General features: G+C 71.3%; 105 protein-coding genes, 6 tRNA genes and 1 pseudogene (2 of these 112 running past the window's edge). 44 read left to right on the forward strand and 68 right to left on the reverse strand.

Annotated features, from left to right (window positions below):
* The 3 genes in view from purL to purS are tightly spaced (each overlapping or abutting the next) and all read right to left on the reverse strand, a layout consistent with a single transcriptional unit that may run on beyond the window.
* Positions 1-1,070: the beginning of a phosphoribosylformylglycinamidine synthase subunit PurL gene (gene purL, locus FHS39_RS14360; protein ID WP_184349749.1), read on the reverse strand. The gene continues 1,180 nt to the left of window position 1, outside the view; the window shows 1,070 of its 2,250 coding nt (coding positions 1-1,070); it begins with the start codon at positions 1,068-1,070; its stop codon lies beyond the left edge, outside the window.
* Entirely contained in the window at positions 1,067-1,750 is a 684-nt protein-coding gene (gene purQ, locus FHS39_RS14365; RefSeq protein ID WP_184349750.1) for a phosphoribosylformylglycinamidine synthase subunit PurQ, read from the reverse strand. Before purQ ends, purL begins: the two co-directional genes overlap by 4 nt.
* Complete coding sequence (gene purS / locus FHS39_RS14370; protein ID WP_006604673.1) at positions 1,747-1,992, reverse strand: phosphoribosylformylglycinamidine synthase subunit PurS; 246 nt, start codon at positions 1,990-1,992, stop codon at positions 1,747-1,749. Before purS ends, purQ begins: the two co-directional genes overlap by 4 nt.
* 315 nt (positions 1,993-2,307) lie before the next feature.
* Between purS and FHS39_RS14375 the strand changes: the two genes are divergently transcribed.
* The 10 genes from FHS39_RS14375 (at position 2,308) to FHS39_RS14420 (ending at position 7,169) form a co-directional block, all read left to right on the forward strand.
* Positions 2,308-2,625, forward strand: coding sequence for an Lsr2 dimerization domain-containing protein (locus tag FHS39_RS14375; protein WP_184349751.1), 318 nt, complete (start codon positions 2,308-2,310; stop codon positions 2,623-2,625).
* A 116-nt stretch (positions 2,626-2,741) separates the two neighbouring features.
* Positions 2,742-2,813 (forward strand) — tRNA-Gly (locus FHS39_RS14380).
* 44 nt (positions 2,814-2,857) lie between these two features.
* Positions 2,858-2,929: transfer RNA gene (locus tag FHS39_RS14385), tRNA-Gly, on the forward strand.
* 44 nt (positions 2,930-2,973) lie between these two features.
* Positions 2,974-3,045 (forward strand) — tRNA-Gly (locus tag FHS39_RS14390).
* 77 nt (positions 3,046-3,122) lie between these two features.
* Positions 3,123-3,195, forward strand: a tRNA-Gly gene (locus FHS39_RS14395).
* Positions 3,196-3,329: 134 nt separating this feature from the next.
* Positions 3,330-4,280: an ABC transporter ATP-binding protein gene (locus FHS39_RS14400; RefSeq protein ID WP_184349752.1), complete on the forward strand. Its 951-nt coding sequence runs from the start codon at positions 3,330-3,332 to the stop codon at positions 4,278-4,280.
* Positions 4,280-5,092 (forward strand): ABC transporter permease, encoded by an 813-nt coding sequence (locus FHS39_RS14405; RefSeq protein WP_184349753.1) that lies wholly within the window; start codon positions 4,280-4,282, stop codon positions 5,090-5,092. The genes FHS39_RS14400 and FHS39_RS14405 overlap by 1 nt, the downstream gene beginning before the upstream one ends.
* Positions 5,093-5,122: 30 nt before the next feature.
* A complete protein-coding gene (locus tag FHS39_RS25870) occupies positions 5,123-6,436 on the forward strand; it encodes a histidine kinase (RefSeq protein ID WP_184349754.1) in 1,314 nt (437 codons plus the stop codon).
* Between the two features lie 32 nt (positions 6,437-6,468).
* Positions 6,469-7,062: a response regulator transcription factor gene (locus FHS39_RS14415; RefSeq protein ID WP_184350194.1), complete on the forward strand. Its 594-nt coding sequence runs from the start codon at positions 6,469-6,471 to the stop codon at positions 7,060-7,062.
* A 34-nt stretch (positions 7,063-7,096) separates the two neighbouring features.
* A tRNA-Gly gene (locus FHS39_RS14420) sits at positions 7,097-7,169 on the forward strand.
* Between the two features lie 42 nt (positions 7,170-7,211).
* Here FHS39_RS14420 and FHS39_RS14425 read toward each other — a convergent pair.
* The 6 genes from FHS39_RS14425 to purD all read right to left on the reverse strand — a co-directional run bounded on the left by FHS39_RS14425 (position 7,212) and on the right by purD (position 15,270).
* Entirely contained in the window at positions 7,212-8,603 is a 1,392-nt protein-coding gene (locus tag FHS39_RS14425; RefSeq protein WP_246470285.1) for a sensor histidine kinase, read from the reverse strand.
* Positions 8,604-8,608: 5 nt separating this feature from the next.
* A complete protein-coding gene (locus tag FHS39_RS14430) occupies positions 8,609-9,301 on the reverse strand; it encodes a response regulator transcription factor (protein ID WP_184349755.1) in 693 nt (230 codons plus the stop codon).
* Between the two features lie 83 nt (positions 9,302-9,384).
* Positions 9,385-10,293 carry a phosphoribosylaminoimidazolesuccinocarboxamide synthase gene (locus FHS39_RS14435; RefSeq protein ID WP_184349756.1) on the reverse strand — a complete coding sequence of 303 codons (909 nt, stop codon included), beginning with the start codon at positions 10,291-10,293 and terminating at the stop codon, positions 9,385-9,387.
* A 69-nt stretch (positions 10,294-10,362) separates the two neighbouring features.
* On the reverse strand, positions 10,363-11,841 hold the full coding sequence (locus FHS39_RS14440; RefSeq protein WP_184349757.1) for a N,N-dimethylformamidase beta subunit family domain-containing protein: 1,479 nt from the start codon (positions 11,839-11,841) through the stop codon (positions 10,363-10,365).
* Positions 11,842-12,003: 162 nt separating this feature from the next.
* Positions 12,004-13,671: a hypothetical protein gene (locus tag FHS39_RS14445; protein ID WP_343069619.1), complete on the reverse strand. Its 1,668-nt coding sequence runs from the start codon at positions 13,669-13,671 to the stop codon at positions 12,004-12,006.
* A gap of 348 nt (positions 13,672-14,019) precedes the next feature.
* Positions 14,020-15,270 carry a phosphoribosylamine--glycine ligase gene (gene purD, locus FHS39_RS14450; protein ID WP_184350196.1) on the reverse strand — a complete coding sequence of 417 codons (1,251 nt, stop codon included), beginning with the start codon at positions 15,268-15,270 and terminating at the stop codon, positions 14,020-14,022.
* Positions 15,271-15,574: 304 nt separating this feature from the next.
* Between purD and FHS39_RS14455 the strand changes: the two genes are divergently transcribed.
* Complete coding sequence (locus tag FHS39_RS14455) at positions 15,575-16,294, forward strand: SLATT domain-containing protein (protein WP_184350197.1); 720 nt, start codon at positions 15,575-15,577, stop codon at positions 16,292-16,294.
* A gap of 49 nt (positions 16,295-16,343) precedes the next feature.
* Here the strand turns inward: FHS39_RS14455 and FHS39_RS14460 are convergent, their stop codons facing one another.
* From FHS39_RS14460 to FHS39_RS14475, 4 genes are all read right to left on the reverse strand, one after another.
* Positions 16,344-16,994 carry a hypothetical protein gene (locus FHS39_RS14460; protein ID WP_184349759.1) on the reverse strand — a complete coding sequence of 217 codons (651 nt, stop codon included), beginning with the start codon at positions 16,992-16,994 and terminating at the stop codon, positions 16,344-16,346.
* A gap of 130 nt (positions 16,995-17,124) precedes the next feature.
* Positions 17,125-19,599, reverse strand: a complete 2,475-nt coding sequence (locus FHS39_RS14465) for a dolichyl-phosphate beta-glucosyltransferase (protein ID WP_184349760.1) — start codon at positions 19,597-19,599, stop codon at positions 17,125-17,127.
* Positions 19,600-19,703: 104 nt separating this feature from the next.
* Positions 19,704-20,375 (reverse strand): GntR family transcriptional regulator, encoded by a 672-nt coding sequence (locus tag FHS39_RS14470; RefSeq protein WP_184349761.1) that lies wholly within the window; start codon positions 20,373-20,375, stop codon positions 19,704-19,706.
* 195 nt (positions 20,376-20,570) lie between these two features.
* Positions 20,571-21,929: an aminotransferase class III-fold pyridoxal phosphate-dependent enzyme gene (locus FHS39_RS14475; RefSeq protein ID WP_184349762.1), complete on the reverse strand. Its 1,359-nt coding sequence runs from the start codon at positions 21,927-21,929 to the stop codon at positions 20,571-20,573.
* Positions 21,930-22,242: 313 nt separating this feature from the next.
* On the opposite strand from FHS39_RS14475, the gene FHS39_RS14480 reads away from it, so the two are divergent.
* Positions 22,243-22,446: a cold-shock protein gene (locus FHS39_RS14480; protein WP_184349763.1), complete on the forward strand. Its 204-nt coding sequence runs from the start codon at positions 22,243-22,245 to the stop codon at positions 22,444-22,446.
* Between the two features lie 131 nt (positions 22,447-22,577).
* On the forward strand, positions 22,578-24,317 hold the full coding sequence (locus FHS39_RS14485) for a serine/threonine-protein kinase (RefSeq protein ID WP_184349764.1): 1,740 nt from the start codon (positions 22,578-22,580) through the stop codon (positions 24,315-24,317).
* A 57-nt stretch (positions 24,318-24,374) separates the two neighbouring features.
* Here FHS39_RS14485 and FHS39_RS14490 read toward each other — a convergent pair whose 3' ends face one another.
* Positions 24,375-25,661 carry an adenylosuccinate synthase gene (locus tag FHS39_RS14490; protein ID WP_184349765.1) on the reverse strand — a complete coding sequence of 429 codons (1,287 nt, stop codon included), beginning with the start codon at positions 25,659-25,661 and terminating at the stop codon, positions 24,375-24,377.
* Positions 25,662-25,838: 177 nt separating this feature from the next.
* Between FHS39_RS14490 and FHS39_RS14495 the strand changes: the two genes are divergently transcribed.
* A complete protein-coding gene (locus FHS39_RS14495) occupies positions 25,839-26,753 on the forward strand; it encodes a diacylglycerol kinase (protein ID WP_184349766.1) in 915 nt (304 codons plus the stop codon).
* Here the strand turns inward: FHS39_RS14495 and FHS39_RS14500 are convergent.
* The 12 genes from FHS39_RS14500 to FHS39_RS14555 form a co-directional block, all read right to left on the reverse strand.
* The gene (locus FHS39_RS14500) at positions 26,720-27,379 is read right to left on the reverse strand and encodes a response regulator (protein ID WP_184349767.1); all 660 of its coding nucleotides are present in this window, start codon (positions 27,377-27,379) and stop codon (positions 26,720-26,722) included. The genes FHS39_RS14495 and FHS39_RS14500 overlap by 34 nt on opposite strands.
* Positions 27,376-28,644: a sensor histidine kinase gene (locus tag FHS39_RS14505; protein ID WP_184350198.1), complete on the reverse strand. Its 1,269-nt coding sequence runs from the start codon at positions 28,642-28,644 to the stop codon at positions 27,376-27,378. The genes FHS39_RS14500 and FHS39_RS14505 overlap by 4 nt, the downstream gene beginning before the upstream one ends.
* Positions 28,645-28,773: 129 nt before the next feature.
* Positions 28,774-29,487 (reverse strand): alpha/beta hydrolase fold domain-containing protein, encoded by a 714-nt coding sequence (locus FHS39_RS14510; protein ID WP_184349768.1) that lies wholly within the window; start codon positions 29,485-29,487, stop codon positions 28,774-28,776.
* Positions 29,484-30,689, reverse strand: coding sequence for a kynureninase (gene kynU, locus FHS39_RS14515; RefSeq protein ID WP_184349769.1), 1,206 nt, complete (start codon positions 30,687-30,689; stop codon positions 29,484-29,486). Before kynU ends, FHS39_RS14510 begins: the two co-directional genes overlap by 4 nt.
* A complete protein-coding gene (locus tag FHS39_RS14520) occupies positions 30,682-31,512 on the reverse strand; it encodes a tryptophan 2,3-dioxygenase family protein (protein WP_184349770.1) in 831 nt (276 codons plus the stop codon). Before FHS39_RS14520 ends, kynU begins: the two co-directional genes overlap by 8 nt.
* 161 nt (positions 31,513-31,673) lie before the next feature.
* Complete coding sequence (locus FHS39_RS14525) at positions 31,674-32,087, reverse strand: DUF3151 domain-containing protein (protein ID WP_184349771.1); 414 nt, start codon at positions 32,085-32,087, stop codon at positions 31,674-31,676.
* A 94-nt stretch (positions 32,088-32,181) separates the two neighbouring features.
* Positions 32,182-33,669: an MFS transporter gene (locus FHS39_RS14530; RefSeq protein WP_184349772.1), complete on the reverse strand. Its 1,488-nt coding sequence runs from the start codon at positions 33,667-33,669 to the stop codon at positions 32,182-32,184.
* Positions 33,670-33,811: 142 nt separating this feature from the next.
* Positions 33,812-34,834, reverse strand: coding sequence for a class II fructose-bisphosphate aldolase (gene fbaA, locus FHS39_RS14535; RefSeq protein WP_184349773.1), 1,023 nt, complete (start codon positions 34,832-34,834; stop codon positions 33,812-33,814).
* Between the two features lie 195 nt (positions 34,835-35,029).
* Positions 35,030-35,575: an orotate phosphoribosyltransferase gene (gene pyrE / locus FHS39_RS14540; RefSeq protein ID WP_184349774.1), complete on the reverse strand. Its 546-nt coding sequence runs from the start codon at positions 35,573-35,575 to the stop codon at positions 35,030-35,032.
* A gap of 4 nt (positions 35,576-35,579) precedes the next feature.
* Positions 35,580-36,419 (reverse strand): aldose epimerase family protein, encoded by an 840-nt coding sequence (locus tag FHS39_RS14545; protein ID WP_343069582.1) that lies wholly within the window; start codon positions 36,417-36,419, stop codon positions 35,580-35,582.
* Between the two features lie 48 nt (positions 36,420-36,467).
* On the reverse strand, positions 36,468-37,232 hold the full coding sequence (locus tag FHS39_RS14550) for an SRPBCC domain-containing protein (RefSeq protein ID WP_184349775.1): 765 nt from the start codon (positions 37,230-37,232) through the stop codon (positions 36,468-36,470).
* Between the two features lie 78 nt (positions 37,233-37,310).
* Entirely contained in the window at positions 37,311-37,961 is a 651-nt protein-coding gene (locus FHS39_RS14555) for an NAD(P)-dependent oxidoreductase (RefSeq protein WP_184349776.1), read from the reverse strand.
* 93 nt (positions 37,962-38,054) lie between these two features.
* On the opposite strand from FHS39_RS14555, the gene FHS39_RS14560 reads away from it, so the two are divergent.
* A complete protein-coding gene (locus FHS39_RS14560; protein WP_184349777.1) occupies positions 38,055-38,960 on the forward strand; it encodes a helix-turn-helix transcriptional regulator in 906 nt (301 codons plus the stop codon).
* Here FHS39_RS14560 and FHS39_RS14565 read toward each other — a convergent pair.
* From FHS39_RS14565 to FHS39_RS14575, 3 genes are all read right to left on the reverse strand, one after another.
* Positions 38,948-40,504, reverse strand: coding sequence for a polyamine aminopropyltransferase (locus FHS39_RS14565; protein WP_184349778.1), 1,557 nt, complete (start codon positions 40,502-40,504; stop codon positions 38,948-38,950). The two genes, FHS39_RS14560 and FHS39_RS14565, sit on opposite strands and share 13 nt — an antisense overlap.
* Positions 40,505-40,609: 105 nt before the next feature.
* Positions 40,610-41,128, reverse strand: coding sequence for a DUF2617 family protein (locus tag FHS39_RS14570; RefSeq protein WP_184349779.1), 519 nt, complete (start codon positions 41,126-41,128; stop codon positions 40,610-40,612).
* A 400-nt stretch (positions 41,129-41,528) separates the two neighbouring features.
* Positions 41,529-42,701, reverse strand: a complete 1,173-nt coding sequence (locus FHS39_RS14575; protein WP_184349780.1) for an aminotransferase class I/II-fold pyridoxal phosphate-dependent enzyme — start codon at positions 42,699-42,701, stop codon at positions 41,529-41,531.
* Positions 42,702-42,956: 255 nt separating this feature from the next.
* Between FHS39_RS14575 and FHS39_RS14580 the strand changes: the two genes are divergently transcribed.
* The gene (locus FHS39_RS14580; RefSeq protein WP_184349781.1) at positions 42,957-44,168 is read left to right on the forward strand and encodes a hypothetical protein; all 1,212 of its coding nucleotides are present in this window, start codon (positions 42,957-42,959) and stop codon (positions 44,166-44,168) included.
* Between the two features lie 22 nt (positions 44,169-44,190).
* On the opposite strand, the gene FHS39_RS14585 is transcribed toward FHS39_RS14580, so the two are convergent.
* Together FHS39_RS14585 and clpB are read right to left on the reverse strand one after the other, a co-directional pair.
* The gene (locus FHS39_RS14585; RefSeq protein ID WP_184349782.1) at positions 44,191-44,724 is read right to left on the reverse strand and encodes a YbjN domain-containing protein; all 534 of its coding nucleotides are present in this window, start codon (positions 44,722-44,724) and stop codon (positions 44,191-44,193) included.
* A gap of 76 nt (positions 44,725-44,800) precedes the next feature.
* Entirely contained in the window at positions 44,801-47,449 is a 2,649-nt protein-coding gene (clpB, locus tag FHS39_RS14590) for an ATP-dependent chaperone ClpB (protein WP_184349783.1), read from the reverse strand.
* 154 nt (positions 47,450-47,603) lie between these two features.
* Here clpB and FHS39_RS14595 point away from each other — a divergent pair, with 154 nt between their 5' ends.
* On the forward strand, positions 47,604-48,008 hold the full coding sequence (locus FHS39_RS14595; protein WP_184349784.1) for a pyridoxamine 5'-phosphate oxidase family protein: 405 nt from the start codon (positions 47,604-47,606) through the stop codon (positions 48,006-48,008).
* 13 nt (positions 48,009-48,021) lie between these two features.
* Here the strand turns inward: FHS39_RS14595 and FHS39_RS14600 are convergent, their stop codons facing one another.
* The 5 genes from FHS39_RS14600 to dnaK all read right to left on the reverse strand — a co-directional run bounded on the left by FHS39_RS14600 (position 48,022) and on the right by dnaK (position 53,261).
* Positions 48,022-48,945 carry a type IV toxin-antitoxin system AbiEi family antitoxin domain-containing protein gene (locus FHS39_RS14600; protein ID WP_184349785.1) on the reverse strand — a complete coding sequence of 308 codons (924 nt, stop codon included), beginning with the start codon at positions 48,943-48,945 and terminating at the stop codon, positions 48,022-48,024.
* Positions 48,946-49,070: 125 nt separating this feature from the next.
* Entirely contained in the window at positions 49,071-49,526 is a 456-nt protein-coding gene (locus FHS39_RS14605; RefSeq protein ID WP_184349786.1) for a heat shock protein transcriptional repressor HspR, read from the reverse strand.
* A gap of 4 nt (positions 49,527-49,530) precedes the next feature.
* Positions 49,531-50,718 carry a molecular chaperone DnaJ gene (dnaJ, locus tag FHS39_RS14610; RefSeq protein ID WP_184349787.1) on the reverse strand — a complete coding sequence of 396 codons (1,188 nt, stop codon included), beginning with the start codon at positions 50,716-50,718 and terminating at the stop codon, positions 49,531-49,533.
* A 42-nt stretch (positions 50,719-50,760) separates the two neighbouring features.
* Positions 50,761-51,411 carry a nucleotide exchange factor GrpE gene (grpE, locus tag FHS39_RS14615; RefSeq protein ID WP_184349788.1) on the reverse strand — a complete coding sequence of 217 codons (651 nt, stop codon included), beginning with the start codon at positions 51,409-51,411 and terminating at the stop codon, positions 50,761-50,763.
* The gene (dnaK, locus tag FHS39_RS14620) at positions 51,408-53,261 is read right to left on the reverse strand and encodes a molecular chaperone DnaK (RefSeq protein ID WP_184349789.1); all 1,854 of its coding nucleotides are present in this window, start codon (positions 53,259-53,261) and stop codon (positions 51,408-51,410) included. The genes grpE and dnaK overlap by 4 nt, the downstream gene beginning before the upstream one ends.
* Before the next feature lie 276 nt (positions 53,262-53,537).
* On the opposite strand from dnaK, the gene FHS39_RS14625 reads away from it, so the two are divergent.
* A complete protein-coding gene (locus FHS39_RS14625) occupies positions 53,538-55,802 on the forward strand; it encodes a (Fe-S)-binding protein (RefSeq protein WP_184349790.1) in 2,265 nt (754 codons plus the stop codon).
* Between the two features lie 60 nt (positions 55,803-55,862).
* Here the strand turns inward: FHS39_RS14625 and FHS39_RS14630 are convergent, their stop codons facing one another.
* Positions 55,863-56,669 (reverse strand): alpha/beta fold hydrolase, encoded by an 807-nt coding sequence (locus FHS39_RS14630; RefSeq protein ID WP_221462781.1) that lies wholly within the window; start codon positions 56,667-56,669, stop codon positions 55,863-55,865.
* Positions 56,670-56,795: 126 nt separating this feature from the next.
* On the opposite strand from FHS39_RS14630, the gene FHS39_RS14635 reads away from it, so the two are divergent.
* Positions 56,796-57,272: a MarR family winged helix-turn-helix transcriptional regulator gene (locus FHS39_RS14635; RefSeq protein ID WP_184349791.1), complete on the forward strand. Its 477-nt coding sequence runs from the start codon at positions 56,796-56,798 to the stop codon at positions 57,270-57,272.
* Between the two features lie 141 nt (positions 57,273-57,413).
* Positions 57,414-58,349 carry a Yip1 family protein gene (locus FHS39_RS14640; RefSeq protein ID WP_184349792.1) on the forward strand — a complete coding sequence of 312 codons (936 nt, stop codon included), beginning with the start codon at positions 57,414-57,416 and terminating at the stop codon, positions 58,347-58,349.
* A gap of 88 nt (positions 58,350-58,437) precedes the next feature.
* Here the strand turns inward: FHS39_RS14640 and FHS39_RS14645 are convergent, their stop codons facing one another.
* The 3 genes from FHS39_RS14645 to FHS39_RS14655 all read right to left on the reverse strand — a co-directional run bounded on the left by FHS39_RS14645 (position 58,438) and on the right by FHS39_RS14655 (position 59,843).
* Positions 58,438-58,935, reverse strand: coding sequence for a phosphoribosyltransferase (locus FHS39_RS14645; protein WP_099200074.1), 498 nt, complete (start codon positions 58,933-58,935; stop codon positions 58,438-58,440).
* Positions 58,936-58,963: 28 nt separating this feature from the next.
* Positions 58,964-59,539 carry a dCTP deaminase gene (gene dcd / locus FHS39_RS14650; RefSeq protein WP_184349793.1) on the reverse strand — a complete coding sequence of 192 codons (576 nt, stop codon included), beginning with the start codon at positions 59,537-59,539 and terminating at the stop codon, positions 58,964-58,966.
* Between the two features lie 139 nt (positions 59,540-59,678).
* Positions 59,679-59,843 (reverse strand): hypothetical protein, encoded by a 165-nt coding sequence (locus FHS39_RS14655; RefSeq protein ID WP_184349794.1) that lies wholly within the window; start codon positions 59,841-59,843, stop codon positions 59,679-59,681.
* 256 nt (positions 59,844-60,099) lie between these two features.
* On the opposite strand from FHS39_RS14655, the gene FHS39_RS14660 reads away from it, so the two are divergent.
* Positions 60,100-60,170: transfer RNA gene (locus FHS39_RS14660), tRNA-Gly, on the forward strand.
* A gap of 58 nt (positions 60,171-60,228) precedes the next feature.
* Here the strand turns inward: FHS39_RS14660 and FHS39_RS14665 are convergent.
* Positions 60,229-60,402, reverse strand: a complete 174-nt coding sequence (locus tag FHS39_RS14665) for a hypothetical protein (protein WP_184349795.1) — start codon at positions 60,400-60,402, stop codon at positions 60,229-60,231.
* Complete coding sequence (locus FHS39_RS14670) at positions 60,369-60,887, reverse strand: hypothetical protein (protein WP_184349796.1); 519 nt, start codon at positions 60,885-60,887, stop codon at positions 60,369-60,371. The genes FHS39_RS14665 and FHS39_RS14670 overlap by 34 nt, the downstream gene beginning before the upstream one ends.
* A 392-nt stretch (positions 60,888-61,279) precedes the next feature.
* Here FHS39_RS14670 and FHS39_RS14675 point away from each other — a divergent pair, with 392 nt between their 5' ends.
* The 3 genes from FHS39_RS14675 to FHS39_RS14685 all read left to right on the forward strand — a co-directional run bounded on the left by FHS39_RS14675 (position 61,280) and on the right by FHS39_RS14685 (position 67,211).
* Positions 61,280-62,227: an adhesin gene (locus FHS39_RS14675; protein ID WP_184349797.1), complete on the forward strand. Its 948-nt coding sequence runs from the start codon at positions 61,280-61,282 to the stop codon at positions 62,225-62,227.
* A gap of 5 nt (positions 62,228-62,232) precedes the next feature.
* Complete coding sequence (locus FHS39_RS14680; protein WP_184349798.1) at positions 62,233-65,052, forward strand: ATP-binding protein; 2,820 nt, start codon at positions 62,233-62,235, stop codon at positions 65,050-65,052.
* 575 nt (positions 65,053-65,627) lie between these two features.
* The gene (locus tag FHS39_RS14685; RefSeq protein WP_184349799.1) at positions 65,628-67,211 is read left to right on the forward strand and encodes a protein kinase domain-containing protein; all 1,584 of its coding nucleotides are present in this window, start codon (positions 65,628-65,630) and stop codon (positions 67,209-67,211) included.
* Between the two features lie 18 nt (positions 67,212-67,229).
* On the opposite strand, the gene FHS39_RS14690 is transcribed toward FHS39_RS14685, so the two are convergent.
* Positions 67,230-68,543, reverse strand: a complete 1,314-nt coding sequence (locus tag FHS39_RS14690; RefSeq protein WP_343069583.1) for a helix-turn-helix domain-containing protein — start codon at positions 68,541-68,543, stop codon at positions 67,230-67,232.
* Positions 68,544-68,750: 207 nt separating this feature from the next.
* On the opposite strand from FHS39_RS14690, the gene FHS39_RS14695 reads away from it, so the two are divergent.
* Positions 68,751-69,395 (forward strand): DUF4232 domain-containing protein, encoded by a 645-nt coding sequence (locus tag FHS39_RS14695; protein WP_184349801.1) that lies wholly within the window; start codon positions 68,751-68,753, stop codon positions 69,393-69,395.
* A 39-nt stretch (positions 69,396-69,434) separates the two neighbouring features.
* On the opposite strand, the gene FHS39_RS14700 is transcribed toward FHS39_RS14695, so the two are convergent.
* Entirely contained in the window at positions 69,435-70,133 is a 699-nt protein-coding gene (locus FHS39_RS14700) for a response regulator (protein ID WP_045932354.1), read from the reverse strand.
* Positions 70,130-71,368, reverse strand: a complete 1,239-nt coding sequence (locus FHS39_RS14705) for a sensor histidine kinase (protein ID WP_343069585.1) — start codon at positions 71,366-71,368, stop codon at positions 70,130-70,132. Before FHS39_RS14705 ends, FHS39_RS14700 begins: the two co-directional genes overlap by 4 nt.
* A 215-nt stretch (positions 71,369-71,583) precedes the next feature.
* Between FHS39_RS14705 and FHS39_RS14710 the strand changes: the two genes are divergently transcribed.
* A complete protein-coding gene (locus FHS39_RS14710; protein WP_184349802.1) occupies positions 71,584-72,267 on the forward strand; it encodes a DUF998 domain-containing protein in 684 nt (227 codons plus the stop codon).
* Positions 72,268-72,343: 76 nt separating this feature from the next.
* Here the strand turns inward: FHS39_RS14710 and FHS39_RS14715 are convergent, their stop codons facing one another.
* Complete coding sequence (locus FHS39_RS14715; RefSeq protein WP_045932351.1) at positions 72,344-72,538, reverse strand: DUF2795 domain-containing protein; 195 nt, start codon at positions 72,536-72,538, stop codon at positions 72,344-72,346.
* Positions 72,539-72,612: 74 nt separating this feature from the next.
* On the reverse strand, positions 72,613-73,530 hold the full coding sequence (locus FHS39_RS14720; protein WP_184349803.1) for a helix-turn-helix transcriptional regulator: 918 nt from the start codon (positions 73,528-73,530) through the stop codon (positions 72,613-72,615).
* Positions 73,531-73,706: 176 nt separating this feature from the next.
* Between FHS39_RS14720 and FHS39_RS14725 the strand changes: the two genes are divergently transcribed.
* Together FHS39_RS14725 and FHS39_RS14730 are read left to right on the forward strand one after the other, a co-directional pair.
* Complete coding sequence (locus tag FHS39_RS14725; protein ID WP_184349804.1) at positions 73,707-75,152, forward strand: MFS transporter; 1,446 nt, start codon at positions 73,707-73,709, stop codon at positions 75,150-75,152.
* Positions 75,153-75,267: 115 nt separating this feature from the next.
* Positions 75,268-76,842, forward strand: a complete 1,575-nt coding sequence (locus tag FHS39_RS14730) for an acyl-CoA carboxylase subunit beta (protein ID WP_184349805.1) — start codon at positions 75,268-75,270, stop codon at positions 76,840-76,842.
* Positions 76,843-76,852: 10 nt separating this feature from the next.
* Here the strand turns inward: FHS39_RS14730 and FHS39_RS14735 are convergent, their stop codons facing one another.
* The 6 genes from FHS39_RS14735 to FHS39_RS14760 form a co-directional block, all read right to left on the reverse strand.
* On the reverse strand, positions 76,853-77,539 hold the full coding sequence (locus FHS39_RS14735) for a nucleotidyl transferase AbiEii/AbiGii toxin family protein (protein ID WP_184349806.1): 687 nt from the start codon (positions 77,537-77,539) through the stop codon (positions 76,853-76,855).
* Positions 77,536-77,886, reverse strand: coding sequence for a transcriptional regulator (locus FHS39_RS14740; protein WP_184349807.1), 351 nt, complete (start codon positions 77,884-77,886; stop codon positions 77,536-77,538). Before FHS39_RS14740 ends, FHS39_RS14735 begins: the two co-directional genes overlap by 4 nt.
* Before the next feature lie 31 nt (positions 77,887-77,917).
* Positions 77,918-78,550 carry a hypothetical protein gene (locus FHS39_RS14745; RefSeq protein WP_184349808.1) on the reverse strand — a complete coding sequence of 211 codons (633 nt, stop codon included), beginning with the start codon at positions 78,548-78,550 and terminating at the stop codon, positions 77,918-77,920.
* A gap of 163 nt (positions 78,551-78,713) precedes the next feature.
* Positions 78,714-80,768 carry a zinc metalloprotease gene (locus tag FHS39_RS14750; RefSeq protein WP_425507784.1) on the reverse strand — a complete coding sequence of 685 codons (2,055 nt, stop codon included), beginning with the start codon at positions 80,766-80,768 and terminating at the stop codon, positions 78,714-78,716.
* A 124-nt stretch (positions 80,769-80,892) separates the two neighbouring features.
* Positions 80,893-81,111 (reverse strand): hypothetical protein, encoded by a 219-nt coding sequence (locus tag FHS39_RS14755; RefSeq protein WP_045932345.1) that lies wholly within the window; start codon positions 81,109-81,111, stop codon positions 80,893-80,895.
* A gap of 68 nt (positions 81,112-81,179) precedes the next feature.
* A complete protein-coding gene (locus FHS39_RS14760) occupies positions 81,180-81,395 on the reverse strand; it encodes a hypothetical protein (protein ID WP_045932344.1) in 216 nt (71 codons plus the stop codon).
* A 217-nt stretch (positions 81,396-81,612) separates the two neighbouring features.
* Here FHS39_RS14760 and FHS39_RS14765 point away from each other — a divergent pair, with 217 nt between their 5' ends.
* From FHS39_RS14765 to FHS39_RS14780, 4 genes are all read left to right on the forward strand, one after another.
* Positions 81,613-81,996, forward strand: coding sequence for a helix-turn-helix domain-containing protein (locus tag FHS39_RS14765; protein ID WP_184349809.1), 384 nt, complete (start codon positions 81,613-81,615; stop codon positions 81,994-81,996).
* A gap of 154 nt (positions 81,997-82,150) precedes the next feature.
* The gene (locus FHS39_RS14770; RefSeq protein ID WP_045932342.1) at positions 82,151-82,417 is read left to right on the forward strand and encodes a hypothetical protein; all 267 of its coding nucleotides are present in this window, start codon (positions 82,151-82,153) and stop codon (positions 82,415-82,417) included.
* A 235-nt stretch (positions 82,418-82,652) separates the two neighbouring features.
* Positions 82,653-83,426: a 2,3-dihydro-2,3-dihydroxybenzoate dehydrogenase gene (locus FHS39_RS14775; RefSeq protein ID WP_045932341.1), complete on the forward strand. Its 774-nt coding sequence runs from the start codon at positions 82,653-82,655 to the stop codon at positions 83,424-83,426.
* Between the two features lie 352 nt (positions 83,427-83,778).
* A complete protein-coding gene (locus FHS39_RS14780; RefSeq protein ID WP_120760111.1) occupies positions 83,779-84,276 on the forward strand; it encodes a cupin domain-containing protein in 498 nt (165 codons plus the stop codon).
* 65 nt (positions 84,277-84,341) lie between these two features.
* On the opposite strand, the gene FHS39_RS14785 is transcribed toward FHS39_RS14780, so the two are convergent.
* From FHS39_RS14785 to FHS39_RS14805, 5 genes are all read right to left on the reverse strand, one after another.
* Positions 84,342-85,175 (reverse strand): NAD(P)H-binding protein, encoded by an 834-nt coding sequence (locus FHS39_RS14785; protein WP_184349810.1) that lies wholly within the window; start codon positions 85,173-85,175, stop codon positions 84,342-84,344.
* A gap of 216 nt (positions 85,176-85,391) precedes the next feature.
* Positions 85,392-86,153, reverse strand: coding sequence for an SDR family NAD(P)-dependent oxidoreductase (locus FHS39_RS14790; RefSeq protein WP_184349811.1), 762 nt, complete (start codon positions 86,151-86,153; stop codon positions 85,392-85,394).
* A gap of 67 nt (positions 86,154-86,220) precedes the next feature.
* Complete coding sequence (locus tag FHS39_RS14795; RefSeq protein WP_184349812.1) at positions 86,221-87,669, reverse strand: MFS transporter; 1,449 nt, start codon at positions 87,667-87,669, stop codon at positions 86,221-86,223.
* Between the two features lie 38 nt (positions 87,670-87,707).
* Positions 87,708-89,363, reverse strand: a complete 1,656-nt coding sequence (locus FHS39_RS14800; RefSeq protein ID WP_184349813.1) for an FAD-binding oxidoreductase — start codon at positions 89,361-89,363, stop codon at positions 87,708-87,710.
* 10 nt (positions 89,364-89,373) lie between these two features.
* Positions 89,374-89,829 carry an AtaL-like protein gene (locus FHS39_RS14805; RefSeq protein ID WP_052705902.1) on the reverse strand — a complete coding sequence of 152 codons (456 nt, stop codon included), beginning with the start codon at positions 89,827-89,829 and terminating at the stop codon, positions 89,374-89,376.
* Between the two features lie 275 nt (positions 89,830-90,104).
* Here FHS39_RS14805 and FHS39_RS14810 point away from each other — a divergent pair, with 275 nt between their 5' ends.
* Positions 90,105-90,800 (forward strand): SDR family NAD(P)-dependent oxidoreductase, encoded by a 696-nt coding sequence (locus FHS39_RS14810; protein ID WP_184349814.1) that lies wholly within the window; start codon positions 90,105-90,107, stop codon positions 90,798-90,800.
* 80 nt (positions 90,801-90,880) lie between these two features.
* Entirely contained in the window at positions 90,881-92,059 is a 1,179-nt protein-coding gene (locus tag FHS39_RS14815; RefSeq protein WP_184349815.1) for a 3-hydroxybenzoate 6-monooxygenase, read from the forward strand.
* 84 nt (positions 92,060-92,143) lie between these two features.
* Here FHS39_RS14815 and FHS39_RS14820 read toward each other — a convergent pair whose 3' ends face one another.
* The 3 genes from FHS39_RS14820 to FHS39_RS14830 form a co-directional block, all read right to left on the reverse strand.
* On the reverse strand, positions 92,144-92,545 hold the full coding sequence (locus FHS39_RS14820; protein ID WP_184349816.1) for a rodlin: 402 nt from the start codon (positions 92,543-92,545) through the stop codon (positions 92,144-92,146).
* 200 nt (positions 92,546-92,745) lie between these two features.
* Positions 92,746-93,141: a rodlin gene (locus FHS39_RS14825; protein ID WP_184349817.1), complete on the reverse strand. Its 396-nt coding sequence runs from the start codon at positions 93,139-93,141 to the stop codon at positions 92,746-92,748.
* A gap of 124 nt (positions 93,142-93,265) precedes the next feature.
* On the reverse strand, positions 93,266-93,562 hold the full coding sequence (locus FHS39_RS14830; RefSeq protein WP_184349818.1) for a MerR family transcriptional regulator: 297 nt from the start codon (positions 93,560-93,562) through the stop codon (positions 93,266-93,268).
* A 309-nt stretch (positions 93,563-93,871) separates the two neighbouring features.
* Here FHS39_RS14830 and FHS39_RS25755 point away from each other — a divergent pair.
* Positions 93,872-94,472, forward strand: a pseudogene (locus tag FHS39_RS25755) (TetR/AcrR family transcriptional regulator).
* Here FHS39_RS25755 and FHS39_RS14840 read toward each other — a convergent pair.
* The 5 genes from FHS39_RS14840 to FHS39_RS14860 all read right to left on the reverse strand — a co-directional run bounded on the left by FHS39_RS14840 (position 94,449) and on the right by FHS39_RS14860 (position 99,621).
* On the reverse strand, positions 94,449-95,420 hold the full coding sequence (locus FHS39_RS14840) for a Gfo/Idh/MocA family protein (protein ID WP_184349820.1): 972 nt from the start codon (positions 95,418-95,420) through the stop codon (positions 94,449-94,451). The pseudogene FHS39_RS25755 and the gene FHS39_RS14840 sit on opposite strands and share 24 nt — an antisense overlap.
* Positions 95,417-96,838: an NDP-hexose 2,3-dehydratase family protein gene (locus FHS39_RS14845; RefSeq protein ID WP_184349821.1), complete on the reverse strand. Its 1,422-nt coding sequence runs from the start codon at positions 96,836-96,838 to the stop codon at positions 95,417-95,419. Before FHS39_RS14845 ends, FHS39_RS14840 begins: the two co-directional genes overlap by 4 nt.
* A 334-nt stretch (positions 96,839-97,172) precedes the next feature.
* Complete coding sequence (locus tag FHS39_RS14850) at positions 97,173-97,892, reverse strand: ScbR family autoregulator-binding transcription factor (protein WP_184349822.1); 720 nt, start codon at positions 97,890-97,892, stop codon at positions 97,173-97,175.
* 149 nt (positions 97,893-98,041) lie between these two features.
* On the reverse strand, positions 98,042-98,812 hold the full coding sequence (locus FHS39_RS14855) for an SDR family NAD(P)-dependent oxidoreductase (RefSeq protein WP_184349823.1): 771 nt from the start codon (positions 98,810-98,812) through the stop codon (positions 98,042-98,044).
* A 98-nt stretch (positions 98,813-98,910) separates the two neighbouring features.
* Positions 98,911-99,621: an HAD family hydrolase gene (locus tag FHS39_RS14860; protein ID WP_184349824.1), complete on the reverse strand. Its 711-nt coding sequence runs from the start codon at positions 99,619-99,621 to the stop codon at positions 98,911-98,913.
* Positions 99,622-99,842: 221 nt separating this feature from the next.
* Here FHS39_RS14860 and FHS39_RS14865 point away from each other — a divergent pair, with 221 nt between their 5' ends.
* Together FHS39_RS14865 and FHS39_RS14870 are read left to right on the forward strand one after the other, a co-directional pair.
* A complete protein-coding gene (locus FHS39_RS14865; protein ID WP_184349825.1) occupies positions 99,843-100,811 on the forward strand; it encodes a ScbA/BarX family gamma-butyrolactone biosynthesis protein in 969 nt (322 codons plus the stop codon).
* 96 nt (positions 100,812-100,907) lie between these two features.
* On the forward strand, positions 100,908-101,975 hold the full coding sequence (locus FHS39_RS14870; RefSeq protein ID WP_184349826.1) for an alpha/beta hydrolase: 1,068 nt from the start codon (positions 100,908-100,910) through the stop codon (positions 101,973-101,975).
* A 13-nt stretch (positions 101,976-101,988) separates the two neighbouring features.
* On the opposite strand, the gene FHS39_RS14875 is transcribed toward FHS39_RS14870, so the two are convergent.
* Complete coding sequence (locus FHS39_RS14875; protein ID WP_184349827.1) at positions 101,989-103,305, reverse strand: alpha/beta hydrolase; 1,317 nt, start codon at positions 103,303-103,305, stop codon at positions 101,989-101,991.
* Between the two features lie 303 nt (positions 103,306-103,608).
* Between FHS39_RS14875 and FHS39_RS14880 the strand changes: the two genes are divergently transcribed.
* The 6 genes from FHS39_RS14880 (at position 103,609) to FHS39_RS14905 (ending at position 109,197) form a co-directional block, all read left to right on the forward strand.
* Positions 103,609-104,982, forward strand: a complete 1,374-nt coding sequence (locus FHS39_RS14880; RefSeq protein ID WP_184349828.1) for a carotenoid oxygenase family protein — start codon at positions 103,609-103,611, stop codon at positions 104,980-104,982.
* A 130-nt stretch (positions 104,983-105,112) separates the two neighbouring features.
* Positions 105,113-106,219, forward strand: coding sequence for a vWA domain-containing protein (locus tag FHS39_RS14885; RefSeq protein ID WP_184349829.1), 1,107 nt, complete (start codon positions 105,113-105,115; stop codon positions 106,217-106,219).
* Between the two features lie 169 nt (positions 106,220-106,388).
* Positions 106,389-106,625 (forward strand): hypothetical protein, encoded by a 237-nt coding sequence (locus FHS39_RS14890; protein WP_221462783.1) that lies wholly within the window; start codon positions 106,389-106,391, stop codon positions 106,623-106,625.
* Positions 106,622-106,858 (forward strand): DUF7848 domain-containing protein, encoded by a 237-nt coding sequence (locus tag FHS39_RS14895; protein WP_343069586.1) that lies wholly within the window; start codon positions 106,622-106,624, stop codon positions 106,856-106,858. Before FHS39_RS14890 ends, FHS39_RS14895 begins: the two co-directional genes overlap by 4 nt.
* A 119-nt stretch (positions 106,859-106,977) precedes the next feature.
* Positions 106,978-108,720, forward strand: coding sequence for a methionine--tRNA ligase (gene metG, locus FHS39_RS14900; RefSeq protein ID WP_184349831.1), 1,743 nt, complete (start codon positions 106,978-106,980; stop codon positions 108,718-108,720).
* 108 nt (positions 108,721-108,828) lie between these two features.
* On the forward strand, positions 108,829-109,197 hold the full coding sequence (locus FHS39_RS14905; RefSeq protein WP_184349832.1) for a DNA-binding response regulator: 369 nt from the start codon (positions 108,829-108,831) through the stop codon (positions 109,195-109,197).
* A gap of 81 nt (positions 109,198-109,278) precedes the next feature.
* Here FHS39_RS14905 and aspS read toward each other — a convergent pair whose 3' ends face one another.
* Complete coding sequence (gene aspS / locus FHS39_RS14910) at positions 109,279-111,066, reverse strand: aspartate--tRNA ligase (RefSeq protein WP_184349833.1); 1,788 nt, start codon at positions 111,064-111,066, stop codon at positions 109,279-109,281.
* A gap of 163 nt (positions 111,067-111,229) precedes the next feature.
* On the opposite strand from aspS, the gene FHS39_RS14915 reads away from it, so the two are divergent.
* On the forward strand, positions 111,230-112,239 hold the start of the coding sequence (locus FHS39_RS14915) for an ATP-binding SpoIIE family protein phosphatase (protein WP_184349834.1). It continues 1,120 nt past the right edge of the window; the window shows 1,010 of its 2,130 coding nt (coding positions 1-1,010); it begins with the start codon at positions 111,230-111,232; the stop codon falls past the right edge of the window.

Below are 112,239 nucleotides of genomic sequence, written 5' to 3' on the forward strand. Positions count from 1 at the left end.
GTGACCTCACCGATGACGGTGGCGATGACGTCCCACTTCTCGCAGATCTCAAGGAAGCGGTCGACCTTGCCGGGCTCGACGATCGCGCACATGCGCTCCTGCGACTCGCTCATGAGGATCTCCTCGGGCGAGAGGGTCGCATCGCGCAGCGGCACCCGGTCGAGCTCGACGCGCATGCCGCCGGAGCCGGCGCTGGCGAGCTCGCTGGTGGCGCAGGACAGGCCCGCGCCGCCGAGGTCCTGGATGCCGTCGACCAGGTCCTCGCGGAAGATCTCCAGGGTGCACTCGATGAGGAGCTTCTCCTGGAAGGGGTCGCCGACCTGGACGGCGGGGCGCTTGCTCGGCTTCGAGTCGTCGAAGGTCTCCGAAGCGAGCACGGAGACGCCGCCGATGCCGTCGCCGCCGGTGCGGGCGCCGTAGAGGATGACCTTGTTGCCGGCGCCGGAGGCCTTGGCCAGGTGGATGTCCTCGTGCTTCATCACGCCGACGCACAACGCGTTGACCAGCGGGTTGCCCTGGTAGCAGGCGTCGAAGACGACCTCGCCGCCGATGTTGGGCAGGCCCAGGCAGTTGCCGTAGCCGCCGATGCCCGCGACGACGCCCGGCAGGACGCGCTTGGTGTCGGGGTGGTCGGCGGCGCCGAAGCGCAGCGGGTCCATGACGGCGACCGGGCGGGCGCCCATGGCGAGGATGTCGCGGACGATCCCGCCGACGCCGGTGGCCGCGCCCTGGTAGGGCTCGATGTACGAGGGGTGGTTGTGCGACTCGACCTTGAAGGTGACCGCGTAGCCCTGGCCGACGTCGACGACGCCCGCGTTCTCGCCGATGCCGACGAGCAGGGCATCGTTCTCGGGGGCCTTCTCGCCGAACTGGCGCAGGTGGACCTTGCTCGACTTGTACGAGCAGTGCTCGGACCACATGACGCTGTACATGGCGAGCTCGGCGCCGGTGGGGCGGCGGCCGAGGATGTCGCGGACGCGCGCGTACTCGTCCGGCTTGAGGCCGAGCTCGGCCCAGGGCTGATCGGTGTCGGGGGTCTCGCCCGCGTGCTTGACGGTGTCGAGGGTCATGATGCGCTGACCAGCTTCTTGAGGATCGAAGTGAAGAATCCGAGCCCGTCCGTGCGGCCGGTGCCGACCAGGGGCTCGACGGCGTGCTCGGGGTGCGGCATCAGGCCGACGACGTTGCCCGCGGCGTTGGTGATGCCGGCGATGTCGCGCAGCGAGCCGTTGGGGTTGCCGTCGAGGTAGCGGAAGGCGACGCGGCCCTCCGCCTCCAGCTCGTCGAGGGTCCGCTCGTCGGCCACGTAGCGGCCGTCGATGTTCTTGAGCGGGATGGAGATCTCCTGGCCCGCCTCGTAGTCGGCCGTCCAGGCGGTGGCCGCGTTCTCGACGCGGAGCTTCTGGTCGCGGCAGATGAAGTGCAGGTGGTTGTTGCGCAGCATCGCGCCGGGCAGCAGGTGGGTCTCGGTGAGCACCTGGAAGCCGTTGCAGATGCCGAGGACGGGCATTCCCGCCTTCGCCTGCTCGATGACGGTCTCCATCACCGGCGAGAAGCGGGAGATGGCGCCCGCCCGCAGATAGTCGCCGTAGGAGAAACCGCCGGGCAGCACCACGGCGTCGACCTGTTTGAGGTCCTTGTCCCGGTGCCACAGGGGCACGGCTTCGAGTCCGGCGATCCGGACTGCGCGCTGGGTGTCGCGGTCGTCCAGAGTGCCGGGGAACGTAACGACTCCTACGCGTGCGGTCACGAGTCCACTCGCACGGTGAAGTCTTCGATCACGGTGTTCGCGAGAAACGTTTCCGCCATCTCGTGGATTCGGGCGAGGGCGGCGTCGTCGACCGGACCCTCCACCTCGAGTTCAAAGCGCTTGCCCTGACGGACGTCGGCGATCCCCTCGAAACCCAGGCGTGGCAGCGCGCGCTGCACCGCCTGGCCCTGCGGGTCGAGGATCTCCGGCTTGAGCATGACGTCGACTACGACGCGTGCCACTGGCACTCCCGGTGTGTGGTGCGTGAGCTGAAGCGGTACGGCCAGAGTACAGTCCCCAAAAATCTACGCGCATAGATATGTTGGGCTTATCCTTCGCGTTTACGAAGGGCACACGGAAGCGCTCGGAAAAATTCCAGGAAAAACAGCGGAAGATCCCACCGTTGCGATTACGGTGGAGCGCGCAGACGGAATTAACTGGGCCGCATCACGCATTGCCCTTTGCTGTACAAATGAATATGAATTGACCGAGAACAACCGCAACCTTCACATCGCCGCAGGTCAACGTGGCGATACTGGCCGAAAGGACCGATTTCCGTGGCGCAGCGCGTAGTGGTCACACTCTCCGACGACTTGGACGGCGGGGAAGCCGCGGAGACCCTCATCTTCGGACTCGACGGCAAGTCGTACGAGATCGACCTGAACACTGCCAATGCGAAGAAACTGCGGGGCATCCTCGCGCCTTACGTGGACGCCGGCCGCAAGCAGTCCCGCTCCGGCAAGGTCTACCGCCGCACGGCCGTCGCGCCCGACCCGGCCGCGGTGCGGGCGTGGGCCCGCTCGCACGGCATGGAGGTGCCGCCGCGCGGCCGGATCCCCAAGAAGGTCTACGAGGCGTTCAACGCGGCGGGCTGAGCGGACCCGGCGGACCCCGGCTCCGGCCCGACTTGCCAAGCACCCCGGATGATCAGCTAGAGTCTGGATCACACCGAGGGGCAAGGCCGGGAAACGGGCCGGAACTTCGGGGTCATGCGGGTGTAGCTCAGTAGTAGAGCGCCCCCTTTCCAAGGGGGAGGCGCAGTGTGCGATTCCTGTCACCCGCTCTGACCGTCCACCAGTCACGTACGTGACTGGTCTGGATGGGCGCGCGGGTGTAGCTCAGTAGTAGAGCGCCCTCTTTCCAAGGGGGAGGCGCAGTGTGCGATTCCTGTCACCCGCTCTGACCGTCCACCAGTCACGCACGTGACTGGTCTGGATGGGCGCGCGGGTGTAGCTCAGTAGTAGAGCGCCCCCTTTCCAAGGGGGAGGCGCAGTGTGCGATTCCTGTCACCCGCTCTCATCACTTACCGACCACGGTCGTGGATCAGGTACAGTGGTGCACGCGCCGCCCGGTGAAAGCCGGTCGGATGCATGCGGACGTAGCTCAGTTGGTAGAGCGCAACCTTGCCAAGGTTGAGGTCGCGAGTTCGAGCCTCGTCGTCCGCTCAGTGTGAGAAGGCCCCGGTCCTTGTGACCGGGGCCTTCTTCGTATGCGCCCGCCCGGCCCTCATGACATTCGTCATCGGAAGTCATGACAGCCCGCACTGATCCGCGCGGGGATCCGCCGGGAGCCTTGAAGCATGGATGTCGGAGACGGTGTGATCGAGGTCTCGGAGCTGCGGCGCAGGTACGGGCAGCCGGGGGCCGAGGGGTTCGAGGCGGTGCGGGACGTGTCCTTCTCCGTGCGGCGGGGGGAGTTGTTCGCGCTCCTGGGGACGAACGGGGCGGGCAAGACCTCCACGGTCGAGCTGCTGGAGGGCCTGGCCCGGCCGACCGGGGGCCGGGTGCGGGTGCTGGGCCACGATCCGTACGAGGAACGCGGCGCGGTGCGGCCCCGGATGGGCGTGATGCTCCAGGAGGGCGGCTTCCCGTCCGACCTGACCGTCGCCGAGACGGTGCGGATGTGGGCGGGCTGTACGACCGGGGCCCGGCCGGTCGGGGAGGCGCTCGGCCTCGTCGGTCTCGAAGCGCGCCGGGACGTGCGGATCAAGCAGCTCTCCGGCGGCGAGCGACGGCGGCTGGACCTCGCCCTCGCGCTGCTGGGGCGGCCGGAGGTGCTCTTCCTCGACGAGCCGACGACGGGCCTGGACCCCGAGGCGCGGCACACCACCTGGGAGTTGGTGCGGCGGCTGCGCGACGAGGGCACCACGGTGCTGCTCACCACGCACTACCTGGAGGAGGCGGAGAGCCTCGCCGACCGGCTGGCGATCATGCGTGAGGGACGGATCGTCGCCTCGGGGACGCCCGGCCAGGTGATCGGCGCCTATCCCGCCCGGATCCGCTTCGCGATGCCGACGGGGTGGTTCGTGGGCGACCTGCCGCCGCTGGACGCGCTGGGGGTGCTCCGGCACCAGGAGTCCGACGGCCGGGTCGAGCTCCAGACGACCGAGCTGCAGCGCACCCTGACCGGGCTGCTCTTCTGGGCCCGGGACAAGGACGTGGAGTTGGAGGGGCTGGACGCGCGGACCGCTTCGCTGGAAGAGGCGTTCCTGGCGATAGCGGGGGCTTCGGCCCCGGGGAGGGGCGAGTGATGGCGACGGAGACGGCGAGCGCGACGGGTACGGGGGTCCCGACGGGCACGACGACCGCGGCAGGACGGGCCCTGGCCCTGGGACGGGCGGAGCTGACGCTCCTGGGGCGCAACAGGATGGCGCTCTACACGGTCCTGCTGACGCCCGTCCTCGTGATCTACGCGGTGAGCTCGGGGGCGCGGAAGCTCGATCTCAGCGGGTCCGGGATGTCCTTCAAGGAAGCGACGATGACGGGCGCCTTCGGGTACGTCCTGATCTTCGTCGTCTACTGCAACTTGATGAGCGTCTTCACCGCGCGGCGCGAGGAGCTCGTCCTCAAGCGGCTGCGCACGGGCGAGGCCGGCGATCTGGAGATCCTGGCGGGCACGGCGCTGCCGTCCCTGACCATCGCCGTCGCGCAGTGCGCCCTGCTGGTGACGGCGGGCATGGCATGGCTGCACATGCGCATACCGGCGCGCCCCGATCTGCTGGTGGCGGGCGTGCTGCTGGGCCTCGCCCTGCTGACGCCGCTGGCCGCCGCGTGCACGGCCTTCACCAAGAGCTCGGAGACCGCGCAACTCGCGGCAATGCCGCTGGTGATGGTCTCGATGCTGGGCTCCGGGATGTTCTGCCCGCTGGAGGCGATGCCGGACGCGCTCGCGAAGGCCTGCTCGCTGCTGCCCATGACCCCGGTCGTGCAGCTGATGCGCGACGGCTGGCTCGGCGGGGCGAGCACGGCCGGGACCCTGGGGCATCTGGGGGCCGCGTTGGCCTGGACGGCGGTCGCGGTGTTTGCTGTACGTCGCTGGTTCCGCTGGGAACCACGGCGCTGAGCTGGAGAGACAACCGGGGGTGGGGCGCGCGTGATCGGTCGGGTGCGGGGGTTTCGCAGCCACAGCAAGGTCAAACAGATCGACCTCTACTCGCGCGGGGTGCTGTACGTGGCCCCGTGGCTGTTCGTCCTGATGCAGGCGGGCGGGCTGGTGGGGCCGGCCCGGTCCGGCCCCGCTGTCCAGTACCTCGCCCTGGCCCTGGTCGTCGTGTCGGCCGTCCAGGCCGGGACCGGCATCGGCCTGCTGCGCCGGGCCCTCGACCGCTACCTCGGCAAGGGGGAGGCGCAACTGCGGGGGCGGTTGGCGCTCTCGTTCGCGCTGCTGACCGCGGCGTTCGGGCTGCTCGCGGCAGTGCTGGCGAAGGCCTTCGACGAGCAGACCGCGCAGAACGCGCCCACGATGCTCATGGGGGTCGCCCTGACGCCCCTGGGCGCGTTCTGCCTGATCGTGCGCAAGCGGGTCTACGCCGTCGTCTGCACGGTGGTCTCGTTGCTGGCGAACGTGCCGTTCGTCCTGACCGGCACGGCCGGGGCGGGAATGGTGGGGCCCTTCGTCGGGTCGATGTTCGTCAGCGGGTGGGTCCTGCTGATGGTCCGGGTCACCGCGTGGATGCTCTCGATCATCTGGGAGGTCGACGCGGCCCGCGGGGTGCAGGCGCGGCTCGCGGTCGCCGAGGAGCGGCTGCGGTTCTCGCGGGACATGCACGACATACTCGGCCGGAACCTCGCGGCGATCGCGCTCAAGAGCGAGCTCGCCGTGCAGCTCTCGCGGCGGGGCTCGGCCGCGGCCGCGGACCAGATGGCCGAGGTGCAGCGGATCGCGCAGGAGTCCCAGCGCGAGCTGCGCGAGGTCGTCCGCGGCTACCGCGAGGCCGACCTGCACACCGAACTGGTCGGCGCCCGGGGCATCCTGGCCGCCGCCGGCATCGAGTGCCGCATCGACGACGCGGCCGTCGACGAACTGCCGCCGCCGGTCCAGTCGGCGCTGGCCTGGGTGGTCCGCGAGGCCACGACGAACGTGCTGCGGCACGCGGACGCGGGGCGCTGCGCGCTGCGCCTGCGGCGGGTGGACGGACAGGCGGTCCTGGTGGTGGAGAACAACGGCGTGCGGGAGGCCGGCGCGGGCGGCTCCGGTGCCGGGGGCGGTTCGGGGCTCGCGGGTCTGCGGGAGCGGCTGACGGGGCTGGGGGGCACGCTCACCTGCGAGTACGGGGCGAACGGCACGTTCCTGCTGACGGCGCGGGTGCCCGTGGCCGCGACGGCGGCCGAGGGTGCAAAGGTGGAAGAGCTCCCCGTGCCCGCCCCCTTCCAGGGGACTCCCGTTCCGGAGAGGACGGGCTCGTGATCCCGGAGCCGGCCGGTGAGCCGATCCGTGTGATGCTCGCGGACGACGAGCATCTGATCCGTGGGGCGCTCGCCGCGCTGCTCGGGCTCGAGGACGATCTGCGGGTCGTGGCCGAGGCCGCCTCGGGGAGCGAGGCACTGGCGATGGCGCGCGTGCACCGGCCGGACGTGGCAGTACTGGATCTCCAGATGCCAGGGCTGGACGGTGTGATGGTGGCCACATCCCTGCGGGCCGAACTGCCCGGCTGCCGCACCATGATCGTGACCGGTCACGGCCGTCCCGGGCATCTGAAGCGGGCCCTGGGGGCGGGGGTGCGCGGGTTCGTGCCCAAGACCGTGTCGGCCCAGCGGCTCGCCGAGATCATCCGTACGGTGCACGGCGGAAGCCGTTACGTCGACCCGGAGTTGGCGGCCGACGCGATCAGTGCGGGCGATTCGCCGCTGACCGCCCGCGAGGCGGAACTGCTGGAACTGGCCGAGGGCGGCGCACCCATCGCGGAGATCGCCGAGCGCGCCTCGCTGACGCCGGGGACGGTCCGCAATTACCTCTCGGCGGCCACGGCGAAGCTCGGCGCGGAGAACCGTCACGCGGCGGCGCGCATCGCACGTGCTCAGGGTTGGCTATAGTGGTACCCGCACCGCACGAGAGCGCGGGGCGAATGCGGACGTAGCTCAGTTGGTAGAGCACCACCTTGCCAAGGTGGATGTCGCGAGTTCGAGTCTCGTCGTCCGCTCAGAGAACGAAGGCCCGGTCGATATCGACCGGGCCTTCGGCGTTATCGGCTGGTTTTCTGTTCGCCCTGGTGCGGGAAGCGCAGCCGGAAGCGGGCGCCGCCGGTCTCCGCCCGTTCCGCGGTGAGCTCCGCGCCGTGGGCGCGGGCGATCTGCCGGGCCATGGCCAGGCCCAGGCCCGAGCCGGGCAGCGCCCGGGCCTGCCGGGAGCGGTAGAAGCGGTCGAAGACGTAGGGCAGGTCCTCCGCCGCGATGCCGGGACCGTGATCGCGCACCGTGAGGTCGATGCCACCCTCCGCACGCGCCAGGCGCACCTCGACCATCGCCCCGGTGGGGCTGAACTTGGCGGCGTTGTCCAGCAGGTTGGACAGCAGCCGGGCCAGCCGGGCGGGCACCCCGGGGACGGTGGCCTCGGTGACGTCCGCGGTGAACGGCGTGCCCGGCCAGTGGCCACGGGCCTCGGCGGCACAGCGTTCGGTGAGCAGGTCCAGCCGGACCTGCTCCACCAGCGGCTGCGGCTCCTCGTCGCGGGCCAGCTCGATGAGGTCGTTGACCATGCCCGTCACCTCGCGCAGCTGCCGTCCGAGCGCGCCCGCGGCCCGGTCGCGCTGGGCGGCGGTGAGCCGGTCGGCGCGGGCGAGGAGCTCGGCGTTGGTGCGCAGCGCCGTCAGCGGGGTGCGCAGCTCGTGGGAGGCGTCGGCGACGAGGCGGCGCTGGGCGGCGACGGCCTCCTCCAGCTCGCCGAGCATGGTGTTGAAGCTGGTGGCCAGGCGGGTGATCTCGTCCTGGCGACGGGCACCTCTTTTCTCGTAGCGGGGCAACTCGATGCGGTGGGCGGGGTCGCGGGTGGCGGCGATGCGCTCGGCGGTGGCAGCGATGCGGGTGACGGGGCGCAGGGACGTCCGCGAGGCCAGGTAGCCGAGTCCGGCCGCGAGCAGCACGCCGACGCCGCCGACCGCGGCGAGGTAGCCGCCGGCCTGCCGTACGCCCTGGTCGACGGTGTCGGAGCGGGCGGCGACCTGCAGGGCCCGGCCCTTCTCACCCGGAATGGGGGCGGTCAGCATCCGCATGGGGTGCCCGTGATGGGTGATGTCGCTGTAGTGGGCGCCGAGGGTGCCCGCGGCGACGCGGCGGGTGGCGCCGGTGACGGGCAGGGCGAGGCCCCGCTGGCCGGGGGCGGCGGGGTCGGCGGGGACGACCTGGGCGCAGGCCGGTGCGGCGAGGTAGGCGCACTGGTCGTAGAGGACGCCGCTGCGTACGTCGTGGCTCTGCTGGGCGATGATCCCGGCCTGTTGTTTGAGCTGGAGGTCGAGCTGGCGGACGAGTTCGTAGCGGATGACGACGTAGGCGGCGGCCAGTACGCCGAGGGCGACGAGGGCGACGGCGGCCGAGGTGATCAGGGCCAGGCGGGCGCGCAGGGGTCTGCGGGCGAGCAGCCGGTTCACCGCTGGGCCAGGAGGTAGCCGACGCCGTGCACGGTGTGGACGAGGCGGGGTGCGCCGCCGGCCTCGAGTTTGCGGCGCAGGTAGCCGACGTAGACGGCGAGGGAGTTGGATTCGGGGCCGAAGTCGGCGCCCCAGACGCGTTCTTGGATCACTTCGCGGGGCAGTGCCTGGCCCGGGTGGCGCATCAGGACTTCGAGGAGCGCGAATTCGGTGCGGGTGAATTCAAGCGGGATGCCGCCGCGTTCGCCGGTGCGGGTGAGGGGGTCGACGGTGAGGTCGGAGAAGGCCAGCTCGCCGGTTCCGGCGGCCGCCGTGGCGGTGGCGGCGCGGCGCAGCAGGGCGCGCAGCCGGGCGAGGAGTTCGTCGAGGGCGAAGGGTTTGACGAGGTAGTCGTCGGCGCCGGCGTCCAGGCCCGCGACCCGGTCGGAGACGGCGTCGCGGGCGGTGAGGACGAGGACGGGCGTGCGGTCGCCGAGTTGGCGCAGCCGGCGGCAGACGGCGAGGCCGTCGAGGACGGGCATGGCGAGGTCGAGCACGATGGCCGCCGGGGGCGCGGCGGCGACGGCGGAGAGGGCTTCCAGGCCGTCGGCGGCGGCGCGTACGAGGTAGCCCTCCATCTGCAGGGCGTCGATGACGGCCGCCCGGACGTCGGGGTCGTCGTCGACGACGAGTACGGGCGGCTGGGCCATGGTCTCTCCGGCGGGGTGGGGGCACAGGTGCGGTGCCCCCACCTTGGCAGACGTTGTCTGAGAGGGCTCTTAGGACGTCTGCGTCAGGCCCCTGCCGCCCACTTGACGCCGGTGAGCCGCTCGTAGGCCTCCGCGTACTTGGCGCTGGTGCGCTCGACGACCTCGTCGGGCAGCGGCGGGGGCGGCTGCTCGCCGTGGCGGTCCCAGGCGGCGGCCGGGGAGGTCAGCCAGTCGCGGATGTACTGCTTGTCGAAGGACGGCTGGGGGCGGCCGGGCTGCCAGGAGTCGGCGGGCCAGAAGCGGGAGGAGTCGGGGGTGAGCACCTCGTCGGCGAGGACCAGGTCGCCGTCGTCGAAGCCGAATTCGAACTTGGTGTCGGCGAGGATGATGCCGCGGTCGCGGGCGATCTCGCGGGCGCGGCTGTAGACGGCGAGGGTGGCCTGGCGGAGGCGGGCGGCGGTCTCCGCGCCGACCTGGCGGGCCGCTTCCTCGTAGGAGACGTTCTCGTCGTGCTCGCCGACGGCGGCCTTGGTGGCGGGGGTGAAGATCGGGGAGGGCAGTTCGGAGCCGTCCTCCAGGCCCTCGGGGAGGGCGAGGCCGCAGACGGTGCGGGTCTGCCGGTATTCGGCGAGGCCGGAGCCGGTGAGGTAGCCGCGGGCGACGCACTCGACGGGGACCATGTCCAGGGCCCGGCAGATCAGGGTGCGGCCGGCCCAGTCGGCGGGGGCACCGGGGGGCAGTTCGGTGGACAGGACGTGGTGCGGGACCAGGTCGGCGAGGCGGTCGAACCACCACAGGGAGAGCTGGGTGAGGATCCGGCCCTTGTCGGGGATCTCGGTGGGCAGGACCCAGTCGTAGGCGGACATGCGGTCGGTGGCGACCATCACCAGCTCGCCCGCCTCGTTGCGGTAGAGGTCGCGGACCTTGCCGGTGTGCAGATGCACAAGGCCCGGCACTTCCGCGGGCTTGGGCTTCTCGACGAATCCGGACACGCGTCCTCCTGGTGGTTTGTCCAAACACCTCGATTCTGCCGTACGGCCGGATCCATGCCTCGGTGAGGGTCAGCCGCGTTTGCAGATGCGGTCCAGGAGGTTGGCCGTGGCGCGCTGGATGCGGGCGTCCACATGGCCCGGGCGGTCGAGGGCGGGGGACCAGGCGAAGGTGCCGGAGGCGAAGACGAGGGCACCGCTGGGGGCGCGGTAGAGCGAGGTCTCCTGGTGGCGGCGGCGGCCCTCGCTGTCGGCGTAGGGGGAATGGGCGAGGAGGATGCGGCGGGTGTGCTGGGGCAGGGCCGTCCGGGGGTAGTAGCGGTCGGCTTCGCCGGCGACGAGGCCGGGGAGTTCGTCGCCCTCGCCGGCGCCGGTGGCCTCCCACAGCCAGTGGTCGGCGTTGCGGACGACGAGGGGGGCGGGCTCGGGGACCCGGCCCGCGTACTGGATGCCGAGCAGCTGCTGTTCGGGGGGTGTCATGTCGCGCCAGAGCGCGGAGCGGCCGGGGCCGCGGCGTTTTCGGCAGGTGAGCAGGTGGTCGGGGCCGGCCGGGGAGGGGGCGAGCTCGATCTGCCAGTACATGGTGTTGGCGGAGAGGAAGACCATGGAGGTGCCGCCGTCGCGCGCGTCCTCGACGGCGCGGCGCATGGCGTGCGACCAGTACTCGTCATGGCCGGGGAAGACCATGCCCCGGTAGCGTGCCGGATCGATTCGTCCGGCGTGGAGGTCGCGGGCTTCGGCGTAGGCGAGGTCGTAGCCGTAGCGCTCGGCCCAGCGGATGAAGTCGTAGGCGTGGCCCACGTGCAGCGGCAGGCCGGCGCCCGCGTAGGGGCGGTCGAAGGAGACGGTGGTGGCGGCGCCCTCTTCGCCGAGCAGGCGGCCGTTCTCGTCCCAGGCGTGGTAGAGGCTGGCGCCCGTGTGGCCGTCCTCGGGGTAGAGGTTGTAGGCCTGCCAGGTGATGTCGGGCAGGACGAGCAGCAGGTCGGCGGGGTTGGTGTCGCGGACGGTGAAGGGGATGTGGCTGCGGTAGCCGTCGGCGGTGGTCAGGACGGCCACGTAGGCGCCGGTGCTCCAGTGCGCGGGGACCTGCAACCGCCAGGACAGCCACCAGTGGTGGCAGGAGACGGTGCGGTCCGCGGTGAGCGGCGGGGGCTGGACGATGCCGGACAGCCGCGGGCTGGTGGTGATCTTGGCGGCGCCGACGCCGCCGTAGTGGCCGATGCGGTAGACGTCGACGGCGAACTGCTGGGGCGGGTCGACGGTGATGCGGAAGTCCAGGGCCTCGCCGGGGGCGACGGCGCTGGCCGAGGCGAAGCCCTTGATCTGGCAGTGGACGTCGTCGGCGGTGCGGGGCCCGGGTCTGCGGGGCGGTGGGACGCGGCTGCCCGCGGGGGCGACCACCGGGTCCACGTACCAGGGGATGATGTGGCCGGTGTCGTCGAAGTAGTACTCGCCGCCGCGCAGCCAGGGCAGCGGGCCCTGCCCGAAGGGGTCCGAGACAGCGTGTGCGAGTGCTCCGGACTCCCAGCGGCGGATCTGGTCCATCCCCATGTGCGCGCTCCCTCCCCGAGCCCCCGCATGCCCATTCGGTTTCCCAGCAGATCACAGGTCACGCCCGGCCCATCACTGTTCGTCGTGAAATTCCCCGAAAGTGATGGTCCTAGCACCTACACAGCGTGACTTCGTCACAGTGCGTCACGCCTGACGCGCCTTTCAGGCGAGCCGGACCGGCTTCTCCGTACGGACGCCGACCTCGCCGAGCCAGGCGCGCAGCGGGCCGCCGTCGCCCTCCTCGATGAGGCTGAGCACCGAGTGGGACAGATCGGCGCAGCGGGCGCCGCCGACGAGCAGGGCGGGCCCGTCCAGCCAGTCCAGGCCGGGGGCGGCCCCGGCGGTGTCCACGGCGGCGCAGCAGACCATGGCGGTGACGTGGTCGGTGAGCAGCTCCCGGCCGCTGCGGGGCGGCTGGAGCGGGAAGAGGGGGGCGAGGCCGTCGATCCAGGGATCGCCGGCGGCGACGGACACGCCCCTGCCCACCGCGCGCTCCTCCCGGGCCGCCTCGCGGGCCACCTCGGCGCTCAGCCGCACCTCCAGCTCCTCCCCCACCCCACCGCCGGCCGGGCCGGTGAGGCGCTCCAGGACGCGGGCGACGGTGGGGGCGGCGGAGCGGTCGTCCTGCCCGGGGGCGGGCGGGGCGCCCGTGGTGGCGCCGCAGGCGGCGATGTCGTCGAGGACGCGGTGCAGCCGGGCGGCCTCCAGCCGCCATTTGCGGTCCACGACCTCTTCCGGGTACTGGCTCCAGGCGACCGGCGACCAGTCGGGACCGGGCTCCGGCGGGCCGCCGTGGAAGAGCCGGGCGGCCAGCAGGGACGCGGCCTCGTCGATGAGGCCGGGCTCCTCCAGCAGGTCGCAGGCGGGGCGCTCCCCCAGGCGGGAGGCGAAGCCCTCCGCCAGCCGGTCGCGGCGGGAGAGCTCGGTGAGCGCGGAGACCACGCCCGCATCCAGCCGGGAGGGCCAGCGGCCCATCCGCCAGGCGGGCAGCGCGACCCGGTTGAGCAGCCGGTCCCAGCCGGCGTAGGCGAGGCCGACCTGCTCCTGGGCGACGATCCGCAGGCCGTAGTCCACGGCCTGGGCGCGCTCGGAGGCGGCCGCGGCGACCCCGCGCTCCATCTCGGCCGCGTGGTCGCGGCAGGAGCGCAGCAGCAGCCGGGCGGCCCAGCCGACGAAGGCGAGCAGAGGCCGGGCGGCGGCCACCGCGACGGCGGCGTCCAGGCCGCGGACGAAGCGGCGGGCCGCCGCTATGTCGGGGTGGGCGGCCGGGCCCGTGCCCGCCACGACCGGCGCGAGCAGGGCCCGCAGCTCGGCCACACGCATCCACCACAGGAACGGCGAGCCGATGACCAGCACGGGCGCCGCTGCGACGGCGCGCCGGGCCAACGGCATACGACCGGCCGGAGGGCCGTGCGCGGGGTGCGTACGGTCCTCCAGCCAGCTGTCGCAGTCGGGGGTCAGGGCTATCGCGGAGGGGGCCGGGACGTCCAGCCGGTCGGCGAGGTCGCGGACCAGGCGGTAGAGGTCGGGGGCGGTCTCCTCCGGGATGGGCACGGTGGGGCTGAGGGCCGGGCGGGCGCGGACGACCACGGCGGCCACGGCGGCGGCCAGCAGGAGCGCGAGGACGGCCGCCACGGTCACGGCCGGGCGGACGGCGTCCCACAGGGAGCCGTCGGGGATGCGGCCCATGGCGGAGCCCGCCGCCAGCACCACGGCGGCCGCGGCGGGCACCAGAGCGACGGCCAGCGCGGCGCTGCGCACGCGCAGCACGGCGAGGGCTCGGGTGCGCGCGGCCAGCGCGCCTGCTTCCGGACCTGCCACGAGACCGATCACCCCCAGTTGCCTGTAGTGCTCTGCCGAGGTGCACGGCGAGAGACCGGAAGAGAGCCCGACGCCGTCGTTGCTTACCTCCCCCACTGTGGCACCGGCCTCTGACATCGCAATGCCGGTGGGCCAGTTGCCGGACGCGCAGCAGACGGCCTGCGCCGCACCCTAGTTGGGGGCGGTGCATCCGTCAGCTGGTTGGAGAAGCGGTCACCCGATGGAATGGCTTTGGGCAAAGCCCCCTGCGGACCGTGCGCACACCGGTCCGCCCGTCCCGCGGATGCGCGGGACGGTTGGGACCGAAACGGCTGAAACGGACCGGGTGACAAGCCGGGTACAGGCGCGGGGAGGCGCTCAGGCCGAGGCCGCGACCTTCGCCGCGATGTCCGTCCGGTGGTGCGAGCCCGCCAGCCGGATCCGGGAGACCGCCTCGTACGCCCGGGTGCGGGCGGCGGCCAGGTCCGGGCCGGTCGCCGTCACGGAGAGCACCCGGCCGCCCGCGCTGACCACCCGGCCCTCCTCGTCGCACTTGGTGCCCGCGTGCAGCACGTAGGCCGAATCCAGCTCGGCGGCCTCGGCCAGGCCCTCGATCACGTCACCGGTGCGCGGGGTGCCCGGGTAGTTGTGCGAGGCGACGACGACGGTCACGGCCGCACCCTCGCTCCAGCGCAGCGGCGGCACCGCGGCCAGCGTGCCGGTGGCGGCGGCCAGCAGCAGCCCGGCCAGCGGCGTCTTGAGGCGGGCGAGGACGACCTGGGTCTCGGGGTCGCCGAAGCGCGCGTTGAACTCGATGACCCGCACCCCGCGCGAGGTGATCGCCAGCCCCGCGTAGAGCAGTCCGGAGAAGGACGTGCCCCGGCGGCGCAGCTCGTCGACGGTGGGCTGCAGGACGGTCCGGAGCACCTCGTCGACGAGCTTGGGGTCGGCCCACGGCAGCGGGGAGTACGCGCCCATGCCGCCCGTGTTGGGGCCCTCGTCGCCGTCCAGGGCGCGCTTGAAGTCCTGGGCGGGCTGCAGCGGCACGACCGTCTCGCCGTCCGTGACGGCGAACAGGGAGACCTCGGGGCCGTCCAGGAACTCCTCGATCACCACCTGCTCGCAGGCCAGCGCGTGCGCGCGGGCGGCGGCGAGGTCGGAGGTGACGACGACGCCCTTGCCCGCCGCCAGACCGTCGTCCTTGACGACGTAGGGGGCGCCGAAGGCGTCGAGGGCCTCGTCGATCTCCGCGGGGGTGGTGCAGACGTAAGCGCGGGCCGTGGGGACGTTCGCGGCGGCCATGACGTCCTTGGCGAAGGCCTTCGAGCCCTCCAGCAGGGCCGCCTCGGCCGAGGGGCCGAAGACCGGGATGCCGCGCTCGCGCACGGCGTCGGCGACGCCCGCCACCAGCGGGGCCTCCGGGCCGACGACGACCAGGCCGGCGTCCAGCGAGACGGCGAGCTCCGCGACGGCCGCGCCGTCCAGCGCGTCCACCGGGTGCACCTCCGCGACCTCGGCGATCCCCGCGTTGCCGGGGGCGCAGTGCAGCGCGGTGACGTCGGGATCGAGGGAGAGTGAGCGGCACAGGGCGTGTTCGCGGGCGCCGCCGCCGATGACGAGGACCTTCACAGGGGTCACCCTATTGCCTGCCTTGGCGGTCACTACGACTCGGGGGCTCCCCCGCACTCGTAGGAACCTCTTGACCGGATCGTCCCGACCCGATCGTTTCGGCGCCCGTAAGGCGTCCATGCCCCGATCGGCGCGCACTCTTTCGGGTGAGGGTCGAAGCGCTCCTATACCTGATACCGCCGCACTTCCGGACGGAAAAGGCGTGATCTTGTGTCCAACGCCAACCGTTCGGCGGTAGGAAGGAGGCTGCGATCACGGTTATGCACGGCGGCGGAGAGGGAGTGCAGGGGTGAGCCAGCCTGAGATGCAACCCGAGGGAGCCCCTCGGGAGCAGCAGGACGGAAAGCACCGAAACGACCTGCGCGGCCGGACCTTCCCCCAGGGGGACTGGGGGGAACCCGCCGTGCGCCTCGACGAGCTGTACCGGTGGGTCGAGAGCGGCGCGCTGTTCCTGGCGGACTGGTATCTCGCCGACCGCGCCTGGAAGCGGCGCTGGGCGCGCGGGCTGCGGGTGGCGGCCGCGGGCTGTGCCGTCGTGGGGGCCGCCCTGCCGCTGCTGGAGCTGACCAAAGTGCTGCGCACGGGCTCGGCTTGGGCGTTTCTGGCGCTGCTCGGGGCGGTGGCCTGTGTGGCCTGCGACCGCTACTTCGGGCTGACGTCGGGATGGATGCGGGCGGTGGCCACGGCGCAGGCGGTGCAGCGCCGGCTGGAGGTGCTGCAGTTCGACTGGGCGTCGGAGTGCGTGCGCGAGGTGCTCGGCCCGACCGAGGGCACGGCCAGCGAGGCGGCCGAGCGCTGCCTGTCCGTGCTGCGGCGCTTCTGCGAGGACGTCTCCGAGCTCGTACGGGCCGAAACGGCCGACTGGATGGTGGAGTTCAGGGCCGGTCCGGCGCCGCTGCTGACGCAGTCGCTGGTGGCGTGGGGCCCGCGGGGCGAGGGGGGCGGGCCCATCGGCCGGTTCCCGCTGCCGCCGCACACCCGGCCCAACATGCCGCGGCAGCGGCCCCCGGAGTCACCCCGCTGAGACCCACGGCCCGGTGCGCGCCCGGAGGCGCACGCCGGGCCCTCACCGGTCAGCTGAAGACGATCATCGAGCCCTGGCCGAGGCTCCGGGTGGCAGCGGCGTGCAGCCCCAGCCAGACGTGCCGCTCGCGCGCGAAGGGGCCGTCGCCCTGCGGCGCGGGCGCCGCGCGCTCTTCAAGGCTGGTGGGATGGTCGGGAGCGGCGGGCGCCGCAGGGGGGTTGGCGGGATCGATGCCCAGCACCGGTGCCACGGCATGGAGTTCGCGCAGCAGGCCGTGGCTGGATCCCAGCGGGCCGCCGCCTTCGAGGAGTTCGTCATTGGACAGCGGGTGGGCGAAGTCCACCGGCACGTAGGCGCCCGCGTGGTCGTAGTGCCACACCAGGTGCGACTGCTGGGCGGTGGTGGTGAACATCTCCAGCAACTGCTCGTAGTCGCCGCCGAGTTCGTCGACCGGGGTGACGGCCAGGCCGCACAGGTCGAGCAGGTAGGCCCGGCGCAGGAAGTGCAGCGCGTCGTAGTCGAATCCGGCGACCGGCGCCACGTCGCCGGACAGTCCCGGCATGTAGCCGAAGACGGGCACGGGCGGCAGGCCGGCCTCGCCAAGGGCCTTGTCGTACGCGGCGATCTCCTCGGCGAAGGGGTTGTCGGGGCTGTGGCACAGCACGTCGACAAGGGGGACAAGCCAGAGGTCACAGGCCACGTGAACTCACTCTCGTGTCGCGTTTATGCGATGGTCGGGCCAGAGTAGTGCCGCTCAGCCGGTTGTCACACAGGGTCGACGGACATCGAGGCCCCGGCTCCGCTTGCCGTGCCGCCCGTGGGCCCGCCGGTCAGCGGGCCCCCTGGACGTCCCACACCCACACGCCGCCGACGCGCTGCGGGCGGCTTCCGGTGAGCGCGGTGACCGTCTCGCGCAGCGCCGTGACGTTGTCCTGGTCGGCGAGGACGAGGGCGTCGGCGCGCCAGAAGGCGAGGTCGTTCTCGAACAGGCGGCGCTGCCGGTTGTCGACGGCCGGCACCTTGCCGCTCTCGCGGACCGTGCGCAGCAGCTCGGACGTGGGGCGCGGTGCTGGCCCGTAGATGCCGGTGCGGTCCGGCCCCCAGGGCCCGTTGAAATAGCCGCCGGGGAAGGCGAAGCCCATGTCCGCCTCGATCTGCCAGCCCAGGGCCGCGGTGTCGGAAGGGGCGGGCACCGGCACAGGCACCAGGGAGCGGCCGGGGCGTACGTGCTCACGCCAGGTGCCGTCGGCGATGAAGGCGGGCACCGGGGCGCGCTCGGTGACCCGGTACGGGGTGGGGACCAGCGGCAGCAGCGCCACGGCGAGGGCGGCCCAGCCGAGCAGCCGGCGCGAGCTCTCGCGCTCGCTGCGCAGCCGCCGCACGGCCAGCCGGTCGCAGGCGAGGGCGAGGAGGATGCCGAGGGCGGGCACGCAGACCATGGCCGTGCGCGACTCGAGGACCGATTCGAAGAACGGCATCTTGGCGACGAGCCGCCAGGGGCCCGGCAGCGTCCTGTCCGTGCCGAGCAGCGGGATGTTCTGGCCGAGCGAGAGCACGGCGGCGGCCAGCGCGGTGAAGCCGAGGGCGCGCACGCGGGGCTGGTCGCGCAGCCGGACCACGATCGCGACGGCGACGACGAGGAGCGGCCAGCCGAAGAAGGCGTTCTCCTCGGTGCGGTTGACCGACAGCGAGGCGGCAATCTTCGCGTCGCCCGCGAGCGAGCGGGTGGCGAACTCCAGCAGGGCCATCGGGTTGTTGCCGACCTGGCCGTGCAGGACGCTGCGGTAGCTCTGCGGCCCGTAGAACTGCCAGGCCACCGGGAAGAGCACCAGCGGTACGGCGACGAGTGCGGCGATGCCGAGGCCGCGCAGCAGGCGCGGGGCGAGGGCGCGGGCGGTGTCCGGGGAGGCGAGGGCGTAGCCGAAGGCGAAGAGGACGAGGCCGGTGAGGGCCAGCAGCAGCGCTTCCTCGCCGAGGAAGATCTGGTAGGCGAGGAAGAGGCCGAGGACGACGGCGTCGCGGGTGGCGCGGCGGCCGCGGGCGGGGCCCTCGCACAGCCGCAGCATCCGGTCGATGATCAGCGGCATCATGAACAGCACCACGAAGTTGGGGTGCGCGTTGCCGTGGGAGATCATCGGCGGGGCGAAGCCGCAGAAGGCGCCGCCCAGTGCGGCCGCCCAGCGGGAACGGACGAAGCGCCTGGCTATCAGCCAGTACCAGGAGAAGGCCGTCGCGGCCAGGCCGCCGGTGAGCACCACGGCCCAGGTGACGTGGGCGCCGAGGGCGAGGGTGAGGGGCGCGAGGGGGACGGAGAGGCCCAGCATGGCGGTGTTCGCCATGAGGTTCACGCCCAGCGGGTAGTTCTGCAGGTCGCTGAAGAGCGGGTTGTGCAGGTGCGCGACGTTGTCGGCGGTGACCGCGAAGAACCACTCCCACTGCTGCTGGTCCTGGCCGGAGTCGGCCAGGTAGCTGTGGCCCGGGCCGCCCCAGAGGCCGGCGTAGAGCACGAAGGCGCAGAAGAGGTAGAGCGCCGGCACGGCCAGACGGGCCGGCCGCGGCGCGCCCCAGCGCAGCCGGACGAGTTCGGCGAGGACGGTGGGGTAGGCGAACGGGCGGACCTTGGAGCCGGGCTGGTGCGCCCAGCGCACGGGCACCTCGGCGACCTCCCAGTCCGCTTGGTGGAAGAAGCGCAGTATCTCGACGTCGTACCCCCAGCCGTCCAGCCGGGAACGCGCGAAGGCGGTACGGACCTTGTCGCCGTCGAAGAGTTTGAAGCCGCACTGGGTGTCGTGGATGCCGGGCACCGCGGCAGCGCGAATCAGCAGGGCGCCCATGCGGCCCATGACCTCGCGCAGCGCGTGCTGGCGGACGGCTATGCGGGAGCCGGGCAGGGCGCGGGAGCCGACGGCCGCGGTGGCGCCCTCGTCCATCCGGCGCGTCAGCAGGTCCAGCTCCTCGATGGGGGTGGCCAGGTCGGCGTCGGTGACCAGGACGCGGCGGCCGCGCGAGGCGAGGACGCCGGTGCGCACGGCGTGGCCCTTGCCGCGGTTTGCGGGGGTGCTCAGCAGCCGGATGCGGGGCTCTTCGGCGCGGGCCGCCTCGGTGAGGGCCACGGTGCCGTCGGTGGAGCCGTCGTCGACGACGATCAGCTCCCACTCCGCGTCGAGGGTCTCCAGGTGGGCGCGGATCGCGGTGAGGGTGGGGGCGAGCCGGTCCTCCTCGTTGTACGCCGGGACGATCACCGTCAGACCGACGGTCGCAGTTGCGGTCGCCACGGACGCGTCCGACGGTTGTGTCTTGGGCATCACGAGTGGTGGACGTCCTCAAACGATCGAAAGGTTGCGTAACCGGCGGTGTCTTCCGTGCGGACCATAATCCGATTGCCGATGGCGCCGGACAAACCCCGACCCTATTCGGTCAGCCCATCGATCAGTGCCAGCGAATGATCGTTGTAGGCGGTGACGAGCGCCTGGGCCCGTTCGACATCCCGGCAGGCCACGGCCTCCACCAGTTCGCCGTGGCCGTGCCACAGCTTCCCGCGCAGATCGCCGAGCCGCCGCAGCAGTGGCACCGTGAAGATCCAGCTCTGCACCCGTACCCGGTCCAGGAAATCGGATATGTAGGGGTTGCCGACAAGGGCGGCGAGTTCGCGCCAGAAACGCAGGTCGTAGCCGATGAGTATGTCGAGGTCGCCCGCGCACGCCGCGCGCCCGGCCTCTTCCGCGCGGCGCCGCACGGAGGCCAGCGCCTGGGGCGTCGCGTCCTGCAGCGCCTGCCGGGCGGAGCGGCGGAACATGCCCTCGACGATCAGGGTGCGGGCCTCGATCATGTCGCGGAAGTCGGCGTAGGAGAACTCCCGCACCCGGTAGCCCTTGTGCAGCTCCACGTCGAGCAGGCCCTGCGAGCACAGGTCGAGCAGCGCCTCGCGGACCGGGGTGGCCGAGACGCCGTACGCCTCGGCGATCTCCTTGACGGTGAACTGCCGCCCCGCCGGGAGACGTCCCGCGATCACCTCGTCGCGCAAGGCGTCGGCGATCTGCGAGCGCAGTGTCGTGCGCTTGACCGCCTCGCTGCCGGGCATGGTGTCCGCTCTCCCCTTCCGTGACCGTACGCAGCGACATGCGAACGGCCCTCGCAACAAGATAGGCGAGGGCCGCAGCAGAGCGTACGGTCGTCCGCACGCGGGAGCGCACGGCGAGGGAACGCTACACGTCCAGGGGCGAAAGCGGTACGACCGGGGTCATAAAGGAGCCGGACCGCCCTGCTTCCCCGGGCGTCAGACGGTGTACCGGTCGGCCACCGTCAGCGCCTCGTCCAGGGCGGCCAGGCCCTCCTTCGCCTCGGCCTCGGTGACGGTGCAGGGCGGCACGACGTGGGTGCGGTTCATGTTCACGAACGGCCACAGCCCCGCCTTCTTGCAGGCGGCCGCGAAGGCGCCCATGGGGGCGGCCGCCTCGCCGGAGGCGTTGTAGGGCACCAGCGGCTCCCGGGTGACGCGGTCCTTGACCAGTTCGAGCGCCCAGAACACCCCGAGGCCGCGCACCTCGCCGACCGAGGGGTGCCGCTCGGCCAGTTCGCGCAGGCCCGGCCCGAGGACGCTCTCGCCGATGCGGGCGGCGTTCTCGACGATGCCCTCCTCGGCCATCGCGTTGATCGTCGCCACCGCGGAGGCACACGCCAGCGGATGGCCGGAATACGTCAGTCCGCCGGGGTAGGGGCGCCGGTCGAAGGTCGCGGCGATCTCGGCGGAGATCGCCACGCCGCCCAGCGGCACATAGCCGGAGTTGACGCCCTTGGCGAAGGTCAGCAGGTCGGGCGTGACGCGCCAGTGGTCGGCGGCGAACCACTCGCCCGTCCGCCCGAAGCCCGCCATCACCTCGTCGAGCACGAAGACGATGCCGTACCGGTCGCAGATCTCCCGGACGCCCGCGAGGTATCCGGCGGGCGGCACCAGGATGCCGGCCGTGCCGACGATCGTCTCCAGGATGATCGCGGCGACGGTCTGCGGCCCCTCGAAGGCGACGACCTCCTCCAGGTGCGCCAGCGCCCGCTCGCACTCCTGCTCCTCGGTCGTCGCGTGGAAGTGCGAGCGGTAGAGGTAGGGGCCCCAGAAGTGCACCACGCCCGCCGAGGCGGTGTCGGAGGGCCAACGGCGCGGATCACCGGTCAGATTGATCGCGGCGGCTGTCGCCCCGTGGTACGAGCGGTAGGCGCTGAGCACCTTGGTGCGCCCGGTGTGCAGCCGGGCCATCCGGACGGCGTTCTCCACGGCCTCGGCGCCGCCGTTGGTGAAGAAAACCTTGTCGAGGTCGCCCGGGGTCCGCTCGGCGATCAGCCGCGCCGCCTCGGACCGCACGTCGACGGCGAAGCCCGGCGCGATCGTGCACAGCCTGGCGGCCTGCTCCTGGACCGCGGCCACGACCTTGGGGTGCTGGTGCCCGATGTTGGTGTTGACCAGCTGGGAGGAGAAGTCGAGGTAGCGATTGCCGTCGTAGTCCCAGAAGTACGAGCCCTCGGCGCCCGCGACGGCCAGGGGGTCGACGAGGCCCTGCGCGGACCAGGAGTGGAAGACGTGCGCGCGGTCGGCGGCCTTCACGGCGGCGCCTGCCTGGGGGTCGGGCTGCTGGGTGCTCACGGGCGTGACCTCTGATCTGAAGTGGCCTGCAGTCCGCCCGAGCTTAGGGACGCGCCCGCCCCGCCACCACCGGCAGTGTGTCCGGCATTCGCCGCGGCCGTGGACACAGTGCCGGGTGCGGCGCGGACCGTACGGCCGCTCCGCAAATCGCCGCAACGCAATACCGATTCCAGCCCAATTAGCGTGCTACGTTCCTTCGCAGTTGCAGTTTTGGTACCCATATTGAGTGCGCGCCTGACGGTCTGTGACCTCAGGCGCTCTTGCATTTTCGTGGGGTACGAATTCCCGGCCAGCCTCTATTAAGGAGATCATCTTGGCTACCGGCACCGTAAAGTGGTTCAACTCGGAAAAGGGCTTCGGCTTCATCCAGCAGGACGGCGGTGGAGCCGACGTCTTCGCCCATTACTCCAACATCGCCACCCAGGGCTATCGGGAGCTCCAGCAGGGCCAGAAGGTCACCTTCGACATCACCCAGGGCCAGAAGGGCCCGCAGGCGGAGAACATCCTGCCCGCCTGATCCGCTGCGCCGTCGCCCTGTGCGGCGGCCGGGCATCCGGGGCCGGGGCCCGCACTTTTGCGGTGCGGATACCCGGCCCTTTGCCGTGGCGCTATTCTCCGCGAAGAACCACGGGGGAAGGAGTGCCCGGCATGGATGGTCTGTCGCCGGAGGACCCACGCACACTCGGCGCTTATCGGCTGCTCGCCCGGCTGGGAGCCGGCGGCATGGGCCGGGTCTACCTGGCCCGCTCGGACCGGGGCCGGACGGTCGCCGTCAAACTGGTCCGGCCGGAGCTGGCCGGCCAGGAGGAGTTCCGCCGCCGCTTCCGCCAGGAGGTGCGCGCGGCGCAGCGGGTCGGCGGCGAGTGGACCGCGCCCGTGCTGGACGCGGACACCGAGGCCGACATCCCCTGGGTCGCCACCGGCTACATCGCCGGGCCCTCGCTGAGCCAGGTCGTCGAGGAGGACCACGGACCGCTGCCCGAGCGGTCCGTGCGCGTCCTCGGCGCGGGCCTGGCCCGCGCCCTGCAGGCCGTGCACGCCGCCGGGATCGTCCACCGCGACCTCAAGCCCTCGAACGTCCTGATCACCCTGGACGGCCCGCGCCTCATCGACTTCGGCATCGCCCGCGCGCTGGAGACCGTCACCGACGGCGGCCTCACCCGCACCGGCGCGACCGTCGGCTCGCCCGGCTTCATGTCGCCCGAGCAGGTGCGCGGCGCGCACGTCACGCCCGCCAGCGACATCTTCTGCCTCGGCTCGGTGCTCGCCTACGCGGCCACCGGCCGGATGCCGTTCGGCACCGCCGACAGCGGGGTGCACGCGCTGATGTACCGCATCGCGCAGGAGGAGCCCGACCTCACCGGGGTGCCGGACCCGCTGCGTCCGCTGATCGCCGCGTTCCTCGCCAAGGACCCCGCCGAGCGCCCGACGCCGGAACAGGTCCTGGAACGCACGGGCGTTCAGGACCTGCTGCCGGAACTGCGGTTCGTGGAGCCCTGGCTGCCGGGCCAGTTGGTGGCCCAGCTGGCGCGGCACGCGGTCCGGCTCCTGGAGGTGGAGGACCCGACCGGAGCGGGGGCGTCCATATCCGGCGGCGCAGCGGCCCCCGCTCCCGCCCCCGCCTCCGAGGCGCCCACCAGCGTCGGCCCGCCGCAGCACATGCGGCTCGACGCGCCGCGGACCGTCACCGCGCCCGCCTCCCAGCCGCTGCCGCCCGCGGCCCCCGCCGGCTACGGCCCGTACCCCCCGACCGTCGTCGCACCCGCACCCGCACCCGCGCCGCGGCGCTCGAAGACCCCCTACATCCTGACCGCCGTGATCCTCGCGGGCCTGCTCACGGGCGGCGGCACCGTCTTCCTGCTCGGCCGCCACACCGACGACGGGGGAGACAAGGGGAACAACGCCGCACCGGCCTCCTCCCCCGCGGCGTCCGCGCCGCCGGGCAGCGCCCCCGTCTCGGCGGCCCCGGCCCCGGTCCCGTCCCCGGCCACGCCCTCGCCGAGCGACGCCAAGAACACCGGCTCCGGCGCCGTACCGCAGACGTTCCTCGGCAACTGGCAGTCCGACTTCAGCACCTCCGGCGGGCCCAACACCCGCCGCATCGTCATCCGTCAGGGGCCCGTCGGCACGACCGTCGCCGACATCAGCGGCAGCGGCACCTCCGACGACGGCACCGTCTACCGCTGCGCCTGGACCGCGCCCCTGGCCGGCGGCGGGGACGCGGGCAGCCCGCTGCGCCTGGGCCCCTCCACCGTCACGCTCGGCGAGCCGGCGGGCGCCTGCCAGCCGGGCACCCCCACCGAGCTGACGATCCTGCCCGACGGCGAGCTGCAACGGCAGTTCACCGGCACCGACAAGGCCCCGCTGACCTACCGCAGGACGAGCTGAGAAACGCCGAGCGCCCCGGCGGTCGATGACCACCGGGGCGCCTTCAGGGCAAGCCGCTTACGACAGGAACGAGTTGATCTCGATCGTCTCGGTGCGGCCCGGGCCCACGCCGATCGCGGAGATCGGCGCGCCGGACATCTCCTCCAGCGCCTTCACGTAGGCCTGCGCGTTCTTCGGCAGGTCGGAGAAGGTCTTGGCCTTGGTGATGTCCTCGGACCAGCCCGGCAGCATCTCGTAGATCGGCTTCGCGTGGTGGAAGTCGCTCTGGCTGTAGGGCAGCTCCTCGACACGCTTGCCGTCGATCTCGTACGCGACGCAGACCGGGATCTGCTCCCAGCCGGTGAGCACGTCGAGCTTGGTGAGGAAGAAGTCCGTCAGGCCGTTCACGCGGGTCGCGTAGCGGGCGATGACGGCGTCGAACCAGCCGCAGCGGCGGTCACGGCCGGTGGTCACACCGCGCTCGTGGCCGATGGTGCGCAGCGCCTCGCCGTCCTCGTCGAACAGCTCGGTCGGGAACGGACCGGCGCCCACGCGGGTGGTGTACGCCTTGAGGATGCCGATCACACGGTTGATCTTCGTCGGGCCGACGCCCGCACCCGTGCAGGCGCCGCCCGCGGTCGGGTTCGAGGAGGTGACGAAGGGGTACGTGCCGTGGTCGACGTCGAGCAGCGTGCCCTGGCCGCCCTCGAAGAGGACGACCTTGCCCTCGTCGATGGCGTTGTTCAGGATCAGCGTGGTGTCGGCGACGTACGGCTTGATCTGGTCCGCGTAGGCCAGCAGCTCCTCGACGATCTTCCCCGCGTCGATGGCGCGGCGGTTGTAGAGCTTCGCCAGGATCTGGTTCTTGAAGTCGAGGGCAGCCTCGACCTTCTGGATCAGGATCGACTCGTCATAGAGGTCCTGGACCCGGATGCCCACGCGGTTGATCTTGTCGGCGTAGGTCGGGCCGATGCCGCGGCCGGTGGTGCCGATCTTCCGCTTGCCGAGGAAGCGTTCCGTCACCTTGTCGACCGTCGTGTGGTACGGCGTGATCAGGTGAGCGTTACCGCTGAGCAGCAGCTTGGACGTGTCGACGCCGCGCTCGTTCAGCCCGCTCAGCTCGGAGAGCAGGACCGCCGGGTCGACGACGACGCCGTTGCCGATGACCGGAGTGCACTCCGGCGAGAGGATTCCGGAAGGGAGAAGGTGCAGCGCATACTTCTGGTCACCTACGACGACCGTGTGGCCGGCGTTGTTGCCACCTTGGTAGCGCACCACATAGTCCACGGATCCACCGAGGAGGTCGGTGGCCTTTCCCTTGCCCTCGTCACCCCACTGAGCACCGAGCAGCACAAGTGCGGGCACAGGCGTACACCCCTTCCGGGCGGGGCATGTCCAACGTGCACAGGTGGCCTCACGCCCGCGTGTTTCGGGCGTTCGCCACTGCTAGAGCCGTCGAACCGGTGCCCCGGATAGACGAAGCCCCTGGCGCAACAGCGACAGGGGCTCTTGCACCGAGAGATTACCTGAGGAAGGACGAAGGTGTCGGCTGCAGACCCGAGCGGACGGCAGCTGCTCGTCGTCATCGACCCGGTCGCCCGGCGTGTGGACGGCGAGTCCACGCGGATTGCGAGGGATGTGCTGTGTGCCGGAGCGGTGGCGAAAATCGCTCTGCCGAGCGGCCCGGAGGAGATCGTCCGGGCCCTCGCCCGGCGCGGCCGGCGCCGGACCGTCGTCATCGGCGACGACCGGGCCCTGCTGCGGATCGTGGGCCTGCTGCACCGGCGGCGCGAGCTGGCCGAGGCTCCGCTGGCGTGGGTGCCGGTCGGCGCGCTGCCCGCGGTGTCGGTGGCGCGCGTGCTGGGGGTGCCGCTGGGGGCCGTGGCGGCCGCCAGAGCCGTCCTGGACGGCTCCGAGCGGCAGCTGGGCCTCCTGTGCGACGACGGCGGCGGGGTGGTCCTGGGCGGCCTGTGGGTGCCCGCCGGGGCCTCTTCCTGCGGCGCGCCCGCCGTCCGGGGCGAGGGTGCGCCGGGCGGCGCCCGTGGGGTGCCGTCCGGTGACGGGCACCAGCCGTGGTGGTCGCCCGCCGCGCGGACGGCCCGTACGGCCCTGACACTGCTGGCGGGGCCCGCGGGGCGGCATCCGCTGCCCGGCGCGGCCCGGCTGCGGGTGGAGGCGGACGGGGTGCTCCTGGCCGACCTGGACCGGCCGGTGGGGCGGGTCGCGGTGGCCGCCGTGGACGGGCTCGCCGAGGTCGTCGTCCACCAGCGGGCCTGTGACCACCCGGTGCGGGCCCGGGCCCACACGGTGACGGTCTCCGGCCCCGACTTCCGCTACCGGGCCGACAACCGCATACGGGGCCCGGTGCGGGTGCGCACGTGGACGGCGCTGCCGGAGGCGTGGCGGCTCACGCTGCCGCGGCCTCAGCCGCCGGGGGTGACCAGCCCGGCCTCGTAGGCGAAGACCGCGGCCTGCGTGCGGTCGCGCAGGCCGAGCTTCACCAGGATGCGGCTGACGTGCGTCTTGACCGTCGACTCGGCGACGACGAGACGGGCGGCGATCTCGGAGTTCGAGCGGCCCTGGGCGACCAGCACCAGGACCTCCGTCTCGCGCTCGGTGAGGTCGCCGATGCGCTCCTGCGTGGGGGCCTTGGGCGCACCCAGGCGGGAGAACTCCTGGATGAGGCGTTTGGTGACGGTGGGCGCCAGCAGGGCCTCCCCGTCGGCCACGATGCGCACGCCGTCGGCGAGCTGGCGGGCGGAGGCGTCCTTGAGCAGGAAGCCGCTGGCTCCGGCCCGCAGCGCCTGGTAGACGTACTCGTCCAGGTCGAAGGTGGTCAGGACGAGCACCTTGGCGTCCGCGTCGGCGGCGACGATCTCCCGGGTCGCCTCCAGGCCGTTGAGCTCCGGCATGCGGATGTCCATCAGGACGACGTCGGGGCGCAGCTCGGCGACCTTCTCGACGGCCTGGCGGCCGTCCACGGCCTCGCCGATCACCTCGATGTCGGGCTGGGCACCCAGCAGCACGGAGAAGCCCTCGCGGACCATCATCTGGTCGTCGACGATGAGAACCCTGATCGTCACGCGGCCGCCTCCTGCGTGGCGACGGGCAGGAAGGCGGCGATCTCGTAGCCGCCGTCCTCGGTGATCTGCACGGTCAGCTCGCCGCCGAGCATCGAGACCCGCTCGCGCATGCCGAGCACGCCGTGGCCGGCGCCCGGGGAGGGCTTGGCCAGGCGGTCGGGGCGGCCGTTGACGATGCGCAGGCCGAGGCCGACGGGCACGTAGGCGATCTCGACGCGCGCCGGGGCGCCGGGGGCGTGGCGCAGGACGTTGCTGAGCGCCTCCTGGACGATGCGGTAGGCGGACAGCTCCACGCCCTGGGGCAGTGGGCGCACGGCGCCGGTGGTGACGTGCTCGACCGCGAGGCCGGCGTCGCGCACGTTGCCCAGGAGGCCGCCCAGATCGGCGAGCGTGGGCTGGGGGGCCTCGGGCGCGGCCGGGCCGAAGGCGTCGGGATTCTCGGACCGTACGACGCCCAGGACGCGGCGCAGCTCGGTCAGGGCGGCCACGGCGTTCTCCCGGATGGTGGAGAAGGCGGCGGCGAGCTCGGGCGGGGTGTCCTGGACGCGGTAGGGCGCGGCCTCGGCCTGGATGGCGACCACGGACATGTGGTGGGCGACGACGTCGTGCAGTTCGCGGGCGATCGTGGTGCGCTCTTCGAGGACGGTGCGGCGGGAGCGCTCGACCTCGGTGACGGCCGCCTGGACGGCGACCTGCCGCTTGGAGTCGCGCAGGCTGCGCCAGGCGCCGAGGACGAAGAGGAGCATGCCGGAGAGCACAGCCATCTCGAACACCTCAGCGTCGGTGCCGTAGCCACGGACGCCGGTCATCAGGATCCCGAAGGCGGTGGTCAGCAGCCACATCTCGGCGGCCACGCGCGGCCGGGTGCGGATCGTGACGAGCGCCATCACCGCGATGTGCGACAGGAAGCCCGGCGCGGTCCAGGGCGAGGCCCCGAAGGCGACGGAGCCGACGAAGGCGGCGCCCATCGACAGCCACCACGCGCCCACCGGCCGGAACAGGGTGGTGAGGAGCGGGATGCCGGCGAGGGCCACGGTCACCAGGCCGGCGATGTCCGGGAGGCGGTCCAGCACCGCCAGCGCCATCAGCGCGGTGAACCCGGCTATGGCCGCGTGCGGCAGCCACCGCACGTAGCGGCGCAGCCGGCCCGGGGCACGGCGCACCAGGAGGTGACCGTCGCCCAGCGGCGGCATCGGCCGCAGGGCGAAGGCGTCGGTGAACAGATCGTCGCGGAGGCTCTCGAGGGCGCTTCTCGCGACGCGCATCTCGCTGCGCGGGCCGTTCGTCTCATACGTATCGGTCACGCCATCAACGGTAGGCAAGGTGTGCGGCTGCGGCGTCCGCACCGGTGGGGATCTGCGGGGGTCCGTCTCAAGTACTACGCGGGTCGGGCTCTATGCGGGCGGGGCGCCGGTGAGGGCGGCGGTCAGCAGGGCGCACTCCGGGGTGCCGGGGGTGATCGGCTCGTAGTGGCCCGCTCCGTCGAGGACGGCGAGGTGTACGGCGGCACCGGCGGCCCGGGCCGCCCGCGCGTAGGCCCGGGAGAAGTCCACGGGGACGTCCTCGTCCACCGTGCCGTGCAGCAGCGTGACCGGCATCCGCGGGGGCGGCAGCCGCATGGGGTCGGCCCCGGCCTCCTGCGCCCGGTCCACCAGCTCCCCCACCGCCCCCGAGCTCAGCCCGAGGGCCCGGGCACGCGCCAGGTCCGCCACGGGTGCGACGGCGACGACGTGGTCGATGCGCGCGATCCGGGCGCGGGGCGAGGCCGCCGCCCACAGGGCGAGGTGGCCCCCGGCCGAGTGCCCGGCCACCACATGCCGGGCGGCAGGGCCGTGGCCGGTGTCCAGGGCCTGCAGGACGTCGTCGAAGGTCTCCGGCCAGCCGCCGCCCCCGCCCACCCGCCGGTACTCCGCCAGCGCCACTTCCAGGCCGCGCGCAGCCAGGGCCCGCGCCAGCGGTTCCAGGTGCCGGCGGTCGTAGGCCTCGCGCCAGAAGCCGCCGTGCAGCAGCGTCACCCGCGTCCGCGCCGGGGCGCCCGGGGGGCGGTGGAAGTCGACGACCTGGCTGGGGTGCGGCCCGTACGCCACGGTCTCGACGGGGGCGGTCACGGGGCCACCGCCTCGGCGAGGACGCGCGCCGCGCTCTCGGCGTCGGCGAAGCGGGTGTAGAGCGGGGCGAAGCCGAAGCGCAGCACGTCCGGCTGCCGGAAGTCGCCGACGACCCCGCGCCGCACGAGCTCCTCCATGACCGCGCCCGCGCCGGAGGGACAGCGCAGGGACACCTGGCTGCCGCGCTCGCCGTGCACGGCCGGGGTGACGGACTCGACCGCGCCCTGCGGTACGTACGCCTCGACGCAGCGCAGGAAGAAATCCGTCAGGGCCAGGCTCTTGGCCCGCACCGCGGCGAGATGGACGCCGTCCCACACCTCCAGGGCCGCTTCCAGGGCGAGGAGGGAAAGGATGGCGGGCGTGCCGACGCGGCCCCGGGCCGAGCCCTGCGCCGGGGTGTAGTCGGGGGACATGGCGAAGGGGTCGGCGTGCGAATTCCAGCCGGGCAGCGGGGAGTCGAAGCGGGGCTGCAGCTCCCGGCGCACATACAGGTAGGCGGGCGAGCCGGGGCCGCCATTGAGGTACTTGTAGGTGCAGCCGACGGCGAAGTCCACGCCGTCCGCGTCGAGTTCCACGGGCAGCGCGCCGGCGCTGTGGCACAGATCCCACACCACGCGCGCCCCGGCGGCGTGCACGGCGGCCGTGATGCCGGGCAGGTCGTGCAGGCGGCCGGTGCGGTAGTCGACGTGGTTGACGAGGGCGACGGCGGTGCGCTCACCGGCCGCGCGGGGCACCTCGCCGGCGGCGACGGCCCGTATGCGGCAGCCGGTCAGCCGGGCCGCGGAGGCGGCGATGTAGCCGTCGGTGGGGAAGGTCTGCGCGTCGACCAGGATCTCGTCGCGACCCGGGCCGGCCAGGCGCACCGCGGCCACGACTGCCTTGAAGACGTTGACACTTGTCGAGTCCCCCGCCACCACCTGCCCGGGCGCGGCCCCCACCAGGTGCCCGATCCGGTCGCCGACCCGCTCGGGCGCGGTCCACCAGCCGGACTCGGTCCAGGACCGGATGCCCAGCCGCCCCCACTCCTGCTCCACGACGCCGGCCAGGCGCGCCGCGACCGTCCGGGGCAGCGCTCCGAGGGAGTTGCCGTCGAGGTAGACGGTGTCGTCGCCGAGCACGAACGCGGCCCGCAGGGGGGCGAGTGCGTCGGCCCCGTCGAGCGCCGTGGCCTCCCGGGCGAGGTCGTGCCCGTCCTCAGACACGGCTGCGCGCCGTCCACAGCTCCGGGAAGACGCTCTTCGCCGCCCGCTTCTCCAGCCATGCCACCCCCGGTGATCCCCCCGTGCCCACCTTGGCGCCCATCGCCCGTCTCGTCGCCACCAGGTGGTCGTTGCGCCAGCGCCACACCAGCTCCGCGACCTCGGTCAGCGCCTCGCCCAGCCGGCATTCGTCGCTGTGCTGGTCGCCCGCGTAGATGCGCTGCCAGACGTCCTCGACGGCCGGGTCGGCCGCATGGCGCTCGGCGGCCTCGCGCTCGCGCACGGACGCGGGTATCCCGTGGCCGCGCCGGAAGAGGAAGCGCAACACCTCGTCGTAGAGGCTCGGGGTGTGCAGCGCCTTCTCCAGCTCGGCGTGGATGTGCGGCGCGCCCTCGTAGGGGACCAGCATGGACGCGGACTTCTCGCCGAGCAGGAACTCCAGCCTGCGGTAGGTCGCCGACTGGAAGCCGGAGGCGTCGCCCAGCGCGGAGCGGAAGGCGTTGAACTGCGCCGGCGTCAGGTGGGCCAGCGGCTCCCAGGAGGCATTGAGCGCCTGGAGCTCGTAGGTGGAGCGCTTGAGCGCGGCCATCGCGCCCGGCAGGTCGTCCCCGCGCAGGGCGCGGGCGGCCGTCTCCCACTCGTGCACGATCACCGTGAACCACAGCTCCATCACCTGGGTGGTGACGAGGAACGCCATCTCGCCGGGGTCGTCGGAGAGGGGCTCTTGGAGGTGGGAGAGCTCCCAGGCCCGTACGTACTCCTCGTACGGGGTGGTGCCGTCGAAGTCGAGGTTGGGTGTTGCATCGAGCCGGGGTTCCGCGGTCACGTCGCCTCCACTGCCGTTTCGCCCGGGGTCGCCGGGCCTACTCGGCGATCATCCGTGCCGGACGCCGCCCGGTGCAAGGCCTGTGGATAACCCGGAACGCCCCGCGGACGGCGGGGTGTTCCGGCCGTGCACGGGGCGTTCGCGGTGCTGTTCGCGGGGCGTCAGCCGAGGGTGTTGGCGGCCGTCGGGGAGCTGTCCCGCAGGAACGTCGAGCAGCGCTCGTACTCCTCCTGCTCGCCGATCGCCTGGGCCGCGCGCGCGAGGGCGTGCAGCGCGCGCAGGAAGCCGCGGTTCGGCTCGTGCTCGAAGGGCACCGGGCCGTGGCCCTTCCAGCCGCTGCGGCGCAGCGCGTCGAGGCCGCGGTGGTAGCCGGTGCGGGCGTACGCGTACGACTCGACGACCCGGCCGCCCTCGAACGCCTCGTCGGCGAGCTGTGCCCACGCCAGCGAGGACGACGGGTACTTGGCGGCCACCTCGGCGGGGGCCGCTCCGGAGGCGAGCAGCTCGCGCGGCTCCGGGTCGTCGGGCAGGTGGGTCGGGGACGGGCCCCCGAGCAGGTTCTCGTGAATGGACATGGACTCCAGTCTGCCCCAGCGCGCGTCGGCGGCCCCAGGCCGTGGCGGGGGGATCTTTGCGTGCCCGTCCGGCTGCTGCACGTTACTGGCGCTGCTAGACGTCACCGGGGTCGAGCGGCGGCGAGGAGACGCCGCAGTGGTATTCGCACTCGGGATGGCACACCGGCCGCCCGGCCCGCCGCACCGTGGCCCAGGCCAGCACCGCGCCCAGCAGCAGCGAGCCCGCGCACCAGAACATCGCCCGGCGGAAGGTCGCCGAGAACGCCACCGGGTCGCGGTAGACGTCCGGGCCCATGCCGGCCAGCAGCGGCAGCGCGGCCACCGCGATCAGCCCGGCCGCGCGGGCCGCGGCGTTGTTGATGCCGCTGGCCAAACCTGCGCGGGCGACGTCGACGGAGGCGAGGACCGTCGAGGTCAGCGGGGCCACCAGCGCCACCATGCCCAGGCCGAGGACGACCAGGGCGGGCAGCACGTCCCGCCAGTACACCGCCCCCGCACCCACCCGTGTCATCAGCACCATGCCCGCCGCGCACAACAGCGGCCCTACGGTCAGCGGCAGGCGCGGCCCGAGCCGCTGGGCGAGCCGTCCCGACTGGGCCGACAGCAGCAGCATCAGCACGGTCGTGGGCAGCAGCGCGGTGCCCGCCTCCAGCGCGGACCACCCCACCACCACCTGCAACTGGAGCACCGAGAGGAAGAAGAAGCCGCTGAAAGCCGCATAGACAAACAGCGTCACCACGTTGATCGCCGAGAACTGCCGGACGGAGAAGATCTCCAGCGGCAGCATCGGATCCGTGCGCCGCCCCTCGACGTACACGAATGCAACGCCCAGCCCCAGGCCCACGACCGCCGGGACGATCACCGAGGCCGATGCGCCGTGGTCGGGGGCGGCGATCAGCGCGTACGTCACCCCGCCCAGGGCCAGCGCACCGAGCGCCGCACCCGCCACGTCGAACCGCCCCCGCCCCTCGGGTCGCGGGCCGCCGGGGACGGTCTCCGGGACGTACCGCAGGGCCACCGGCACACAGACCGCCGCCACCGGCAGGTTGATGAGGAACACCCAGCGCCAGCCCGGCCCGTCCACCAGCCAGCCGCCCACGAACGGCCCGACGGCCGAGGCCACGCCGCCCAGCCCCGACCAGGCGCCCACCGCCGCCGCCCGGTCGTCGGGGTGGAAGACCGACTGGATCAGCGCCAGCGAGCCGGGCGTGAGCAGCGCGCCGCCGACGCCCTGCAGCGCCCGCGCCGCGATCAGCACCCCGGCATGGGGCGCGATCCCGCACAGAAGCGATGCGATCGCAAACCACACCACACCGATCACAAAGACCCGGCGCCGACCGAACCGGTCGCCCAGCGCCCCGCCCAGCAGGAGCAGCCCGGCGAGGGTGAGCATGTAGGCGTTGACGGTCCACTGCAGTACGGCCAGGTCGGCGCCCAGGTCCCGGCCGATGTGCGGCAGGGCCACGTTGACGACCGTGCTGTCCAGCATGGCCATGCCCGAGCCGAGCACCGCCGTCAGCAGCACGGCCCGCCCGGTGGGCGTGCCGAGGCGGACGGCCGGAGCGGGAGCGGAGTCGCTCATGACCGGATCATCCCCCGGCAGCAGGCAGCCTGCCAGCGAAAGGGCCCGGCCCCCGCCCGACGGACGGAGACCGGGCCCGGTGCCCGGCGGTGACGCGGCGAGCGCTGCCTCTACGAGCGCTGCGCCTGCTTCAACAGCGGCGTTACTTCAGCTTGGTGCCGGTGGAGCGCAGGTCGGCGCAGGCCTTGGTGACGCGCTCGGCCATGCTCGCCTCGGCCAGCTTGCCCCAGGTGCGCGGGTCGTAGGTCTTCTTGTCGCCGACCTCGCCGTCGACCTTCAGCACGCCGTCGTAGTTCTTGAACATGTGGGCCGCGACGGGGCGAGTGAAGGCGTACTGGGTGTCGGTGTCGAGGTTCATCTTCACGACGCCGTTCTCCAGCGCGGTGCGGATCTCCTCCTCCGTGGAGCCGGAGCCGCCGTGGAAGACGAAGTCGAACGGGTCGGCCTTGCCGTGCTTGGCGGCGATGCCGTCCTGCAGCTCGCGCAGCAGCTCCGGACGGAGCACGACGTTGCCCGGCTTGTAGACGCCGTGGACGTTGCCGAAGGAGGCGGCCAGCAGGTAGCGGCCCTTCTCGCCCAGGCCCAGGGCCTCGGCGGTCTTCTCCACGTCGGCGACGGTGGTGTAGAGCTCGTCGTTGATCTCGTGGGTGACGCCGTCCTCCTCGCCACCGGTCGGGGTGATCTCGACCTCGAGGATGATCTTCGCCTTGACGGCCTCGGCGAGCAGCTCCTTCGCGATCGCGAGGTTCTCGTCGAGCTTCTCGGCGGAGCCGTCCCACATGTGGGACTGGAAGAGCGGGTTCAGACCGGCGGCGACGCGCTCCTGGGAGATCGCCAGCAGCGGACGGACGTAGCCGTCGAGCTTGTCCTTGGGGCAGTGGTCGGTGTGCAGCGCGATGTTCACCGGGTACTTCTTGGCGACGACGTGCGCGAACTCGGCGAGCGCGACGGCGCCCGAGACCATGTCCTTGCTGTACTGGCCGCCCAGGAACTCCGCACCACCGGTGGAGATCTGGATGATGCCGTCGCTCTCCGCCTCGGCGAAACCTCGGAGGGCGGCGTGGAGGGTCTGCGTCGAGGTGACGTTGATGGCCGGGTAGGCGAACTTGCCTGCCTTCGCCCGGTCGAGCATCTCGTTGTAGACCTCGGGGGTTGCGATGGGCATCTGTCCGCTCCTTGTGATGTGCGGGTACGGGCGTTGTACGGGGCCCTGACCTAGGGGGCGACGGTCATCGTCGGACCCATCTTCCCAGACTCCCTGAAATGCTTCACATGAGGGCCACCCCGCTCATATGCGTAGGGCGCGTGGTTTCACGTGAAACCACGCGCCCTACGACGGCACGTCAAGGAAAAGTGCAGGTCAGGACAGACCCAGGTCCCCGAGGGAGTAGCCGGTCACATAGCGCAGCCCGGCGTCCGCGATGGCCTGCTCGGCACCGCGGTCGACGATCGTCGCCACGGCGACGACCTCCGCACCCGCCTCACGCGCCGCCTCGACGGCGGTCAGCGGCGAGCCGCCGGTGGTCGAGGTGTCCTCGACCACGAGCACCCGGCGGCCCTTGATGTCCGGGCCCTCGATGCGACGCTGCATGCCGTGCGTCTTCTGCGCCTTGCGCACCACGAAGGCGTCCAGCTTGCGGCCGCGGGCGGCGGCCGCGTGCAGCATCGAGGTGGCGACCGGGTCGGCGCCCAGGGTGAGGCCGCCGACGGCGTCGAAGTCCAGATCGGCCGTGGCATCCAGCATCACCTGGCCCACCAGCGGAGCCGCCTCGGCGTCGAGGGTGATCCGGCGCAGGTCGATGTAGTAATCGGCCTCCTTGCCGGAAGAGAGGGTCACCTTGCCGTGGACCACGGCCTTGTCCTTGATCTGCTGCAGCAGGGCGTCACGCACATCGGTCATGGCCATGAGCTTAGGCCAGTGCCCGCCAGCTCCAGGTGGTGGAGACCTCGAGCGGGTCGATGGGCGTGACCAGTCGCGGCAGGGTGTTGAGCCCGTTCGGCGGCCCGGACTGGGGCTCGATGCAGACCGCCTCGTCCTGCTCGTCGTAGACGACGACCCACTCGGCACGGCTGGTGACCTTGAGCTCCAGCGCCCCCGGCCAGGTCAGGGTCACATCGACGCCCTCGGGCATGCCGAAGCAGTCGTCCCAGGGGCCGGGCAGCGCCTCGATGCGGCGGCCGGTGGGCAGGTGGTCCGCGCCCCGCTCCTCCTGCCAGGCGGGACGGAAGTCGATCTCGACGTCCTTGCCCGTGCCCAGGTTCCGGCGGAACCAGGGGTGCCAGCCGATCTGCGCCGGGAAGGAGTCGTCGTAGGTCTCCACGCCCATGGTGAGCGTGAGCGAATCCTCCGCGAGTTCGACCAGCTGGGTGACGCGGCCGGAGTACGGCCACGGCTCGGCGAGGTCGTAGGTGAACGCGGCCGAGGTGCTCCGCCCGGACTCGTCCGCGGAGGTGCGCACGGTGCGCCAGGCGGTGTCGCGGCCGGTGCCGTGGATGGCGTGCGGGGCGGCGTTGACGGGCATCTGGTGGATGTCGCCGCCGGTGCGGAAGCGGCCCAGCTCGATGCGGCCGCACCAGGGGACCATCGGGAAGGAGCCGTAGTGCTCCCCCTGCCGGAGCAGTTCGATGCCGCCGACGCGCAGGCTGCTCAGCCGGCCTCCGCCCGCAGGGTCCACGGTCACTTCGGTGTCGCCCGCACTCAGTCGCACGCCGTGTGCGGGCCCGCTGTCGTTTGTCACGTCGTCAGTCACCCTCCGACCATAGGTCCTTGGGTGACCGGACGGCTGCCGGGAAGGGGCTCAGCGCCTGCGGCGCAGGACGCGCCCGACGACCACGGCGCCCGCCAGGGCCACGGCGGCCGCCGGGGCGGCCCAGCGCAGCACCGCCGTGCCGGTGGCGGTTTCCGGCGCCGGGACGGGGGCGTAGCGGCCGCGCGGGGGCGCGTGGTCGACCTCTTCCGCGCTGCGGCCGATCATCGTGCGGCGGGCGTGTGCCGCCTCGGCCGGGGGCTCGTCGTCGTCGAGGTCCTCGTCGAGGCCGTCGCCCTCGAAGCCGTCCTCGATGCCGTGCATGTCGTCCACCTCCGCTTCGAGCGGCGGGACCTCCGCGTCGAAGGTGCCGGGGGGCGCGGCCGCGTCCTCCGCCAGCTCCTCGGCCAGTGCGGCGCCGAAGCGGTCCAGCAGCCGGCGGGCGGCCGACTGGGCGGTCTTCTCGTCGAACTCGGCGAGCCGTCCGGCGCTGACGATCGTCCCCGTGCAGCTCAGCCGGGTGCCGCCGGGCATCTCCTCGGGCATCGCGCTCAGGACGAGCGTCACTGTGCCGGAGCCGCGGGCTTCGGTGCCCTCGCCGGACAGTTCGTACGAGCCGTCCCGCTCGGTGAGCCGGAGCGCGCCCCGGTAGGTGATCGTGGAGCCGCCGATGCGCAGCCGCAGGCGCCCCGCGAGCGCTGACCCGGAGGAGACGTCCTGCTGCAGGCCGGGGACGCAGCGGGCTACGCGCGCGGGGTCGGAGAGAACCCGCCGCACCGCACCGACGGGATACGGAACGAACACCTCATGCTCCATAGCAAGCGAGCCTACCCACCGGGCCCCGCGGCAGTGCCGCCCCGGTCGATTCCGATCGGACTTTCCGGTACGGGTCGGTCAGTATCCGACCGTGAACCGCTCACCCACGTGCTTCGGCGTCTCGATCTCGTCGACGACCGCCACCGCGTAGTCCTCGGCGGTGATCCGGCTCTTGCCGTCCGCGTCCGCGACCAGGTCCTCCAGGGCGGTGCGGTAGCCGCCCGTGCGCTCGCCGGGCTCGATCAGCGCGGCGGGGCTGATGTTGGTCCAGCGGACGTCCTCGACCGTGCGGTAGTACTCCAGGGCGTCGCCGTGCGCGTGCATGATCTGCAGGAGGAACTCCGGCAGCCCCTCGGCGTCCCAGACCTGCTTGCCGTCGGGCGTGCGCAGCGAGCCCGCGCCGCCGACCGTGATCAGCCGCGGGGCGTCGCCGCCGAGCGTGCGCACCCCCGCCACCAGCGACTTGGCGGCCGGTTCGATGGTCGCGACATGGCCGGGGCCGTCGCCACCGCCGACCGCGCTGACCACGACGTCCTGACCCTTGGCGGCCTCGGCCACCGAGGCCGGGTCGAGGACGTCACCGGTGGTGACGGTGAGGTCGGTGCGCTGCTCGGTGAGCTTCGCGGGGTCGCGGACGACCGCGGTCACCTGGTGTCCGCGGTCCAGCGCCTCGCGCAGGATGCGGCTGCCGATCGTTCCGGTGGCGCCGAACAGGGCGATCCTGGCCATGGTGGTTCCTCTTTCCTGGGTTTTTGCCGTTTGTGTGCGCCTTTCACGCTAGGCAGCGGACCCCTTCCCCTCCAGGTAGGCTCGCGTCCGGACATGGTGAAAAAGCGACACACAGCCCCGTGCGGTGACGCCGGGGAGATCCTCGACCTCGCCTACCAGGCCCCGCCCGGCACCCCCGCAGGTGTCGAGGTTCTGAGCCTCGCCGAGCTGCGCGAGCGGGCGCCGGAGGGGCTGCTGGCCAGGCCGCAGCGGCTGGACTTCCACCAGATCGTCGCCGTCGACTCCGGCTCGGCCTCCCACACCGTCGACTTCGTCGGCCACCGGCTGACGGCGGGCTCCGTGCTGTGGGTGCGGCCGGGCCAGGTGCAGCGGTTCGGTGACGTGGCGGCCGTCGAGGGCACCGTCGTGCTCGTCCAGCCCGGCTTCCTGCCGCCCGGCACGTCCGTCGCGGCCATGGCCGACGATCTCTACCGCCCGGTGCTGTGGCAGCCCGGCGGAGAGGACCTGGAGGCCGTCTTCTGCGCCGTGCGCCACCTGGCCACCGACTTCCGCACCGGCGGCCGGCTGCCGCCCGGCATCCACGCCGACGTGCTGCGCCACCTGCTCTCGGTGCTCGTGCTGCGCCTGTCGCACGTGGCCGGCCCGGCGCACGCGGCACCGCCGCCACTCCCGGAGGCTTTCGTGCGCTTCCGGGCCGCCGTCGAGCGCGACTTCACCACCCGCCACCGGGTCACCGACTACGCCCGTGCGCTCGGCTACTCGCCCCGCACCCTGTCCCGGGCGACGCTCGCGGCGGCCGGTGTGGGGGCCAAGGAGTTCGTCGACCGGCGGGTGCTGCTGGAGGCCAAGCGGCTGCTCGCGCACAGCGGGTTGTCCGCCGCGCGGATCGGCGAGCGGCTCGGCTTCGACGACGCCGCGAACTTCTCCAAGTACTTCCAGCACCGCGCCGGGCTCTCCCCGGGCGCCTTCCGCACCGCGCAGCGCGGTCACTCCGCATAGCGCGGATGCATCAGCGTCGACGGCAGCAGCCCCGGCTCCCGGCTGCGCTCGGCGGCGCGCTCGTCCGCACTGAGCGCGGCCGGGGTCAGCGAATGCACGGACGGCCCTACGGCGGGCAGCACCAGCGACGCGGGGGCGCGCGTGGCCAGCAGGAAGCCCCAGCTCTCCCCGCGCACCCCGGCCGGCCCCGCCGACCGAACGCGGTAGGGAACGGTCTGCATGCCCACCGAGCGCACGGTCGAGTCCACGGTCCAGAACGGGCGGGGGCGGGCGCAGAGGTCCCCGGCATGGATCACCAGCCGCCCGCCCGGGGCCAGGGCGCGCTCGACCAGCCCGTAGAACTCCTGTGAATAGAGCTTGGCGCTGGGGGTGATGCCGGGGTCGGGCAGGTCGGAGACGACCACGTCGTACAGGGCTTCGCCGCCGTGCCGGGTGCGCAGCCAGTCGAAGGCGTCGGCGGCGATCACGCGGACCCTCGGGTCGCGGTACGCGCCCTGGTTGAGGGCGGCGAGATCGCGGTCGGTGCGGGCCAGCCGCAGCACGGCGGCGTCCAGCTCGACGACGGTCACCGAGGCCACGTCCCCGTAGCGCAGGACTTCGCGCAGGGCCAGGCCGTCGCCGCCGCCGAGCACGAGGACGCGGCGGTGCGGCCCGGACATGGCGGGGTGGACCAAGGCCTCGTGGTAGCGGAATTCGCCGCCGCTGACCCGCAGCCGTCCGTCGAGGAAGAGCGAGAGAGGCCGGCCGCTGGCCCCTCCGCCGGTGAGCACGACCTCCTGGACATCCGTCTGCATCGCGACGCGGACGTCCGCCCCGTAGACGGCCTGGCGGGCTGCCCGCTCGAACGGGCCGGTGAGCACCGAACAGACGGCGAGCAGCACCAGCACCAGCCCGTTGACGGTCAGCAGCGACCAGCGGGCCCGTACGCTCAGGTCGCCGCGGAAGAGCCAGAGCACCAGCGCCCCGCCCGCGACGGCGTTGACCGCGCCGGTCACCAGGGCGCCGGTCAGCTGCCCGAGCACCGGCAGCAGCAGGAAGGGGAAGGCGAGCCCGCCGACCAGCGCGCCCACGTAGTCGGCGGCGAAGAGATCGGCGACCGCGCCGCCCGCGTCCTGGCGGCGGATGCGCTGGATGAGGGTCATCAGCAGGGGCACTTCGGCCCCGATCAGCACCCCGATCGCCAGCGAGAAGCCGACCAGCGCCAGGCGGGCCTGCCCGTACCAGGCGAACGTGGCGTAGAGAGCCATGGCGGAGAGGCCGCCGGTCAGCGCGAGCACCGCTTCGACGGTGGCGAAGCCGAGGGCCGCACGCCTGCGCAGCTGTTTGGCGAGCAGCGAGCCGATGCCCATGGCGAAGACCATCACCGACAGGACGACGGAGGCCTGGGTGACCGAGTCGCCGATCAAATAGGAGGCCAGGGCGACCAGTTCGAGCTCGTACACCAACCCGCAGGCTGCGCAGATGAACACCGTGGTCAGGACGAGTAGGCGGCCGAGCCCGGCCGGCACGGGCAGCCGCGCTGGTACCGGGCGGTGGTGGACCATGCGGGAACGCTACGTCACGAGTCGGCACTCGACTTGTCACCCACACGGGTTTATTGCTCACGCGCTCGGGTGACTTCGGCGGTCGACCCGTGCCCTCGGCGGCCCTCAGAGCGGTGCCGTCATGCGCACTCCGACTCTGGTCCGGGTGGCGACCAGCCGCCCTTCTTGGGGATACGCATGCCAGGTGCGCCAGCTGACCTGGCCGTCGCCGCGCTGGGCGAGGAGGGCGGTGAATGCGTGGGGGCTGCCGGGAAACGTTCCGGCCAGCCCCTGGGGATGCTCGGCGACCAGCGCGAGCAGCTCTTGCGCGCGCCCCGCGAACGAGCTGCGCGACAGGGTCTCCACCCGTGCCGCGAATTCGTACTCCCATGCGCCGACGCGTTTGGCGACGCCGAGCGGGAGCGGTGTACTGCCGCCGGGTATACAGGCGACCGTCTCCGAACAGACTTTGCTGCCTTCCTCGACAAGGACCTGGTGGGAGGCGCCGAGCAGGCGCAACTGCACCTCCGCCCGGTCCAGTTGCAGATCGAGCACCGCGAGCGCCGGAAGGGGCTCCTTGCCCAGACACCAGGCGAGATCGGCGGCGCGGGTGTCGGTGTAGGTGGTCTTGAGCGTGGTGAGCATGGGTCGGCTCCGCGAGCGAGCAGTGGAGGGTGGGCCGGCCCGCCCCGAGGGGGACCAGATTCCTTTCGAGTGCGCCGGCTCATGCCCACATGTGGAGGACTTCGGTTCCGGCGGATGCGATTCCGGCGCATTCCGGGGAGTTGCCTCTCACCGTGGCTGTGAATGAGAGGGAATCATGAATGAGCGGCGCCCACAGCGTTTTTACCCATCATCTGCAACTTTCCATCCACGCGAGGGCCGTGCAGTTCATATGTTCAACATCTCGGCTCGCAAGGATCAACATCATTGCCCCCGGCGGAGTTTCGCATTCGTTCGTATGCGCTCATTTCTGCGTGCACATCCGCCGGGAGCATATGCGGCCGGGCATGGTCCGCCCGCAAATCCGTTGATCAAAATTGGCTCAGACGGCGTTTACCAGCTTCTCCACCGCGTCGAGCACCGACTTCTCCCGCTTGCAGAAGGAGAAACGCACCAGATAGGACGGGGCGCCCGGGGACAAGTGGAAGGCGGACGTGGGAATGGCCACCACCCCGGCGCGCGTGGGGAGTTCACGGCAGAAACGCACGCCGTCCGCATGCCCCCACGCGCGGATGTCCGCCTGCACGAAATACCCCGCCTCCGCGCGATAGGGGCGCAGGCCCGCGCGCACAAGCCCGTCGCTCAGCAGGTCGCGATTGCGCTGCAGCGTCCGCCGCAGCTCCGCGGCCCACTCCTCCACGCCCCCCAGGGCCCGCGCGAGCGCCTCCTGGTACGGAGTGCCGGAGGCGTAGGTGAGGAACTGCTTCGCCGCGGCCACCGCCGCCACCAGATGCGCCGGCCCGCACACCCAGCCGACCTTCCAGCCGGTGACGTTGAAGGTCTTGCCCGCCGAGGAGATGGTGAGCGTCCGCTCCCGCATCCCGGGCAGGGCGGCGATCGTCCGGTGCGCCTCCGTGCCGTAGACCAGGTGCTCGTACACCTCGTCCGTCACCACCGTCAGGTCGTGCTCCCGGCACAGCCCGGCGATGGCGGCCAGCTCCGCCTCGGTGAAGACCTTGCCCGTCGGGTTGTGCGGCGTGTTCAGCAGCAGCACGCGGGTGCGCGGGCCGACGGCGGCGCGCAGCGCGTCCGCGTCCAGGACGAAGCGGTCGCCGTCCTCGGCGAGCGGTACGGGCACCAGGCGCGCGCCCGCGAAGCGGGCCCCCGCGGGGTAGGCGTCGTAGCAGGGGTCGAAGGCGAGGACCTCGTCGCCCGGGTCGCACAGCGCCAGCAGCGACGCCGCCAGCGCCTCGGTGGCCCCGGTGGTCACCAGCACCTCGCCCTGCGGCTCGTACTCCAGCCCGTACCGCCTGCGCTGGTGGCCGGCGACCGCCTCGCGCAGGGCGGCCGTGCCGTAGGCGGGCGGGTACTGGTTGTGGCCCGCGAGGACGGCGGCCGCCACCTCGTCGAGCAGGCCGCGGGGGCTGTCCAGCTCGGGCACGCCCTGGCCCAGATTGACCGCGCCCGTACGCCTGGCCAGCTCGGTCATCTCGGTGAAGACCGACGCTCCCGTCCCCCGCACCCGCTCCGCAGGGCTCCACTGCGCATCCGTCATCGTCCCGCTCCCCTCGGTCCACAACACGTCCTGCGATCAAGGTCACGATAGGCGCGCGGCCGTCACCCGCACAGCACGTCGGGCCGCGGCACATCGGGTGGCAGCACATCGCACCGCCGCCGCGCACGCCGACACTCCGCGGTGCGGCCGAGCGGGTGTAAGGCGCACCGCTTACGGGCGTTCCTGGTCGCGCGCGCGTGGCGGGCGCCGCATGGTCGGTATGCCCCACCCATGCGCCGCACCGGAGGTGCACCCGTGTCAGCCGACACCGCCGTGCCCGTACGAACCCCCGAACCGCGCCGTGCTCCCCGGGGCGGTGGCGGCGCCCACCGGGTGGACCGGGTGCGCGAGGCGCTGCGCCGGGCCCTGCCCGCGCTCGGCCTGTACGCGGTGGTCCGGCTGACCGGGATGACGGTGATGGCCGCCTGGGCGTGGTGGATCGGCAAACACCCGCGCACGCTGCTGGGCCATCTGTGGGACGGCATCTGGTACGCGGGCATCGCCCGCAACGGCTACGGGCTCGTCGTGCCCTCCCCCACCACGCACGGGGTGGTCTTCAACGACCTGGCGTTCTTCCCGCTCTTCCCCGGCCTGGTGCGGGCGGTGGCGACGCTCTCGCCGTTCACCGTGGTCACCGCCGGACTGCTGGTGGCCTGGGCCTCGGCGGGGGCCGCGGCCTGGGGGATCTACGCGGTGGGCGAGCGGCTGCACGGGCGCCGGGTGGCGACGCTGCTGGTGCTGCTGTGGGGGCTGCTGCCGCACGCGATCGTGCAGACGATGGCGTACACGGAATCGCTGATGACGGCCCTCGCGGCGTGGTCGCTCTATGCACTGCTCACGGGGCGGCGGCTGTGGGCGGGGGTGCTGGCGCTGCTGGCCGGGCTGTCCCGGCCCAACGCCATCGCGGTGGTGGCCGCCGTGCTGTGCGCCGCGGTGCTCACGGCCCGGCAGGATCCGCGGGCCCGCACCGACTGGCGGCTGTGGACAGGGGCGGCGCTGGCGCCCCTCGGCTGGGCGGGCTACGTCGCCTGGGCGGGGTTCCGGGCGGGGGGCGGAGTGCTCGGCTACTTCGAGGTGCAGCGGCTGTGGGGGTCGCGCTTCGACTTCGGGCACGACGCGCTGCGCTTCATCCGGCACCTGATCATCGCCCGGGACCACATGGCGTACTACGTGACGCTGGCGGTCCTGGCCGTCGCCCTGGTGGCGCTGGTCTTCCTCGCCCTGGACCGGCCGCCCGCCGCGCTGCTGGTGTACGTGCTCGTCCTCGCCGTGATCGCGGTCGGGGGGTCGAGCTACTTCGCGTCCAAGCCGCGCTTCCTGCTGCCGGCCTTTCCGCTGCTGATCCCGGCGGCCGTGGCCATGGCAAGAGCCCGGCCGCGCACCGTCGCCGTGACGGCGGGTGCGCTGGCCGGGCTCTCCTTCTTCTACGGGACGTATCTGCTGACGGTGGCCAGGATCCCCATGTAGGGACCCGGGCCCATGGGGCCGGTCAGGCCTCGTCGTCCGGCTTGTCGTCGCCGTCGGAGTCGATGTCGGCCTCCAGGCCGAGCTGCTCGACGAGCCACTTGTCGAACTCGATGGAGGCCCGCACCCAGCTGACCGTGCTGGAGACGAAGTGCTCCAGCGAGACCCCCACGCCGATCAGCATCTGCGCCTCGCCGATGAGGCGGACGGTGCCGTCGTCGTGGGTGTGGGTGTAGACCTTCGGCCACAGCGTGCGACGGTTCCAGTCGTCGATCTGCTCAAGGAGCTTGGACTTCTCCTCGATGCCGTGCGGACGGTCGTAGAACGTCCGCACGGAGAAGACCTGCTGCTCGTCCTCGCCACGGAACATGAAGTACGTGCGGAACTGCTCCCACGGCGCGGCGAGGTCGCCCTCGTCGTCGACGACGTACTTCAGCTCCATCTGCTCGAGGAGCTGCTTGACCAGATCCTGGTCGGGGATGACGGGGCCGGTCGGGCCCGTCTCGTGCGGTTCGGGCTGGCCCCCGAAGTTCGGAATCGAGGACGGGTCGATGCTCACCGTGAATTTCCCTTCGTACGGTCTCCCGCCATCCTCCCTCACACAGGCCCCCGCCCCGCAACCCCTGACGCTCGCGTTACGCCGCGACCCGCTCCGCCGCCGTCACCGACAGGCCCTCCGCGCCCGGCACGCGGTCCACGCGGACCGTGTCGCCGTCGCGCACCTCGCCCGACAGGATCGCGCGGGCGAGCCGGTCGCCGATGGCGGTCTGCACCAGGCGGCGCAGCGGTCGGGCGCCGTAGGTGAGGTCGGGCGCGGCGCCGCCCTCCTCCTGCGGGTCGTGACCCAGGGTCGCCAGCCAGTGCAGTGCGTCGTCGGTGACATCGAGCGTGAGCCTGCGGTCCGCGAGGCGGCGCTGCAGGTGGCCGATCTGGATGCGCGCGATGCGCTCCAGCTGATCGGTGCCCAGCGGGTGGAAGACCACCACGTCGTCGAGGCGATTGAGGAACTCGGGGCGGAAGGAGGCGCGGACCGTCTCCAGCACCCGCGCCTTCTTCTGCTCCTCCTTGAGCAGCGGGTCGACCAGGAAGGTCGAGCCGAGGTTGGAGGTGAGGATGAGAATGGTGTTGCGGAAGTCCACCGTCCGTCCCTGCCCGTCCGTTAGCCGGCCGTCGTCCAGCACCTGGAGCAGGATGTCGAAGACCTCGTGGTGCGCCTTCTCCACCTCGTCCAGCAGGACCACCGTGTACGGGCGGCGGCGGACGGCCTCGGTCAGCTGGCCGCCCTCCTCGTAGCCGACGTAGCCGGGGGGCGCGCCGACCAGGCGGGCGACGGAGTGCTTCTCGCCGTACTCGCTCATGTCGATGCGGACCATCGCCCGCTCGTCGTCGAAGAGGAAGTCGGCGAGTGCCTTGGCCAGCTCGGTCTTGCCGACGCCGGTCGGGCCGAGGAAGAGGAACGAGCCGGTCGGCCGGTCGGGGTCGGAGATCCCGGCGCGGGAGCGGCGCACGGCGTCGGAGACGGCCCGTACGGCCTCGGCCTGGCCGATCAGCCGCTTGCCCAGCTCGTCCTCCATGCGCAGCAGCTTCTGCGTCTCGCCCTCCAGCAGGCGGCCCGCGGGGATGCCCGTCCAGGAGGCGACGACGTCGGCGATGTCGTCCGGGCCGACCTCCTCCTTGACCATGAGGTCCTTGGCGGCGGCCTCCTGCTCGGCCTCCGCCTCGGCCTCGGCGGCCTCCTCCAGCTCCCGCTCCACGGCGGGGATCTCGCCGTAGAGCAGCTTGGAGGCGGCGTCGAAATCGCCGTCGCGCTGGGCGCGCTCGGCCGCCACGCGCAGGTCGTCCAGGCGCTCCTTGAGCTCGCCGACCCGGTTGAGGGACTGCTTCTCCTTCTCCCAGCGCGCGGTCAGGCCCCGCAGCTCCTCCTCCTTGTCGGCGAGGTCGCGGCGCAGCTTCGCCAGGCGCTCCTTGCCGGCCTCGTCCGTCACGTTGCCCAGGGCCAGCTCCTCCATCTTGAGCCGGTCGACGGCGCGCTGGAGTTCGTCGATCTCCACGGGGGAGGAATCAATCTCCATCCGCAGCCGGGACGCGGCCTCGTCGACGAGGTCGATGGCCTTGTCGGGCAGGAAGCGGGAGGTGATGTAGCGGTCGGAGAGGGTGGCGGCGGCGACCAGGGCCGAGTCGGCGATCTGCACCTTGTGGTGCGCCTCGTAGCGCCCCTTGAGGCCGCGCAGGATGGCGATGGAGTCCTCGACGGAGGGCTCGGCGACCAGCACCTGCTGGAAGCGGCGCTCCAGGGCGGGGTCCTTCTCGATCCGCTCCCGGTATTCGTCGAGGGTGGTGGCGCCGACCATGCGCAGCTCGCCGCGGGCCAGCATGGGCTTGAGCATGTTGCCCGCGTCCATGGCCGAGTCGCCTCCGGCACCGGCGCCGACGACGGTGTGCAGCTCGTCGATGAAGGTGATGATCTGCCCCTCGCTGGCCTTGATCTCGGCCAGCACGGTCTTCAGCCGCTCCTCGAACTCGCCCCGGTACTTCGCGCCCGCGACCATCGCGCCCAGGTCGAGCGCGACCAGCCGCTTGTTCTTGAGCGACTCCGGGACGTCGCCCTTCACTATCCGCTGGGCGAGCCCCTCGACGACGGCCGTCTTGCCGACGCCGGGCTCGCCGATGAGCACGGGGTTGTTCTTGGTGCGGCGGGAGAGCACCTGCACCACGCGCCGGATCTCGTGGTCCCGGCCGATCACCGGATCCAGCTTGCCCTCGCGGGCGGCGGCGGTGAAGTCCGTGCCGAACTTCTCCAGCGCCTTGTACGTGCCCTCGGGGTCCGCGCTCGTCACCCGCCGGCCGCCCCGTACCTTCTCGAACGCACTCAGCAGCTTCTCGGCCGAGGCGCCCTGCTCGCCCAGCAGCTCGCCGGTGCGCCCGCCACGGGCGGCGAGACCGATCAGCAGGTGCTCGGTGGAGATGAACTCGTCGCCCAGATCGCGCGCCCGCTCCCCGGCGTCCGCGAGCGCGGCCAGCAGCTCGCGGTTGGGCTGCGGGGGCGCCACGGTCGACCCCTGGACGCTGGGCAGGCCCGCGAGCAGGCGCTCCGCGCCGGACCGCAGCGCCGCGGCGTCGGCCTCGACGGCGGCCAGGAGATCCATCACGTTCTCGTTGTCCTGCCCGGCCAGCAGGGCGATCAGCAGATGCGCGGGCGTCAGGTCCGCATGCCCGGCCGACACGGCCCGGTCATTGGCGGCACTCAGCGCCTCGCGGCTCTTGTTGGTCAGCTCGGCATCCACGACCTTGCGATCCTCCTCTATCCGCCGAACGTCATACCTGCTCGGGGCTACGTGCGATAAGTTGAGTCTATTCCACTCAACCCTGGGAAAGCCATCGTCTCCGGCAAAATCACCGGTGCCCGGCCCCCGCCGCCGCGCGAACTACGCTTCCCGTATGGCCCTGGACCTCCACAACCTCGACCCCGCCTACCTCACCTTCTGGCGCGAGCGGCACGTCTGCACCCTCACCACCCCCCGCCCCGACGGCTCCCCGCACGTGGTGCCCGTCGGCGTCACCTACGACCCCGAGGCCGGCATCGCCCGCGTCATCACCAACAAGAGCAGCCGCAAGGTCGCCAACGTCCAGGCCGCTGGTCCCTCTGGCGCCAGGGTCGCCGTCTGCCAGATGGACGGCAAACGCTGGGCCACCCTGGAAGGCCGCGCGATCGTCCGCACCGAGCCGGACACCGTCGCCGACGCCGTCACCCGCTACGCCGAGCGCTACCACCGCACGCCCACCCCCAACCCGGACCGCGTCGTCATCGAGATCACCGTCAGCCGGGCGATGGGGCGGGGCTGAACCGGCCCGGCTCTCACCTCCCCGCCAGGGCCTGCCGGATCTCGTGGATCATCACTTGGGGGCGCTCCCGGACGTCGGCCGTGGTGTAGCGCAGGATCCGGCAAACCTCGGGGCACGCCGAGAGGTCGTTGAACCGTATGACGTCGCGCTGGTGCTCCGCCCTGCTGCCGTGCCAGGCATAGCCCTCCACCTCCACGACCAGCCCCTGCGGGCGGAAGAAGAAGTCCGGGTAGACCCGGCGCCCGGCGGGCGTGCGCAGCGGCACCTGGCACTCCGGATACAGCCCCGCGTCGTACAGCCGCAGCCGGGCCAGGGTCTCGACCGGTGACCCCGATCGGGGGTCGGCCAGGGCCAGCCACCACACGGCCTGCCGGGCGCCGCGCAGCGTCGGCGCTCTCGTCAGGGCCCGGCCGATCGCATCGAGCGTGGTGAGTGGCGCTCTGCGCGAGCCGCGCGCCGCCCCCGGGCCGTGCCGCCAGCTCAGCGCCGACTCCACGGCCACCAGCGCCTCGTCACGCGGGCCGGACCGCAGCAGGTCGGCCATCGTGCGCGCCACCGCCGTCGCCCGCAGGCCCGCGACGGACGTCACCTCATCAGGCTCCAGCGGCACCGCGTGCAGCACGGCGCCCTTGGCTCTGCCGCACCCGATGAAGTCGGTGCGCCCCACGTCCGTTTCGGCGCCGTGCAGCCGCGTGGCCGCCCAGTGGCTGACCACCAGCTCCGGGCGCACCAGCTGCTGCGCCCACAGCAACTCCCGCTCACCCGCGCTCCGTCCGGGCTCCAGCCAGGCACCGGGCCGCAGCCGCGTCCACCCCTGCCGCGCGAAGAGCCTGCCCAGCCGCTGCCTCGACCACCCCCGCCCGGCCGCCTGCGCCGTCAGCACCACCCCGCCCTGCGCGTCCGCCAGGGCCTTCCAGCACGCCTCGTCCCCCGTCACGCTTCGAGTGTCCGCGCCCCCGCACCACCCCGCCAGGCCTGTGGAAAACCACGGAAAAAGCCCGTCGCCCACAGGGGTGACGGGCTTTTCCACATGTGCCGGGACGGCAACCAACGGCGCGCCGTTCAGCGCTCCTTGTCGCGCCGGGGCCGCCAGACGACCAGCGCGCTCGTCTGCTGGACGTCCTGGTACGGGACCAGGTCGCGCCGGTACGAGGCGTGGACCTGGGCCTCGCGCTGCTGCATGGCCGCCGCCGCGCCGTCGACGACGGACTGCAGCTCGGCGACGCGCGCGCTCAGCGCGGCGACCTGGTTCTCCAGCTCGATGATGCGCTTGATGCCCGCGAGGTTGATGCCCTCGTCCTGACTCAGCGCCTGCACCTGGCGCAGGAGCTCGATGTCGCGCGCCGAGTAGCGGCGGCCTCGCCCGGCCGTGCGGTCCGGGGAGACCAGGCCGAGGCGGTCGTACTGCCGCAGGGTCTGCGGGTGCAGGCCCGACAGCTGGGCGGCGACGGAGATGACGTAGACCGGCGATTCGTCGGTCAGCTCATAAGGATTGCGTCGACGGCCGATCCCGTCCATGAGGTCACGCTCCCTTCGAGGCCTGGAACAGCTCCGCCCGAGGATCCTCGCCGGCCGTCGCCTCGCGATAGCTCTCCAGTGCTTCGCGCGCCTTGTCGCCGAGATCCTTGGGAACGGCGACCTCGACGGTGACCAGCAGGTCGCCGCGGGTGCCGTCCTTGCGCACCGCACCCTTGCCGCGGGCGCGCATGGTGCGGCCGTTGGGGGTGCCCGGAGGCAGCTTGAGGGTGACCGGCGGGCCCCCGAGGGTGGGGACCTTCACCTCGCCGCCCAGGGCGGCCTCCGGATAGCTCACCGGCACGGTGATGGTGAGGTTGTCGTCCTTGCGGCCGAACACCGGGTGCGTGCCGACGTGGACCACCACGTACAGATCGCCGTTGGGGCCGCCGCGCTCGCCCGGGGCGCCCTTGCCGCGCAACCGGATCCGCTGGCCGTCGGAGACGCCCGCCGGAATGCGGACCTGCATGGTGCGCGAAGAGGTGGCCCGGCCGCTGCCCTTGCAGACGTCGCAGGGGTTCTCGGGGATCAGCCCGCGGCCCTTGCAGTCGGGGCAGGGGTCGGTCAGCGAGAAGCCGCCGCCCGCGCCGCGCGAGACCTGGCCGGTGCCCACACAGGTCGGACAGACCCTGGGAGTACCGTTTTTGTCGCCCGTGCCCGAGCAGGCCTTGCACGCGGCCGAGGAGGACATCCGCAGCGGGACCGTGGCCCCCTCCACCGCTTCGGCGAAGCTCAGCGTGACCTCGGACTCGATGTCCTGGCCGCGCCGCGGCTGCGTGCGCGTGCCCGCGCCGCCGCCCCGGTTGAACAGGCCGCCGAAGACGTCCCCGAGACCGCCGCCGAAGCCGCCGGCCCCGGCCCCCGTCCCGGCCCCGCCCTGGGCGCCCCCGAAGAGGTCGCCCAGGTCGAAGTTGAAGGAACCGCCCGCACCGCCCGGCCCGGCCCGGAAGCCGCCGTTGCCGAAGAGGGCGCGCGCCTCGTCGTACTCCTTGCGGCGCTTGGCGTCGGCAAGGACGTCGTTGGCCTCGGAGATCTCCTTGAAGCGCTCCTCGGCCGTGGCGTCGCCCTTGTTGGCGTCCGGGTGGAACTCGCGGGCGAGCTTCCGGTACGCCTTCTTGATCTCCGCCTCGGTGGCGTCCTTGGGCACGCCGAGGACCTTGTAGTAGTCCTTCTCGACGAAGTCCTTGGTGCTCATCCCCGGCGTCCCTCCTTCCGTTCCCTCACGGTCGTCATCGCGTCAGCCCTCTTCCGGGCCGCCGCCTTCCTCGTCCGACGCCTCATCGGCCTTGGACCCCTGCGCACCGGGCTGCGGCTCCGCGACCGCGACCCGCGCGGGGCGGATCGTACGCTCGCCGATCCGATACCCCGGCTGCAGGATCTGCACGCACGTGGTCTCGGTGACGTCCGGCGCGTAGCTGTGCATCAGCGCCTCGTGCACCAGCGGGTCGAAGGGCTCGCCCTCCTTGCCGAACTGCTGCAGGCCCATCTTGGCGACGACCGTCTCCAGCGACTCGGCGACGGACTTGAAGCCGCCGACCAGCTCGCCGTGGTCACGGGCGCGGCCGATGTCGTCGAGGGTGGGGAGGATCTCGGACAGGAGGTTCGCGATGGCGATCTCCTTGACCGTGGCCCGGTCCCGCTCCACGCGGCGACGGTAGTTCTGGTACTCGGCCTGGAGCCGCTGGAGGTCCGCGGTGCGCTCGCTGAGCGCGGCCTGGGCCTGGTCCAGCTGCGCCTGGAGGCCTACCTCGACCAGCTCTTCACCGGACGGGGCCGGGCCCGGACCCGCCTTGTCGGCGGGTCCGGCGCCCTGCGCCGCGTCCTCGGGGTTGGTGGCGTCGGAGGGGCCTTCAGGCTTCTCGTCAAAGCCCGGGGTCTCCTCCGTCACGCCGCACCGCCCTTGGGCTTCTCGTCGTCCACGATCTCGGCGTCGACGACGTCGTCCTCGGGCTTGGCCTGGTGCTGGCCGTCACCGGCCGCGGCACCGGCGGCGCCCTGCGCGGCCTGGGCGTCGGCATACATGGCCTGGCCCAGCTTCTGGCTGACCGCGGCGACCTTCTCGGTCGCGGTGCGGATCTCGGCCGTGTCCTCGCCCTTGAGCTTCTCCTTGAGCTCGGCGACGGCAGTCTCGACCTCGGTCTTGACCTCGGCCGGGACCTTGTCCTCGTTGTCCTTGAGGAACTTCTCGGTCTGGTAGACGAGCTGCTCGCCCTGGTTGCGGCTCTCGGCGGCCTCGCGGCGGCGGTGGTCCTCCTCCGCGTACTGCTCGGCCTCCTGGCGCATGCGGTCGACCTCGTCCTTGGCGAGCGAAGAGCCGCCGGTGACGGTCATCTTCTGCTCCTTGCCCGTGCCCAGGTCCTTCGCGGTCACGTGCATGATGCCGTTGGCGTCGATGTCGAAGGAGACCTCGATCTGCGGGACGCCACGCGGGGCCGGCGGCAGGCCGGTCAGCTCGAACATGCCGAGCTTCTTGTTGTACGCCGCGATCTCGCGCTCGCCCTGGTAGACCTGGATCTGCACGGACGGCTGGTTGTCCTCGGCCGTCGTGAAGATCTCGGAGCGCTTGGTCGGGATCGTGGTGTTGCGCTCGATCAGCTTGGTCATGATGCCGCCCTTGGTCTCGATGCCGAGGGACAGCGGGGTCACGTCGAGGAGGAGGACGTCCTTGACCTCACCCTTGAGGACACCGGCCTGGAGCGAGGCGCCGATCGCGACGACCTCGTCCGGGTTCACACCCTTGTTGGCCTCCTTGCCGCCGGTCAGCTCCTTGACGAGCTCGGCGACGGCGGGCATACGGGTGGAACCGCCGACCAGGACCACGTGGTCGATCTCGGACAGGCTGATGCCGGCGTCCTTGATGACGTTGTGGAACGGAGTCTTGCAGCGGTCGAGCAGGTCCGCGGTCAGCTGCTGGAACTGGGCGCGGGTGAGCTTCTCGTCCAGGTGCAGCGGGCCCTCGGCGGACGCCGTGATGTAGGGCAGGTTGATCGAGGTCTCGGTGGACGAGGACAGCTCGATCTTCGCCTTCTCGGCGGCCTCGCGCAGACGCTGCAGCGCCATCTTGTCCTTGGACAGGTCGACGCCGTGGCCGTTCTGGAACTGCTTGACCAGGTAGTCGACGACGCGCTGGTCCCAGTCGTCACCACCGAGGTGGTTGTCGCCGTTGGTCGCCTTGACCTCGACGACGCCGTCGCCGATCTCGAGCAGCGAGACGTCGAAGGTGCCGCCACCGAGGTCGAAGACCAGAATGGTCTGGTCGTCCTTGTCGAGGCCGTAGGCCAGGGCGGCCGCGGTGGGCTCGTTGACGATGCGCAGGACGTTCAGGCCCGCGATCTCGCCGGCCTCCTTGGTGGCCTGGCGCTCGGAGTCGTTGAAGTACGCCGGGACGGTGATGACCGCGTCGACGACCTTCTCGCCCAGGTAGGCCTCGGCATCCCGCTTGAGCTTCTGCAGGATGAAGGCGCTCATCTGCTGCGGGTTGAAGTCCTTGCCATCGATGTTGATCTTCCAGTCGGTGCCCATGTGGCGCTTGACCGACCGGATGGTCCTGTCGACGTTGGTGACAGCCTGGCGCTTGGCGACCTCGCCTACGAGCACCTCGCCGTTCTTCGCGAAGGCGACGACGGACGGCGTGGTCCTGGCGCCCTCGGCGTTGGTGATGACGGTGGGCTCACCGCCTTCGAGAACACTGACGACGGAGTTCGTCGTACCCAGGTCGATGCCGACCGCACGTGCCATGTCGATTCCTCCAGCTGACTTGAGTGGAACAGGCTCAAGCGTGCAGCACCGATCCAAACCTGTCAACAGACCTGAGTCGGGCACACTCAACTTTTATGTCAGTCTTACCGTCACTCAGGGGCAAGGGGTCGCCGCGAAGGGTTGCCTGCGCGACACAGATCACCGGCCCGTCGGGTTCATGGGCATGTGAATACTGGGTAATGTCGGCGGAGACTGGATAAGTTACTGCTTAGTAATCCAGACGTTCCCCGCTCTCGCAGGCACGAGGAGCCCCTCATGCAACTCGCCGCGATCATCGTGTCGCTGGTCCTCATCGCGGTCGCATTCCCGCTGTTCGGCCGTGCCATTTTCCAGATCTACCGCTTCGTACGGCTGGGCCAGCCCGTACCGGCCGGCACCCGCACGGACGATCCCAAGCAGCGCACGGTCACGGTGGCCAAGGAATTCCTCGGCCACACCCGCATGAACAAGTGGGGCACCGTCGGCGTCGCGCACTGGTTCGTCGCAGTGGGCTTCCTGGGGCTGCTGCTGACGATCGTCAACGCCGTCGGCCAGCTCTTCCAGGCCGACTGGCTGATCCCGATCATCGGCGACTGGCTGCCGTGGGAGCTGTGGGTCGAGGGCATCGGCACGCTGACGACGCTCGGCATCATCGTCCTGATCGTCATCCGGCAGCTGAGCAGGCCGGGCAACGCGGGCCGCAAGTCCCGCTTCACGGGCTCCAACACCGGCCAGGCGTACTTCGTCGAGGCCGTCATCCTCATCGTCGGCATCTGCATCGTGACGCTGCGCGCCCTGGAGGGCGCCCTGCACGGCGTCGACCACTACGAGGCCGCCTACTTCGCCTCGTACCCGCTGGTCGCCGCCTTCAAGGGGATGAGCCTCGGCACGCTGCAGAACCTCACCTACCTCTTCGCAATGATCAAGATCGCGACGTCCTTCATCTGGATGATCACGGTCTCGCTGAAGACGGACATGGGCGTGGCCTGGCACCGCTTCCTGGCCTTCCCGAACATCTGGTTCAAGCGCGAGTCCAGCGGCGACGTCGCGCTGGGCGCGCTGCAGCCGATGACGAGCGGTGGCAAGCCGATCGACTTCGAGGACCCGGGCGAGGACGACGTCTTCGGCGTCTCGAAGATCGAGGAGTTCTCCTGGAAGGGCATCCTCGACTTCTCCACCTGCACCGAGTGCGGCCGCTGCCAGTCGCAGTGCCCCGCCTGGAACACGGGCAAGCCGCTCTCCCCCAAGCTGCTCATCATGGCGCTGCGCGACCACGCGCACGCCAAGGCGCCCTACCTGCTCGCGGGCGGCGGCAAGGACGCAGAGGGCAACGAGAAGGCCTCCGAGGAGCAGCTGAAGGACGTCCCGGCGGCCGCCCTGGCCGAGGCCGAGCGCCCGCTGATCGGGACGCTGGAGGAGAACGGCGTCATCGACCCCGACGTGCTGTGGTCCTGCACCACGTGCGGCGCGTGCGTCGAGCAGTGCCCGGTCGACATCGAGCACGTCGACCACATCGTCGACATGCGCCGCTACCAGGTGATGATCGAGAGCTCCTTCCCGTCCGAGGCGGGCACGATGCTCAAGAACCTGGAGAAGAAGGGCAACCCCTGGGGCCTGGCGAAGAAGCAGCGTCTGCAGTGGACCAAGGAGGTCGACTTCGAGGTCCCGGTCGTCGGCAAGGACATCGAGGACCTGACGGAGATCGACTACCTCTACTGGGTCGGCTGCGCCGGCGCCCTGGAGGACCGCGCCAAGAAGACCACCAAGGCCTTCGCGGAGCTGCTGCACATGGCGGGCGTGAAGTTCGCCATCATGGGCGGCGACGAGAACTGCACCGGTGACTCCGCCCGCCGCCTGGGCAACGAGTTCCTCTTCCAGCAGCTCGGCCAGCAGAACGTCGAGATGCTGAACATGGCCTTCGGCGAGGATGCCGAAGAGGGTGTGAAGGTCGAGAAGGCGAAGAAGAAGATCGTCGCGACCTGCCCGCACTGCTTCAACACCATCGCCAACGAGTACCCGCAGCTCGGCGGCGAGTACGAGGTCATCCACCACACGCAGCTGCTGCAGCACCTCATCGACGAGGGCAAGCTCGTCCCCGTCACCCCGGTCGAGGGTCTGATCACCTATCACGACCCCTGCTACCTGGGCCGCCACAACAAGGTCTACACGCCGCCGCGCGAGATCATCGCCAAGGTGCCGGGCCTGCGGAACGAGGAGATGCACCGCCACAAGGAGCGCGGCTTCTGCTGCGGCGCCGGCGGCGCGCGCATGTGGATGGAAGAGCGCATCGGCAAGCGCATCAACAACGAGCGCGTGGACGAGGCGCTGTCGCTCAACCCCGACATCGTCTCGACCGCCTGCCCGTTCTGCCTCGTCATGCTGACGGACTCGGTCAACGGCAAGAAGAACGAAGGCAAGGCCAAGGAGTCCATCCAGGTCGTCGACGTCGCCCAGCTGCTGCTGGAGTCGGTGAAGACCCCGGCCGCTCCGGAGGAGGACGGCGAGACGGCGGACGCGCCGGAGCCCGAGCCGGTCAAGTAACGCCGGTACGCAATACAAAGACGGCCGGCCCCCTTCGCGGGGGCCGGCCGTTTCGTCGTCTCAGCGGCCGCCTTCCAGCCCCTCGACGACCACGTCCACGAACAGCTTCGGGTCCTCGAACGGCAGTCCGTGCCCGCCGTCCACGGCGACGTAGCGCGCCCCGGGGATCCGCGCCGCCAGCTCGCGCTGGTGGTGCTCCGGCACGATCTGGTCGTGCGTGCTGGCGATGACGGTCGTGGGTGCGGTGATCCGGTCGACCAGGCCGCCGATGTCCACGCGCGCGTCCAGCTCGATCTGCCGGACGACCCTGGGGTCGAGCATCGCGGTGAATCCGGCCGCGGCCGCCTCGAAGTCCTCCGCGGTCCGGGCCCGCAGCGTCCCGGGGCCCATCGCGGTCAGCTGCAGCAGCCGCGCGAACAGCTCCGGGTCGGTGCGCATCAGCCGCCCCCACAGGTCCGCCATGAATGCCATCTGCGGATCCGTCTTCACCAGGCCCGCATGCAGGACGAGCGAGGTCACCGCCTCCGGCCGCCGCCCGGCGACCGCCGCGGCCACCGCCGCGCCCAGGGAGTGCCCGACGACCGCGTACGTCGTAAGGCCCGCGTGCGCGGCCGCCGCCTCCGCCTGCTCGGCCAGCATCTCCACGGTCAGCGGGCCGCCCGCGTCCGTGGTGGCTCCGGAGCCGGACAGGTCGGGCGCCACGACCGTGTAGCGATCCCGGACGGCGTCGATCAGCGGCCGCCAGTTGATCTCCCCGGTGGCCCCGGTCCCGTGGACGAGCAGCAGTCCGGGCCCCTCCCCCTCCACCAGGTACTCGACCGCGCTCACGCCGCCTGCCTGCTCGATCTCCACGACCGGCACACCCATCGCCCCCAGACATTCCTAATATCAAGACTCTTATATGCATCAGAACCCTGACGGTTCTGCTTGAGTGCAGCTTGCACCCCGGCCACCGCGGGAGTCAACTCCCCGCCCCGGCTAGCCTTCTGTCCCATGAGCGCCGAAGAGAAGATCCGGGCCGCGATGGACGCCCGGCTGGGCAGCCACATCAAGCGGGCCGAACAGGCCCTCATGGCGGAGAAGGCCCGTGTCCTGCGCCCCTTCGGCCTGACTGTCCCGCAGTACGCGGCCCTCTACGCCTTGTCCCTCGCGCCCGGCTCCTCGGGGGCGGCCCTCGCGCGGACGTGCGCCGTCACGCCGCAGAGCATGGCGTCGCTGCTGTCAGGGCTGGAGGCCCGGTCCCTGATCGAGCGGCGGCCCTCTCCCGACCACGCCCAGGCCCTGATCACCCGCCTCACGCCGGAGGGCCGCGTGCTGCTGCTCAGGGCCGACGCGGCGGCACGGGAGGTCGAGGCGCACCTGTCGGCCGCCTTCGCGCCCGAGGAGGAGCGGCAACTGCGCGAACTGCTGAGGCGCGCGACCGAGGCGCTGAGCGGGCCGCGACGACCATTGGCTGCCCCGCAGGAATGAAACCTCCCCACGGGCCACACGCCCCCTGAGGTTTCCCCTAAGGGATGTCACAGCTCGGCCGCAAACCCGGGCCGGTTCTCCCGGGCCCGGCTTCCGCACCCTCCGTGAGCGGGTACGTTCGAAGGCGTGGCTGGATTCAGGATGGGACGCGGACGGGACTCGCACGGCCCCGGTCCCGCGCGGCAAGGACAGGGTCCCGGGCAGCAGGCCCCGCACGGCGGGCAGGCCCCCGGGCAGGGCGGCATACCCGGCGGCGGGTACGGCGGCCACGGCGGCGGATACGGGGGCGGGCCGCAGCAGTGGCAGCAGCCCGCCGCTTACGACGAACCGGAGTACTTCGGCGGCGGGCAGCAGCAGCCGTACGGCGGCCATCCGGGCGCCCCGGGCCCGTACCAGGCGCCACCCGCGGCCGACCCCGGCCACACCCGGCAGTTCAGCCTCGGCGAGGCCCCGGACGCGTACGCGCCCTACGGCGACGACCAGGGCTACGGCGACGGCAGCACGTACCAGGCGGGCGCGCCCGCGCCGCCGAGCGGCCCCCGGCTGCACTGGAAGGACCTGCTGACGGGCATCGTGCTGCGGCCCAACGCCACCTTCTGGCAGATGCGCGACCATGCCGTGTGGGGCCCGGCGCTGATCGTCACCTTCGGCTACGGCCTGCTCGCCGTCTTCGGCTTCGACAAGGCCCGCAAGGACGTCCTCAACGCCTCGTTCGCCAGCAGCCTGCCCTCAGTGCTCGTCACCGGCGTGATCGTGCTGATCGCGGGGCTGATACTCGGCGCGGTCACCCACACGCTGGCCCGGCAGCTCGGCGGCGACGGCATGTGGCAGCCCACCGTCGGCCTGTCCATGCTGATCATGTCGATCACCGACGCGCCGCGCCTGCTCTTCGCGATGTTCCTCGGCGGCGACAGCACGCTGGTCCAGGTGCTGGGCTGGGCGACCTGGCTGGCGGGCGGCGCGCTGCTGACGTCGATGGTGAGCAAGTCGCACGACCTGCCGTGGCCGAGGGCGCTCGGGGCGTCGGCGATCCAGCTGGTGGCGCTCGTCTCGCTCATCAAGCTGGGCACCCTGTAGGCACCCTGCACATACGCCGAGGGCCCGCTTCGATCACGGTCGAAGCGGGCCCTCGGCATATCTGCGTACGGCGTGGGTGCCGGCCTGCTCAGGCGTCCAGGATCTGGCCCTCGCGGCGGACGACCGGCGGCTCGACGGACCACGGGAAGTTGATCCAGTCGTCCGTGCGCTTCCACACGTACTCGCACTTCACGAGCGACTGCGGCTTCTCGTAGATGACCGCGCTGCGCACCTCGGCGACGTGGTCGAGGCAGAAGTCGTGCACCAGCTTCAGCGTCTTGCCGGTGTCCGCGACGTCGTCGGCGATGAGGACCTTCTTGTTGGAGAAGTCGATCGCGTTCGGCACGGGGGCCAGCATGACCGGCATCTCGAGCGTCGAGCCGACACCGGTGTAGAACTCCACGTTGACCAGGTGGATGTTCTTGCAGTCCAGCGCGTAGGCGAGGCCGCCTGCGACGAAGACGCCGCCGCGCGCGATGGACAGGATGATGTCCGGTTCGTAGCCGTCGTCCGCGATGGTCTGCGCCAGCTCACGGATGGCCTGCCCGAAGATCGGGTAGGTCAGGTTCTCGCGGATCTCACTCACTGTTGCTCTTCGCCTTGTCCCTGGTCGCTCAGACCTGCGTACGGTGGAAATTCTGGAAGGACCGCGAGGGCGTCGGCCCGCGCTGGCCCTGGTAGCGAGACCCGTGCTTCGCGGACCCGTAGGGATGCTCGACGGGAGACGACAGCCGGAACATGCACAGCTGGCCGATCTTCATCCCCGGCCACAGCTTGATCGGCAGCGTGGCCATGTTCGACAGCTCCAGCGTCACGTGCCCCGAGAAGCCCGGGTCGATGAAGCCGGCCGTCGAGTGCGTCAGCAGACCGAGCCGGCCGAGGCTGGACTTGCCCTCCAGACGGGAGGCGACGTCGTCGGGGAGCGTGATCACCTCGTACGTCGAGGCCAGCACGAACTCGCCCGGGTGCAGGATGAACGCCTCGTCGCCCTCGGGCACGACCTCGCGCGTGAGGTCCGCCTGCTCGACGGCGGGGTCGATGTGCGGGTACCGGTGGTTCTCGAACACCCGGAAGTAGCGGTCGAGGCGCACATCGATGCTCGACGGCTGCACCATCGACTCGTCGTACGGATCGATCCGCACCCGGCCTGCGTCGATCTCGGTCCGGATGTCCTTGTCTGAGAGAAGCACGGGTCGAGGATACGCGGAGAAGCCGGACAAGCGGACAACCGGACAGCACAGGCCCGGTCCGAAGGGACCGGGCCCGCCCACTGCCGATCGTTCACGATCACTTGTTCACGATCAGCTGTTCGTGATCACCTGTTCATGATCAGCGCTTCTGATGCGCCACCGGCACCGACTGCCGCAGCCGGGCGCAGCGCGGGCAGCGCAGCAGCCGCCCGGGGCCGATCCGGCCGGGGCCGAGATTCTGCATCGGGAACGAAGCGGTGCTGAACACGTGCCCTTCGGCACAACGAACGACGGTGCGCTCCATCGAGCTCCCTTTCCCCTACATGTGAAAGACAAAAGCCACATTAGGGGATCTATCCGACCGAGCTTAACCCGGCACCCCGGCAGCCCCTCACCCTTTCCCGCGCCCCCACGGTACGCCCCAACTCCCGTCCCCCACGCCCGCATCCTCACTGCCCCCACACCCCCCTCACACGACAAGAAGGCCACCACGGCAAGTGCACCGGGGGCCTTCGATGGGGTAGAGTGTGCGACGATGCGAGGCCCCGAGGGGCCTTCGCGCGGGCGTAGTTTAATGGTAGAACATGAGCTTCCCAAGCTCAGAGCGCGAGTTCGATTCTCGTCGCCCGCTCTTTATGGAAACCCCAGGTCGGATGACCTGGGGTTTTTTGTTGCCCAGACCTGTTTCGTCAGCCACCGAGGACGACGTACGTGATCGCCGAGTACAGCGCGACGAAGGCCCAGACGAAGCAGTTGAGGCCCATGACGACGGCGCAGCCGAGGTGGAAGAGGGAGCCGAGCAGCACACCGGTCGCGGCCAGCGCTTCGGTCAGGTGCAGGGCGGTGGCGGGGGCGAGGGCCATCGGCCGATCCGGTGCGGGCGGGAGAGGAACACGGCCTCGGGCGCGTGCGACCCGCGTTCCCCCGCCGTCTGCGCGATGACGAACTGCACGCGCACGTCCTCACCGGTCCCGGCCGGGGTCCGCGCCCGCTCGGTCGCGTAGCGCAGCAGCAGGAGGCAGCCGGTCGAGTGCGGGGTTGCCGGGTCCGAGCAGGTGAGGTCGCCCTTGGCCAGCGTGGTGGCCAGGTCGAAGAGCTGTTTGTGGTGACGCCGGTCGGGGTTCCACAGGACGTTCCACCAGCGCCGCTCGAACACGGGCGTCACCTCGCGCCACGGCCCGTGCTCCCCGCCGGGCGAGACCCTGCGGACCAGCAGGTGGTAGTCGTGGGTGCCCGGCACGGGCGCGAAGAAGTGATACCGCGGCACGAGACCGAGCAGGTCGTAGCGGCCCTGCCACGCCGCCACCCGGCCCCGGACCGGCGCCAGTTGGGCGACCGCCGACAGCATCCCTTGATAGCGGAGCCGACGGCTCCGACGGCAGAGGAGCGCGGGAGCACGCACCAGCGGACGGGACGCACTCCGCACACCTGACACGGGCTGCCGTATAGCTGGTCATTGCGTGAATGTACGAGGCTCGTGCATCAGGTTTGACGAAGGGGACGCTGCCCACGGCGGTGTCGGAAGTGCCTGCGGCAATGGATGCCAATTCCGGTCGCGGGCGTGGGCTCGAAGCGGGCGTGGGTGACCAGGGTGACCCGGTGCCCGGCCCGTTCCAGGGTGTACCGGCCCGGCATTTGTATCCCCTTGAGCCCGCCTGGACACCCGCTGATCTGAAATTTCGATAAGTTGCCCTGCCGAACGATCAACGACGGACGTCAGATCCCGATGCGGAGTACGACATGAGCACTTATCCGGGCAGCACCGGCGGGCCGGCCGGCTGGGCGGCCTCGGGGGCGACCGGCCCCAACGGCTCCTACCGGAACCAGACACTGAAGTACCAGCCGGTCGAGCTGAGCTTCGACGAGTCGGTGACCCTCCGGACCGTCTTCGGCCACTGGTGCACCGCCGCCTTCGCCGCAACCGCGGTCTGGCTGGCCTGTGGGCTGTTCGGACTGCTGACGAACGGTTTCGACTTCGACGCCGTCGGCCCCAGCTTCACCGTCGGCGGCATCCTGGGCTTCATCGTCTTCTGGTTGATCCTGCTGTTCGCATCCTTCACCGAGCCCGTCTCGGAGTGGCGAACGCTGCTGGAGGACAAGGCCCAGGCGTCCCCGTCCGCCTACGCCGCGATCTACGGCGCGCTGGCCCGCCGGCGCATCCCGGTGTCCGCCGTGCCGTCCCGGATACGCAGCGATGTCCTGCAGCCGGAGGCGGTCAGCAACCGTCTGGTCATCAGCAGCGGCCGGTACGTGGCTTACGTCTCCGTATTCGAGTACGGCACCAGCCTCTACCTGGGCTGGACGATGTGGCGTATCCGCCCCGGAGCGGTGATCATCGGCACGTACCTCAAGGACCTCCTCGGCGGAATGCTCGGCCGCACCGGCAACGTCAACCAGATGCTGCGCACCGAGCGACCGCGCGCGATGCGGGAGGCAGTGCACTCGGCGGTCCGGGAAGGCGTGGAGATCGCGGTGCAAGGCGTCGAGGTGCCCATCGCGTCGACCTTCGGGCAGGATCTGCCCATCGTGTCCGCGGCAGGGCAAGGGCCGGCAGCGGCCGGCCCACCGAACCCGCCTGCGCCGCCGGCCATGCCCGTCGTACCGCCCGGACAGTCCGCGCCGCCCGCGGCGCCCGCGGCGCCCGGCAGCCCCGACGGCAACAGCCCCGCCTCCTCCTGGAACCGCTGACCGGCATGGATCAGCAGACCGTCCGGCCGGCCCCGCCGGGTGTCCTGACCGTCGGTGACGGGACGGCCGTGTGGGCCTGGGCGGCCGTCCGTATCGAGGCCGCGGCCGACCTCACCGAGACCAGGGAGTACGCGGACCTCCCCGAGGACGAGCGCCGGATCAAGGCGGTCGCCGCGGAGACGGCCTGGCTGGCGGGCCAGTGGGACACCGGCCACGACGCCCGCATCGAGCTGCGCTACCTGACGGACCCGGCTGAGCGGCGCATCTCGTGTGCGCTGCTCGCCCGGGTCCGTGCCGGCAGCCAGGACTCCGCCGTGACAGCTGCGCTCGCCCTCCGCGACCGGCTGGGACAGCTGCCGCACCATGTGCACAGCGCTCCGGTCGAGGACAGCGCCGAAGTGGCGCGGTGGCTCACGCCGTTCACTCCCGATCCGGCGGGTCTGGCCGAGATCCGCAAGCGCTATCGGACAGGCCTGCCCAACCGGCCCGACGCGGGCGTGCACTACTACCTCGCCCCACAGCCGTTCACCGCAGCAGCGCCTCCGTGGGACGCCCTGTGGCAGGCGTTCACCACGCACCCGCACCCGCTCATGCTCACGGTCGGCCTCGAACCGTACCGGCTGCCGGACGACCTCGGGCCGCTGCTGCACCGCATCGCCACCCACTACGGGCGGCTGGCGGCGCCGGGTCAGATGCCGGAAGGTCTGTGGTCCCCCGGCACCCAACTCGCCCCGGATGCCTTCGCCGTCGACGCCGCCAAGGTGTACACGGACGCCACCCGCCGCTACACCGACCGCGCCTTCCGCATACGGATCGCGCTCGCTTCCCCCGGCCCGCTCCCCGAAGCCCTTGCCGAGCTGGTCGGCGCCACGGTCTCCCCCCAGGAGCGGGCCGCCCAGGGGACCGCGTTGACCGGGACATTCACCGGCCCCGCCTACGTCACCGTACGACCGGCGCCACCGGAGCTGGCCGCGGCGTGGACGGGAATCACGACGCTGGAGCATGCGCGCTGGGGCGGCGACCAGCGCTGGCAGCTGCCCGAACCCCTGTCCCCGCCGCTGCGGCTGCTGTCCGAACTGGTCGACGCCCGTGAAGCCGGCGCCGCACTGCGGCTGCCGCTCGCCGTCCACGGCCATATGCCGGGCTTTCCCGTACGCAGGCCCGACATGGCGCTGGAGACCGACTACCGGCCCGACGGCCCGGCAATCGAACTCGGCCGGCAGCTGGTGCACGGCGCCCCCGCCGGCCCGCTGGGAATCGGCCTCGGCTCCCTCACCCGGCACGCCCTGTTCGTCGGCACGACCGGCTCGGGCAAGACGAACACCACCCTGGCCTTCTGCCAGCAGCTCTGGCGCGACCACAAGGTGCCGTTCCTGGTGCTGGAGCCGGTGAACTCCGAGCTCGACGACTATCGCTGGCTGGCCACCCGCCCCGGCTTCGAGGACCTGCTCGTCCTCACCGTCGGCGACGAGACCACGGCACCGTTCCGGCTGAACCCCTTCGAGGTGCCGCCCGGGGTCCGGATCAGCACCCACACGGCCGGGCTGCTTGCCTGCTTCGACGCGGCATTCGGCCTCTGGGACCCGCTGCCGGCCATCTACAACCGGGCACTGCGCAACACGTACGCGCGCAAGGGCATCGTCCCCACCGACGTCTCCACGCCCGCGCATGCCGGGTCCTGGCCCACGCTCCGCGACTTCATCACCGAGATGCGCAAGGAGTGCGAACAGCTCGGCTACTCCGGAGAAGTCCGGGACAACATCATCGCCGCGTCCCGGCTGCGCGCGGAATCGCTCGCGGAGGGCGCCTGCGGCAGCACGCTCGACTGCGCACGCTCGTACCCCGTGGAGGAGCTGCTCAGCCGCCCGGTCGTCATCGAGCTGGCGGGCGTCGGTGACAACGAGAAGGAGCAGTCCCTCGTGACCGCTCTGATCCTGCAAACGATGACGGAGCACTACAAGGCGACCCGGCGGGGCGACGGCCTCTCCCACGTCACCGTCATCGAGGAGGCCCACCGGCTGCTCGGGCGCCCCGTCGCCTCCGGCGGCGACAGCAAGGAGGGCAACGCGCAGGCCCGCGCGGCACAGGCGTTCGCCAACACGCTGGCCGAGAACCGTAAGTACGGGGAGGGCCTGGTGATCGTCGAGCAGGTCCCGGAGAAGCTCATCGAGGACGCGTACAAGAACACCAACCTCAAGGTCATGCACCGGCTTCCGTCCGCGTCCGACCGCGAGCTCATCGGGGGCACGATGCGCTTCGCTCCGGACCAGGAGCGGTACGCGTCGTCCCTGGAGCCGTTCCAGGCCTTCGCGCACCACGATGGGATCGACCGGCCGGCCCTGATCCGGGTGCCGAACGTACGGGCCGAGGCGGCGGCGGAGACCGGGGTGGCCCGGGCGCCGCTCGCCGGCAACGCGGAACTGGCCGACCGGTTCCGCGCCTTCGCCGAGGCGACACCGGACGTGGACGCGGCTCTTGCCCCCTTCCCGGACTGCGAGGGCTGCCGCCACCGCTGTACGTTCCGCTCGCGGGCGGCGACCGCGGTGTGGCCGGAGCACGGGGAGGAGCTGAAGAAGAAGGTCGTCGACTATCCCAGGACATCGGCTGCCCAGGCCGAGTGGTGGTCCCGCACGGCGGATTGGGTGGCGGGGATCGCCGACACGGTCGCCCCACCGGGTGCCGCCCCGGAAGCGGTCGAGGACTACCGCGCCTGCGTCTTCATCCACGTGGCCCAAGCGGCGTGGAAACGGAAGACGCTGCCCTGGGTGCGCCTGTACCGCAGCCATGCGGTGCGGGGCCGAGGCGGAACGAAAGCCGATTCATGAGCGGAGGACGCCGGAACCCGAATTCCCGGCCAAGGAGCTGACGTGGCCGCCTCATTCGAAGCCCTTCACGACAAGCCCATCGAGTTCGTCGGGCAGGGAACCACCCAAACTGGTCGACTCCTCTGCCTGCTCTCAGGAGACGACTACACGGTTCGTATCGAATGCTCGGGCAGTACCTTCGAGAGTTCCTCCCCCAGTGCGTTCGGCGCACTGGCAGAGATACGTCTGCGGCTCGAAGATGAAGGGCTGATCCCGGCCCTCGAAGGGGCGCGCCGGGATGTATATCCCAGCCGTATGGCATTGGACATGGGCGGTGGGCGGCGCTCCCATCGTTGGCCGGCCGCGGGGAGGCCCTTCACCGTCGTGGGAGAAGCTTCGGGCATCCAATTCCATCGGGATGCCGAGAGGATGACCGGGTCACCCCGGCCGGTGCCCCCGGTCGTCGATGGGCTGGGTGGCCGGTCTCTCCGGCGTCGCGGTGCTGGTCGCGGCGCCCCGGCTCGTCCTGTGTTGTTGCCCTCTACCCTTGAGGCCGCGCGCTTGCGAATGGTGAACGGTGGCGAACGGAGCATGCGGTGGCAGCGGGGGAAGCGAACGGCGAAGAGCTGATAGGCAAGGTGCTCGGAGGGCGCTACCGGGTGACCGCCGTGATCGGGCGCGGCGGCATGGGCGTGGTTGCGCGGGCGGTGGACGAGCTGCTGAACCGCGAGGTCGCCGTCAAGGTCCTGCGGGCCTTCACCGACGCCACCACGCCCGAACTGCTCGACCTGCGGACCCGGATGCAGCGGGAGGCGCAGGCCGCCGCCCGCATCCGGCACAGCGGCGTGGTCACCGTGCACGACGTGACCGAGGAGCAGGGCCTGCCGGTCATCGTCATGGAGCTCGTCGACGGGCCCTCGCTCGACGACGTGCTGGCAGAGCGCGGCATGCTGGAGCCGCATGAGGCCGCGGCGATCGGCGCCAAGTTGATGGACGCGCTCGACGCCGCGCACCGGGTCGGCGTGCTGCACCGGGACGTCAAGCCGGGAAACGTGCTGCTGGAGCACGGTGGGCGGGTCGTGCTCACCGATTTCGGCATCGCCAGCATGGAGGCTTCCGGCGACGAGGCCATGACCAAACTGACCCAGAGCGGTCAACTCGTCGGCTCCCTCGACTATCTGCCGCCGGAGCGCGCACAGGGCAGGGAGCCCGGTCCCGCGTCGGACATCTGGTCCCTCGGCATGACGCTGTACGCGGCGGTGGAAGGAACGTCACCCTTCCGTCGCACGTCCGTGTGGTCCACCTTGTCGGCAATCATCACCGAGCCCCTGCCGGCGCCCCGGCGCTCGGGACCGCTCACGCCGGTGCTGCAGGCGCTGATGGCGAAGGAGCCGGAGCACCGGCCGACCGCCGACCAGGCGCGCGCAATGCTGGAGCAGGTGGCCGAGGGCAGGGCGCCGGCCCCCGCGCCGCCGGCCCCCGCACCTGAGCCGCCGCAGGCCGCCGTCACCCCCACGCCGACGCAGGCCACCACCCACGCGCCACCGCCCGGGTTCGGCGCTGCCCCGCCCTTCCACCAGCCTTCCCCGCAACCTCCGCAGACCGGCTTCCCCCCGCCCGAAGCGCCCGCCCGCCGACGGCGCCGCAGCCGCCCTCTCATCGCAGCGGCCGCCGCCCTCGTCGTGCTGGCCGGAGGCGGCATCACGTACGCCTTGACCGGAAAGCAGGACGGAACGACCGGCGGCGAGGCGCAGGCGCCGTCCGGGGTCAGCTCCCCGGCGGGCGGCGGACGGCCGGGCGGAGGCACGACCACCGGCGCGATCCCCCCGTCGTCCGCAAACCCCCACGGAACACCGTCGCGCTCGTCGGCCTCGCCGAAGGGCAAGCCCGGTGCCAGTGCCACTGCCGTGTCGAAGAGTTGCAACGGCTGGAGCCACCAGGACCCGAAGCCGGGCGCCTACGGCTACCTGACCGGCGACTACCACCTGACGACGGGCCCGTACGAGTCGTGCCCCGCCGTGACCCGGGCCAAGGCCGGCACCAAGCTCTGGTACCACTGCTCGGTCAACAACGCCTACGGCAACAAGTGGATTTACGTCCGCATGGAGGGCACGAGCACCTCGGGCTGGATGTCCAGCGACAACCTCACCCGCCAGAGCGGGCAGGCCGTCCACTGTTAGCCTCGGCGGCCCCGAGGGTCAGGACGACAGCTGCGCCCAGGCGTTCGGGCCCGCGTTGTACCAGTAGCGGTGGTCGGTGTTCAGGGCGACCGTGCGGAACGGGCGGCCGTGGTCGTCGATGCGGGTGGTGCCCTGGCGGTCGCCGCTGCTCCATGCCAGCACCAGGTACCAGCTGACGTCCTGGCCGAGCGTCGAGGCGTCGATGTTCAGCACCTGCGGGTCGTTGACGGACACCTTGTACGGGAAGTCGGTCGAGCTCGTCGGCCTCTCGCCCTCCCTGCCGGGGACGGGCCGCGGTCGCGGTACGGCGTCGTCGAGGTCGACGGCGAACGACGCGGGGGCCAACGCGCCGCCGCAGCCCGAGCCCATGGTGTACGCGTTCCAGCGCGGTGCCTTGCGGGCGCCGTCCACGTGGACGTACAACGCGTGCAGCACCACGGGTCTGTTGTCCGTGCCCTGGACGGTCACCTGCATCCGCAGGTGACCCGCCGGTACGGCGTGCAGGGCCGCGGCCCAGCCGTCGGTCGCGTGCCGGGCGGGCGGCGGTGGGACCTTGCCGGGCTCCTGGTCCAGGGCGAACCACTGGTCGCAGGGGCTTTCCCAGTTGTCGGGCAGGACGTTGACGGTGAACGGGTCGGCTGCGGCGGCGTCCGGGGAGCTGCCTGCCGCTGCCTTCTCCTCAGCAGCATGCGGGGAAGCCGCCCGGGATGCCGCCTGTGCCGATGGCGTCGGTGTCGCCGCGGGGGACGAGGACCGGCCGTCCGCGGTGACCGTGCCCGCCGCCTCTCTCAACGTGCCCTCATGCGACGCCGCCCGCGACGCGCTGTGCCGCACGGCGGGAGATGCGGCACCGGAGTGCGAGCCTCCCAAGGACGAGACGGCGACGGCGGTGCCGGCGACCACGGTGGTGGCGACGGCCGCCGCGGCAGCGAGCAACAGCCGCCTGCGGCGCCCGGTCCCCGCCTCGGGTATCCGGACGGTGGTCGGCTCCACCACCGGGGGTGGCGCCGCTTCTCCGTCCGGCGCCGCCGCGGTCTCCGGTTCCACGGGGACCGGCCCGGTGTCCTCGGTGGCGCTCGCCGTCGCCCGGCGGCGCTCCGCGACCGCCAGGATCCACTGCCGGTGCAAGGCGACCAGTTCGTCGGCCGACGCCCCGCAGACCTTGGCGAACCTCTCCACCGGGGCGTAATCGGAGGGCACCGTCGCACCGTTGCAGTAGCGGTGCAGGGTCGAAGTGCTGGAGTGCAGGCGCTTGGCGAGCGTGCCGTAACTGCGTCCCGAACGCTCCTTGAGCTCGCGCATCAGTTCCGCGAACCGATCGGTCTCCCGCACTGTTCCACCCTCCCCCTCGCCCCGGAACCACGTTCCAGGCTCGACCATTCCCCCAGGTGAGAGGGGGCGGAACCGTTCCAGGGTTCCAACTTCCCCGGCACGGACCCCACTGGGACGAAACCGGCCGCACAGTTGCGCCGTCAGCCGGTCGGCCACGCCGACCGGACTCATCGCCCAGTGTGCGATCCACCCGACGGGAAATTCCTCATGTCCGCGCCGCGCACCCTCACTTCGCTCGCCGCCCTCGCCCTCGGCTCCGCCGCCTTGGTCGGCTGCGCCGGCCCGTCCCCCGCCTCATCCGGAGCCACTGCATCCGCACCGGCCGCGGAGCCCGCCGCGGCTCCCACCTCGGTCACGCAACCGACGGCCAAGCAGCCCGCGGCCAAGCACTCCCCGACGGCCCACCCGTCCCCGGCGAAGGGCGGCTCGTCTCAGGCGGGGATTGCCTACTGCCGGGCCTCGCAGCTCACCGTCACCGCCACTCCCGTGACTCGCCCGGAGAACCACCTGCTGATCACCGCCCGCAACAAGAGCGGCAAGCGCTGCAACCTGGGCATCATCGGCCTCGTCACCTTCGACGGAATGAACGGGAAGAGCGGAAAGAACGAGAAGGTCCGCGCCGAAGCCCCCGGCGGCCTCGGAGGCGGTCCCACCATCCTGGAGCCCGGCTGGGCCGGCTACGAGGGCGTCGCCCTCGACCGTCAGGACGCCCCCGGCGACGGCACCCAGGCCACGGCCCTGGCCGTCGAGACCGAGGGCGGCGGTGTGATCAAGGTGCCTGTCGCGGTCCACGTCCACTCCCCGGCCGTCACCCCCTGGCGGGACTCGCCCGCCGACGCCCTCGCCGACTGATCCCGGGCCGGTCCCGGCGCGAGGCCGCCGCTCCGGTGGTCACGCGTCTGCTGCCCAGGGGCCCATCAGGCCCTCTTCATAGGCGAGGACGACTGCCTGGGTGCGATTGCTCGCGCCCAGCTTGGTCAGCACGTTGCCCACGTGCGTTTTGACGGTCTCCAGGCTCACCTGCAGCTGTGTGGCGGCCTCTTGGTTGGACCGGCCCTTGGCCATGAGCCGCAGGATTTCCCTCTCGCGGCCGGTGAGCGCGGCCGCCCTGCCGGTGGGCGCGTGCCGCGGTACGGGCCTGGCGGCGGCCAGCCGGCGGACGGCGTCCGGGAACAGGAGGGAGTCGCCGGTGGCCACCAACCGGATGGCATGCGCGATCTGCTGGGACGGCGCCCGCTTCCGGATGAACCCGCTGGCGCCTGCCCGCAGGGCGTCGTAGACGTGTTCGTCGTTCTCGAAGGTGGTGATGACGATGACCTTCGGCGGGTCGGCCAGCGCGGAGCGCAGCCGCCGCGTGGCCTCGATGCCGTCGACGGACGGCATCCGCACGTCCATCAGCACGACGTCGGGGCGCAGCCGCTCCACCAGGGGAAGCACTTCGGCTCCGTCGGCGGCCTCGCCGACGACGTCCAGGTCGGGCTTGGCCGACAGCAGGGCCCGCAGTCCGGTGCGGGTGAGCTCGTCGTCGTCGACGATGAGGACGGTGACCGGCGGGTCGGGGTCGGGGGCGGTGCTGCCGCTCGCGTTCATGGCGCCGACCGTAGCGGTATGCGTGCGGCGAGCCGCCAGTGCGTGCCGTGCTCGTCCGTGGGCCCCGAGGACACCTCGCCGCGCAGCAGCCGCACGCGCTCGCTGATCCCCGTCAGTCCGTGCCCGCGCTCCCTGCCCGGGCGGAAGGGCACCGTGGCGGCGAGCGGGTTGACGAGCTCGACCTCCAGCCAGCCGTCCCGAACGGCGACGCGCAGGGTGATGCCCGCCATGTCGCTGTGGCGCATGGCGTTGGTCAGGCCCTCTTGGACGATGCGGTAGGCCTCGCGGGACACGACGGCCGGTATTCGGGTGAGGTCCCCCGCGGTCTCGACGTGCACCTGGGCGCCCGCCCCGCGGACCCGCTCGGTCAAGGGGCCCAGGTGGGCCAGGGTGCGCTGCGGTGTGGTGGGCGACTGCCCTTCCCGCAGGACGCCGAGCACGTGGTCGAGGTCGTCCATCGCCGTGCGGGACGTCTCCTCGATGCTGTTGAGGGCGCGTCGGGCCGCGTGTGGATCGCTGTCCATCAGCTCCGCTGCGACGGCGGCCTGGATGGTCGAGGCCGTCAGGGTGTGGCCTATCGAATCGTGCAGCTCCTGGGCCAGTCGATTGCGCTGGGCCAGCAGGTCCAACTGCTGCTCCGCGGCGGCCAGCCGCTCGGCGGCGCGGGGGCCGAGGAGGAGCGGGGCGAGCAGGCGCAGGACCGCGGCACCGCCGACGGCGGCGTATCCGGCGAGCGCCAGGCATCCGGCGGCTGCAGCCACCGTCCACAGCCCCGGCCATCCGGGCTCCACGGGGACGGTCCAGCCGAAACTCGCCACCGGCCCACCACCGCTCAGCCAGAAGGTGGGGAGGATGAGGGCCGCGAAGACCGCGAGGCAGGCCACCGCGGTCACCGCCCCGCCCACCGCCATATGCGCCCCCAAGTACGCCGAGGTCCGCAGCCGGTCCGTCCAGGCAGGGGCCGGCGCTTCCGGCGGCTCGGAAAGACCGGTGGCCGCAAGGCCGTTGGCCAGCCGGATGCACCCGCGGCGCGCCGCACGAGGAGCGCCCATGGCCACGAGCACCGCGCACAGCGCGACGCAGAATCCCACGGTGCGCAGCGCCGTCGGCCACTTCGGCGAGGCCACGACGAGGGCCAGGGCCATCGGCGGCAGGCTCATGGCCGCGCCGATGCCCGCGTACACCCAACTCCGGTACGCGGCCTGGCCGAAGAGCGGACGAATCACGGTGCTCACGGCCTGAACAGTACCTTCAGGCTCCTCGGCGCACCTCCCCCGGAAGAGCGAGTACGGACTCCCTCTGCCAGGGGATTTTGCAATTCCCCCGTCACAGCGATGCGCAGGCGCCCCACCGGTTGAGAGCGTTCACGAAGGAAAAGCGACTCAATTCGCGGCCCTGAAAGGCAATCGTGAAATCGAAACCCGCGGCGCGTTCCGAAGCCCCAATCTCCATGGCCCCCAGAACCAGTGCCGCAAAAATCGGCGCGGCCCTGTGGATCACCGCCGTCGTGCAGTTCCTCGTCGTCCAGCTGGCCGTGGAGGCCGGCTGGCGCACGCCCTACAGCTGGGCGGCCAACAACATCAGCGACCTCGGCAATGTCCACTGCCAGACCTGGGACGTCTCCCGCCCCCGCTATGTGTGCTCGCCCCTGCACGCCGCCATGAACGCCTCGTTCATCGCCCACGGCGTCCTGCTGCTCGCCGGAACGCTGCTGGCCGGCGCCTGCTGGGGCCGCGGGCCGGTGTCGGTGAGCGCCAGGGTTCTGATGGTCGTCAACGCCGTGGGATGGGTCATCGTCGGCCTCGTGCCCGCGGACGTCGACGAGAACCTCCACGTACTGGGTGCGCTCTTCATCATGGGGCTGGGCAACATCGGGCTCGTCTGCACCGGATTCGTCCGCCGGGATTCGCTGTTCGGCGGGCAGCGCCGCACGACCCTCGCGCTCGCCGCGGCCGCGGTGATTGCGACGGTGATGTTCTTCGGTCAGCTCGATCCGGGAACGGGCCTGGGCGGCCTGGAGCGCATCGCGGCCTTCGCCCTGGACGGGTGGGCCCTCGTGATGGCCCTCGCTGTGTTCGGAGTGTTCCGGCGCCCCGTTCCGGAGGTACCCGGGAAGCCGGAAACCCCGTTCTAGCGCGGATCCCGCTCCGGCGCGGATCCCGCTCCAGTGCACAAGCCCCAGGCGGACGGCCTGGGGCTTGTCGTGGTTCTCAACCCGTACCGAAGACGTCCTTCTGGACCTCGGTGGGGTTGTTGTAGGTGTCCTTGGAGTGGGCCTGCAGGCGTCTGACCACGTCGCTGCTCGCCTTGTTGTCCTCGGCGAGCCGGGCGAGGTCCTTGCCTCTCGCGGGGTAGTGGGCGCCCTTCAGGACCTGCTGCACATCGATCGGGTTCTCCTGAGCCATAACGGATTCCTCTCGGTTTGTGCCGGTATGCCAGTATCCCGCAGTCCGATTCTGGCCGCCCCGGGCCCACCCCGCTACCCGGAGGCCTGCGACCCCCGTCCCGTGCCCGTTTCCACGGCCGTTTCCGCCGCGGTCTCCGCCGTTTCTTCGGTCTCCAGATCCGCCAGGTCGAGCAGGGTCATCGCGTCGTGGTCGGGGGTTCCGGGCGGCGCCATGTAGATCACCATGCGCTGGCCGTCCGTGCGGTTGAGGGAGAGCACCTCGTGGGTGAGGGTCATCGTGCCGACGGACGGGTGGTGGAAGGTCTTCGCACCATCGCCGATGCTCCGCACCTCGTACCGCTCCCACAGCCGGTTGAAGTCCGGGCTCTTCACCACCAGTTCGCCGATGAGCGCCGCCAGGTCCGGGGCGTCCGGATCGCTTCCCGCCACGGCGCGCAGCTGGGCGACGCAGCCCTTGGCCTTCTGCTCCCAGTCCGGCCACAGGTCGCGGGCGGCCGGGTGGAGGAAGGTGTAGCGAATCGTGTTGCGCTGCCGTGCGGGCCAGTTGGCCATGCCGTGCAGCAGGCGCATGCCGCCGGGGTTCGCGGCCAGCAGGTCGTTGGTGCGGCTGACGACGTACGCCGGATTGGGGCGGACCGTCTCCAGCAGCAGCTTCACGCTGGGGCGGACGGTGCGGGAGGGGCGCGGGCGCGGTTCGGGTGCGCGGCGGGCCGCCTGGGCCGCGAGTTCGCGCAGGTAGGTGCGCTCTTCGTCGTTCAACCGCAGTGCACTGGCCAGTGCTTCGACCACGGCGGGGCTGGGGCGGGTCTCCTTTCCGCGCTCCAGGCGGGTGTAGTAGTCGATGCTCACGCCCGCGAGGGTGGCCAGTTCCTCGCGGCGCAGGCCGGGGGTCCGGCGCACTCCGGGGCCGGCCGGCAGCCCCACGTCGGCGGGGCGGACGCCGCTCCGGCGGGCCCGCAGGAATCGTCCCAGCTCGGTCTGGTCGGTCATGCGGTCAGTCTGCCAGCGGGCTGCCGGGGCCCGGCAGCCGCGTGGGGGGCCCTGTCACACCCCCGCTCGCCACACCCCGGAAAAGCGCGGTCTGCCTTCTTCCCGCACGTCGGCCCAGTCTGGTGACCAGCGAACAGGCAACGACCCCCGCCACCTTGAGCGCCCCGGAGGACCACATGACCACGACCTTGAGCGAACGGCCGACTGCAGAACAGCCGACGGCAGAACGGCCGACTGCACCCCGCACCTCGCCCCCGGCCGCCGCAGCCGCAGCCGCACCCCGACAGGTGTCGTCCCGGGTGGTGCTCGGCGCGGCTCTCCTGGGCTTCTTCGTGATCGGCCTGGACGCCTCCGCCGTCAACGTCGCGCTGCCCGCGGTCGGACGGACGCTGGGCGGGACCACCGCCGGGCTGCAGTGGATCGTCGACGCCTACACGCTGATGTTCGCGGCGCTGCTGCTGTCGGCGGGCGCGCTCTCGGACCGGATCGGGGCCAACCGGGCCTTCGCCGCCGGGCTGGTTGTCTTCACCGCGGCCTCCGTGGCCTGCGGCTTCGCTCCCTCGCTGGTTCCCCTGATCGGCGCCCGGCTGGTGCAGGGCGCCGCGGCGGCGGTCATGCTGCCCTCGTCGCTGGCGCTGGTCCGCCAGGCGTTCCCCGAGGCGGCCGAGCGGGCCCGGGCGATCGCGCTGTGGACGGTCGGCGGTGCCGTCTCGACGGCCGCCGGTCCGGTCGTCGGCGGGGCGCTGACCAGCTCGCTGGGCTGGCAGGCGATCTTCTTCCTCAATATCCCCGTCGGTCTGCTCACCCTCGCGGTCCTGGCCCGGGTGCCGAGCTCGCCGCGCCGGGCTGCCTCCATGGACCCGCTGGGCCAGCTGACGGCCGTGATCGCGCTGGGCGCCCTGACGTTCGGGGTGATCGAGGGCGGCGCCTCCGGCTTCGGCACGCCTTCGGCGATAGCCGGCCTGCTCGTCGCCGCCCTGGCTGCGGCCGCCTTCGTGGTGACCGAGATGCGCGTCGCCGACCCGATGGTGCCGCTCAACCTGTTCCGCTCCCGTACGGCCTCCGTCAGCCTGGCGATCGGCTTCGCGGTCAACGCGGCCTTCTACGGAACGGTCTTCGTGCTCAGCCTGTTCTTCCAGCAGGTGCTCGGCCAGTCGGCCGTGGCCGCCGGTCTGATGTTCCTGCCCATGACCGCGCTGGTCGCCGTGGCGAACGTCAGCTCGGCGAAGGCCGCGGCCCGCTTCGGCCCGCGGATGCCCATCACCGTCGGACAGCTGGTCTGCGCGCTCGGGCTGCTGGGCCTCCTCGGGGTGGACGCGAGCACCGACAAGCTGCTGATCGCGCTGATGCTCGTACCGCTCGGCATCGGCCTGGGCTTCGCGGTCCCGTCCCTGACCGCCGTGATGCTGGGCGACATCGACCCGGCCCGCGCGGGCATGGCCGGCGGTGTGCTCAACGCGGGACGCCAGACCGGCGGCGCCCTGGCCGTGGCGGTCTTCGGCGCCCTCGTCTCCGACCGCGCCTCCTTCGTCCCGGGCATGCACCTGAGCCTGCTGACCGCGGCCCTGCTGCTCCTGGTGACGACGGCCGCGGCCCTGGCCCTGCCCCGCGGGCGGCGGTGAGGCGCCTCCGGCGCCCCAGCGTCCCCACCCATCCCCCAGCCCGCCTCCAGAGCCCCGATAGCCGCCCGGCTCAGGCTCGTCGGTCAAGTGGTGCACCTCGGCTGAAAGGGCACGCATGAGCATCGTCGACGACAGTGAGGCGAATGTGCGGCGCCGTGTCGCGGAGCTTGCCGGGATACGGGAGAAGGTGCGGCGCGGGCCCGGCGCCCGGGCGACCGAGGCGCAGCTGGCCAAGGGCAAGCTGACGGTGCGGGAGCGGATCGGACTGCTCCTCGACGAAGGGTCGTTCACGGAGATCGAGGGGCTGCGGCGGCACCGGGCCACCGGTTTCGGGCTGGAGGACAAGCGGCCGTACACGGACGGCGTGGTCACCGGCTGGGGCACCGTGTACGGGCGGACGGTCTTCGTCTACGCCCACGACTTCCGGATCTTCGGCGGGGCACTGGGCGAGGCCCACGCCTCGAAGATCCACAAGGTGATGGACCTGGCGGAGGCGGCGGGCGCCCCGCTTGTGGGGCTGTGCGACGGGGCCGGCGCCCGGATCCAGGAGGGGATCACGGCGCTCGCGGGCTACGGCGGGATCTTCCGCCGCAACGTGCGCAACTCGGGGGTGATCCCGCAGATCAGCGTGGTGCTGGGGCCGTGCGCGGGCGGCGCTGCCTACTCCCCGGCGCTGACGGACTTCGTGTTCATGGTGCGGGGCACCGCGCAGATGTTCATCACGGGCCCGGACGTGGTGCAGGCGGTCACCGGCGAGGAGATCACGCACGAGGCGCTGGGCGGCGCGGACGCGCACGCCGGGGTGTCCGGGGTGGCGAGCGGCGCGTACGCCGACGAGGAGAGCTGCCTGGACGACGTCCGCTACCTGCTCTCCCTGCTGCCGTCCAACAACCGTGAACTCCCGCCCCACGAGCCCTCGTCCGACCCGGTGGACCGGCGCACCGAGCGGCTGCTGGACCTGGTGCCCGCCGACCCCTCCCGCGCCTACGACATGCGCCGGGTGCTCGAAGAGGTCGTCGACGACGGGGAGTTCTTCGAGATCCAGCCGGCCTGGGCGACCAATGTGATCTGCGCACTGACCCGGCTGGACGGGCACGTCGTGGGCGTCGTCGCCAACCAGCCCGCCTCACTGGCCGGAGTGCTGGACATCGATGCGGCCCAGAAGGCGAGCCGCTTCGTGCAGACCTGCGACGCGTTCAGCATTCCGCTGGTGACGCTGGTGGACGTGCCGGGCTTCCTGCCAGGGGTGGCGCAGGAGCACGGCGGCATCATCCGGCACGGTGCCAAGCTGCTCTACGCCTACTGCGACGCGACCGTGCCGCGCGTGCAGCTCATCCTGCGCAAGGCCTACGGCGGCGCCTACATCGTGATGGACTCCCGGTCCATCGGCGCGGACGTCTCGCTGGCCTGGCCGACCAACGAGATCGCGGTGATGGGTGCCGAGGGCGCGGCCAATGTCATTTTCCGCCGGGAGATCGCGGCCGCCGAGGACCCCGGCGCGGTGCGGGCGCAGAAGGTCAAGGAGTACCGCAACGAGCTGATGCACCCGTACTACGCGGCCGAGCGGGGCCTGGTCGACGACGTCATCGACCCGGCCGAGACCCGCTCCCGGCTGATCGGCGCGCTGGCGATGCTGCGGTCCAAGGACGCGCCGGTGCCCAGCCGCAAGCACGGCAACCCGCCGCAGTGAGCGCTGCCGCTCACTCCTCCTCGGAGGGCGGTTCCTCGTAGGGCGCTTCCTCGGCCAGCCGCTCGCCGATGTCGTCGGCCCACTCCTGGGCCCAGCGGCGCAGTCCGGCAATCTGGGTTTCGTCGAGCCCATAGTCGATGAACTCGCGGTCGTCCATCCATTCCGCTCCCTCCAGCCGTGCTCGGAGGTCCGCAAGGTCGAAGCCGCCCCACGCGTGCCGTTGCCCGTACTCCTCCAACTCGGTATGGGACCAACGCGCGGAGGCGGCATGGGCATCGATGAGATCTCGGGCTACACCCCGCTCGGCCAGGGCCACCATCTTCGCGGCGATGACATCCTCTACGGGCAGCACCGGACCGTACACGGTCTGCAAGGGCGCACCGCTCATCGTCTGCTTGAGGATGTCGACCTCGCAGTCCTCGCAGGTGGCCGGGTCGGTCACCATGAAGCGAGCCGACAGCGCATCGAGTTCCAGCTGCGCGATGTGCCAGCCACGCGCTTCCAGCCCCGCTCGCAGGGACGAAGCGACGTCCGACAACTGCGCAGATGTGTCCGTAGCGACGTCCAGATCGCGGCTGACACGGTCAACCAGGCCATGAGCTTGCACCGCATAGCCGCCGGTGAGCACGAGCGGATACGGAGTACCCACAGCGATCACGTCGGCAAGAAGCCGCCGATGCAACTCGGGGATCTTCACGCCGCCTTCTGCTTGCCGTGCGTGGAGAGCTCGGTGAAGGCGCCTTCCCAGACGTCCCGGATATCACGGCTGATCAGTGTCCGCAGCACCGGCCACAACATCACCAGCAGATCGCGGTTGAGGAACTGGATCAAATCATCGCGCTGTCCCTCGGCCATCACGATGCGGTACAGGCTCATTCGCAGCTTTGGATGGTCGAGGTCGAAACTGCACAGTCCCGACCAGCAGACGTGAAGCGGCAGATCGACAACGCCGTGGGCGGGGCCGTTGAGGTCCGCGAGAGAATCAGGGAGGCGTCGCGCAAACTTGGCGCGACGCAGCTCCCGATAGCTTGGCTCAGGCGACATGCACCCGATTATTCCGCATGAGCCCCCAAAATCAGTGCCCCGGCCATCCGTCCAGGTGACGGTGCACGGTGACCTCAGGCCGGGTCCCCTTGACTGTGGTAGCACCCGGCTTCGACAGCAGGGCCTTGACCTCCGCGGCCAGCGCGTCGGCCCGCTGCTTGAGCTGGGTGGCCGGGAGGCGGGAGGCGCCGAGGGCGTCCAGGCGGCGGTGGATGTCGTCGAGCTGCCGCTTGGTGTCCTGGGTGAGGGCGGCGGGGTGCGCGGTGGAGAGGACGAACTGGTAGGCGCCCGCCAGCGTCTGGCACCCGGTGCAGTGCTCGTTGACCGCGTGCCCCTCGTTCACGGCGTTGAGGTGCACATGGTCGCCCGAGAGGGTCACGATCTGGAAGGACAGCGCCACCGAACGGCAGGCGTCGTCGGCGGTGCAGCCGACGGACTTGGCGTCGGCGTTGTTGCGCAGGCCGGCGCCCACGACGGTGCCGAACTGGTGGACGGTGAAGCTGTCGCGGTACTGGACGTGGTGCCGGTGGTCGGCGGTGGTGCGCACGCCGTCGCGGGCGACGACGACGGCCTCGGAGGCCTGGGCGGGGCCCGCGGTGGCGGCGGTGGCCACCCCGGCGGCCAGCAGGCCGATCCTCAGCAGACAGCGGGACGTGGGGTTCATGGGATTCCTCCTGTGAAATCTGTGACGGCTGTGAGCGCCGTAAGGCTGTGAATGCCGTAAAGGCGGTGAAGGGCCCGCGGTGGCGGCCGGTGCGCCGGCTCACCGCGAAGCGCGACGTGCGATCACTGACGACGTGCGATCACTTACACGGACAGGCTGGTGATCACGGTGTCGGTTTGGCCGGCGGCAGGGTGGGCGCCGGGGAAGGCGGCGGCCCGGGGGCGGTCGCCGTGGGTGGGGGCGTGGAGGCCGCGGGCGGGGCGGGCGGCGAGGCGGGCGGCGCGGGCGTGGAGGCCGCGGGCGCCGGCTTGGAGGGCACGGCGGGCGGTACGGCCACGGGCGCGGGCACCGGGGCGGAGGGCTTGGGGGCCGCCGTGTGCCCGGCGCCGGGCGCCGTGGGCGCCGCGGTGGGTGCGGCGGAGGGCGGCGGGGAGGGCAGGCCGGGCTGGGCGGGCGGGGTGCGCCACGGCAGCGGCGTCGCGGCCGGGAGGGCGCCGTCGGGGACCGGGGAGCCCGGCTTGTGTCCTTGGGCCGGGTCGAGGCCGGGCAGCGCGGCGTGGTCCGGCACCTGGGGCGCCGGGTCCACGTTGGGCTGCAGGATCGGGGCGATCGGCGGCGCGGGCGGCAGCGGCTTGGGCGTGACGCCGCTGGTCCAGGCGAGCGCAAGGGTCGTCACCACGCCGGTCACGGCCAGGACGAGCGCGATCCGCAGCCGCGGCCGCTCGGCCGTGGCCCGCAGGGCGTTGCGCCCGAGCCGACCGGTGAGCCGGATCGACAGGTACGTCATGCCCGCCAGCGGGAAGATCAGCATCATGCTGCCGAGCACACCGGCGAGCCCGCTGGCCACCGCTCCGTCGGCGAACGCCTCGTAGGTGCCGGCGAGTTGCCCGGTGAGCGAGCGGATGCCGGTGGCGACCAGGCGGGGCAGGTTCCACAGCGCGTAGCAGAGGTCGCCGACGAGCAGCGGGACCATGGTCAGCACCCAGGTGGTGACGATGACCCGCGTGGAGCGCTTGAGGTCGGCGACCGCGGGATCGGTGGGCCGCCAGGGCAGCATGGACAGCAGAATCGGTTTGATCTTGCCGTAGAGGTCCGGCACCCCGGCGAGGTCGCCGAGGATGAAGTAGCCGTCCAGGCGGACGGCGGGCATCAGCTGTTCGAGGACCTCGAAGTGGCCGAGGTAGACGGCGCTGAGCAGGAAGGGCTGTCCGGTGGCGAAGTAGGCGCCGGTCAGGAGCAGCATGAAGACGACGTTGAAGTAGACGCCGCCGAGGTCGGTGCGGATGCGGCCGGCGCGGCCGATCCGGTAGACGTCGGTGACGTCGGTGTACATGGACGGCCAGATCAGGAAGAGGCCGCAGCCGATGCAGCCGGGATGCGCCCCGCCGTATCTGCACGCCGAGGCGTGCCCGAACTCGTGGAAGACCAGCGAGGCCACGGTCAGCGCGAACACGGCGAGCAGCAGCAACGGCTGGTCCAGCACGTGCAGTACGGGCGTCATCGCGCCGTAGAAGCCGAACAGCCAGGTGTCCATGGCGACGGCGAGCAGCAGGACGAGCACCACGACCGCCGGCCGGTGCAGCCAGGCCAGCGAGCGCGCGATGACGGCCACCTTGCGCTCGTTGAAGACGACGCGGTGGCCCTTGAGGCTGAGCAGCAGGTCGGAGCGGGGTCCGTCGACCTCGTCGTCCTCCTGCCCGTCGGGCACGGTGACGCCGAGCGGGTCGAGCTTGTGCTCCACCAGGTAGGCAACGTTCTCGGCGCTGACCTCGCGGCCGAATCCGGCGCTGACCTCGCGGGCGACGGCGGCCATGTCGCGGACGCCGTCGATGGCGGACGCGGTCAGGTGGAGCAGCCGGGAGAGCTGCACCACCTGACCGTCGCCGCGCCGGGCGATGTACTTGGGCTCGGTGAACCCCGAGCCCTGGTACTCGCCGTGCAGCCGCAGTCCCGCGCTGAGCCGTGGGACGAGGGCCCCGGCGGGCTGTGACTGCGGTACGGGCTGCCGTACCACCGGCAGCTCCAGGGTCTCGGCATCCCCCTCCCCGTACATCTCCGGGAACGAGACGTACGGGAATCCGCCGGGCCCCGGCACCGGGGCGCCCGTGCCGCCCCCTGTCCGGACGTCTGGGTCCGCCCCGGTGCCGACCATGACGGTCGCGGTGTCGCCCCTGCGATGGCGGCTGCGGCCGGCCTCGTGGTCTCCGACCACCGTCATCTGCTTCCTCCCCCTCGGCGAACCGTCCCCTGTTTCCCCCCTCGGCGGACCGCGCCCTTCCCCCTGGCCCGGTCCGCCGACCGCGTGGGCCGTGCTGTGACGCCCCCTGCCGGGCGCCGGGGTGTTACTGCTTGATGCTGATCGCCTGGGTGGCCTCGGACTGCGCGACGGCGAAGGGGGAGTCGGTGTTGGCGGCCAGCGACTCGTTGTGGGCGGAGACGTGGGCGACGTGCTTGGTGACGTTCGTCGTCCGGGTGAAGCTGAACTTCAGCTTCCCCAGCGCCTCGCGACCGGGCAGCAGCTCGGCGGACTCGGCTTCGAGCTCGTTCGGGTTCATGCTCATGGCAGTGCCTTTCAACTCGGCGGAACGGAAGAGACGGGGCGCGGCGAGTGCCGCGCCGCGAGGGCTGGTTACTGCTGGATGGCGATCGACTGGGAGGCCTGCGACTGCGCGACGGCCTCCGGCGAGCAGATGTTGGCCGCGGCCGACTCGTTGTGGGCGGAGACGTGGGCGACATGCTTGGTGACGTTCGTCGTCCGGGTGAAGCTGAACTTCAGCTTCCCCAGCGCCTCGCGGCCGGGCAGCAGTTCGGCGGACTCGGCCTCGAGCTCGTTGACGTCGAGCATGGTGGTTCCCCCTCCGGGAAGGTGGTGCACGGTGTGCGCATTCGGGTACGGGCAGGACCCCCCGGCCCGCGTCCGATGCGGTCGGACGAGCTGTCCAACGAGATTGGACACTAGCGGCGTTCGTCGGCACCGCGCAAGCGGTTCGGTCCACCGCCCGCCGTAGAATCGTTTCCACCCGAGCAGGCCCGAGCCAGCCGAGAGCAGGAAGCGACCGTCAGTGGCCAACGCACTGCAGCAGATCATGAGACAGCGACTGGACCGGCAGGGGTGGTCCTACGGGGACGTCGCTCGCAGAGGCGGCATCCCCCGCTCGACCGTGCACCACCTGGCCACCACGGACCGCCTGGTGCGCATGCCCCAGCCCGGCACGCTCGAAGGGCTGGCCAAGGGCCTGGAGCTGCCGCTGGACACCGTGCGCCGGGCCGCGGCCGAGGCCTGCGGGATCCACCTCTACCCGGCGGCCGAGGAAGCGCCCGAGAGCCACCCCGATCCGGAGGTGGACCTGCTGATCGCCAGTGTGCAGCGGCTCTCCGCGGACGACCGCAGGCATGTGGCCGCCCTGGTCGAATCCCTGCTCGAACGAGGCCCGAAAGCCGAATGAACTGACGTATCCGGTACGGAAATTCCGTCCCGGACGCCCCCGGCGCCACCCCCGGTTCCCGAAACGATCCAATCCCGCGAATATTCCCGATCCGCGCGTAGATCAAGCCTCTCCCGGGCTATCGTCTCGACCTGCCCGAAGCCAGGGGGAATGTGTGCTCGTTGTCAGTGGTGGGTCGACGTCCAACGCCGTGGTGCGCGGTCGCTGCGGGGAATCCGTGGTGCTGCTCTCCGGCGAGCTGCCCCACGTGCTCACCGATCGAAGCGTCGCCGAACTGCTCGACCTCGCGGCGGCCGTGCTGACCGGCGAGGAAATGGCCATGTTCCGCGACTGCCTGCGTGAACTGCGCAGCGGCGGGGGCCTGGGCCTGCGCCGCATCGAGGTCGGCGGGGCGGTCCTCACGGTGTACTACGAGGGCTGACCGCCCCGGCCGGAGCCGAATTCGCCGGGATTCCACGGCGTTTGCTTCCGCGCACCCCTCCCGCCGAACCGAGCACAGCGAAGCTCGGACGCATATTCGATCGTTCACCTGACGGAGTGAGATTAACCGGCTTCACAGTGCACCGGCATTCCTCCGAAAATGACAGGCGGACGTGTCTGAAGTCCTCTTTGCGCAATTCGGCGTCCGGTACACACCGGGTATGGAGGTTCGCGATATGGAAGGCAAAATCGCTCTCGTCACCGGGGCCGCCGGTGGAATCGGCGAGGCGGTGGTCCGCTCGCTGGGTGAGCGGGAGGTGACCGTCGCCGCGGTCGACAAGGACGAGGCGCGGCTGCGGGCGACGGTGGCAAAGCTCACCGCCGACGGCTTCCACGTGGAGGCGTTCCCCGCCGACGTCACCAACAGCATCGACGTGGACGCGGTGGTCGACGACGTCGAGCGGCGGCTCGGCCCGCTGGACTACCTGGTCAACGCAGCCGGTGTGCTGCGGCTGTCCGAAGCCCGCAAACTCACCGACGAGGACTGGGCGTTCACCTTCGCCGTCAACACCACCGGCGTCTTCTTCGTCTCGCGCGCCGTCGTCAACCGCATGGTGCCGCGCGGGCACGGGGCCCTGGTGACGGTGGCGTCCAACGCGGCCGGCACGGCGCGCGTGGAGATGGCGGCGTACGCGGCGTCCAAGGCGGCGGCGACGATGTTCACCAAGTGCCTCGGGCTGGAAGTGGCCAAGTACGGCATCCGCTGCAACCTCGTCGCGCCGGGCTCGACGGAGACGCCGATGCTCAGCTCGATGTGGAAGGACGCGGAGGGCGCCCGCAAGGCATCCATCGAGGGCGTCGCCAGCGCCTACCGGGTCGGCATACCCCTGCAGCGGCTGGCCCGGCCGGAGAACGTGGCGCAGGCGGTCGTCTTCCTGCTGTCCGACCAGGCGTCCCACATCACCATGCACGACCTGACGGTGGACGGGGGCGCGGCGCTCGGGGTCTGACCGCGGGGACGGCGCGCAAGGGCCCCGCGCCTCACCCGGATGCTGTTGGCGAATTCGGGACTTGATCACTTCGTCCCGCCGGGTTCATCCGGCGGGACGAAGCGCTGCCAGGCGGGAGGTCCGGGTGTGGGCCTGGGGCCCGTCCGCGGTCCAGGCATCGAACCGGGTGAGGTTGATCGCGGCTGCGGTGAACCGGGGTTGGAGCCGGGTCTTACGGCGTTGTCGGCTATGAAAACCGGGGCGCGCTGCCCTGACCGTTCGGCTGGTGATCGCTGTCCGGCAGAACCCGCCGTGGCCTTCGTCCTGGCGCATGACGTACGTTTCGGCGTGATCAACATTTCAGGAGTAAGCGATGTCTCTCTTCATCCCCGACTTCGACGAAACCGTCGTCGTACGCGCTGCTGACGCCGAATTGACAGGCGTGGGCGGTCCGGTGACGAACCAGCTGCTCGTCGACAGCCCCGCCACGGGTGGCGCGCTCTCCAGCATGCGTGTCACTCTCGGCAAGGGCGCGAACGGCGCTCGTCCGCATCACCACGGCAAGTCCGCCGAGATGTTCTATGTCCTCGATGGCACCGCCCAGCTACTGTCGGGCGATCAAGTAGTCACCGCGGAGCGCGGAGACGTGGTCGTCGTACCGCCTGGCATGCAGCATGCTTTTGCCGCCGCGCCCGGTGAGATTGCGGACATGCTCGTCATCATCACGCCCGGGGTAGAGCGCTTCGAGTACTTCCGCCATCTTGAGCGCATCCGCTACGGCAAGGTGCCGCCGGAGAGCCTTCTCGAAGTCCAGGAACTGTACGACTCCTACTTCGGGACCAGCGCGGTCTGGGACGCCGCACGCGGATAGGCCTGGTCGGCGCACTCCTGAATGTCACGCCTGAGTACGGATCAACGCACTCAGGCTCAGACGCTTCATTGGAAGGCGTGGGCGTTCTCTGAAGCCCACTGCTGAAACGGGCGGGCCGGCGTTCCGGTGACCTGTGAAACCGTGTCGCGCACCATCAGCAACTCGTCGTTCACGTCTCCGCCCGTGACGTCGAGCACCGCGTCCGCGGCCTCGGCCCCGAAGACCGCGGCCATCTGCGCGTGGGCCTCCTGGCGGCTGATCTCGGCGAAGGGAATCTCCCGGCCCAGGGTTGCCGCGATGGCCTCGACCTGCTGCCGAGCGGTCACCGGCTCTGGACCGGTCAAGGCATACGTGTGCCCCTGGTGGCCGGGCTCGGTAAGTGCCACCCGTGCCACCGACGCGATGTCCGCAGGGTGGATGGTTGGCAGTGCAGTGTCCGCGTACGGCGCCCGGACGGTCTCGTGGCCACGGATGGAAGCCGCCCACATGAGGGCGTTCGAGGCGAACTGCGTCGGCCGCAGGATCGTCCAGGCCATGCCGCTTGCCTTGAGCAGTTGCTCCACCGCCAGGTTCTCGCCGGCAGGGCCGAGGCGGGGGTGGGTCTGGACGGTGATTGACGACACCAGCACGACGTGCTCCACACCCGCCTGCCGGGCAACTTCGAGGATGTCGGCGTCCGGCCCCAGGCGCGACACAAGAAACAGCGAGCGCACCCCGTCCAGCGCGGGCTTCAACGACGCCGGCTTCGCGAAGTCGCCCTCCACGGCCTCGACTCCTTCGGGGAAGACGGCCCGTGCGGCATCACGGGTGAGCCCCCTGAGCGGACCGACCCCGCGTGCGTGCAGTTCCTCCAGCAGGGCCCTGCCTATGTTTCCGGTGGCTCCGGTCACGAGGATCACGAGCTGTCTCCCGTCGTCAGATGATCAACCAGACGCCACGGTAGAACCTCAATCACGCTTCAGGTCAAGGAACCCCTTGGCCATTCGCGCTGCTGGGCACGTTCATCTGTACTCGGCTGGGCACGACTGTTCACGTGTGCGCCGACACCGGGCCCCGGATTCACCAGACAGCGTCCTCACCCGGACCGGGGCCCCTTCACGTCGTCCGCGCGAGCGTCAGGCGGTGGCGCCGCCGTCGACCACCATGTCGTGGCCGACCACGAAGCTCGAGTCGTCCGAGGCCAGCCACGCCACCGCGTTGGCGATCTCCTGGGTCTCGCCGACCCGCCCGATCGGCACCACGGAGCGGACCCGCGCGTCCCGGTCCTCGGTGCTCTCGCCCGGCCGGTAGGACATGGGGGTGTTGGTGCCGCCGGGGCTCACCGCGTTGATCCGCACGCCCTCGGCGATGTACTCGCGGGCGGCGGTGCGGGTCAGGATGGACACCGCGCCCTTGGAGGCGGCGTACGCGCCCATGCCCGGACGGCGGCCGTGGAAGCCGATGTTGGAGGCGGAGTTGACGATGACGCCGCCGCCGTGCCGGCGCATGTGCTCGATCTCGTACTTCATGGACAGCCACACACCGGTGGTGTTGACCGCGAAGACGGCGGCCCAGACCGCTTCGTCCAGCTCGGAGCTGGGGCCGGGCTTGCCGCCGATCCCGGCGTTGTTGAAGGCGATGTGCAATCCGCCGTGGCGCTCGACGGTCGTGGCGACCATCCTCGCCACGTCCTCGGAACGGGTGACGTCGGCGACGACCGCCGAGCCGTGACCGCCCTCGGCCTCGATGAGCTTGACGGTCTCGTCGAGCTCGCCCTGGCTCGGCCCCACGACGGCGACGGTGGCACCGCCCCGGGCGAACGTGAGCGCGGTCTGGCGGCCGATGTTGGAGCCGCCCCCCGTGACCAGGGCGACCTTCCCGGCGAAGCGAGCAGTCATGTGCGGTTCTCTCCTTGATGGATGCGTTCTGGTGCGACGGACGAGCCCTGGGGCCCATCCGCCGCGGTTAGTTGCCCGGTGTGGCGGCGGGCACGGCGGCCCGCTCCTGGGGCCGGGCGGGTTCGCTGCGCGCCGAGGGTCCGGGTCGCCCCAGGACCACGGCGGCCACCACGGCGCTCACGGCGAACGCGGCGGCCGCGATGGCCAGGGCGAAGCCGTAGCCGCCGCTGGTGGCGGCGTCCGCCGCCCGCCCGCCGGCGCGCAGCGACACCGTGTGCGAGGTCGCCAGCGACACCAGCACCGCCAGGCCCACGGTCGGGCCGATCTCCATGGCGGTGTTGACCACCCCGCCCGCCAGCCCGGCCCGGTGGTCCTCCACCCCGTCGAGGGCGACGACCGTGGAGCCGGAGAAGACGCACGCGATGCCGACGGGGAAGACCACCAGCCCGGCCAGCATGGTGCCCGCGTACGCGCTGTCCGCCTCCAGCTGGGCGATCAGCAGCAGTCCGGCGGCCGCCACCAGCAGGCCGCCCGCCGTGACGACCCGCGCGCCCAGCCGCTGGATCAGCCGCCCGGCGAACACCCCGGCGGCCAACTGCGCGGCGCTGAACGGCAGGAAGGCGGCCGAGGTCAGCAGCGGGGAGGCGTCCCGCACCTCCTGGAAGTACAGCGACAGCATGAAGAAGATCGTGGACATGCCGGCCGAGCCGAGCAAGATGGCCCACAGGGCCGTGGCCCGCCGGCGCGGCGCCAGGAAGCGCAGCGGCACCAGCGGATCGGCCACCTTCAGCTCCACCACCGCGAAGGCGGCCAGCAGCGCCAGACCCACCAGCACCGGCAGCCACACCACCGGCTCCGCCCAGGACTTCTCGCCCGCCTGCACCAGGCCGTAGCTGGCCGCGGTCAGCCCGGCCGTGACCAGCACCGCGCCCGGCACGTCCAGCCGCACCCGCACCGGGTCCGGGCCGGGCGGCAGCAGTCGGGGCGCGGCCGCCACGGCGAGCGCCGAGACGACGGCCGGCACCACGAACGTCCACCGCCACGACACCCAGGTGGACACCGCCCCGGACATCAGCATCCCCGAGGTGGCCCCGAACCCGGCCAGCCCGCCCCACACGGCCAGCGCCCTCGCGTGCCGGGCCTCTTCCGGGTAGAGGGAGCGCACCAGGGACATGGCGGACGGGGCCGCCAGCGCCGCCCCGACGCCCTGCACGAAGCGGCCCGCCAGCAGCGTGTACGCGCCGGGGGCGAGCGCCGAGGCGGCGGAGGCGATCCCGAAGACCGTGACCCCGATCACCAGCAGCCGGCGCCGCCCCAGCAGGTCGGCCATCCGGCCGCCCAGCAGCAGCAGACCGCTGAAGCTGAGCCCGTAGGCGGCGCTGACCAGGGTCAGCTGGGCGCCCGACAGCCCCAGGTCATGCTGGATCGCCGGGAGCGCGGGCGACAGCATCGTGATGCCGAGGATCAGTACGACCTGGACTGTGCCCAGGAGGGCGAAACCGCGCCCGGAGGACATAGGGCCCTTCCCCTCTACTCGACGTGCGTGCGAATGGCCTACGGCAGCTGGATCGACTGCGCGTGCCGGAAGACGTTCTTCGGGTCCCACTGGGCCTTGACCGTCTGGAGCCTGCGGTAGCCGCCCTTGAAGTACAGCTCGTACCAGGGCACTCCGGAACCGTTCCACTGGCTGGAGTTCAGGTCGCCGTCGGCGTAGTTGATGAAGCAGCCGTCGTTGACGTCGCCCGGCTTGGGCACGCCGCCGGTCGCGGCGTAGACCTCCTGGTAGAACTCCCGGATCCAGGACAGGTGCCGGTCGTCGTCCGAGGCGTTCTGCCAGAAGCTGATGTAGTGCAGCTTGATGACGGAGTCGCGCTGCGGCACCGCGGTGTCCCCCGGGGCCACCGTGTTGATCTTCCCGCCGTAGGAAGTGATCATCACGATCGAGGCCGGGCCGTCGAAGTCGTCGCGCGTGAGGTGCTTGTAGAACGCCTTGAGCTGGGCGTCCGGGAAACCCTTGCGCATGTAGGCCGACTTGGCCTTGAAACGGGTCGTGGTGTCCGGCGCGGTGAAACCGGGCCAGTACGCGACGGCGTGCAGCCAGGAGATCGTCCGGCGGTCGTCCACCCGGTAGTCCACGCCGCTGCCCTTGTTGACCGCGGCGAGGAAGTCGTCGAGCAGCCGCGAGGCGTCCGGGGCGGCCGCGTCGATCTGGGTCGTCATGGAGAACGAACCGGCCGACTTGTGGGTCGGCTTGAGCTGGCTGAACAGGCCCGCGTACGGCGAGTCCGCGGCGCTGTTGTCCTGGCACCACTGCCCGTAGTTGCGCAGGACGGTGCTGAAGGCGGCCTCCGTCATCTTGTCCCAGGACCAGGTGACGGTGGAGACGATCACCTCCGACGGCGGCTGCGGGAGCAGCTTGCCCGGGTCGGTGCCCAAGGCGCCCGGGGTGCGCATCCAGTACTTGGTGATCACTCCGAAGTTGCCGCCGCCCGCCCCGGTGTGCGCCCACAGCAGCTCGCGGTTGGGGTCGGAGTCCTCCCGGGTGGCGGTGATCTTCTTGGCGGTGCCGGACTTGTCGACGACCACCAGCTCGATGCCGTAGAGGTGGTCGACGGTGAGCCCGTGCAGCCGGGACAGCGCGCCGTAGCCGCCGCCCACGATGTGCCCGCCGGCGCCCACGGTCGGGCAGGTGCCGCCGGGTATGGTCACGCCCCAGCCCTTGTAGAGCCTGCGGTAGACGTCGCCGAGGCGGGCGCCGGGCTCGATGGCGAAGGCGCGCCGCCCCGGGTCGTAGGAGACCTTGTCCATGCACGACATGTCGATGACGATGCGGACGTCATCGCTGGTGACGAAGTCCTCGTAGCAGTGCCCGCCGCTGCGCACGGCGATCTGCTTGCCCGCGCTCACCGCCTCCTGGACGGCCGCCACGACCTGCTCGGCGGAGCCGACGAGGCGTACGGAGTCGGGGGTGCCCACCCAGCGCCGGTTGGTGCCCCAGACCAGGTCGGAGTAGCGGCGGTCGGCGGGCTTGACGGTGACCGGTCCGAACGCGGCGGACGTGGTGCTGTCGGTGCCGCTCTCGGCCGCACCCGCGGCCGCGGCCGGGGAGACGCCGGGCAGGGTCGCTGCCGTGCCGAGCACCGTCACGGTCGTACCCGCAGCGGCGGTGCTCGCGAGGAATCTTCTTCGGGAGTAGCGGTTGTCGCGCATGCCGGTCACCTCAGTTCGTCAGGGCGTCGAACTCGCTGACGGCGTTGCGGCGCAGCACAGCGGTCATCGCATCCAGAGTCGCCGCGAAGTCCGCGTCGAGTTCGTGAAGGTAGGAGTTGTTGCCGAGGACGGCGGAGGACGGCGCCTCGGTGAGCGTGATGCTGAGGGTGAGGGTGAGATTGCCGTTCTCGTCCTCGCCGATCTGGTTGGTGATGACCGCCAGATCGGACTGGTCGACGTGGCGGAAGGTGATCCGGCCCGCGGACTGGTCGGGGGTGACCCGCTGGACGAGGACCTGATCGCCGCGCCTGGCCTCGCGCAGGAATCCATCGCTGTAGCGCTCGATGATCCGGCACTCGCTGATGGCCGGGACATAGCCGACCGGGCTTTCCGCCTTGTGCAGAAGGACCCGCCACAGCTGGCCACGAGTGGTGGCCGGCTTTCCGTTCTCCGCGGCGTCGTTCACCTGACGGGTCCACGAAAGCGTAATCATTGCTCTCCGTCTCTCACGCTCTGGGTAACTCCTCGTCGATACCGGCGCGATGAATTCTGTGCGGGCGTTTGCGGCCGCCCAAGCGGGGTGGGGGTACTCCGTCAGGTACGACCTGTCCCGTCGCCTGTTGTCCGGCTACCTGACGTACTGCACCGAATCGGCCTGACCTGTGCACCGGATCCGGCCGATGATGCCGGTGTTGGTATCCGACAAGCCGGGACCGGTGACAGCAGGAACGGGAGAGGCAGATGTCCAAACGCTTCGAAGGCAAGGTCGTCCTGGTCACGGGGGGCGGCGAGGGAATCGGCCGGGCGGCCGCCTTCGCTTTCGCACGGGAGGGCGCCACCGTCGTTGTCGCCGGCCGTCACCCCGAGATGCTCCACGACACGGTGGAGCAGATAACCGCACTGGGCGGCAAGGCCACTTGCGGTATCGAGGGCGATGTTTCCCACCATGGCAAGCAGGACGCGGAGCGGATCGTGCAGACCGTGGTCAAGCACCACGGCAGGCTCGACGTGGCGTTCAACAATGTGACCGAACTCGGGCCGAACCAGCCCGTCGCCGAGATTGCCGAAGCCGTCTGGGGCGAGACCCTGGCGGCCAATCTCACGGGCGTCTGGCTGTCGATGAAGCACGAGATCGCACACATGGAGAAGAACGGCGGCGGCGTGATCGTGAACACCGCCAGCAACATCGGCAGTCAGGGCATGCTGCCGGGCCTGGGCGCGTATGCCGCGTCCAAGGCGGCGGTCAGCACGCTCACCCAGACCGCGGCGCGCGAATACATCGACAAGGGCATACGGATCAATGCGATCAGCCCCTGCCCGCTGGGCCGCGGGGCGAAGGTCGAGGAGATAGCCGAGACCGTGCTGTGGCTCGCCTCCGACGAAGCCTCCTATGTGGTCGGCCACGATCTCGTCCTGGACCGCAAGGCCGCGCTCTGACCGCGCGCCGCGGCGGGAATACCTGAAACCGAGCGACCTCAGCGAACCGAGCGAACCGAGAGAGGACAGCGAGAGACGACATGGCCAAGATCCTCATCGCCGGAGGCGGCATCGGCGGCCTTGCCGCGGCGATCTCCCTTGCCCGCCGCGGCCACCAGGTGACCGTCCTGGAGCGCAGCGACGTCTTCGGGGAGGTCGGCGCGGGCATCCAGCTGGGCCCCAATGCCTTCCACGCCCTCGGCCGGCTCGGGGTGCGCGAGGCGGCGCTCGCCACGGCCGTCCTCATCGACGAGCTGCGGTTCATGGACGGCACCACCGGCGAGCGGGTGGCGGCCATGCCGCTGACGGGCGCCTACCGCGAGCGCTTCGGCAACCCGTACGCGGTGGTGCACCGCGGCGACCTCTTCCAGTCGCTGCTCGACGCCTGCCGCAAGGACCCCGCCGTCACCCTGCTGGGCGGGCAGTCCGTGGTGCGCTACGAGCAGGACGAGACCTCGGTGACCGTGGAGACCGAGGCCGGGCGCCGCTTCACCGGCGAGGCCCTGATCGGGGCCGACGGCATCCGCTCGGCGGTGCGCCGCCAGCTCGTCGACGACGGCGAGCCGCGGGTGTCCGGGCACACCATCTACCGCTCGGTGATCCCGATGGCGGAGGTGCCCGAGGACCTGCGCTGGAACTGCGTGACCCTGTGGGCCGGGCCCAAGTGGCACTTCGTGCACTACCCGATCGCCAGCAGGAAGTTCCTCAACCTCGCGGCGACCCGCGACGACGCCGCCACCGACCCGGTGGCCGGACTGCCGGTGGAAACCGACCGCGTGATCGCCGAGTTCCCGGCGCTGGGCAACGCCGCCCAGCAGCTGCTGGAGCTGGGCCGCGACTGGCGGGCCTGGGTGCTGTGCGACCGCGACCCGGTGGCGGGCTGGACCGACGGCCGGGTGGCGCTGCTGGGCGACGCGGCCCACCCGATGCTCCAGTACGCGGCGCAGGGCGCCTGCATGGCGCTGGAGGACGCGGTGCTCCTCGGCGACCTGCTGGACGGCGCGGACGGCGAGGGCGGCGAACTGGCCCGGCGGCTGGAGAAGTACAACGCCGAGCGGCGCGAACGGACCGCGCGGACGCAGCTGGTGGCGCGGGAGATGGGCCGGCAGCTCTACCACCCGGCGGGCGAGGAGGCCAAGGCGCGCAACGAGATGCTGGCCTCGCTCTCGGACGAGGACCTGTACGAGAAGGTCGACTGGCTGCACGCCGGCGTGCGCTGACGCAGACCGCGGAGCCTGCCCGCACGAGGAGCCGCCCCGGGGATTCCCGGGGCGGCTCCTGCTGTGCGTTCTACAAGCTCACTGCTACAGGCTGTCGTTGCCCGATCCGTTGCCCGACAGGATCGCGACGTCGTCGAGGATGTGCGACAGCGGGTCGTCGCCGTCGTTGATGACCGAGTTCTCGGTGCACTGCTGCTGCTGCTGCGAGGACAGGATCGGGATGTCCTGGAGGCCGACGCCGAGCACGCCGATGAGGGACTGGACGCCCAGCTTGCCGATGGCGATGCACGGCTTGTTGAGCGAGCCGTTGATCAGCCCCATCTGCGGGCTCATATAGCCGCCGGTCCAGGTGTTCCCGTACATCTGAGAAGCGCCGTTCGCGTTGTAGACGTCCCTGCCGTCGCCGCTCATCGCCATGGCGGGTGCGGCGGTGCTCCCCAGTGCGGAGACCGCCAGCGCGGCCGTGGCCACAACTTTCTTGATCACGTGTATTCCTTCGCTCCGGATCGCAGAATGAGAAGAACTACCTTCCTAACCGGAGCCGACGGCCGAGGTTATGTGGCTTCATGCGTTCGGCCCACTGCGCGGGGCTATCAGAATAATTACCGGCAAACAGAATCCCCCTGCGACGGGTCCCGCACACCCGCCACAGGGGGAACTTCCCGGATTGCTCGTCCGATACGGTCCTAGTGGCCGTTGCCCGATCCGTTGCCCGACAGGATCGGGATCTCGTCGACGAGGTGCGACAGCGGGTCGTCGCCGTCGTTGATCGTCGAGTTGTCCGCGCACTGCTGCTGCTGCTGCGAGGACAGGATCGGCACATCCTGGAGGCCGACGTTGACCGCGCCGATGAGCGACTGGACGCCAATCTTTCCGATCGCGACGCACGGCTTGTTCAGCGTGCCCTGGATCAGGCTCATCTGCGGGCTTTCCTTGCCACCCGTCACAGTGTTGCCGTAACCGGTCTTCGCGCCATTGGCGTTGGCGACATCCCGGTCGTCCCCGATGGCCATCGCAGGGGTGGCGATGGCGCCGACGGCGGACGCCGTCATGGCGGCCGTGGCAAGTACCTTCTTGAGCACGTCTATGCCTTTCGATCGAGTAGCGCCCCCACTGAGAAAGCAATCTGAATAACTCCGGGCCATTCGGGAGGTTCCGGGGTTTCACTCATTCGCGTCAAGTGGTACCGCTGTCGGTCGGCCGGAATTAACGGGCGCGCCGCCGATAGGAAAAAATGCTGGTCAGCGTGACGTAGCGGTACTGCCCGCCACGCTCGCTGCACAGCTCGCCGCGCTCGATCAGGTGCGCAACGGTCCACGGCGAGACCCCCAGCAGGGAGGCCGCGGTCCGCACCGGGACGCTCAGCCCCTCGAAGACCGCGGGCACCCCGCCGTCCCCGTCCGCGCGGCCGGGCACCGCACTGTCGTCGGCCGTGTGGTCATCGGCCGCGTAGAAGTCGTGTGCGGCGTAGTAGTCGATTGCGGCAGCAGCGGGTCGTGCCATGTCGACGCACACCATCCCCTCGGTCCACGGCGCATTTACGTACTCGCCGCCAGGCTAGTCAGCTCAGCGGGAAGGTTATGTGGGTCCTAACCGGGCGTCAAGTATGGTTTTTTTGGCCTGATGCTCACTCAGATACCAACCCACGCCGGGGATCGTGGCCGGATCGTTCCCGAGGCCACCCCGTCCGGGCCGTGACTTACCTGCTGACCGGCCTAGTTGGTATCGGAGGAAGGTCGCCCGCCCACTTGCCGGGCGTCAAGTAAGATCCGCTGGGCGGCCGGTTCACGACGACAGTTAAGGAGTGAGCCCATGGGCAGCAGCACGCCACAGGCACGCAAGAGCGACACCCGCGAGCGCATCCAGCAGACGGCCCTCGGCCTCTTCGTCTCCCGGGGGTACGAGAAGACCTCGCTGCGGGAGATCGCCGAGGAGCTCGGGGTCACCAAGGCCGCGCTGTACTACCACTTCAAGACCAAGGAGGACATCCTCGGCGCCCTCTCCGAGCAGCTCGGCAGGCCCGTCGACGAGCTCGTCTCGTGGGGCGAGGCACAGCCCCCCCACCCTGGAGACCAAGCGCGAGCTGCTGAGCCGCTACAGCGAGGCGCTGCGCGATGCCGCCCCGATCTACCGCATCATGCAGGAGAACCAGGCGACGCTGCGGAACCTGAGTATCGGCCGGGCCCAGCGCGAGCGCGTCAACGCCGTCTCCCGGCTCCTGCACGCGGGAGACGGCGCACTGGACACCCAGGTCCGCTACGCGAGCGCGCTGCTGACCGTCCACTACGGCGCGCTGACCCTGGAGACGCTGCAGGGCGACGCGGAGAGCAAACGGCGCGCCCTGCTCGCGGTGGCCCTGGAGATCCTGGAGACGGCCGACCGCGACGCCTCAGCGGTGCCCGCCGCCGGCTGACGCCCGGATGGCGCCCAGCAGTACGGCCTCCGCCCGGACGTCACGGCCCGGAGCCGACCCGGCCCGTACCGCCCCGGCGAAGGCGGTGAGAGCGTTCACCGCCTGGTCGTCGGGGTCCAGCCGCAGTTCCTCGGCGCCCGAGGCAGTCTCGACGCGCACCAAGGGGTGGTGGTCGGCGGGCGGAGTGAAGACCCGTTCCACGGTGATCCGGCCTTCGCTGCCGTGCAGTTCGTAGGCGTTGCGGTAGGCGTGTTCCATGCCAAACGTGAGCTGTGCAGTCACACCGCCCGGCGCGCGCAGCAGTGCCGCGCCGGCGGTGTCGACCTCGCGCCCGGCGCCCGTGGTCAGGTGTGCGCCCACCACCTCCAAGGCGTCGCCCAGGAAGTGCACGGCCGCGCGCACCGGGTAGATGCCCACGTCCCACAGGGCGCCCCCGCCAAGCTCCCGGCTGAGCCGGATGTTGCCCTCGGCCGGCGCCGGCACGGTGAAGGCCGCGTGGAAGGCCCGCAGCTCGCCGATCGCGCCGTCGCGCACCAGGTTCCGTACGACCGTGTGCTGCGAGTGGTGCACGAACAGCACGTTCTCCACCAGCACCAGGCCGCGCTCCCGCGCGAGGTCCAGCAGCTCGGCCGTACGGGCCGGGTCGCAGGTCAGGGGCTTCTCCGCCAGCACGTGCCGACCGGCCAGCAGCGCCTTTTCGACCCACTCGGCGTGCAGGGCGGCGGGCAGCGGCACGTACACGGCGTCGACGTCGTCGCGCTCCAGGAGGCCCTCGTAGCCCTCGACGGGGGCAGCGCCGAACCGGGCCGCGGCCTCCTTCGCCTTGCGGCCGTCGCGGCTGGCGACGGCCGTGATCGCGACGCCCTCCGCCTGCGCCATGGCCGGGAGCATCCGGCGCAGCGCGAACTCCGCGCAGCCGAGGACGCCGAAGCGCAGGGGTGGTGTCATGACCGGGCCTCCGTGGCGTTGAGGCAGGCCAGCAGGGTGCGGGCCTGGACGTTGACGTAGTGGCCGTGGCGGACCAGCGAGGTGAGCTGGCCCGGGGTGACCCAGGCATAGCCCTCGGGCGCCTCCTGCGGCGCGTCCGCCTCGCCGGCCTCGACGATCAGATAGCGGCTCTCGGCGTTGAGGAAGCGCCCGCCCTCCTCGGAGTGGACCGCCTCGTACCGGATCTTCCCCGGGGCGGCGTCCAGCACCAGGTCCAGGAACGGCGGCCGGTCGCCGGGGACGAGGTGGGCGTAGTTGCCGGGGGTGTACTGCACGGTGGGGCCGAGCTCCACGGTGTCGAGGAAGCCGCCCTCGACCCGGGCGTGGGCGAGCACGTGCGGCACCCCGCCGAAGGTGCGGGTCACGAAGGCCGTCACGCCCAGCCCCACCGGCTCGAACAGCGGCTGCGTCCAGTGGGCCACCTCCCGGCTGCCCGCCTGCACGGAGACGGCCACGACCCGGAAGTAACGCCCGTCCTCGTGCTCGATGGCGCTCTCGCCGCACCGCCAGCCCGGCAGGTCCCGCAGCGGCACGCGCTCGGCGCTCACCTCGTGCCGGGAGCGCTCGGCGGTGAACCAGGACAGCAGGCCCGTGTCGGAGTGCAGGGCGGCGCCGTGCGGGTCGGCGAAGGGCAGACAGGACAGGACCGTGCGCGAGTCCATGTTGACGACGTTGTCCTGCCTCAGCAGCTCGCCGATCTGGCCGAGGGTGAGCCATCGGAAGTCGTCGTGCACCTCGACCTCGCCGACCGCCTCGACGATCATGTTGCGGTTCGACTTCCGGTAGAACCAGGAGCCGTGTTCGGACTGCAGCGCGTCGGCCAGCACCCGGCCCGCGCCCGGCCGGACGAAGTGCTCGATGTACTTCACGTCGGCGCCCCGGTGGACCTTGGTGTAGTTGCTCCGGGTGGCTTGCACGGTCGGCGAGAGCTGGAGCAGCTTGCGGTTGCCGGGCTCCATCTTGGCCTGCATCAGGAAGTGCAGGACCCCGTCGAACTCCTTGGCCAGGATGCCGAGGATGCCCACCTCGGGCTGTTTGATGACGGGCTGGTGCCAGGCCTCGCAGGGCGGCGGGGCGCCGGTGACGCGCAGCCCCTCGACGGTGAAGAACCGCCCGCTGCGGTGGACCAGGTTCCCGGTGTCCTCCGCGAAGGACCAGCCCTCCAGGGCGGCGAACGGGATGCGGTCCACCCGGAAGGCGTGGGCGCGGCCGCGGCCGGCGAGCCACGCCGCGAAGTCCGCGGTGCGCAGCCGGGCGCCGTCGGTGACGGTGCCCTCCACGGCCGCTGCCGATACGGCGAGACGGGCCGCGAGCGCGGCGTCCCTGCGCGGTCGCAGCGGCGCCCCGGCGGTGGGCGGACGGGCGGTGACGGACACCATGTGCTCGACTCCCTCATACCTCGGCACCCTCGGCACCGCGAGGGCCTCAGTCAAAAAACCGGCTCGCTCGTGTGTCAACACGAGCGCCGCTCTCTAGGGCTTTCCCCAGTGAGCCTGGGCGAGGACGTTCGAAGGCCGCTCGCAGGCGGATCGCGGGCAGGTGGCAGTCCCGAAGATGCGTCCGAAAACCGCCGTCAACGCCCCGGGGAGCCGTTGACGGGAGCAAATTCCATACCGCAAGGACGGTTTGATCTTCGCACAGCAGTCCGCCTGGGCATGGATGTGCCAGGGAACCGACGCAGAAGGGAGGTACAGAAGGAAGGGGAAGCGCAGGTCAGGCGACGCCGGCGGGGGCGGCGCCGAGCTCTTCGGCCTCATCCGCCTCGGAGGCGTCCAGCGCGCTCTTGCGCATCCGCTCCACCTCGGCCAGGGCGCGGGCGCCGCGACCGGGGGCCATGTCCAGGCGGGCCAGCACCGAGGGCACGGCGATGCTGGGCATCAGGTGCTCGTAGAGCACGGTGGCCCGGCGCTCCAGGTCGACCCGGTTGGAGACCGCCTGGGACATGGTGTTGATGCCCGCGTAGGCACCGACGATCAGCTCGGCGGTGTCCGCCGGGACGACGTGCGGGAGCACCTCGCCGCGCTCCTTGCCCTCGGTGAGGATGCGCGTGTGCAATTCGGTCCACCCGTGGAACGGACTGCTGCGGTTGAGGTTGGTGGAGCCGTGGTCGAGCGTGAGCCGGACGCTGCCGCGCAGCAGTGCGTCGTCGAGCAGCCGGTGGGCGAAGATCATGCCCATGTCGACCAGCTCCTGCATCTTGGAGGAGCTGGTCGGAGCCGCCGGCTGCACGGTGTCGGGCATCTGCGCGTCGATCACGGCGAGCGCCAGCTCTTCCTTGGAGGCGAAGTGGAAGTACAACGCCCCCTTGGTGACCTCGGCCCGCGCCAGGATCTCCGTGATGGTGGCGGCGTCGTAGCCCCGCTCGTCGAACACCACCGCGGCCGCTTCCAGAATGGACTGGCGAGTCCTGATCGCACGGTCCTGCTTTGCCACGGTCTGCCTCCGGATCACATAGGTCGCCTCACCGCATCCCGGCGGGCGAGGGCGACACGCCGCCGCCTTGATGCCGTGCCGCTGTCGCCCCCGAAATCAAACCGGCGAGTACGTATCCTATCAAGACCGGCAAAGCAATCTGGCGCAATTCATACCACGGTAAAGCCTCCGTCCACGGGCACGGTCTGGCCCGTGACAAAGGACGCGCGGTCGCTCAGCAGCCAGGCCGCCGCCTCCGCGATCTCCTCCGGCTCCGCGGTGCGCGGCTGCGGTGTGGCCTGGTGCAGCATCTCCTCGATGCCCGGGTTGTTGTCGAACCACTCGGAGACGACCTCGGTGCGCGTGGTACCCGGCGCAACGGAGTTGACCCGGATCCCGGCCGCCGCGTACTCGGCGGCTGCCGCCTTGGTCAGCCCGACGACCGCGTGCTTGGACGCCACGTAGGGCGCCGCGACCGGGGTCGCCAGCAGGGCGGCGACGCTGCTGTTGTTCACGATCGCACCGCCGCCCGTCTCCAGCATGGCCGCGATCTCGTCGCGCAGGCAGTTCCAGACGCCGCGCACGTTGACGTCCATGATCTGGTCGTACAGCTCGTCGTCCATCTCGTGCAGCGGGGTGCGCCCCTGGCCCCAACCGGCGTTGTTGAAGGCGCCGTCCAGCCGCCCGAACGTCTCGACGGCGACGGCGACGGCCTGCCGGGTGTCCTCGCGGCGGACCATGTCCGCCACCACGTACTCCGCCTCGGCGCCCTTGTCGCGCAGCTCCGCCACCAGCTCGCGCAGCCGCTCCTCGCGCCGCGCGGCGAGTACGACCTTGGCTCCCTCGCGCGCGAACACCCGGGCGGCGGCCGCACCTATGCCGCTGCTGGCACCCGTGATCAGTACAACCTTGCCCTGCAGAATCCCGCACTCAACGGTCATCTTCGTAACTCTCCCCATGAGTTGGCAGCACTGGCCGCATCGGCAGCACCGGCTGCAGTGATTGCATTAACCGCGTTGGCGGCATTGTTGGTGGGCTGTCAGCTCTGGTCAGCCGACGCCCACACCGTCCCCGCCACGGCCTCCTCGTCGACGCGACGCAGCAGCGCCTCGTCGATCTCCGACAGCGAGCCGGCCAGGTGCCGCACGCCCGCGGCACGCATCGCCTCGCGCTGGAAGCCGTGCGGGAATCCGGAGGGGTGGCCGATGAAGGCCACGCCCAGGTCACGGGCGGCCTCGGCGACCCGGGCCACGTCGTCGACGAAGAGCGCCTCGTCGGGGCGGAGCCCGAAGACATCCTCGGTGATCTCCGCGACGCCCGGCCGGAAGTCATTGGTGCACACATAGCCGGGACCGTCGAAGAGGTCCGCGTGCTCGCCCAGGAACCGGGTGAAGTGCGAGGCGTCCAGGCCGCCGTAGCAGACCGTGCGCAGCCCGAGAGCGCGCAGCCGGTGCAGCAGCTCCACCGCGCCGTCGAGCAGTCGGACCGGGTCGCGGCGCAGATGGGCGGCGCGCTCCTCGAAGTAGGTCTCCAGCACCTGCTGCGGCGTCCAGTCCACGCCCGCCGCCTCGCCGAGCGCCTTTGCGGCGATGAGCTGCGGCTGGGAAAAGACCGCCCGTTCGATGTCGGCGGTGTACCGGCCGCCCCGGCTGGTCACGAAGTGGTGGATCACCGGGCTGAACGTGTCATTGAGAAGAACGCCGTCGATATTGACGGCTGCCAGCCGTATGCGGCGCAGCTGCCCGGCCACTTGGACCTCCACTGTCGGGGTTAACGACGGAATGTTCTCCCGGTACGGACCAACTGCGAGAGGTGAGTCACATCCGAGCCGATTGGCCGTCAACCAGCTTGTACCTTGGCCATGAAGGGCGTTGACCACGGGAACGGTAACACTCTCGGAATATCGGGTTAGTCCGCATCTTAACTATGAGCGCCAACCTGCCGGGCCGCTCAGTGACCTGAGGGGGAAACATGTCCGGGGCCGCCTCCGCTCCCTCGCCCTTAGTACCCGCCTTACCCCGGCTGACCACCACCGTTCCCCGCGAGTACGTCCACCGGGCCGCGGTCGCCGAAGTTCTGCTGACCGGCTGGCGCAGACAGGCAGAGGATCGATTCCGGGTCACTGCGCAATGGCCTCGCGGCCACAGCTTCTTCACCCCCCTTCAGGGCTTACGCCACGATCCGATGCTGGTGGCCGAGACCGTACGGCAGATCGGATCTCTTCTGGCCCATGCGGAATTCGACGTACCGCTGGGCTATCAGTTCCTTATGTGGCACTTGGACTACTCGGTCGTCGCGGAACGGCTCGTCCTCGGCGACGCCCCCGCCGAGCTCGAACTCGACGTGGTCTGCTCCCACGTCCGGCGCCGCGGCGGAATGCTGGCCGCGATGCGCTACGAGGTCGTCATACGCCGCGACGGCGAGGTCGCCGCGACCGGCAGCGCCTCCTACACCTGCACCTCGCCGGAGGTCTACAGGCGGCTGCGCGGCCCGCTGCCACCCGGCCCGCCGGCCCCGCTCGGCGCCCCGGTGCCGCCCCGGGCGGTCGGCCGCCTCTCCCCCTTCGACGTGGTCCTCTCCGCGGAGGCCGAGGGCGGCCCCGGCCGCTGGCTGATCCGCGCCGACCAGCGGCACCCGATCCTCTTCGACCATCCCGTCGACCACATCCCCGGCATGGTGCTGCTGGAGGCCGCCCGGCAGGCGGCATGCGCCCTCGCGCCGTACCCGGCGATCTCCCCCACCGCCCTCACGGGCACCTTCCGCCGCTACGCCGAGCTCACCAGCCCCTGCCGCATAGAGGCCGAGCGCGACGAAGAGGACGCCTCGGGCTCCTGGGTCACCCGCGTCAACGGCCACCAGGACGGCGAACTGCTCTTCACCTGTTCGGTGACGGCCCTGGGCCACACCGCCTCCCCTGCCGACCCGTCCGGGTACTGCTGACGCGATTGCTCCGCCGCTGCCCCGTCCCCTCGATTAGGGTTCGTGGCTGCGAGTCGTCGAGCCGCCCCGCCACCGAGCCGAGGGAGCGCCCGCGGGATGAGTCTCAGCCTCACCGGAACCGCGTTCTTCGCACTGCTCATCGCGGCCTGTGTACTGGCCGTCGTGGCCGCGCTGCTGCTCTGGCCCAAGATCCCGGGGCCGCGTCCGGTGCGCTGGCTGGGCCGGATCGCGCTGATCGGGCTGTGCCAGGCGACCGCGATCTGCGTCGTCGCGGTGTGGATCAACAGCAGCTACGGTCTCTACGCCTCCTGGAGCGACCTGTTCGGGCGGACCGGTGACACGGGCCCGGTCGCGATGCCCGGACCGCCCGCCCAGCGCGCGAAGTTCACCCGGGGGGACAACGGCATAAGGGAGACGTACTTCCGCGGGTCCCGCTCCAAGCTCTCCGGCCAGGTGATGGTCTGGACCCCGCCGCAGTACGACGAACCCGCCTACCGCCACACCGCCTTCCCCGTGGTCCTGCTGCTGCACGGCGTGCCCGGCTCGCCGCAGTCGTGGATGGAGCAGGGCAAGATGCCGGGGGCCTACGAGCGGCTGCTCAAGGCGGGCGGCACCCGCCCCTTCATCCTGGCCGTCCCCATCATCAACCCCGGCGGGGTGGACACAGACTGCTCCGACGTCCGCGACCGCAAGGTGGCCACCTGGCTCGCCTCGGACGTCCCCGAGCTCGTCCGCAGCCACTTCCGCACCGGGCGGGCGCCGCACTCCTGGGGGGTGCTCGGCATCTCCACGGGCGGCTTCTGCGCAGTGAAGCTGCCCTTGCAGTACCCCAAGGTCTTCGGCGCGGGCGTCGGCCTGGACCCGGACCCCCTCGACGGGACCGGGAGCACGCTCAGCGACCCCGAGCTGCGCAGACGCAACAGCCCGACGCGGCTGGTGCGGGATTCCAAGGCCGACGTCGGGCTGTTCCTCGCCACGTCCCGCCAGGACCGGGTCAGCCCGCCGCGCTACATCGAGGAATTCCAGCGGGAGGCGGCGGGCAGCAGGGTCCGGCTCAAGACGATGCTGCTGGCCACGGGCGGGCACAACTACGGCACATGGATCACGCTGTATCCGGCGGCCTTCGGCTGGCTGGGCGAGGAGTTGGGCGAAGGGCCGGGGTGATCAGCGGGGGTGATCAGCCGTCCTGGCCGTCGTCCCCGGAATTCTGCTTTTCCTCCTCGGCCTTCTTCTGCTCCTCGGCCTTTTTCTGCTCGTCGGCTTTCTTCTGCTCGTCGGCCTTTTTCTGGTCCTCGGCCGGCTTGGACGTGTCCTGCTTGTCCTGGGTGTCCTGCGGGAAGGTGAGCTGCTGGCTCATCCACTCCAGCACCGGGCCGATTTCCCGGCGCCAGGTGGTGAAGTGGTGACTGCCTTCCGGAAGAATGATCGAGGAGGCGGTCATGGGCTGCTTGACGGCCTTGAGGAATTTCTCCGTCTCGCCGTAGTTCTTCTCGCCCTTCTTGCTGCTGGTCACCAGCACCGAAACCCTCGGCACGGGCATGTTCTGCAGCCGCCAGATCAGATCGTGCTCGTGCTGCTTCTGCTTGGCGTCCGGGCCGGAGCCGAAGAGATTGCCGGTGGTCAGGTCGTTGCCCACCTTGTAGTCGCCGGAGAGGGCCGCCGCCGCGGGGTAGACGTTCGGCTCGCGCATCGCCAGCTGCAGGGCGCAGGTGCCGCCCGAGGAGTAGCCGAGGACGCCCCAGGCGCTCGGGTCGTGGCCGACGCGGTAGGTGCTCCTGAGCGCGTCGGGCAGGTCCTTGGCGAAGAAGGTCTCCGCCTGCGGCCCGTCGGGCACGTCCACGCACTCGGTGTCGCGCGGCGGCGCGATCGTCGGCCGGACCATCACGATGATCGTCGGCTGCATCTTGTTCTCCGAGAGCAGCTTCCCCGCCGTCTGCGGCACCTGGAGGTGCTGGGCGAGGTTCATGATGCCGCCGGGGTACCCGCTGATGACCACCATCACGGGGAAGCGGTGGCGCTCGTACTGCTTCTGGAAGTACTGCGGCGGGAGATAGACGAATGCCGGGTTGATGGCCCGGGAGCGCTGGCCGATGATGCGGACGGACTGGACCTTGCCCTCCTTGTCGGCCGGGCCCCGGGGAATTCCGCCGACCTTGTCGAGCCCCTGCGGCCCTGCGGGCTGCACCAGCCCGTCCTTCGTCGCCCCGACCGTGGCGTACGGCCCGCTGCTGCCGATCTCGTTCACATTGACCGGCGCCTTGTCGACCCGGCCGAACAGCTGGTTCCAGGTTCCGTAGAACTCGAAGCTGGAATTCACCGCCAGGGCCAGCGCCGCGATGATCGACAGCTGGGTCGCCGCGATGGAGCCCAGCCTGCCCAGCACCGGCAGCCAGCCGCGCCCGGCCAGGCGCGGCCAAACCCATACCGTGAGTCCCACGCACAACACGGCGGCAAAAACCACCGTGTACAAGAGTGACCGGCTGGTCAGGCCCATGTGCCTCTCAACTCCCTGCCCCCGTGGTGGGTACTCGTGTTCGGTCCGGTAAAGCTCACCGGTAAAGAGGCGGGAACACGCGGACAGGGTTGCCCGGCAGCCGTTTATTGGGCTGCTCTTGTCCTGCCCGTGCCCTGCGCTTCTCCAGGCGTTACGGGCATGGAAACGGATGTCGGTAACGCACGGCCGACGGCAAGGTGGAGGCTGGCCGAACGTCCCCTTCCGCTGGATGGTGGGAGGACGGCCTCCTCACTGGGGGATCCGACCGGCGGTGGCCGGGGGAGGCCGGCGGAGGTGAGCGGCATGACCGACCGGCGTGCGTACGACCGCACCGACCACACCAACCCCTTTCTCAGCGGCCTCTTCGCGCCCGTCCACGACGAGGTCACCGCGCTCGACCTGCCCGTCACCGGCCACCTTCCCTCCCGCCTGCGCGGCCGCTACCTGCGCAACGGCCCCAACCCCCTGCACGTGGAGGACATCTCGGCGTACCACTGGTTCGGCGGCGAGGGCATGATCCACGGTGTCCGGCTGCGCGACGGCCGCGCCGAGTGGTACCGCAACCGCTGGGTGCGCAGCGACGCCGTCGCCGGGCGGCTGGGCGAGAAGCTGCTGCACGGGCCGCGCCACCTGGGCATGGACTTCGCGCCCAACACCCATGTGCAGTTCTTCGCCGGGCACTACCTGGCGCTCGTCGAAGGCGGCTCGCTTCCCTACGAGCTCGATCCCGAGCTGTTCACCGTCGGCCCCTTCGACTTCCACGGCACACTGCCCGGCGGTCTGTCCGCGCACACGGTCCTCGACCCGCACAGCGGCGAGCTGCACGCCGTCTCGTACTGCTGGGCCTGGCCGTACGTGCAGTACGTCGTCGCGGGCACCGATGGCTGTGTGCGCCGGCACGTCGACATCCCCGTGCGGGGGCGGCCGATGATGCACGACTTCTCGCTCACCGAGCACTACGTGCTGCTGTACGACCTGCCGGTCGTCTTCACCGGCCGCACCGGCGACGGCTTCCCCTACGCCTGGGATCCCGGGCGGCCCGCCCGGCTGGGGGTGCTGCCGCGCGAGGGCGGTGCGCAGGAGGTGCGCTGGCTGGACATCGACCCCTGTTTCGTCTTCCACCCCATGAACGCCTACGAGCACGGCGGCCGCTTCATCACCGTCCATCTCGTCCGCTACGAGCGCCTCTTCGACGGCGAACGGCCCGGCCCCGACGACCACCCCGCCCACTTGGAGCGCTGGACCGTCGACCTGGCCGCCGGAACGGTCCGGCGGCAGCAGCTGGACGACCGGCCGGTGGAGTTCCCGCGCACCGATCCGCGGCGGCTGACCGGGCCGCACCGCTACGGCTACGCGATGCGGGCCCGCGAGCACGCGGGGGACGAGGGCGCTTACGGCGCCGGGCTCGTCAAGTACGACCTGGAGCGCGGCACGAGCACGGAGTTCGCCGTGGGGCCGGGCGGTGACGTGGGGGAGGGCGTCTTCGTCCCGGCGGGACCGGGCGCGGGGGAGGACGAGGGGTGGGTACTGGCCTTCGCCTACGACCCGTTGCGCGAGGCGACGGACCTGCTGGTGCTGGCGGCCCAGGACTTCGGGGGCGAGCCGGTGGCCCGGGTGCACCTTCCGGTGCGGGTGCCGCTGGGATTCCACGGAAACTGGATTCCGGACCTTCCCTGAGACGCGCCTGGGTGTGAACGTACTGGACAGGACTTGACAGCTATAGCCTTACGTAGCGTCAGGCCCGGGGACTTTTCCCCGCACCACGGACATTTCACTCGCACCCGAGATACATGAAGGACCTCTCCCCATGGGCATTCGGAGTCTGCTGCGGAACGCGTTCGGCCGGTCCAGGACAGCCACCGGGCGCGACGAACCAGGCCTGCCACAGCAGAATGCGGGGCCCGACGGCACCGCCGAACCGGCCAAGGCCGCCGTGACCGTCCCCGCCCAGCCGACCCCCGGCAGCGAGGAGCGCATCGGCGAGCGCATCCCCGACCCCGGCCCGCTCGGCCCCATCCCCTCACCCCCCTCGCCGCGCCCCGAACCGGTCCCTGAGCCCGAGCCGGCACCGACACCGATGCCCAAGCCCAAGCCGGTCCCCGAGCCGGAGCCGGTCCCCGAGCCGGGCCCCGACCCCGTCCCCGAGCCCGCCCCGGGCCCGGACCCGGAGCCCGCACCGGCCATGGCCGCCCCCGCCCCGGCCGTCAGCCTGGAGAAGGTGCAGGGGAGCGCCCCGGCGCTGGTGAGCCTGTACAAGTCGGCGGGCGCCTCGCTGGCCAAGCAGGGCCTGGCCGGGCAGCGCGCCGCCGTCTACCTGGTGCTCGACCGCTCCGGCTCGATGCGCCCGTACTACAAGGACGGCACGGTCCAGCACCTGGCCGAGCAGGCCCTGGGCCTCGCGGCCAACCTCGACGACGACGGCGTCGTCCCCGTCGTCTTCTTCTCCACCGACGTCGACGGCACCGCCGAACTCGGCCTCGACGCCTATGAAGGACGCATCCAGGAGCTCCACGAGTCCTACGGGCACATGGGGCGCACCAATTACCACTGGGCCATCAACGCCGTCGTCGACCACTACAAGAACTCCGGCGCCACCGACCCCGCCTTCGTCATCTTCCAGACCGACGGCGCCCCCTACAGCAAGCCCGCCGCCGAAAAGGCGCTCTGCGAGGCCGCCAAGCTGCCGATCTTCTGGCAGTTCGTCGGCTTCGGCGACCCGGAGGGCAAGGGCTTCGACTTCCTCCGCAAGCTCGACGAGCTGCCCGTCCCGGACAAGCGGGTCGTCGACAACGCGGGCTTCTTCCACGCCGGCAAGGAGCCGCGGCTGCTCGCCGACGAGGAGCTCTACAAGGAACTCATGGTCGAGTTCCCCGAGTGGCTCGCCGAGGCCCGCGCCGCCGGGATCGTCGACTAGCGCAGCCGCCCCGCCGAACCACACCGAAGAGGCCGCCCCGATGCCCGGGGCGGCCTCTTCGCCGTCCACCCTCGCCCGCCTGTACGGAGTTGGCGCAGGCGTCCAGATGCAACTCTGCGTAATCGAGCGGCGGGTGATCAGGTCGCGTCTGAGTGGGCATCGTTAAGACGTGAGCAACGACATTCCCCCCTCGGTACCCGCTGTTCCCAGGCTCGGCAGCTATGCCGTCGACACCCGCACCGGCCGCCTCGGCCAAGTCATGGACCACCACGCCGGTTACGTACAGCTACGACCGCCGCGGGGCGGCCTGGAGTGGAACTGCCCGCCCGAGCACGCCCGCCCCGCGGCCGAGGCGCAGGCGGCAGAGGAGGCGGAGACGGAGGCCGCGAGCGGGTGGCGGCCGTGACCGCACGGACCGTCTTCCTCTTCGGCACCTGGACGCTGCAGCCGGACAAGGAGCCCGACGCGGAGCCGATCACCTACGCCATGAAGTGCGCGGTGTGCGGGGAGACCTCACCTACCTGGGAGGACTACGGAGTCGCGCAGAACTGGACGTTCACCCACGCCGGGCGCAATCCCACGCACCACACCTACCGCGAAGTGATCATCAGACCCTGGCGGGCGTGGATGCGGCGGTGAACATGAGGGCGCAGACATTGACGAGGCCGTCATAAAAGCAGCGCGGTTCCCCCCTTGGCCCTCGGATACGCTAAAGGTGCACGTAACCCATAGCGAACGCGACCAGGGAGCAGCCGGAAATGGCTCGACACCTCATCACCAGCGCCCTTCCCTACATCAACGGGATCAAGCACCTGGGCAACATGGTGGGGTCCATGCTCCCGGCCGACGTCTACGCCCGCTACCTGCGCCAGACCGGTCGCGAGACGCTGTTCATCTGCGCCACCGACGAGCACGGCACGCCCGCCGAACTGGGCGCCAAGGAGCTCGGCCTGCCCGTCGACGCCTTCTGCTCCCAGCAGCACGACGCGCAGAAGGCCATCTACGACGGCTTCGCGCTCTCCTTCGACTACTTCGGCCGCAGCTCCTCGCCCGAGAACCGCGACATCACCCAGCACTTCGCGCGGCAGCTGCAGAAGAACGGGTTCATCGAGGAGCGGTCCATCCGCCAGGTGTACTCGCTCGCCGACGGCCGCTTCCTGCCCGACCGCTACATCGTGGGCACCTGCCCGCACTGCGCCTACGACAAGGCGCGCGGCGACCAGTGCGAGAACTGCACCCGCGTGCTCGACCCGACGGACCTGATCGACGCCCGCTCGGCGATCAGCGGCAGCAGCGAGCTGGAGGTCCGCGAGACCAAGCACCTCTTCCTGCTCCAGTCGAAGCTGCAGGGCGAGGTCGAGGCGTGGATCGACGAGCACGGCAAGGACTGGCCGATCCTGGCCTCCTCCATCGCCCGCAAGTGGCTGACCGAGGGCCTCAACGACCGGGCCATCACCCGCGACCTCGACTGGGGCGTGCCCGTCCCCGCCGACACCTGGCCGGAGCTGGCGGCCGAGGGCAAGGTCTTCTACGTGTGGTTCGACGCCCCCGTGGAGTACATCGGCGCGACCAAGGAGTGGGCCGACCAGGACCCGGAGAACCGCGACTGGAAGTCCTGGTGGTACGAGGCCGACGACGTCCGCTACACGCAGTTCATGGGCAAGGACAACGTCCCCTTCCACACGGTGATGTTCCCGGCCACCCAGCTCGGCACCCGTGAGCCGTGGAAGAAGGTCGACTACGTCAAGGCCTTCAACTGGCTCAACTACTATGGCGGCAAGTTCTCCACCTCCCAGAAGCGCGGCGTCTTCACGCACGACGCGCTGGAGATCCTGCCCGCCGACTACTGGCGCTACTTCATGATGGCCAACGCCCCCGAGTCGGACGACACGTCCTTCACCTGGGAGCTGTTCTCCGCCACGGTCAACAAGGACCTCGCCGACGTCCTCGGCAACTTCGTCAACCGCGTGCTGTCCTTCTCCCGCAAGCGGTTCGGCGACGAGGTCCCGGCCGGCAGCGAGGCGGGCGCGGCGGAGACCGAGCTGGGCCACCAGGTCGCGCAGCTGCTCGCGGAGTACGAGCGGCACATGGAGGAGATGCAGTTCCGCAAGGCCGCGCAGGCGCTGCGCGCGCTGTGGAGCGCGGGCAACTCCTACCTGGAGACCAAGGCCCCCTGGCTGGAGATCAAGACCGACCCGGAGGCCGCCGCGCTGACGCTGCGCACGGCGATGAACCTCATCCACCTCTACTCGATCGTCTCCGAGCCGTTCATCCCCGCCTCGGCCGCGGCCATGCGCGGTGCCTTCGCGCTGGCCGACACGGCATCCGACCGGAAGCGTGCGACCTGGGTGACGGCCGACGAGGCTGCCTCGCTGTCCTTCATCCCGGCGGGCACGGCCTTCACCGTGCCGCCGGTGCTCTTCGCGAAGATCACCGAAGAGGACCTGGCCGCGTACCGCGAGCGCTTCGGCGCCGACGCCGCCGAGGCCGACCAGGCCTGACCGCCGCATGAGCGAAGGGCCCGGAACCAGACGGTTCCGGGCCCTTCGCTTGTGCGCGTTGATCGTTCGGCAATCGTTCGTTCAGCCCGCACGGACAGGCTCTGTCCTGTGTTTCAGAAGTGCATCACCGTAAACGTATCCGCCGCCGACGAGATCGGGCGGCACCGGATCGTCCGGCAATTGCGCACCCTGCCCGGCGTCAGCGTCGTCAGGGAGCAGCCGGCGGTCGACATCCTGCTGATGGGGCGGCACGACCGGGACGCCCCGGCCGAGCTGCGCCGCCTGGCCCGTGCGGGCCGGGCACCCCTGGTGGTCGTCGCCGACGACCTGGGGGAGACGGAGCTGATGGCCGTCTCCGAGTACGGCGTGCAGTGCGTGCTGTGGTCCCACCGGCTGACCCCGGGCCGCCTGCAGCGGGCCGTGCACAACGCGGCGGGCTGCTGCCCGAGAACGCCGCTGTCCTTGGCGCTCGTGTGAGGGCGGCGGCCGGGCTCCTGCGCGTACGCGTGAGGGCCGGGACCTCACGGTCCCGGCCCTCACGCTCGTGCGCCTAGCGGATCACTTCGTCGGCTTGTACGGCGTCGGCTTGGCCGGGCCCTTGTAGATGCTCAGGTGGAGCTCCTTGAGGCGGGCGTCGTCGACCTCGCTCGGGGCGCCCATCAGGAGGTCCTGGGCGTTGCCGTTGAGCGGGAAGGCGATGGTCTCGCGGATGTTGGGCTCGTCGGCCAGCAGCATCACGATGCGGTCGACGCCCGGCGCGATGCCGCCGTGCGGCGGGGCGCCGAACTTGAAGGCGCGCAGCATGCCGCCGAACTCCTTCTCGACCTCTTCCTTCGAGTAACCGGCGATCTCGAAGGCCCTGTACATGACCTCGGGCTCGTGGTTACGGATGGCGCCGGAGGACAGCTCGGTGCCGTTGCAGACGATGTCGTACTGCCAGGCGAGGATGTCCAGCGGGTCCATGGTGTTCAGGGCCTCGAGGCCGCCCTGGGGCATGGAGAAGGGGTTGTGGGAGAACTCGATCTTGCCGGTCTCCTCGTCCTTCTCGAACATCGGGAAGTCGACGATCCAGCAGAAGCGGAAGACGTTCTCCTCGAAGTGGCCGGCGCGCTTGGCGGCCTCGACGCGGACCGCGCCCATGATCTTGGAGACCTCGTCGAACTCGCCCGCGCCGAAGAAGACGGCGTGGCCGGGGACCAGGCCCAGGGCCTCGGTGAGGGCCTTGACGTCCTCGTCGGTGAGGAACTTCGCGATCGGGCCGGACAGTTCGCCGCCCTCGGCCACGCGCACCCAGGCCAGGCCCTTGGCGCCCTGCTCGACCGCGTACTCGCCCAGGCCGTCGAAGAACTTGCGGGACTGGCCGGCGGTGTCCGGCACGGCCAGCGCGCGCACGTGCTTGCCCGCGAAGGCCTTGAAGCCGCTGTCCGCGAAGACGCCGGAGACGTCCACGAGCTCCAGCTGGGCGCGCAGGTCCGGCTTGTCGGAGCCGTACTTGAGCATCGCCTCGCGGAAGGGGATGCGCGGGAACGGGGAGGTGACGTGGCGGCCGTTGCCGAACTCCTCGAAGAGGTCGGTCATGACCTTCTCGATGACCTGGAAGACGTCCTCCTGCTCGACGAAGGACATCTCCATGTCGAGCTGGTAGAACTCGCCCGGCGAGCGGTCGGCGCGGGCGTCCTCGTCGCGGAAGCAGGGCGCGATCTGGAAGTAGCGGTCGAAGCCGGCGATCATCAGCAGCTGCTTGAACTGCTGCGGCGCCTGCGGCAGGGCGTAGAACTTGCCCGCGTGCAGACGGGAGGGCACCAGGAAGTCGCGCGCGCCCTCGGGGGAGGTGGCGGACAGGATCGGGGTGGCCAGCTCGTTGAAGCCGAGGGCGGTCATCTTCTGGCGCAGCGCGGAGATGACGGCCGAGCGCAGCATGATGTTGCGGTGCATGCGCTCGCGGCGCAGGTCGAGGAAGCGGTACTCGAGCCGGCGCTCCTCGTTCACACCGTCGTCGGCGTTGATCGTGAAGGGGATCTGCTCGGCGGTGCCCAGCACCTCGACCTCGGTGACCTCGATCTCGATCTCACCGGTGGGCAGGTCGGGGTTGACGTTCTCCGAGCCGCGGCTCATGACCTTGCCGTCCACGCGGACGACGGTCTCCTTGGTGAGGTGGCTCAGCGCCTCGTTGGCCGGGGTGCCGGGCCGGGCGACCAGCTGGACCAGACCGTGGTGGTCGCGCAGGTCGATGAAGAGGATGCCGCCCAGGTCGCGACGATTGTGCAGCCAGCCACTCAGTCGCACGTCGGTGTCGACGTCAGCCGCACGGAGCTCGCCGCAGGTGTGGGACCGGTACCGATGCATCGTTCATCCAAGTCGTGGTCGAGGGCGGTGGTCGCAAGTGGCCGCTGCAGAAGATCGCCGGCCCGGTTTGGCGTACGGCCGGCGTGCATACAGCACCAGGCAAGGGTACTGCCCCACCCGGCATCAGTGGTCTCCGCCGGACAGACCTGCATAAAGTGGGGCAATGCACACCGAGCATGTGCTGGCCGCCCTGGCGACGGGCGTGTGGACCTGGGACAACGCCAGCGGCACGGTCACCCTCGACGCCGAGGCCCGGCGGCTGCTGGGCCTGCCCGAGCACGCGGAGACGACCGAGAGCTCCGTCCGCGCCCGGTTCCACGCGGTCGACTGGCTGGAATTCCGCGGTGTGCTCGCCCTCTCCGCCTCCGAGGGCACGCTCGGCGAGCTGCGGATGCGCGTGGTGGACGAGGCGGGCGAGGAGCTGCGGACCGTACGCCTGCGTACCAAGCCGGCCGGGGCCGAGGGCCACCTCATGGTCGGCACCGTCGAAGAGGCCCCCGAGGCGCTGGTGGAGGGCACCTCGATCACCCGGCTGCCCGTCGTGGCCGACTGGCACCGCAATCGCGAGGCGTTCCTGCTGGACGCCGGCCGGGCGCTGGCCGAGGCGCGCTCGACGGCCGAGGTGCTGAGGGTGGCGGCCAGGCTGTCGATGCCGGGGTTCGAGCCCTCGGGGCTGGCCGTCTTCGTCGCGGAGGCGGGCCGGGTGCGGGTCATCGGCCACCACGGCTACGGCCCCGGCGAGGCGGACCCCTTCCTCGACCAGCCGCTGGACGCCGCCTATCCGGCCGCCGAGGTCATCCGGACCGGCCGCGCGGTCTACCTGCCCCAGCCCGAGGAGTACCGGCGCCGCTTCCCCGAGGCCTACCGGCGGGTGGCCCACTTCGGCCGCACCTCCTGGGCATTCCTGCCGCTGATCAACGCCGGCCGGACCATCGGCGCCTGGATGGCCGGTTTCAGCGTCCCGGTCTCCTTCACCCCCGACGAGCGCTCGGTGCTCACCACCGTGGCCCGGATGCTCGCCCAGGCGCTGGGCCGCGCCAGCGTCCACGAGTCGGAGCGCGAGCTGAGCGTGGGGCTCCAGCGCACGATGATGCCGACCGTCCGCCCGGACATCCCCGGACTGTCGGTGGCCGCCCGCTACGTGCCCACCGGCGGCGGGCTGCAGGTCGGCGG

This window comes from Streptomyces olivoverticillatus (genome assembly GCF_014203555.1).
Taxonomy (GTDB): domain Bacteria; phylum Actinomycetota; class Actinomycetes; order Streptomycetales; family Streptomycetaceae; genus Streptomyces; species Streptomyces olivoverticillatus.

What these genes read in the sequence shown, in the direction of transcription:
- FHS39_RS14400 (WP_184349752.1), top strand. Translation starts at nt 3,330, where the DNA reads ATGGATGTCGGAGACGGTGTGATCGAGGTCTCGGAGCTGCGGCGCAGG.
- FHS39_RS14405 (WP_184349753.1), top strand. Translation starts at nt 4,280, where the DNA reads ATGGCGACGGAGACGGCGAGCGCGACGGGTACGGGGGTCCCGACGGGC.
- FHS39_RS14415 (WP_184350194.1), top strand. Translation starts at nt 6,469, where the DNA reads ATGCTCGCGGACGACGAGCATCTGATCCGTGGGGCGCTCGCCGCGCTG.
- FHS39_RS14430 (WP_184349755.1), bottom strand. Translation starts at nt 9,301, where the DNA reads ATGGCCCAGCCGCCCGTACTCGTCGTCGACGACGACCCCGACGTCCGG.
- FHS39_RS14440 (WP_184349757.1), bottom strand. Translation starts at nt 11,841, where the DNA reads ATGGGGATGGACCAGATCCGCCGCTGGGAGTCCGGAGCACTCGCACAC.
- FHS39_RS14455 (WP_184350197.1), top strand. Translation starts at nt 15,575, where the DNA reads ATGCAACCCGAGGGAGCCCCTCGGGAGCAGCAGGACGGAAAGCACCGA.
- FHS39_RS14465 (WP_184349760.1), bottom strand. Translation starts at nt 19,599, where the DNA reads ATGCCCAAGACACAACCGTCGGACGCGTCCGTGGCGACCGCAACTGCG.
- FHS39_RS14470 (WP_184349761.1), bottom strand. Translation starts at nt 20,375, where the DNA reads ATGCCCGGCAGCGAGGCGGTCAAGCGCACGACACTGCGCTCGCAGATC.
- FHS39_RS14485 (WP_184349764.1), top strand. Translation starts at nt 22,578, where the DNA reads ATGGATGGTCTGTCGCCGGAGGACCCACGCACACTCGGCGCTTATCGG.
- FHS39_RS14505 (WP_184350198.1), bottom strand. Translation starts at nt 28,644, where the DNA reads ATGCGCGTCGCGAGAAGCGCCCTCGAGAGCCTCCGCGACGATCTGTTC.
- FHS39_RS14525 (WP_184349771.1), bottom strand. Translation starts at nt 32,087, where the DNA reads ATGTCCATTCACGAGAACCTGCTCGGGGGCCCGTCCCCGACCCACCTG.
- FHS39_RS14530 (WP_184349772.1), bottom strand. Translation starts at nt 33,669, where the DNA reads ATGAGCGACTCCGCTCCCGCTCCGGCCGTCCGCCTCGGCACGCCCACC.
- fbaA (WP_184349773.1), bottom strand. Translation starts at nt 34,834, where the DNA reads ATGCCCATCGCAACCCCCGAGGTCTACAACGAGATGCTCGACCGGGCG.
- pyrE (WP_184349774.1), bottom strand. Translation starts at nt 35,575, where the DNA reads ATGGCCATGACCGATGTGCGTGACGCCCTGCTGCAGCAGATCAAGGAC.
- FHS39_RS14550 (WP_184349775.1), bottom strand. Translation starts at nt 37,232, where the DNA reads ATGGAGCATGAGGTGTTCGTTCCGTATCCCGTCGGTGCGGTGCGGCGG.
- FHS39_RS14555 (WP_184349776.1), bottom strand. Translation starts at nt 37,961, where the DNA reads ATGGCCAGGATCGCCCTGTTCGGCGCCACCGGAACGATCGGCAGCCGC.
- FHS39_RS14560 (WP_184349777.1), top strand. Translation starts at nt 38,055, where the DNA reads ATGGTGAAAAAGCGACACACAGCCCCGTGCGGTGACGCCGGGGAGATC.
- FHS39_RS14565 (WP_184349778.1), bottom strand. Translation starts at nt 40,504, where the DNA reads ATGGTCCACCACCGCCCGGTACCAGCGCGGCTGCCCGTGCCGGCCGGG.
- FHS39_RS14570 (WP_184349779.1), bottom strand. Translation starts at nt 41,128, where the DNA reads ATGCTCACCACGCTCAAGACCACCTACACCGACACCCGCGCCGCCGAT.
- FHS39_RS14575 (WP_184349780.1), bottom strand. Translation starts at nt 42,701, where the DNA reads ATGACGGATGCGCAGTGGAGCCCTGCGGAGCGGGTGCGGGGGACGGGA.
- FHS39_RS14595 (WP_184349784.1), top strand. Translation starts at nt 47,604, where the DNA reads ATGGCCCTGGACCTCCACAACCTCGACCCCGCCTACCTCACCTTCTGG.
- FHS39_RS14605 (WP_184349786.1), bottom strand. Translation starts at nt 49,526, where the DNA reads ATGGACGGGATCGGCCGTCGACGCAATCCTTATGAGCTGACCGACGAA.
- dnaJ (WP_184349787.1), bottom strand. Translation starts at nt 50,718, where the DNA reads ATGAGCACCAAGGACTTCGTCGAGAAGGACTACTACAAGGTCCTCGGC.
- dnaK (WP_184349789.1), bottom strand. Translation starts at nt 53,261, where the DNA reads ATGGCACGTGCGGTCGGCATCGACCTGGGTACGACGAACTCCGTCGTC.
- FHS39_RS14625 (WP_184349790.1), top strand. Translation starts at nt 53,538, where the DNA reads ATGCAACTCGCCGCGATCATCGTGTCGCTGGTCCTCATCGCGGTCGCA.
- FHS39_RS14630 (WP_221462781.1), bottom strand. Translation starts at nt 56,669, where the DNA reads ATGGGTGTGCCGGTCGTGGAGATCGAGCAGGCAGGCGGCGTGAGCGCG.
- FHS39_RS14635 (WP_184349791.1), top strand. Translation starts at nt 56,796, where the DNA reads ATGAGCGCCGAAGAGAAGATCCGGGCCGCGATGGACGCCCGGCTGGGC.
- FHS39_RS14640 (WP_184349792.1), top strand. Translation starts at nt 57,414, where the DNA reads ATGGGACGCGGACGGGACTCGCACGGCCCCGGTCCCGCGCGGCAAGGA.
- FHS39_RS14655 (WP_184349794.1), bottom strand. Translation starts at nt 59,843, where the DNA reads ATGGAGCGCACCGTCGTTCGTTGTGCCGAAGGGCACGTGTTCAGCACC.
- FHS39_RS14665 (WP_184349795.1), bottom strand. Translation starts at nt 60,402, where the DNA reads ATGGCCCTCGCCCCCGCCACCGCCCTGCACCTGACCGAAGCGCTGGCC.
- FHS39_RS14670 (WP_184349796.1), bottom strand. Translation starts at nt 60,887, where the DNA reads ATGCTGTCGGCGGTCGCCCAACTGGCGCCGGTCCGGGGCCGGGTGGCG.
- FHS39_RS14675 (WP_184349797.1), top strand. Translation starts at nt 61,280, where the DNA reads ATGAGCACTTATCCGGGCAGCACCGGCGGGCCGGCCGGCTGGGCGGCC.
- FHS39_RS14680 (WP_184349798.1), top strand. Translation starts at nt 62,233, where the DNA reads ATGGATCAGCAGACCGTCCGGCCGGCCCCGCCGGGTGTCCTGACCGTC.
- FHS39_RS14695 (WP_184349801.1), top strand. Translation starts at nt 68,751, where the DNA reads ATGTCCGCGCCGCGCACCCTCACTTCGCTCGCCGCCCTCGCCCTCGGC.
- FHS39_RS14700 (WP_045932354.1), bottom strand. Translation starts at nt 70,133, where the DNA reads ATGAACGCGAGCGGCAGCACCGCCCCCGACCCCGACCCGCCGGTCACC.
- FHS39_RS14710 (WP_184349802.1), top strand. Translation starts at nt 71,584, where the DNA reads ATGGCCCCCAGAACCAGTGCCGCAAAAATCGGCGCGGCCCTGTGGATC.
- FHS39_RS14715 (WP_045932351.1), bottom strand. Translation starts at nt 72,538, where the DNA reads ATGGCTCAGGAGAACCCGATCGATGTGCAGCAGGTCCTGAAGGGCGCC.
- FHS39_RS14720 (WP_184349803.1), bottom strand. Translation starts at nt 73,530, where the DNA reads ATGACCGACCAGACCGAGCTGGGACGATTCCTGCGGGCCCGCCGGAGC.
- FHS39_RS14725 (WP_184349804.1), top strand. Translation starts at nt 73,707, where the DNA reads ATGACCACGACCTTGAGCGAACGGCCGACTGCAGAACAGCCGACGGCA.
- FHS39_RS14730 (WP_184349805.1), top strand. Translation starts at nt 75,268, where the DNA reads ATGAGCATCGTCGACGACAGTGAGGCGAATGTGCGGCGCCGTGTCGCG.
- FHS39_RS14740 (WP_184349807.1), bottom strand. Translation starts at nt 77,886, where the DNA reads ATGTCGCCTGAGCCAAGCTATCGGGAGCTGCGTCGCGCCAAGTTTGCG.
- FHS39_RS14745 (WP_184349808.1), bottom strand. Translation starts at nt 78,550, where the DNA reads ATGAACCCCACGTCCCGCTGTCTGCTGAGGATCGGCCTGCTGGCCGCC.
- FHS39_RS14750 (WP_425507784.1), bottom strand. Translation starts at nt 80,768, where the DNA reads ATGACGGTGGTCGGAGACCACGAGGCCGGCCGCAGCCGCCATCGCAGG.
- FHS39_RS14755 (WP_045932345.1), bottom strand. Translation starts at nt 81,111, where the DNA reads ATGAGCATGAACCCGAACGAGCTCGAAGCCGAGTCCGCCGAGCTGCTG.
- FHS39_RS14760 (WP_045932344.1), bottom strand. Translation starts at nt 81,395, where the DNA reads ATGCTCGACGTCAACGAGCTCGAGGCCGAGTCCGCCGAACTGCTGCCC.
- FHS39_RS14775 (WP_045932341.1), top strand. Translation starts at nt 82,653, where the DNA reads ATGGAAGGCAAAATCGCTCTCGTCACCGGGGCCGCCGGTGGAATCGGC.
- FHS39_RS14780 (WP_120760111.1), top strand. Translation starts at nt 83,779, where the DNA reads ATGTCTCTCTTCATCCCCGACTTCGACGAAACCGTCGTCGTACGCGCT.
- FHS39_RS14790 (WP_184349811.1), bottom strand. Translation starts at nt 86,153, where the DNA reads ATGACTGCTCGCTTCGCCGGGAAGGTCGCCCTGGTCACGGGGGGCGGC.
- FHS39_RS14795 (WP_184349812.1), bottom strand. Translation starts at nt 87,669, where the DNA reads ATGTCCTCCGGGCGCGGTTTCGCCCTCCTGGGCACAGTCCAGGTCGTA.
- FHS39_RS14800 (WP_184349813.1), bottom strand. Translation starts at nt 89,363, where the DNA reads ATGCGCGACAACCGCTACTCCCGAAGAAGATTCCTCGCGAGCACCGCC.
- FHS39_RS14810 (WP_184349814.1), top strand. Translation starts at nt 90,105, where the DNA reads ATGTCCAAACGCTTCGAAGGCAAGGTCGTCCTGGTCACGGGGGGCGGC.
- FHS39_RS14815 (WP_184349815.1), top strand. Translation starts at nt 90,881, where the DNA reads ATGGCCAAGATCCTCATCGCCGGAGGCGGCATCGGCGGCCTTGCCGCG.
- FHS39_RS14830 (WP_184349818.1), bottom strand. Translation starts at nt 93,562, where the DNA reads ATGGCACGACCCGCTGCTGCCGCAATCGACTACTACGCCGCACACGAC.
- FHS39_RS14840 (WP_184349820.1), bottom strand. Translation starts at nt 95,420, where the DNA reads ATGACACCACCCCTGCGCTTCGGCGTCCTCGGCTGCGCGGAGTTCGCG.
- FHS39_RS14845 (WP_184349821.1), bottom strand. Translation starts at nt 96,838, where the DNA reads ATGGTGTCCGTCACCGCCCGTCCGCCCACCGCCGGGGCGCCGCTGCGA.
- FHS39_RS14855 (WP_184349823.1), bottom strand. Translation starts at nt 98,812, where the DNA reads ATGACCGTTGAGTGCGGGATTCTGCAGGGCAAGGTTGTACTGATCACG.
- FHS39_RS14865 (WP_184349825.1), top strand. Translation starts at nt 99,843, where the DNA reads ATGTCCGGGGCCGCCTCCGCTCCCTCGCCCTTAGTACCCGCCTTACCC.
- FHS39_RS14870 (WP_184349826.1), top strand. Translation starts at nt 100,908, where the DNA reads ATGAGTCTCAGCCTCACCGGAACCGCGTTCTTCGCACTGCTCATCGCG.
- FHS39_RS14875 (WP_184349827.1), bottom strand. Translation starts at nt 103,305, where the DNA reads ATGGGCCTGACCAGCCGGTCACTCTTGTACACGGTGGTTTTTGCCGCC.
- FHS39_RS14880 (WP_184349828.1), top strand. Translation starts at nt 103,609, where the DNA reads ATGACCGACCGGCGTGCGTACGACCGCACCGACCACACCAACCCCTTT.
- FHS39_RS14885 (WP_184349829.1), top strand. Translation starts at nt 105,113, where the DNA reads ATGGGCATTCGGAGTCTGCTGCGGAACGCGTTCGGCCGGTCCAGGACA.
- metG (WP_184349831.1), top strand. Translation starts at nt 106,978, where the DNA reads ATGGCTCGACACCTCATCACCAGCGCCCTTCCCTACATCAACGGGATC.
- aspS (WP_184349833.1), bottom strand. Translation starts at nt 111,066, where the DNA reads ATGCATCGGTACCGGTCCCACACCTGCGGCGAGCTCCGTGCGGCTGAC.